This is a genomic window from Lederbergia graminis (assembly GCF_042655485.1).
Taxonomy (GTDB): domain Bacteria; phylum Bacillota; class Bacilli; order Bacillales; family Bacillaceae_C; genus Lederbergia; species Lederbergia graminis.
The window spans coordinates 1-115,343 of record NZ_JBHSMC010000020.1; the positions used below are offsets into that span (position 1 = coordinate 1).

Annotated in this window: 105 protein-coding genes and 1 pseudogene; 30 read left to right on the plus strand and 76 right to left on the minus strand. The window is 36.1% G+C overall.

Annotated elements, in window-relative coordinates:
- Positions 1–113: 113 nt before the first annotated feature.
- From ACFPM4_RS14375 to ACFPM4_RS14395, 5 genes are all read right to left on the minus strand, one after another.
- A complete protein-coding gene (locus tag ACFPM4_RS14375) occupies positions 114–2,261 on the minus strand; it encodes an ATP-dependent helicase (RefSeq protein WP_382353007.1) in 2,148 nt (715 codons plus the stop codon).
- Between the two features lie 198 nt (positions 2,262–2,459).
- Positions 2,460–4,793 carry a beta-galactosidase gene (locus tag ACFPM4_RS14380; protein WP_382353010.1) on the minus strand — a complete coding sequence of 778 codons (2,334 nt, stop codon included), beginning with the start codon at positions 4,791–4,793 and terminating at the stop codon, positions 2,460–2,462.
- 86 nt (positions 4,794–4,879) lie between these two features.
- On the minus strand, positions 4,880–6,442 hold the full coding sequence (locus tag ACFPM4_RS14385; protein ID WP_382353013.1) for a type 2 periplasmic-binding domain-containing protein: 1,563 nt from the start codon (positions 6,440–6,442) through the stop codon (positions 4,880–4,882).
- A 38-nt stretch (positions 6,443–6,480) separates the two neighbouring features.
- Positions 6,481–7,380: a carbohydrate ABC transporter permease gene (locus tag ACFPM4_RS14390; protein WP_382353016.1), complete on the minus strand. Its 900-nt coding sequence runs from the start codon at positions 7,378–7,380 to the stop codon at positions 6,481–6,483.
- A 6-nt stretch (positions 7,381–7,386) separates the two neighbouring features.
- On the minus strand, positions 7,387–8,250 hold the full coding sequence (locus ACFPM4_RS14395) for an ABC transporter permease (protein ID WP_382353019.1): 864 nt from the start codon (positions 8,248–8,250) through the stop codon (positions 7,387–7,389).
- Positions 8,251–8,596: 346 nt separating this feature from the next.
- On the opposite strand from ACFPM4_RS14395, the gene ACFPM4_RS14400 reads away from it, so the two are divergent.
- The gene (locus ACFPM4_RS14400; RefSeq protein ID WP_382353022.1) at positions 8,597–10,330 is read left to right on the plus strand and encodes a sensor histidine kinase; all 1,734 of its coding nucleotides are present in this window, start codon (positions 8,597–8,599) and stop codon (positions 10,328–10,330) included.
- Entirely contained in the window at positions 10,320–11,057 is a 738-nt protein-coding gene (locus ACFPM4_RS14405; protein ID WP_382353025.1) for a response regulator transcription factor, read from the plus strand. Before ACFPM4_RS14400 ends, ACFPM4_RS14405 begins: the two co-directional genes overlap by 11 nt.
- Positions 11,058–11,136: 79 nt before the next feature.
- Here the strand turns inward: ACFPM4_RS14405 and ACFPM4_RS14410 are convergent, their stop codons facing one another.
- Entirely contained in the window at positions 11,137–12,195 is a 1,059-nt protein-coding gene (locus ACFPM4_RS14410; protein ID WP_382353028.1) for a glycoside hydrolase family 53 protein, read from the minus strand.
- Between the two features lie 157 nt (positions 12,196–12,352).
- Here ACFPM4_RS14410 and ACFPM4_RS14415 point away from each other — a divergent pair, with 157 nt between their 5' ends.
- The gene (locus ACFPM4_RS14415; protein WP_382353031.1) at positions 12,353–12,916 is read left to right on the plus strand and encodes a GNAT family N-acetyltransferase; all 564 of its coding nucleotides are present in this window, start codon (positions 12,353–12,355) and stop codon (positions 12,914–12,916) included.
- Between the two features lie 69 nt (positions 12,917–12,985).
- Here ACFPM4_RS14415 and ACFPM4_RS14420 read toward each other — a convergent pair whose 3' ends face one another.
- The 10 genes and pseudogenes from ACFPM4_RS14420 to ACFPM4_RS14465 form a co-directional block, all read right to left on the minus strand.
- On the minus strand, positions 12,986–13,990 hold the full coding sequence (locus ACFPM4_RS14420; protein ID WP_382353034.1) for a DUF3231 family protein: 1,005 nt from the start codon (positions 13,988–13,990) through the stop codon (positions 12,986–12,988).
- Positions 13,991–14,213: 223 nt separating this feature from the next.
- Positions 14,214–14,582, minus strand: a complete 369-nt coding sequence (locus ACFPM4_RS14425; RefSeq protein WP_382353037.1) for a hypothetical protein — start codon at positions 14,580–14,582, stop codon at positions 14,214–14,216.
- A 196-nt stretch (positions 14,583–14,778) separates the two neighbouring features.
- Positions 14,779–15,726 (minus strand): NAD-dependent epimerase/dehydratase family protein, encoded by a 948-nt coding sequence (locus tag ACFPM4_RS14430; protein ID WP_382353040.1) that lies wholly within the window; start codon positions 15,724–15,726, stop codon positions 14,779–14,781.
- A complete protein-coding gene (locus tag ACFPM4_RS14435; RefSeq protein WP_382353043.1) occupies positions 15,723–17,012 on the minus strand; it encodes a UDP-glucose dehydrogenase family protein in 1,290 nt (429 codons plus the stop codon). Before ACFPM4_RS14435 ends, ACFPM4_RS14430 begins: the two co-directional genes overlap by 4 nt.
- Positions 17,013–17,456: 444 nt before the next feature.
- The gene (locus ACFPM4_RS14440; RefSeq protein ID WP_382353717.1) at positions 17,457–17,945 is read right to left on the minus strand and encodes an NUDIX hydrolase; all 489 of its coding nucleotides are present in this window, start codon (positions 17,943–17,945) and stop codon (positions 17,457–17,459) included.
- 78 nt (positions 17,946–18,023) lie between these two features.
- Positions 18,024–18,848 (minus strand): annotated as a pseudogene (locus ACFPM4_RS14445) (glycosyltransferase); the annotation flags it as partial.
- 152 nt (positions 18,849–19,000) lie between these two features.
- On the minus strand, positions 19,001–19,990 hold the full coding sequence (locus ACFPM4_RS14450) for a phosphotransferase (RefSeq protein ID WP_382353046.1): 990 nt from the start codon (positions 19,988–19,990) through the stop codon (positions 19,001–19,003).
- Between the two features lie 49 nt (positions 19,991–20,039).
- The gene (locus tag ACFPM4_RS14455; RefSeq protein ID WP_382353049.1) at positions 20,040–20,849 is read right to left on the minus strand and encodes a UTP--glucose-1-phosphate uridylyltransferase; all 810 of its coding nucleotides are present in this window, start codon (positions 20,847–20,849) and stop codon (positions 20,040–20,042) included.
- Between the two features lie 189 nt (positions 20,850–21,038).
- Positions 21,039–21,689, minus strand: coding sequence for a carboxymuconolactone decarboxylase family protein (locus tag ACFPM4_RS14460; protein WP_382353052.1), 651 nt, complete (start codon positions 21,687–21,689; stop codon positions 21,039–21,041).
- A 149-nt stretch (positions 21,690–21,838) separates the two neighbouring features.
- Entirely contained in the window at positions 21,839–23,179 is a 1,341-nt protein-coding gene (locus ACFPM4_RS14465) for a PDDEXK family nuclease (RefSeq protein ID WP_382353055.1), read from the minus strand.
- Positions 23,180–23,321: 142 nt separating this feature from the next.
- On the opposite strand from ACFPM4_RS14465, the gene ACFPM4_RS14470 reads away from it, so the two are divergent.
- Entirely contained in the window at positions 23,322–24,068 is a 747-nt protein-coding gene (locus ACFPM4_RS14470; RefSeq protein WP_382353058.1) for a hypothetical protein, read from the plus strand.
- Between the two features lie 102 nt (positions 24,069–24,170).
- Here the strand turns inward: ACFPM4_RS14470 and ACFPM4_RS14475 are convergent, their stop codons facing one another.
- The 3 genes from ACFPM4_RS14475 to ACFPM4_RS14485 form a co-directional block, all read right to left on the minus strand.
- Positions 24,171–24,917 (minus strand): sugar phosphate isomerase/epimerase family protein, encoded by a 747-nt coding sequence (locus ACFPM4_RS14475; RefSeq protein WP_382353061.1) that lies wholly within the window; start codon positions 24,915–24,917, stop codon positions 24,171–24,173.
- Positions 24,898–25,917, minus strand: coding sequence for a Gfo/Idh/MocA family protein (locus tag ACFPM4_RS14480; protein WP_382353063.1), 1,020 nt, complete (start codon positions 25,915–25,917; stop codon positions 24,898–24,900). The genes ACFPM4_RS14475 and ACFPM4_RS14480 overlap by 20 nt, the downstream gene beginning before the upstream one ends.
- Before the next feature lie 137 nt (positions 25,918–26,054).
- Positions 26,055–32,291 carry an immunoglobulin-like domain-containing protein gene (locus ACFPM4_RS14485; RefSeq protein WP_382353066.1) on the minus strand — a complete coding sequence of 2,079 codons (6,237 nt, stop codon included), beginning with the start codon at positions 32,289–32,291 and terminating at the stop codon, positions 26,055–26,057.
- Between the two features lie 449 nt (positions 32,292–32,740).
- Here ACFPM4_RS14485 and ACFPM4_RS14490 point away from each other — a divergent pair, with 449 nt between their 5' ends.
- Entirely contained in the window at positions 32,741–34,135 is a 1,395-nt protein-coding gene (locus tag ACFPM4_RS14490; RefSeq protein ID WP_382353069.1) for a S8 family serine peptidase, read from the plus strand.
- A 31-nt stretch (positions 34,136–34,166) separates the two neighbouring features.
- Here ACFPM4_RS14490 and ACFPM4_RS14495 read toward each other — a convergent pair whose 3' ends face one another.
- From ACFPM4_RS14495 to ACFPM4_RS14505, 3 genes are all read right to left on the minus strand, one after another.
- Entirely contained in the window at positions 34,167–34,919 is a 753-nt protein-coding gene (locus tag ACFPM4_RS14495; RefSeq protein WP_382353072.1) for a glycerophosphodiester phosphodiesterase family protein, read from the minus strand.
- Between the two features lie 294 nt (positions 34,920–35,213).
- Positions 35,214–35,381 carry a hypothetical protein gene (locus ACFPM4_RS14500; protein WP_382353075.1) on the minus strand — a complete coding sequence of 56 codons (168 nt, stop codon included), beginning with the start codon at positions 35,379–35,381 and terminating at the stop codon, positions 35,214–35,216.
- Positions 35,382–35,405: 24 nt separating this feature from the next.
- Positions 35,406–36,176 carry a sulfite exporter TauE/SafE family protein gene (locus ACFPM4_RS14505; RefSeq protein ID WP_382353078.1) on the minus strand — a complete coding sequence of 257 codons (771 nt, stop codon included), beginning with the start codon at positions 36,174–36,176 and terminating at the stop codon, positions 35,406–35,408.
- 567 nt (positions 36,177–36,743) lie between these two features.
- On the opposite strand from ACFPM4_RS14505, the gene ACFPM4_RS14510 reads away from it, so the two are divergent.
- Together ACFPM4_RS14510 and ACFPM4_RS14515 are read left to right on the plus strand one after the other, a co-directional pair.
- On the plus strand, positions 36,744–37,136 hold the full coding sequence (locus tag ACFPM4_RS14510) for a hypothetical protein (RefSeq protein WP_382353081.1): 393 nt from the start codon (positions 36,744–36,746) through the stop codon (positions 37,134–37,136).
- Between the two features lie 92 nt (positions 37,137–37,228).
- Positions 37,229–38,392, plus strand: coding sequence for an MFS transporter (locus tag ACFPM4_RS14515; RefSeq protein WP_382353084.1), 1,164 nt, complete (start codon positions 37,229–37,231; stop codon positions 38,390–38,392).
- A gap of 35 nt (positions 38,393–38,427) precedes the next feature.
- Here the strand turns inward: ACFPM4_RS14515 and ACFPM4_RS14520 are convergent, their stop codons facing one another.
- The 5 genes from ACFPM4_RS14520 to ACFPM4_RS14540 form a co-directional block, all read right to left on the minus strand.
- Positions 38,428–39,183 (minus strand): SDR family NAD(P)-dependent oxidoreductase, encoded by a 756-nt coding sequence (locus tag ACFPM4_RS14520; protein ID WP_382353087.1) that lies wholly within the window; start codon positions 39,181–39,183, stop codon positions 38,428–38,430.
- A gap of 159 nt (positions 39,184–39,342) precedes the next feature.
- On the minus strand, positions 39,343–39,654 hold the full coding sequence (locus ACFPM4_RS14525; protein ID WP_382353090.1) for a DUF3243 family protein: 312 nt from the start codon (positions 39,652–39,654) through the stop codon (positions 39,343–39,345).
- Between the two features lie 304 nt (positions 39,655–39,958).
- Complete coding sequence (locus tag ACFPM4_RS14530) at positions 39,959–40,402, minus strand: GNAT family N-acetyltransferase (RefSeq protein ID WP_382353093.1); 444 nt, start codon at positions 40,400–40,402, stop codon at positions 39,959–39,961.
- A gap of 393 nt (positions 40,403–40,795) precedes the next feature.
- Complete coding sequence (locus ACFPM4_RS14535) at positions 40,796–41,293, minus strand: hypothetical protein (RefSeq protein ID WP_382353096.1); 498 nt, start codon at positions 41,291–41,293, stop codon at positions 40,796–40,798.
- Between the two features lie 174 nt (positions 41,294–41,467).
- Complete coding sequence (locus ACFPM4_RS14540; RefSeq protein WP_186324820.1) at positions 41,468–41,626, minus strand: hypothetical protein; 159 nt, start codon at positions 41,624–41,626, stop codon at positions 41,468–41,470.
- Positions 41,627–42,035: 409 nt separating this feature from the next.
- On the opposite strand from ACFPM4_RS14540, the gene ACFPM4_RS14545 reads away from it, so the two are divergent.
- On the plus strand, positions 42,036–42,653 hold the full coding sequence (locus ACFPM4_RS14545) for a Type 1 glutamine amidotransferase-like domain-containing protein (RefSeq protein WP_382353100.1): 618 nt from the start codon (positions 42,036–42,038) through the stop codon (positions 42,651–42,653).
- A 222-nt stretch (positions 42,654–42,875) separates the two neighbouring features.
- On the opposite strand, the gene ACFPM4_RS14550 is transcribed toward ACFPM4_RS14545, so the two are convergent.
- Positions 42,876–43,337 carry a UPF0158 family protein gene (locus ACFPM4_RS14550; RefSeq protein WP_382353103.1) on the minus strand — a complete coding sequence of 154 codons (462 nt, stop codon included), beginning with the start codon at positions 43,335–43,337 and terminating at the stop codon, positions 42,876–42,878.
- Between the two features lie 288 nt (positions 43,338–43,625).
- On the opposite strand from ACFPM4_RS14550, the gene ACFPM4_RS14555 reads away from it, so the two are divergent.
- Entirely contained in the window at positions 43,626–44,228 is a 603-nt protein-coding gene (locus tag ACFPM4_RS14555) for a DNA-3-methyladenine glycosylase (RefSeq protein WP_382353720.1), read from the plus strand.
- Positions 44,229–44,272: 44 nt separating this feature from the next.
- On the opposite strand, the gene ACFPM4_RS14560 is transcribed toward ACFPM4_RS14555, so the two are convergent.
- Positions 44,273–44,536 (minus strand): hypothetical protein, encoded by a 264-nt coding sequence (locus tag ACFPM4_RS14560; protein ID WP_382353106.1) that lies wholly within the window; start codon positions 44,534–44,536, stop codon positions 44,273–44,275.
- A gap of 117 nt (positions 44,537–44,653) precedes the next feature.
- On the opposite strand from ACFPM4_RS14560, the gene ACFPM4_RS14565 reads away from it, so the two are divergent.
- Positions 44,654–46,777: an SNF2-related protein gene (locus tag ACFPM4_RS14565; protein WP_382353109.1), complete on the plus strand. Its 2,124-nt coding sequence runs from the start codon at positions 44,654–44,656 to the stop codon at positions 46,775–46,777.
- A 215-nt stretch (positions 46,778–46,992) separates the two neighbouring features.
- Here ACFPM4_RS14565 and ACFPM4_RS14570 read toward each other — a convergent pair whose 3' ends face one another.
- From ACFPM4_RS14570 to ACFPM4_RS14585, 4 genes are all read right to left on the minus strand, one after another.
- A complete protein-coding gene (locus tag ACFPM4_RS14570) occupies positions 46,993–47,094 on the minus strand; it encodes a putative holin-like toxin (RefSeq protein ID WP_222125531.1) in 102 nt (33 codons plus the stop codon).
- Positions 47,095–47,187: 93 nt separating this feature from the next.
- Positions 47,188–47,940, minus strand: coding sequence for a hypothetical protein (locus ACFPM4_RS14575; protein WP_382353113.1), 753 nt, complete (start codon positions 47,938–47,940; stop codon positions 47,188–47,190).
- The gene (locus ACFPM4_RS14580; RefSeq protein ID WP_465262178.1) at positions 47,933–51,724 is read right to left on the minus strand and encodes a DEAD/DEAH box helicase; all 3,792 of its coding nucleotides are present in this window, start codon (positions 51,722–51,724) and stop codon (positions 47,933–47,935) included. The genes ACFPM4_RS14575 and ACFPM4_RS14580 overlap by 8 nt, the downstream gene beginning before the upstream one ends.
- A 351-nt stretch (positions 51,725–52,075) precedes the next feature.
- Positions 52,076–53,746 (minus strand): DUF2207 domain-containing protein, encoded by a 1,671-nt coding sequence (locus ACFPM4_RS14585; protein WP_382353119.1) that lies wholly within the window; start codon positions 53,744–53,746, stop codon positions 52,076–52,078.
- A gap of 279 nt (positions 53,747–54,025) precedes the next feature.
- Between ACFPM4_RS14585 and ACFPM4_RS14590 the strand changes: the two genes are divergently transcribed.
- Entirely contained in the window at positions 54,026–55,288 is a 1,263-nt protein-coding gene (locus tag ACFPM4_RS14590; RefSeq protein ID WP_417498486.1) for an FAD-binding protein, read from the plus strand.
- A gap of 40 nt (positions 55,289–55,328) precedes the next feature.
- On the opposite strand, the gene ACFPM4_RS14595 is transcribed toward ACFPM4_RS14590, so the two are convergent.
- The 8 genes from ACFPM4_RS14595 to ACFPM4_RS14630 all read right to left on the minus strand — a co-directional run bounded on the left by ACFPM4_RS14595 (position 55,329) and on the right by ACFPM4_RS14630 (position 64,755).
- On the minus strand, positions 55,329–55,772 hold the full coding sequence (locus tag ACFPM4_RS14595) for a hypothetical protein (protein ID WP_382353122.1): 444 nt from the start codon (positions 55,770–55,772) through the stop codon (positions 55,329–55,331).
- Positions 55,773–56,130: 358 nt separating this feature from the next.
- On the minus strand, positions 56,131–56,541 hold the full coding sequence (locus ACFPM4_RS14600) for a carboxymuconolactone decarboxylase family protein (protein ID WP_382353125.1): 411 nt from the start codon (positions 56,539–56,541) through the stop codon (positions 56,131–56,133).
- A gap of 237 nt (positions 56,542–56,778) precedes the next feature.
- Positions 56,779–59,976, minus strand: coding sequence for a DEAD/DEAH box helicase (locus ACFPM4_RS14605; protein ID WP_382353128.1), 3,198 nt, complete (start codon positions 59,974–59,976; stop codon positions 56,779–56,781).
- Between the two features lie 623 nt (positions 59,977–60,599).
- Complete coding sequence (locus ACFPM4_RS14610; RefSeq protein WP_382353131.1) at positions 60,600–61,250, minus strand: hypothetical protein; 651 nt, start codon at positions 61,248–61,250, stop codon at positions 60,600–60,602.
- A gap of 186 nt (positions 61,251–61,436) precedes the next feature.
- A complete protein-coding gene (locus tag ACFPM4_RS14615) occupies positions 61,437–62,003 on the minus strand; it encodes a hypothetical protein (RefSeq protein WP_382353134.1) in 567 nt (188 codons plus the stop codon).
- A gap of 155 nt (positions 62,004–62,158) precedes the next feature.
- Complete coding sequence (locus ACFPM4_RS14620) at positions 62,159–62,602, minus strand: hypothetical protein (protein ID WP_382353136.1); 444 nt, start codon at positions 62,600–62,602, stop codon at positions 62,159–62,161.
- Positions 62,589–63,830, minus strand: coding sequence for a replicative DNA helicase (locus ACFPM4_RS14625; RefSeq protein WP_382353139.1), 1,242 nt, complete (start codon positions 63,828–63,830; stop codon positions 62,589–62,591). Before ACFPM4_RS14625 ends, ACFPM4_RS14620 begins: the two co-directional genes overlap by 14 nt.
- Position 63,831: 1 nt before the next feature.
- Complete coding sequence (locus ACFPM4_RS14630) at positions 63,832–64,755, minus strand: DnaD domain-containing protein (protein WP_382353142.1); 924 nt, start codon at positions 64,753–64,755, stop codon at positions 63,832–63,834.
- A 364-nt stretch (positions 64,756–65,119) separates the two neighbouring features.
- Between ACFPM4_RS14630 and ACFPM4_RS14635 the strand changes: the two genes are divergently transcribed.
- Entirely contained in the window at positions 65,120–65,701 is a 582-nt protein-coding gene (locus ACFPM4_RS14635) for a competence protein ComK (RefSeq protein ID WP_382353145.1), read from the plus strand.
- A gap of 222 nt (positions 65,702–65,923) precedes the next feature.
- Here the strand turns inward: ACFPM4_RS14635 and ACFPM4_RS14640 are convergent, their stop codons facing one another.
- Both ACFPM4_RS14640 and ACFPM4_RS14645 read right to left on the minus strand, forming a co-directional pair.
- Positions 65,924–67,222: an LlaJI family restriction endonuclease gene (locus tag ACFPM4_RS14640; protein WP_382353148.1), complete on the minus strand. Its 1,299-nt coding sequence runs from the start codon at positions 67,220–67,222 to the stop codon at positions 65,924–65,926.
- 30 nt (positions 67,223–67,252) lie between these two features.
- Positions 67,253–68,875: an AAA family ATPase gene (locus ACFPM4_RS14645; protein WP_382353151.1), complete on the minus strand. Its 1,623-nt coding sequence runs from the start codon at positions 68,873–68,875 to the stop codon at positions 67,253–67,255.
- A 184-nt stretch (positions 68,876–69,059) separates the two neighbouring features.
- Between ACFPM4_RS14645 and ACFPM4_RS14650 the strand changes: the two genes are divergently transcribed.
- Positions 69,060–69,365, plus strand: a complete 306-nt coding sequence (locus tag ACFPM4_RS14650) for a hypothetical protein (RefSeq protein WP_382353154.1) — start codon at positions 69,060–69,062, stop codon at positions 69,363–69,365.
- Between the two features lie 25 nt (positions 69,366–69,390).
- Complete coding sequence (locus tag ACFPM4_RS14655) at positions 69,391–70,455, plus strand: topoisomerase DNA-binding C4 zinc finger domain-containing protein (protein WP_382353157.1); 1,065 nt, start codon at positions 69,391–69,393, stop codon at positions 70,453–70,455.
- A 45-nt stretch (positions 70,456–70,500) separates the two neighbouring features.
- Here the strand turns inward: ACFPM4_RS14655 and dcm are convergent, their stop codons facing one another.
- From dcm to ACFPM4_RS14690, 7 genes are all read right to left on the minus strand, one after another.
- Entirely contained in the window at positions 70,501–71,676 is a 1,176-nt protein-coding gene (dcm, locus tag ACFPM4_RS14660; RefSeq protein WP_382353160.1) for a DNA (cytosine-5-)-methyltransferase, read from the minus strand.
- Between the two features lie 613 nt (positions 71,677–72,289).
- Positions 72,290–72,742 (minus strand): hypothetical protein, encoded by a 453-nt coding sequence (locus ACFPM4_RS14665; protein ID WP_382353163.1) that lies wholly within the window; start codon positions 72,740–72,742, stop codon positions 72,290–72,292.
- A 3-nt stretch (positions 72,743–72,745) separates the two neighbouring features.
- Complete coding sequence (locus tag ACFPM4_RS14670; protein ID WP_382353166.1) at positions 72,746–74,773, minus strand: AAA family ATPase; 2,028 nt, start codon at positions 74,771–74,773, stop codon at positions 72,746–72,748.
- Positions 74,770–74,943 carry a hypothetical protein gene (locus ACFPM4_RS14675; RefSeq protein WP_382353168.1) on the minus strand — a complete coding sequence of 58 codons (174 nt, stop codon included), beginning with the start codon at positions 74,941–74,943 and terminating at the stop codon, positions 74,770–74,772. The genes ACFPM4_RS14670 and ACFPM4_RS14675 overlap by 4 nt, the downstream gene beginning before the upstream one ends.
- Positions 74,930–76,963 (minus strand): DEAD/DEAH box helicase family protein, encoded by a 2,034-nt coding sequence (locus ACFPM4_RS14680; protein ID WP_382353171.1) that lies wholly within the window; start codon positions 76,961–76,963, stop codon positions 74,930–74,932. The genes ACFPM4_RS14675 and ACFPM4_RS14680 overlap by 14 nt, the downstream gene beginning before the upstream one ends.
- A 17-nt stretch (positions 76,964–76,980) precedes the next feature.
- Complete coding sequence (locus tag ACFPM4_RS14685) at positions 76,981–80,256, minus strand: sigma factor-like helix-turn-helix DNA-binding protein (RefSeq protein ID WP_382353174.1); 3,276 nt, start codon at positions 80,254–80,256, stop codon at positions 76,981–76,983.
- A 960-nt stretch (positions 80,257–81,216) separates the two neighbouring features.
- Positions 81,217–81,414, minus strand: a complete 198-nt coding sequence (locus tag ACFPM4_RS14690; RefSeq protein WP_382353177.1) for a hypothetical protein — start codon at positions 81,412–81,414, stop codon at positions 81,217–81,219.
- A gap of 876 nt (positions 81,415–82,290) precedes the next feature.
- Here ACFPM4_RS14690 and ACFPM4_RS14695 point away from each other — a divergent pair.
- Together ACFPM4_RS14695 and ACFPM4_RS14700 are read left to right on the plus strand one after the other, a co-directional pair.
- On the plus strand, positions 82,291–83,895 hold the full coding sequence (locus ACFPM4_RS14695) for an AAA family ATPase (RefSeq protein WP_382353180.1): 1,605 nt from the start codon (positions 82,291–82,293) through the stop codon (positions 83,893–83,895).
- Position 83,896: 1 nt separating this feature from the next.
- Entirely contained in the window at positions 83,897–84,739 is an 843-nt protein-coding gene (locus tag ACFPM4_RS14700) for an HNH endonuclease (protein WP_382353183.1), read from the plus strand.
- A gap of 455 nt (positions 84,740–85,194) precedes the next feature.
- On the opposite strand, the gene ACFPM4_RS14705 is transcribed toward ACFPM4_RS14700, so the two are convergent.
- Complete coding sequence (locus ACFPM4_RS14705; protein ID WP_382353186.1) at positions 85,195–86,079, minus strand: AbaSI family restriction endonuclease; 885 nt, start codon at positions 86,077–86,079, stop codon at positions 85,195–85,197.
- Positions 86,080–86,254: 175 nt separating this feature from the next.
- Here ACFPM4_RS14705 and ACFPM4_RS14710 point away from each other — a divergent pair, with 175 nt between their 5' ends.
- From ACFPM4_RS14710 to ACFPM4_RS14720, 3 genes are all read left to right on the plus strand, one after another.
- Positions 86,255–86,794 (plus strand): sigma-70 family RNA polymerase sigma factor, encoded by a 540-nt coding sequence (locus tag ACFPM4_RS14710; protein ID WP_382353188.1) that lies wholly within the window; start codon positions 86,255–86,257, stop codon positions 86,792–86,794.
- Positions 86,787–87,569, plus strand: a complete 783-nt coding sequence (locus ACFPM4_RS14715) for a hypothetical protein (RefSeq protein WP_382353191.1) — start codon at positions 86,787–86,789, stop codon at positions 87,567–87,569. The genes ACFPM4_RS14710 and ACFPM4_RS14715 overlap by 8 nt, the downstream gene beginning before the upstream one ends.
- Positions 87,570–87,750: 181 nt before the next feature.
- Positions 87,751–88,506, plus strand: a complete 756-nt coding sequence (locus tag ACFPM4_RS14720; RefSeq protein ID WP_382353194.1) for an SIR2 family NAD-dependent protein deacylase — start codon at positions 87,751–87,753, stop codon at positions 88,504–88,506.
- Positions 88,507–88,722: 216 nt separating this feature from the next.
- On the opposite strand, the gene ACFPM4_RS14725 is transcribed toward ACFPM4_RS14720, so the two are convergent.
- A complete protein-coding gene (locus ACFPM4_RS14725; RefSeq protein WP_382353197.1) occupies positions 88,723–89,304 on the minus strand; it encodes a DUF5067 domain-containing protein in 582 nt (193 codons plus the stop codon).
- A gap of 177 nt (positions 89,305–89,481) precedes the next feature.
- Here ACFPM4_RS14725 and ACFPM4_RS14730 point away from each other — a divergent pair, with 177 nt between their 5' ends.
- Positions 89,482–90,393 carry a DUF2628 domain-containing protein gene (locus tag ACFPM4_RS14730; RefSeq protein ID WP_382353200.1) on the plus strand — a complete coding sequence of 304 codons (912 nt, stop codon included), beginning with the start codon at positions 89,482–89,484 and terminating at the stop codon, positions 90,391–90,393.
- 132 nt (positions 90,394–90,525) lie between these two features.
- On the opposite strand, the gene ACFPM4_RS14735 is transcribed toward ACFPM4_RS14730, so the two are convergent.
- Positions 90,526–90,654, minus strand: coding sequence for a hypothetical protein (locus tag ACFPM4_RS14735; protein ID WP_382353203.1), 129 nt, complete (start codon positions 90,652–90,654; stop codon positions 90,526–90,528).
- A gap of 398 nt (positions 90,655–91,052) precedes the next feature.
- Here ACFPM4_RS14735 and ACFPM4_RS14740 point away from each other — a divergent pair, with 398 nt between their 5' ends.
- Positions 91,053–92,336, plus strand: coding sequence for a histidine--tRNA ligase (locus ACFPM4_RS14740; protein ID WP_382353206.1), 1,284 nt, complete (start codon positions 91,053–91,055; stop codon positions 92,334–92,336).
- A gap of 135 nt (positions 92,337–92,471) precedes the next feature.
- On the opposite strand, the gene ACFPM4_RS14745 is transcribed toward ACFPM4_RS14740, so the two are convergent.
- The 5 genes from ACFPM4_RS14745 to ACFPM4_RS14765 all read right to left on the minus strand — a co-directional run bounded on the left by ACFPM4_RS14745 (position 92,472) and on the right by ACFPM4_RS14765 (position 96,141).
- Entirely contained in the window at positions 92,472–92,909 is a 438-nt protein-coding gene (locus tag ACFPM4_RS14745; RefSeq protein ID WP_382353209.1) for a YhfM domain-containing protein, read from the minus strand.
- A gap of 252 nt (positions 92,910–93,161) precedes the next feature.
- Positions 93,162–93,536 carry a nucleotide excision repair endonuclease gene (locus ACFPM4_RS14750; protein WP_382353212.1) on the minus strand — a complete coding sequence of 125 codons (375 nt, stop codon included), beginning with the start codon at positions 93,534–93,536 and terminating at the stop codon, positions 93,162–93,164.
- A gap of 69 nt (positions 93,537–93,605) precedes the next feature.
- Positions 93,606–94,211 (minus strand): branched-chain amino acid aminotransferase, encoded by a 606-nt coding sequence (locus tag ACFPM4_RS14755; RefSeq protein WP_382353215.1) that lies wholly within the window; start codon positions 94,209–94,211, stop codon positions 93,606–93,608.
- A 17-nt stretch (positions 94,212–94,228) separates the two neighbouring features.
- Positions 94,229–95,497, minus strand: coding sequence for a DEAD/DEAH box helicase (locus ACFPM4_RS14760; protein WP_382353218.1), 1,269 nt, complete (start codon positions 95,495–95,497; stop codon positions 94,229–94,231).
- Positions 95,498–95,691: 194 nt separating this feature from the next.
- Complete coding sequence (locus tag ACFPM4_RS14765) at positions 95,692–96,141, minus strand: DUF5946 family protein (RefSeq protein WP_382353221.1); 450 nt, start codon at positions 96,139–96,141, stop codon at positions 95,692–95,694.
- A 296-nt stretch (positions 96,142–96,437) separates the two neighbouring features.
- Here ACFPM4_RS14765 and ACFPM4_RS14770 point away from each other — a divergent pair, with 296 nt between their 5' ends.
- Together ACFPM4_RS14770 and ACFPM4_RS14775 are read left to right on the plus strand one after the other, a co-directional pair.
- Entirely contained in the window at positions 96,438–96,728 is a 291-nt protein-coding gene (locus ACFPM4_RS14770; RefSeq protein ID WP_382353224.1) for a hypothetical protein, read from the plus strand.
- Between the two features lie 400 nt (positions 96,729–97,128).
- Positions 97,129–97,335, plus strand: coding sequence for a hypothetical protein (locus tag ACFPM4_RS14775; protein WP_382353227.1), 207 nt, complete (start codon positions 97,129–97,131; stop codon positions 97,333–97,335).
- Positions 97,336–97,448: 113 nt separating this feature from the next.
- Here ACFPM4_RS14775 and ACFPM4_RS14780 read toward each other — a convergent pair whose 3' ends face one another.
- Positions 97,449–97,967: a GNAT family N-acetyltransferase gene (locus tag ACFPM4_RS14780; protein WP_382353230.1), complete on the minus strand. Its 519-nt coding sequence runs from the start codon at positions 97,965–97,967 to the stop codon at positions 97,449–97,451.
- Positions 97,968–98,139: 172 nt separating this feature from the next.
- Between ACFPM4_RS14780 and ACFPM4_RS14785 the strand changes: the two genes are divergently transcribed.
- Positions 98,140–98,568 carry a YhfM domain-containing protein gene (locus ACFPM4_RS14785; protein WP_382353233.1) on the plus strand — a complete coding sequence of 143 codons (429 nt, stop codon included), beginning with the start codon at positions 98,140–98,142 and terminating at the stop codon, positions 98,566–98,568.
- Positions 98,569–98,636: 68 nt separating this feature from the next.
- Here the strand turns inward: ACFPM4_RS14785 and ACFPM4_RS14790 are convergent, their stop codons facing one another.
- On the minus strand, positions 98,637–98,834 hold the full coding sequence (locus ACFPM4_RS14790) for a hypothetical protein (RefSeq protein ID WP_382353236.1): 198 nt from the start codon (positions 98,832–98,834) through the stop codon (positions 98,637–98,639).
- A gap of 241 nt (positions 98,835–99,075) precedes the next feature.
- Here ACFPM4_RS14790 and ACFPM4_RS14795 point away from each other — a divergent pair, with 241 nt between their 5' ends.
- Together ACFPM4_RS14795 and ACFPM4_RS14800 are read left to right on the plus strand one after the other, a co-directional pair.
- The gene (locus tag ACFPM4_RS14795; protein WP_382353239.1) at positions 99,076–99,471 is read left to right on the plus strand and encodes a hypothetical protein; all 396 of its coding nucleotides are present in this window, start codon (positions 99,076–99,078) and stop codon (positions 99,469–99,471) included.
- Entirely contained in the window at positions 99,471–99,677 is a 207-nt protein-coding gene (locus tag ACFPM4_RS14800; protein ID WP_382353242.1) for a helix-turn-helix transcriptional regulator, read from the plus strand. Before ACFPM4_RS14795 ends, ACFPM4_RS14800 begins: the two co-directional genes overlap by 1 nt.
- A 217-nt stretch (positions 99,678–99,894) precedes the next feature.
- Here ACFPM4_RS14800 and ACFPM4_RS14805 read toward each other — a convergent pair whose 3' ends face one another.
- The 11 genes from ACFPM4_RS14805 to ACFPM4_RS14855 form a co-directional block, all read right to left on the minus strand.
- Positions 99,895–100,668: a DUF1385 domain-containing protein gene (locus tag ACFPM4_RS14805; protein WP_382353245.1), complete on the minus strand. Its 774-nt coding sequence runs from the start codon at positions 100,666–100,668 to the stop codon at positions 99,895–99,897.
- 24 nt (positions 100,669–100,692) lie between these two features.
- Positions 100,693–101,502, minus strand: coding sequence for a hypothetical protein (locus ACFPM4_RS14810; protein WP_382353247.1), 810 nt, complete (start codon positions 101,500–101,502; stop codon positions 100,693–100,695).
- 408 nt (positions 101,503–101,910) lie between these two features.
- Positions 101,911–102,474 carry a Uma2 family endonuclease gene (locus tag ACFPM4_RS14815; protein ID WP_382353250.1) on the minus strand — a complete coding sequence of 188 codons (564 nt, stop codon included), beginning with the start codon at positions 102,472–102,474 and terminating at the stop codon, positions 101,911–101,913.
- Positions 102,475–102,751: 277 nt separating this feature from the next.
- Entirely contained in the window at positions 102,752–103,543 is a 792-nt protein-coding gene (locus ACFPM4_RS14820) for a CPBP family intramembrane glutamic endopeptidase (RefSeq protein WP_382353252.1), read from the minus strand.
- A 101-nt stretch (positions 103,544–103,644) separates the two neighbouring features.
- A complete protein-coding gene (locus tag ACFPM4_RS14825) occupies positions 103,645–104,148 on the minus strand; it encodes a GNAT family N-acetyltransferase (protein ID WP_382353255.1) in 504 nt (167 codons plus the stop codon).
- Positions 104,149–104,273: 125 nt separating this feature from the next.
- A complete protein-coding gene (locus ACFPM4_RS14830) occupies positions 104,274–104,663 on the minus strand; it encodes a VOC family protein (protein WP_382353258.1) in 390 nt (129 codons plus the stop codon).
- Positions 104,664–104,700: 37 nt separating this feature from the next.
- Positions 104,701–105,210 (minus strand): GNAT family N-acetyltransferase, encoded by a 510-nt coding sequence (locus tag ACFPM4_RS14835; protein WP_382353261.1) that lies wholly within the window; start codon positions 105,208–105,210, stop codon positions 104,701–104,703.
- A 33-nt stretch (positions 105,211–105,243) separates the two neighbouring features.
- Positions 105,244–105,849 carry a YdcF family protein gene (locus tag ACFPM4_RS14840; RefSeq protein WP_382353264.1) on the minus strand — a complete coding sequence of 202 codons (606 nt, stop codon included), beginning with the start codon at positions 105,847–105,849 and terminating at the stop codon, positions 105,244–105,246.
- Between the two features lie 85 nt (positions 105,850–105,934).
- Positions 105,935–106,807, minus strand: coding sequence for a GNAT family N-acetyltransferase (locus tag ACFPM4_RS14845; RefSeq protein ID WP_382353267.1), 873 nt, complete (start codon positions 106,805–106,807; stop codon positions 105,935–105,937).
- Positions 106,808–107,092: 285 nt separating this feature from the next.
- Positions 107,093–107,653, minus strand: coding sequence for a hypothetical protein (locus tag ACFPM4_RS14850; RefSeq protein WP_382353270.1), 561 nt, complete (start codon positions 107,651–107,653; stop codon positions 107,093–107,095).
- A gap of 151 nt (positions 107,654–107,804) precedes the next feature.
- Positions 107,805–107,933, minus strand: coding sequence for a hypothetical protein (locus ACFPM4_RS14855; RefSeq protein ID WP_382353273.1), 129 nt, complete (start codon positions 107,931–107,933; stop codon positions 107,805–107,807).
- 447 nt (positions 107,934–108,380) lie between these two features.
- Here ACFPM4_RS14855 and ACFPM4_RS14860 point away from each other — a divergent pair, with 447 nt between their 5' ends.
- Positions 108,381–108,641 (plus strand): hypothetical protein, encoded by a 261-nt coding sequence (locus ACFPM4_RS14860; protein ID WP_382353276.1) that lies wholly within the window; start codon positions 108,381–108,383, stop codon positions 108,639–108,641.
- A 311-nt stretch (positions 108,642–108,952) separates the two neighbouring features.
- Here ACFPM4_RS14860 and ACFPM4_RS14865 read toward each other — a convergent pair whose 3' ends face one another.
- From ACFPM4_RS14865 to ACFPM4_RS14880, 4 genes are all read right to left on the minus strand, one after another.
- Complete coding sequence (locus ACFPM4_RS14865) at positions 108,953–109,387, minus strand: GNAT family N-acetyltransferase (protein ID WP_382353279.1); 435 nt, start codon at positions 109,385–109,387, stop codon at positions 108,953–108,955.
- Between the two features lie 443 nt (positions 109,388–109,830).
- A complete protein-coding gene (locus tag ACFPM4_RS14870; RefSeq protein WP_382353282.1) occupies positions 109,831–110,964 on the minus strand; it encodes a helix-turn-helix domain-containing protein in 1,134 nt (377 codons plus the stop codon).
- Positions 110,965–111,107: 143 nt separating this feature from the next.
- Positions 111,108–111,560, minus strand: coding sequence for a DMP19 family protein (locus tag ACFPM4_RS14875; RefSeq protein ID WP_382353285.1), 453 nt, complete (start codon positions 111,558–111,560; stop codon positions 111,108–111,110).
- Between the two features lie 110 nt (positions 111,561–111,670).
- A complete protein-coding gene (locus tag ACFPM4_RS14880; protein WP_382353288.1) occupies positions 111,671–112,156 on the minus strand; it encodes a tetratricopeptide repeat protein in 486 nt (161 codons plus the stop codon).
- An 86-nt stretch (positions 112,157–112,242) separates the two neighbouring features.
- Here ACFPM4_RS14880 and ACFPM4_RS14885 point away from each other — a divergent pair, with 86 nt between their 5' ends.
- The 3 genes from ACFPM4_RS14885 (at position 112,243) to ACFPM4_RS14895 (ending at position 114,455) form a co-directional block, all read left to right on the plus strand.
- Positions 112,243–112,731 carry an SRPBCC family protein gene (locus tag ACFPM4_RS14885; RefSeq protein ID WP_382353291.1) on the plus strand — a complete coding sequence of 163 codons (489 nt, stop codon included), beginning with the start codon at positions 112,243–112,245 and terminating at the stop codon, positions 112,729–112,731.
- A gap of 129 nt (positions 112,732–112,860) precedes the next feature.
- Positions 112,861–113,322 carry a hypothetical protein gene (locus tag ACFPM4_RS14890; protein ID WP_382353293.1) on the plus strand — a complete coding sequence of 154 codons (462 nt, stop codon included), beginning with the start codon at positions 112,861–112,863 and terminating at the stop codon, positions 113,320–113,322.
- A gap of 131 nt (positions 113,323–113,453) precedes the next feature.
- The gene (locus ACFPM4_RS14895; RefSeq protein WP_382353296.1) at positions 113,454–114,455 is read left to right on the plus strand and encodes a phosphotransferase enzyme family protein; all 1,002 of its coding nucleotides are present in this window, start codon (positions 113,454–113,456) and stop codon (positions 114,453–114,455) included.
- Positions 114,456–114,497: 42 nt separating this feature from the next.
- On the opposite strand, the gene ACFPM4_RS14900 is transcribed toward ACFPM4_RS14895, so the two are convergent.
- On the minus strand, positions 114,498–115,067 hold the full coding sequence (locus ACFPM4_RS14900; RefSeq protein ID WP_382353299.1) for a GNAT family N-acetyltransferase: 570 nt from the start codon (positions 115,065–115,067) through the stop codon (positions 114,498–114,500).
- Positions 115,068–115,343: the final 276 nt, after the last annotated feature.

Here is a 115,343-nt window from a genome sequence, read left to right on the forward strand (position 1 = left end):
CTTGTTTCATTTTTGTTTTTCAAACTTGGTCACTCCCCAGAAAAGCATTATTAAACAATTGTAACATTTCTAGTGTCCATTATAAGGGGGTCGACCACTGGCACCGAAACAATTTATTCTACTGCTTCGATTAGGCCCATGTTTAGGCACGTGTCGATGAGTAGGGTTTTTTCTTTAGTTGGGAATTTTATCGTAAATTTGTCGGTATCTACATGTGCGATGGTTCCTGTTCCGAACACACGGTGTTTAACGATTTTCCCTTCAGTTATTTCTTCTTTTGCTTGGATCGCGTTCGGGTTGAATGGCACTTTGCCACTCTTTACTTTTTGTTCCACCTCTCTCTTAGTTGGAGGATTCAAGATGTTTTTCACATGCACTACAAATTCTGATACTTCGGTTTCGTTCCCATCTCGATTTCGATATGTAAGCAGTTCAAGCTTTTTCTTTGCTCTTGTCATCCCTACATAAAATAAACGAGTTGCTTCTTCCATTAAATTACCGGAAGCTCGGTCTTCTTTTGATGGGATGACTCCACTCACGCAATCAATCATATACACCTTTTCAAACTCTAACCCTTTGGAACTATGAAACGTCGAGAACGTAACTGCATTTTGCCCTTTTTTATGTTTCGCTTGTTGCATTACGTTTTTCAAATACGTTAATCGATTCGCAAATTCTTCTAATGTTTTTAGATGCTTGGCAATATCCTCGAGCGTGTTTAATATCCCAATTAAATAGTCCTTGCGAAAACCAAGGCGCTCACACATTTTATCAATCGCTTTTTCATAGCCAAGCTTTTCACGAATGAGCTTAATTGCACGAACTGGGGTCATCCCGTTCATTTCTTGAAATAGCTTTTTACATAACTGGATCTTCTTCACTTGATAATCCTGAACAGGGACAAACTTCAGTAAATTATCAAACACAGAATCGTGATTCGCGATCCTTTTTACAGCTTCCATCTGCTGCTTCGTAATATACGCATCAAACTTCGTATGAATTTTTTCTAATATATCAGGACGCTTATCGGTAAAAGACATCCTCATAAAATTAAGTATATCCTCGACAACCCAATGCGAGAAAAAGCGGTTATCGGCATCTTTCATATAAAACGGAATGCCAGCCCGGTCAAACTTGTTCATGAGTGTAATCGAAGAAGAGTTATTCCGGAACAACACAGCTACTTCTCGCAGGTTTTCGATGTCCTTAATTTCCTTCACTAAGTAGTTAGATTGCTCGTTGTAATCTTGAAAGTCGATAATTTTGATCGGTTCCGCTGTAGGATTATTCGTGAACATATTCTTCTCGTAACGATGTTTATTTCTTTTAATAAACTGATTCGCCGTGTCCACAATCTCTTTAGATGAGCGATAATTTTGCTCCATAAACAGCGTTACAGCGTTTGGATATACCTTTTTAAAATCTAGTAAATACGAAGGCTCCGCCCCTCTCCAACTATAAATCGATTGATCATCATCAGCCACCACACATAGATTTCCGTGTGTCTTCACGAGCTTTTCCATGATGGCATGCTGAACAAGTGAGGTGTCCTGACTTTCATCCGTTAACACATAATGGAATTTTTGTTGATATTTTCGCAGAATGTGAGAATCTTTCTCGAGTACTTCATTCCCGATCGTTAACATATCATCATAATCGATTAATAGCTTGCCCGGGTTGATGCGTTTGAACGCCTCGTATTTAGTGACAATTTGCACCGCTTTTGGGACATCGCAAGAAACAGAATTCCATTTTTCGGGAGGAAGCATTTTATTTTTCACATAACTGATGAAAGTCGTCAGCTCGTCCATCTGGTCTTCGGTAATGTTCTCGCCTGTGAGCGACTTAAACAAATTCCGTAAAATCATGTTCTTATGGAGATGTTGATTATCTGCATCCATTGTACCTTCAATAATATGAAAGTGGGTACGTGTTTTATAAAAATATTCTCGTACTATTTGAAACGCAAAACTATGTATTGTAGAGAAATCCACTGGTTGTAATTGTGGGAAAAAGCGTGCAAACCGCTCCTCCATGTCTTTCGCGGACGCCTTGCTGAACGTAACCGCCTTGATGTTAGAAGGATCTACACCCTTTTCTTCTATTATAAAACCAATTCTCATAATAATCGTCGTCGTTTTCCCAGAACCCGGTGAAGCTAACAATAGAAGTGGCCCCTCCGTCTGAAGAACAGCCTGCCTCTGCACATCATTAAGACGTACCCCTAGCTCCTCTTCCTTCCTCCTAAAAAAATCCACCATAGGGGTCCCTCCTTCCTCCACGGTGCCTGGCACCCGTACAATTCCAAACATTCCTAATGGTGCCGGTGCCTGGCACCGAAACATCTTGGCACCGAAACATCTCTTTCTCTATAATACTACCCATCCACTTCAGAAATCAAAAAAGTGCCTGGCACCCGAAACATTAGGAAATTTCTAAATTGTTCGGGTGCCTGGCACCTAGAATATTCTGATTTCTCGTACAGGGGTAGCTTGCATGGATTGGATTTGGGCTATTTGGTTTTGGGCTATTTCGGTTCTTGCGGCCATTGGGGAGTCGCTTTTGACGAAGCTGTCTCCTTTGATTGGGGATATGTACACGTACATCCCTTTTTCAACGAGTTCTTTTTCGTGTGCTTTTAATCCAACATCCCATGTGTCATTGTTACAGAAATTATCGTGAATCAGCTCTCCATCAATAAACGCGTATCCTATATCTCCTACATAATCAATTTGAAGCAGAAGTTCTTTCACATCCTCAAAGTCTTCCGCCCTAACATTAATTTTCGCTTTATTTTCCTTCACCATTGTCACATCAAGGTTAACCGTACGAGGAGAAATTGGAATTTGATACTGTTTAAACAAGCCTCCACCTGCTTTTTCCTCTAATACCTTCCCATTTGCCGTAAATCCACCACTCTCATGAGGGAACACCTTCATTTCGATATCATCCGAACCAGTATATTCCAATCTTACATGATCTTCATCGACTAATACGTTCGCATTCGTGATGACGATTTGCTCTTTCCCCTTAAACGTAAACTTCCAAAAATTCAAAGCATCTTCTTCCGTTATCGTGCAAATATTTATTTTTTCACCAGCGCTGGATATTAGCTTTATCGTGCTCATTGCATGTTCATGTACCTTCAAAATCGTATGACCTTCGACTTCCTCCACTGTACCACCATCAATCTGAATTTTCTCGATCTCGGTCGCATCAAAACTATACTCCCCACTCATTCCCTTAGGCATAAAAAAGAAATAATACATTTCGCCATCATGTTCTAGCTTTGTAATTAATTGCGTCGTGGAATACTTCAGCGTGCAGCCATTTAAATCCAAGTTATACGGTAAAATGCAGCACGTATCCTTTGCTAACGAAATAGAATCCCGCTTAGGCACCCTTAATTCTTCCTCGTCCAACGATAGCGTAATAGAGAATTCGTTCTGGTCGTTCATTTCCACATGGTCTTGGAAATTATTAATAAAAATAAATCCTGAATTTCCATCCGCCCTTACCGCATATCGTAATGTTTCCACATCATGCGGATCTATCGCATCGGCACCTTCTGGTAGAACGGTCTTCGTTTTACTAAAAATATCCTCAAAATCTTTATAAAAATAATGTTGTCGTTTCAACCGTTTATACGATTCTCTAATTTGACCAAATTCCCCGATCGCAGCTTGGTAGTCGTACGAAATTTTAGGTGTTGCAGTCTCATTTAAAAAAGGTGTTTTCTTCCCTTTTGGATTCGATCCGCCGTGAAACATATAATACCCTACGAAGTTACAGCCACCAGCCACCTTCATTTCCGACATCGCATCTACACTCGCAAACGGGAGCTTGAACCTATATTTGTAAAATACCGTCATTCCTCCACCCATTTCCGCACATGCAAATGGAATACTTTCAGTATCATATCTAGCTTCAAAGCCGTAATTTTCTTTTTCGTTATTATGAAAATCTCGGAAAATATATTCTGGAGTTGCTGGATGCTCCTTCACATCCCCATAGAAAATCCATGGCCAATACGCATAGCCACCCCATAAAGGCAGCACTTCATCAATCGGAGCGGATGCCCCACCCCATCCAGTACACGTGTAAATTGGTGTCTCTATCCCAACTTCGATCGCTAATTGTTTTAGCCTTTTAATATGGTCTTCTCCGTCATTTCCGCCAGTCACCCATTCATTGGAAGTACCTGTTGTCATCTCCCATGGAGCTGCTGAATGCTGATGCTCATTTTCCAATTGAGTTCCTATAATTGGCCCACCATCTTTAAATAATAATCCTTGTACTTGATGACTAATTTCCTTATATAATCTTTTCACATACACTAAATATTCCTCATCATTAGCACGCAATTCAAACGGTCTACCAAAAAGCCAATCTGGTAAACCACCATTTCTCACTTCACCGTGATCAAATGGACCAATGCGGATAATGACATTCACACCATGCTTGCCGCACAGTTCAATAAACCTTCTTAAGTTTTTATTTCCTTCCCATACAAATTTTCCTTGTTCTTCCTCATGATGATTCCAAAAAATATAGGTTGCGATAATATTGATGCCACCCATTTTCATCTTAATAATTTCATCTTCCCATTGCTCACAATGATACCGGCTATAATGAAACTCCCCACAAATCCCGAAAAAGGATTCTCCATTTCTCAGCATATAATAGTTCGTAAAACGGATATCTTCCCCATTCTTATTCGTTCCACCTAATGTAGTATTTGCTGGGTATATATCCTTTTTAATATTTTTTACTGCAATACGATAGTTCGTCATCTTAATCCTCCCAATCTATCATAAATTCATAGCATGAAAACTAATAGGGAAATCACTCCTTCCCTATTAGCTTCAGCACACGCTTATTACTGATTTCCTGGCCATGCAAATTCAAGACCAAGCTTTTCCTTCGCTTCTTTAAACGCTTTATTTTTATATTCATATAATTTATCGTATCCTAGTTTATCTTCCTGCTCTAACATTTCATCGTATAACGATTTAACTTCATCACTTGATTTTGCCATTACCATTTTTGCAGTCATTTGGCTACGGTAATCATCAATTTTCGTTTGGATACTTCCTTCTTCTGTTCCCCCTTGCGTATTGGTAGCTTCAAACGCGAGAGAGTAGAAAGAAAATTGCTCGAAATACGCATCCTTTTCTGCAATCGCAATATCATAAGGTGTTTTTGGCTCTGGAGAAGCCCTCATTACATAAATCCAGTTAATTAACCATGGCAAAGAGTCTGCTCCTGATTTCATGCGTGCTTGTGTCGGATCTTTTTCCAACTCTTTCTGATAGTCCTCTTTATATACGACTCTACCATCCTCATCTGGTTCCCAAGCGTAGCCTTTTGCTCCAAATTGTGCATTCAATACCATTTCTTCCGTTGATAAAAACTCTAGTAATTTAATAATCTCCGCTTTTTTCTTGGAGTTTTCCCCTATCATTGTCAATGTCCAACCAGAGATAGGACTTGGATCAAAATACATCTTGTTGCCAGCATCTCCTTTAATTGGACCTACTGCAACGTATAATGCTTTTGGATCCTGAGCTGCAAGACCTTCATACGTGATTAACGAATTCGTAAACGAGAATACACTTCCTGCGTTCACCTTTTCCTCTTTCTGTTGTTCCGTTAATGTTAATGAATCTTGTGGCAACAATCCTTCACGATATAATTCATTTAAAAATAGAAGTGACTCTAATGCCTCCGGAGTACGGATTTTCTCTTGATAATTTCCTTCTTTATCTTCTAATGGAGCTCCGAAGAATTGCATGATATTCGTTAAATCATAATAAGCAGGAATGACATCAAATCCGTTATATTTTAACTTCGCATCTTTCACTTTTTTCAAAGCCGCAATCGTTCCTGCCTTTGTGGAAAAATCTTCCGGTTCGATTCCTAATTGTTCCATGAAGTCTTTACGAGCGACTATACTCGTATGTGTTGGTAAATTTTCCGTAGACTCGAGTTGTTCTTCTGCATAGAAATAGTTTGGTAACCCATATAAGTGCCCATCTTCATTGCTGTACCAATCAATAACCGATTGTGGGACGTCAAAATTTGGTGCATGCTCCTTAATTAATTCATCAAGTGGAGCTACAAGTCCTGAGTTTTCTAACACTTTTCTTTGCGGTGCAATATTCCATACAGTAACGACATCTGGAATATCTTTCGATGCAATCATCGCCCCTAATTTTTCCGCATTACCGGAAATGAACTCAATTCTTAGGCCCGTTTCTTCTGTAATCAGCTTGTCTAACGCTACATTCTTTTCATCCCATTGCTTGCTATACCATTCACTATCAACAAACCAGCGAATCGTGTCCCCACTGCTAGAAGAAGCGTCATCCTTTTGCCCAAGACAACCAGAAAGAACTCCAACCACTATGACAGTAAGCAACAACCAAACTATTTTTTTCAATACCTCTTCCTCCCTTTATATTTATTCTGTAAAAACGCCTACTCTTTTATGGAACCTATCATGACACCCTTCACAAAATACTTTTGTAAAAACGGATAGATTACTAATATTGGAAGAGTGGTAGCAATCATCATTGCTAGTTTCAATGTTTCTGGACTAATTTGTTTCGCTTGTTCCGGAATTAACGCAGCAGCCTGCGCTCCCATCGAATGAGCGAACGATGCATCTGTCACAACTCGCATTAAAAATAACTGAATTGTTTGTAGCGATTTATCAGTCGTAAACATCATCGCATCGAAATACGAATTCCAGTGGTACACCCCATTAAACAAAGCGATGGCAGCTAATACTGGTTTCGAAAGTGGAATGATGAAACTGAAGAAAATTCGATATTCACCTGCTCCATCCATTTTTGCCGACTCAATTAACGTTTCTGGGATCGTTCTAAAAAATGACATCATGATAATCATGTTCCACACATTAAACAAAGCCGGAATGATGTAGACTAGGAAGTTATTTAAAAGACCTAACTTTTGATAGAGTAAATAAGTAGGTACTAAACCGCCCGCGAAAAACATCGTAATCATCATAAAAATCATGTAATAGCCTTTAAATTTCAAGTTTTTCCTAGACATTCCGTACGCGATCATTGCGGTAAACAGTACAGATGTAATCGTTCCAATCACAGTTCTACTCGCGGTTACAATATAGGCATTATAGATTGTAATATCGGAGAATACTGCTTTATAGTTAGATAGGGTAAATTCGCGTGGCCATAGAAAGACACCACCACGTAAATAATCTAGACCACTGTTGAAAGAACCAACAATCGAAAACCAGAAAGGAGCAAGCGTTAAGATGACAATGATTAACATGAAAACAATGACAAACGTATCAAAAACGATATCCTTAGCCGTTCGTATCTTCAATAATCCCACCCTCCTTTAAAATAAACTATTATCCGTAATCTTCTTCGAGAGATAATTGGCAACGATTAATAGAATTAAAGCTACGACAGATTTTGCCAATCCAACCGCAGTTGAATAGGAATATCTCATTTGTTGTAATCCAGTTTTATAAACATAAGTATCAAGTGTTTCACTCGTTTCTAAGTTAAGAGGATTTTGCAACACAAGGATTTGTTCAAAACCTGTACTTAAAATCGCACTTACCGCGAAAATAAACATAATAACGACCGTTCCAAGAATACTAGGTAAAGTGATATACCACATTTTCTGGAAGCGACCTGCGCCATCCATCGTTGCTGCTTCATATAGCTGAGGATCAACCCCTGAAATAGCGGCGATATAAATAATCGCTCCCCACCCTAATCCTTTCAACATCTCTCCGATGACTAAAATAAACCAGAAGTATTGTGCCTCTCCCATAAAGTTGATCGCTTGTTCGACAATCCCCATTTTCATGAGCAAAATATTAATAACACCATTCGTCGGAGATAATACATTCATAATAAAGCCACCAAATATAACCCAGGAGACAAAGTGTGGTAAATAAGAAATCGTTTGAACAAACGCTTTAAATCTCTTATTCATAATTTCATTTAATAATAGTGCGAAGATGATTGGGGCTGGAAAACCAAAAAACAGCAATAATGTATTAATCGCTAGCGTATTTTTCAGTACATTTGTAAAGTTTGGATCAACGAAAAACTCTCTAAAATGAGCAAGTCCAACCCAAGGGGAATCTGTAATACCTAAAAACAAATCGTATTCTTTAAAAGCAATGATCACCCCATACATTGGGATGTAAGCGAAAATAGCTAAAAATAGGAGAGCTGGCCAAACCATACTCTGTAATGCTAGTTGCGATTTTAATGTATGAAAAGACGCTTTTTTCTTCCCTAACTTTGGCGGTTGATTTGCTAACTCGACATTCCCTTTTATATTAATCCCCTCCTTAGAAAGCGTTTTCTTTATTATGGAGGATTATTTCTATAATAAAAATAGCTCGATTTTGGATTCTTTATCTTCTTTTTGGAAATTCTAACACTGTTCTGATAATTCGTATATTAGATGAGCTTTTAAAATATCTTATTTTTGGATTCTTTATCATATTTTTGGATTGCTATTTCTCAACGATGATACAAATGTTACAATAATTAAAACGCTTTCATAAATAGAGGGTTCGAATGATATGAATAACATATTAAATTTTAGTAGTTTAAAAGGAAAGATTACTTTTTCCTATATCTTGCTAATCTTACTCCCATTTATTTTAATCGCATTATATTCCTATCACCAATCATATCAATTCATTAACTCAGAGATTGAAAATAACTCCAGGAAAACTTTAACACAAGTAAAGCATGCGATAGAAAGCAAGATGAGTGTGTTAAAAAATACATCGATTAATATTTCATTCAATTACACGTTGAAACGATTTCTGTATGAACCGTACTCACAGGATGATTTTAGCTCCTATGAAATGTATTATTCCAACATACGTCCTCTCGTCCATTACGCGAAAACATATCAACGAGGCAACTTGAATAACTTATATGTTTATATGAATAATCCGACGATTCCCGAAGGTTTCGGATCCTTTTATCAAGAGGATCGCCTTCATAAGGAAGAGTGGTATATGCCATTTATTGAATCGGATGCGGATAATCGTTGGATTTATTTAGCGAATGAAAAAGGCACCAGTAGTAACGGAATATTTTCTCTCATTCAAAAAATCAATGCCGATAATGGTGTGTATTTAGGCATAACGAAGATTGATATTCAAAAAAATGACCTTTTTTCCATCTTAGATACCCCAGAAATGAATAAGGAACATATCTTCATCACGGATTCAAACAAGAAAGTTTTGTATGGCAATCCCACTTCGAAGCAGTTAGACAACATCTCAGTTAATAGCGCCACATCTTATAATAAAAATGGGTACAAATATGTCATTGAACATGTTGAAGACTTAAATATTTATCTTGTCTATGTTTCTAAAAGTGTCATATCCTTTTACTCCCAACAAATCATCATTTTATTTACATTCGTCATTATTGTCATACTAGCAATTTTAAGTTTCTATCTTGTTTTACAGCGCATTTTTAACACGATCAATCGAACTATCGAGCATATGCAAAAATCTACGAAAGATGGAAAGCTTGTCCCTTTAGAAGTGAATCGCCATGATGAAATAGGGCTTATGTTGAAAATTTTCAACAAGCTCATTATGCAAATAAATGATCTCATCCAAAAAATGATTCAAAAGGAAACGATGCAAAAAGATGCACAACTTAAAGCACTTCAAGCTCAAATAAAGCCGCATTTCATATACAATACAATCGGTTTATTTAGTGCAAAATCGGAGTTATCTGGTTTCTATGAAATATCGGATGCCTTTTCTGATTTTGGTAAAATGCTGCGCTATAACATGGACAACACGATGTACACCAGCCTTTGGCATGAAATAGAGTATGTGAAGCAATACATTCACTTGCAAAAGCTAAAATACGAGGATTTAGTTCGTTTTGAAGCGAATATTTCGATGGAGTTATGGGATGTAACGGTATTAAAATTCAGTTTCCAGCCAATTGTGGAAAACTCGATTAGGCATGGTTTTATGGAAGGTAGCGAGCTTCAAATCTTCATGTCCGTCGAACAAGTGGAGGACATTCTGTACTTTACAATCACAGATAACGGAAAAGGAATTCCGATGGAAAGGCGACACACACTTAATAAAAGCTTGGCATCCTCCCCTCAGCAGAAAGAGGATCACTATGAGCGAATCGGAATTCAAAATGTAAATAAACGAATAAAGTTGTATTTTGGAAGTGAGTTCGGAGTTTTCATCGATGAGGAAGTTGAAGAAGGAACAAAAGTAACCATAAAGATTCCATTTCAAGAAGGAGATGAGAATGTTGTATAAGTTGCTTATTGTAGATGATGAAAAAATCATTCGCCAATCGATTGAATCGAAAGTACGACGATTACAGCATCCTTTAGCAGCGATTTTACATGCTGAAAATGGCTTGGAAGCAAAAAACATCGTGCAAGAAACCGCACCAGACATCATTATTACGGATGTGTGTATGCCGAAAATGGATGGGATTGAACTCATCCAAGAGCTTGTACAGGTAGGAAGTAATTCGAAAATCATTGTATTAAGTGCCTTTGATGACTATGCTTTCGTGCGAAAAGCTTTTAAATATGGGGTGCTCGATTATTTAATAAAACCTATTAATACAGGAGAACTTCATCAGCAGCTCACTCGCATTTATAAAGATTTACATACGAAAGAGGGAGAAAATCTTGAAACTGAGCGGCATTCTCCTAACTCTATTATCAATATCGTGAAGGATTATGTCCGTAAGCATTATGACCGAAATATCACACTCTCTGAAGCTGCAAATCTCGTAAATATGAATTATTCCTACTTTAGTAAGCTTTTTAGCGAGGAAGCAAATGTGAGTTTTTCACAATATGTGATGCAGGTGCGAATGGAAAAAGCGAAAGAACTACTGACCGACCCGATCAATCGCATCAATGAGATATCGGAACGTGTCGGCTACTCGAACATCTATCATTTTTCACGTGCCTTTAAAAATTACGCAGGCTGCTCCCCCACTGATTTTAGAAAAACGGGTGTACGGTAATGGTGTAAGAAGCTCTGCAGTATCAGGTGAACTGCAGAGCTTTGTTGTATGTTAGCGGGCGGTTCCGCCACTAGCTATATTAATGTATCTCTTTAAAAATATTTAAGGACTCGAGCTTATTGCCTCTAAAATCAAACAGCGTTAAGTTAGCCCAATTATTATCATGTCCTACAGACCATTGTTTTTTAGATGGAATCCAACAAGGCTCCCAATAATATACCCCGACACCATGTTGATTTGGCGTTTGTTGAATGATGGTGATTAAGTCTTTCAAATACTTAGCTTGTCCTTCGACAGTTGCTGGATAGCCCTCTAATAGTTGCTCCTTGGAATTAAAAATAAATGGTAAGTTTACGTCATCGGATGACAATGTCCAAGGATAAGCGACCTCCACTACAATGATATCCTTCTTATAACGATCCGCTAGGTCATGAAGGTTATGCTCTAAATCTTGTAAACTTCCATGCCACCATGGATAATACGAAAGACCAATTATATCGTATTCAACTTTTAGCAGTGACATCCGATCGAAAAACTTTCTGCTTTTTTCGTTATCTCCACCACGATCGATATGAATCATTGTCGTAACTTTGTCTTCTTTTGTGATCGCATCTTGCAAACCAGTCATGCCTGCTTTGATTAATTGGGCGAGATTTTCCCATTGCTCATCCGTATCGAAACCGTCATCCATTACTCTCCCTTCATCCCAAAGCATGCCATTAATGATCTCATTGCCGATTTGCACCATATCCGGTAACACATCTTCCAGTTTCAGGGAGTGAATCGTGTGCCTTGTAAAATCGCGTACTGCCTCTACAAGCTGTGCGAATGTGTAGTTTTCCCATTCCTTTGGTTTCGTTTGTTTACCAGGGTCTGCCCAATAATCTGAGTAGTGAAAGTCTAATAAAAAGTGAAAGCCATGTTCTTTAATTCTTTTTGCAAATTGGATTGTTCGTTCTAGGTTGCAATATCCCCCTTCCGGATTATTCCATAATCGCAATCTGATGGAATTGATGCCGGATTCTTTCAATAGTGCGAGAACATCCACTCCCCTCCCAGCATCAAAAAACTTCCCACCTTCTGCCTCAATCTCATCCACAAAAGAAATATCTACCCCTTTAAGAAATGTACCACTCATACTACTGCCTCCTCACCCTCAAAAAATATTGCCACCGAAATTATCCTAAACCAAAAACCCTACTTTATATTATAATGGTGTTTAAGGTGCCAGGCACCCAAACAGTTCTAAATATTTGAAATCATTCCGGTGCCAGGCACCAAGGAGGATACGTTTTATGCAATCTATAGAAATACATATGTTATCAAGAGTGGCTAGTCATAATATGGAGGATATGGAGCGGATTGTGAGCATTGTTAATCACGTGTATGCCGTATCAGAGGATGGGTTGTGGCTAGATGGTGCAGAACGAACGTCAGTAGAAGAAATAGCAGAATTGGCTCGGAGCGGTGAGCTTGCGGTTGCTCAATACATGGGGAAAATCGTTGGGTGTGTTCGTGTTCACCGTCTCGATGAAGAAACGGCTGGTTTCGGCATGCTTGCAGTGGACGAGGAATACCAAGGAATGGGAATTGGACGAGACTTAATCCGTTTTGCAGAGGAGAAGTTCCAACAAGAAGGTTTTCATAAAGTGCAACTAGAGTTATTAGTACCACAGGAAGGTACACATCCCGCGAAAGAATTCTTGCGAAACTGGTATATGCGCTTAGGCTATCAACCAGTACAAACAGACTCTGTCGCAGATTCCATACCAGAATTAGCACAAATGCTCGCCCTTCCATGCCAATTTATCATATTTCACAAGTGCCTTTTCACAAGTGCCTGGCACCCGTACAATTAAAAACATTCTAAATCGTTTTGGTGCCTGGCACCAGAAAGATTCCGAATTGTTCCGGTGCCAGGCACCCAATCATTTATCCGCTAATTGTTTTCTGTTTTCCGCTAGTGGTGGTTGTTCCATCCAGTGATTTTGGATCATTATTTTTATCCAATCACCACTTACCTTAGAAACCTCTGTAATTGTAATTGTATATTTCGCTATTAAATCACGTCTTGGAGAAGATCCCAGCCCTGTTGAGTAATAGAATTGTGCTGTGGAAAGTAGAAATCCCACCTGAAACATCCAAAGCTTTTCAGAAAATGGAGAGGTAGTCGAATCCGTTATCTCTGCATCCCAAATAGGTGGGCTCGGCAAGTGTTCTTTCATCATGACATCTGAAAAGGTGCGAATATGTTTCTCTTTTATCTTTAGTGCCTGTTGTAGCAAACGCTTTGCAGAACCTTCTCCTACTACCTGTTGAGCAGCCAGGATGAAAGCCTTCGCGAATATGCTTTTCTTTAAATTGAAGTAAATATCGCTAATCTCCATACAACTTAGTGACCGCTTTTCTCCCAGCCATCCAGTGAGAAAATCATTGTCTTTTACAAACTCAACCTGTTTAGCAGGGGTAATAGAAGGTGGTCGATGATACAATCCCTTTTTTAGCAATAGATCTTTCGTTCGATTGCAAAGAGCTGTAGCTTGTTCCAAACAGTCGGTAAAATAGCTACGAATATCTTGTCTCGTACAGGTGGTGACTGCTGCACTATATCCATGACAGCCATGTAGAGACATTATATTAATGTAATTTAAACAGTAATCATCGGAAAACATCCTAGGGCATTGAGGCGTGTAATCATCATCCGTAAATCCTACAGGAATCGGATGTCCTTCTCTTTTGAAAAAGCTCTTTATTTTATTAATTTGTTTCTCTCCAAGGTTGACTGCAAATACTATTATATTCTTAATTTCATTATCTTCTATATGTTCCAGCATGTGGCGATGAATATACAGATTAGCTGTCTCGTTCATATATTGAGTCCAAAGAGCAGCAATTTCCGCAGCAGTTATTTGTGCTTTTTTGACTTCTTTCATATATAACACCTCTGTCATATCTTGCCGCTCTGCAGGTAAATAATACATATCAAATCTGACCTTCTCCCCTTGCAAATAAAGATGAGATAACAAAAAAATCCAGCCCATATATCAATAGGCTGGAAGTGCCTGGCACCCGCACAATTTAAAACATTCTAAATCGTTCCGGTGCCTGGCACCCAAAAGATTCGGAATTGTACCGGTGCCTGGCACCACCCAAACATCATTTCTTCCTGACAAGATGCAGTATTCCTTGTACTACCACCCCGGCAATTAGGCCGATGCCTGCGGCGAAGAATAGGGACATGAGTCCTGTTAGGTCTCCCCAGCCATCCATGTCTTTGCTGAATTGGGTGTACATCATGGTGAAGCCGATGATCAAACCGGCAAGGAAGATGAAAAATGTTGCCTTCATCCGCAATATATAAGCCGCTCCTGAAATTCCACCAAATATAATCGAAAGAATGGCGTATGCCAAGATATTTTGCCCTGTCACATCTTGATCTAACATTACTTTAACTCCGAAAAATAAAAGTAAAAAAGAAAGAATAAAAACAATGGAACCGACTGTGAAAAATTTTCTCACTTTCATTGTGAGTCCTCCCTTTACATAGGTAAGAAGTATGACTATCTCCTTTTATTATATGTGTAAATTGGCATTTAGAGTTAAGATTGCAATACTTTATTTTTAAAAGGAAAATCGAAATGACATACTTTCAACGTAAAGATGCCCACAACTAATTCATGCCCATATGCAAATCAAACCTCACCCAAAAAAGCTCCTAACCCTACTCTTTTAAAATAGTTCGTATATATTCTATTTCTTTCGCTAATCCTTCTCGCAATGATGTTGTTGGGGAATATCCTAAAATTGTTTGCGCATGGGAGATATCCGCGTGCGTATGTTTCGGTTCCCCGATTGATTTTTCCAAATAGGTTATGTTCGCTTTTTGATTTGTCAGTTCCTCTAATAATGCGATTATCTCATTAATTGTTGCCCGTTCCAATCCGCCAATATTAAACGTCTTGCCAACTGTATTTTCCTTGCTCATGACAGCGGCAGTACCAAGAACGCAATCATCAACGTATGTGAAGTCACGTGACTGTGTACCGTCACCGAAAAGTGTTAAAGGTTCATTTCGCAGTATTTGTTTGATAAAGCGGTGAAACGCCATATCAGGTCGCTGTCTTGGACCATAAACGGTAAAGTAGCGTAAAACCGTAACTGGTACATCGAAATTCTTTTCATATACGTTGCAAAGATGCTCCCCAGAAAGCTTTGTTACTCCATATGGGGATAGTGGTTCAGGGAGCAGGTCCTCTTGTACCATGCCATGTTTATTACCATATATAGAAGAAGTAGAGGCGTAGATGAATTTTGTAATCTTGGATGACTTTGCAGCTTCCAGTAGCCGCTGCGTTACAATAATGTTATTTTCAGCATAAGGTAGAAAATCTGCTCCCCAGCTCGCTCTAACTCCAGGAATTCCCGCTAAGTGATAGACAACATCCACATCTTGCAAAAGCTGTGTCAGATCAACCTGTAGCAGATTTGCTTGTATAAATTGAAAACGTGGGTGCTTCTCTAAATTTTGCATATTGATCAGCTTTAATGGTGGAGGTGTTGGTCCGATCAAACAATCTATACCGATCACTTCATGATTTTTCTGCTTTAATAAATGCTCACATAAATGCGATCCGATAAAACCTGCGCAACCAGTTACAAGTATTTTCATCCTCTACCAACCCCAATGTATTGAAATCCATAGCTTTCTAATAAATCTTTATCTAAACAATTCCTCGCATCGACAATGGTGTTTCCACGCATTAGTTGTTTTGCTTGCATCCAATCCATCGTTAAAAATTCTTTCCAGCCCGTGGCAACAATCGTGATGTCCGCATCTTTCAATGTATCTTGTAAATTAGGATGTTGTTGATTGTCTACCGTTAATTCGTTTGGCAACTGCGCCTTAGGATCATATGCATGAACGGTACATCCTAATTGATTTAGTTTTTTAATAAATTCAATTGCTCGTGATTCACGGATATCGTCTGTATCGGCCTTAAAGGCAATTCCTAACATCGCGATCTTCAAAGAGGATAAATCTGGAAAAACATCCATAATTTTATTTACATAGAAATCCATTTGTGTGTCATTTACTTTTTGAGTGGCATCTAATATGTGAGGTGTTATGTTTTTTTCCTTCGCGACGAAACTAAGCGATTGTAAGTCTTTCGGAAAACAAGAACCGCCATATCCTATGCCGGCTTGGAGAAAGGAATAACCTATTCTTGCGTCGGAACCAATCCCTTCCGCAATATGCGTGATGTCCGCCCCGAACATTTCACAAATTCGGGCCATCTCATTAATAAAAGAAATTTTCGTAGCTAGGAAGGCATTGGAGGCGTACTTAATCAGTTCTGCCCCTGAATAATTCGTAATAATAAAAGGTGCATGAATCCCATGATATAATTCCTTCACTTTTTGAATAATAGCTGGATTTTCTTCATGCAACCCAACGACAATCCGATCAGGGTGAAGCATATCATACACGGCAGACCCTTCCCGTAAAAATTCTGGATTTGAAACGAGGGTAAATTGATTAGAATTGTAGCCTTGATCGATAAGAGATTGATATATCGCTTCATTTGTTCCAGGTGGTACTGTACTTTTAATCATAATAATCTTATGGGAAGTAGCATATTTCATCATGCTAAAAACAGCTGAGTAAAGATAACTTAAATTGGAACTACCATCAGGCAATGGTGGAGTACCAACAGCAACGATAACCATTTCAGCGTTTTCCAAAGCTGTTCCTAGGTCGTTTGTAAAACTCAATCTTTGTTTATTTTTCAAGACAATTTCTTGTAGATTAGGTTCAAATATAGGGATAGAACCTTTTCTTAATGATTCTACTTTTTTCATATCAAGATCGACACAGATAACATGATTACCGATATCGGATAGAACGGCAGCTGTCGTTAAGCCTACATATCCTGCGCCAATCACGCAAACATTCATAAAAAAAAATCCCCTTTCCAGAACTTTTATTTTCAAAGAAAAAGATTGATTAGGTTGGATTTATATCTTCTTATCCTTTCTTATTAATAAATGAATAGCTTGGTATTTTTGTAAGTGCTATCGTCTATTTTGGAAGACGAATGTAGGATTTGTTTTCATTCACTAGACAAAGGGATCAGTGCTAGGATGTTTGGAGGAAATTTTTTAAATTAAAAGCTCTGTTAAACTCTGTTGTTGATTTTCGCTTCTGTACACTCGCTTTCCGCGAGCACGGCCTCAGCTAACTTGGCACAGAAAACCTGGATCTTCGGCTCGTGCTGTTCCCGCAGGAGTCTCGTGTACATCCGCTACAATCAACTAAGTTGTTAACAACAATGAACTATAACAGAGCCTAAAATAAAAAAAGTCAAAGTGAATTCACTTTGACTTTCTTCGGTGTGGATTTTATTGTTCATTGCTTTTCGTTTTCATATAAGCATCAATTTCATCTTTAATTTGCGGATTAATGTCTGGAGGGAGCTGATCGATTGGAAAGAATTGAACATCCGTCCCTTCCACCCCATCTGCTTGTAACGTTCCTCCAACAATCGTATTCGTTGTATAAATGGTGTTTACAGAATAAAATGGATCTCCATTCGGAAGCTTAATAAAATAGTCCTTACCAGATAAAATTTTCACAAGCTGTAATTCGGCAATTTCTAATCCCGTTTCTTCTTGAACTTCCCGTACTGCTGTTTCCTCTAAAGATTCACCTAATTCCATTAGACCACCAGGTAATCCCCATTTATTCGTGTCTGTTCGATTTTGTAGTAAAATATGTCCATGTTCATTAAATACCAATACTTTTGCACCTACTAGTATAAGCGGTCTTTTCCCTACTATTTTGCGTAATTCCTCCACGTAGCCTTTCTTTTTCCTTACCGGTTCTTTTATTAATGAATATAATCTTTGTTGCTCGATAATTTGTTTATTCACATCAAATTTTTCCTCAATGACTGCACGCGCTCTTCTCGTAAAATCTGCCCACACCTCTGGATGTTCGATAAAAAATCGGAACCCTTTTGCTATCTCGATAACATTATTTTCAGGAGCAAGATACCCCGTACGCATATGAGTAATCAATTCGGGTATTCCCGCATGTTGTGTAGAAACAACAGGCAGTCCGCTAGCCATCGCTTCTTTTAAAGCATTTGGAATTCCTTCGACATCGCCGCTACTAGCCGTTTGACTTGCAAGACAAAAAATATGAGCTTTTCTTAATTCATTTGCTACTTGTTTGGATTCCATCACACCCTTAAGGATGACAACATCATCTAGATCATACTGTCTAATTAATCGATTTATTATTTTCTCATCTTCACCTGTGCCAATAATATGCAATCTTGTTCTTGGATACATTGTGTGAATTAATCGAAAAGCTTTTATAAGGGGAATAAATCCTTTTTTCTCGACCAATCTTCCTACTGATAAAATTCTGATTTCCCCTTCTTCCGGGAGTGTCCGTTTCATAAAAGGGTAAAGGTTTAACTCGATTCCACCATGTAACACATGTATTTTATCTTCAGGAAACCCTAAGTCTTTTAATCCTTCCGCAAGATGTTGGCAAACTGGTAAAAAAAGTGCACCATGTTCCACTAAGCTTGCATATCTTTTCACATGTCTCTCATAAATCTCTGGTCTAGCTGAACCATCACGTCCGCGTATGCTAACAATCAAAGGGATATTATGTTCTATACAAACTGGGAGTATCTCCACCGCATCTCTTCCATGATGAGCATGAATGGCGATGACATTTTCTTTTTCAAAAAAGCTGTTCAAATCGTCTATTTCATTCATATTGTAGTAATGTTCGAATGGATATTCTGCATCTGGTGTATTTTCAAATGGTCCAATTACGATGGAATGATAATCGCTAATTTTTGTAATTTGGTTGTATATAAATCGTTGATGCGTCTTAATTTTTTCTCTTACATAATGAGCAATTGTTTTCAATTCCACTCACTTCCGTTTAAAAGATAGTCATATTTCTTTTTTTCAAAGTCCGCTATCTGAACGAAAGTTTCTTCATACTTGCCGATATTTTTTAATTTCACTTGACCCATTAGCTCGCTCATTTGTTTGTAAAATTCATGCGGGAACATGGAATCAGCTTTAAAAATATCTTTATACTGCAGGTCTTCCGTGCAAATAGCAAAGTAATGTTCAAATAACGGTTTTAATTTAGATAATTGATCTTTTTTAGCATTACGTGTTTGAGACATCATGAGAAAGCGAAAATCTTCTAGTGGTGGTCCGTAGTAGGCACGATCGAAATCAAGAACAAGAAAATTCCCATTATCTGTGACAAACGCATTATTCATGTTAAAATCTCCATGACAAATCGTAAATTGCTTCGACGTTTGTTCAAGATAACCTTCTACATCATACGTTTGTAGTTGCTGAAACGCACCACTTCCAATTTGAATAACCTCATTGATTGTTTCTTTTAAGGTGGAAGAACGAACAGAAGACCGCCATTTTGTTAATTCATCGAGTTTACTTTTATAACTTTTTAAAAATGTATTACTATCCGGAAACTCACCTTTTTCATTAAAATTCCATAAGGCTGGAAATCGTGCATGTACATGAAATTTTGCTAACGCTTCAACACGTTGTTTTTCATCGATCTTTTCCAAGTTTTGTACGAATTCCGTTAAATAGTAATATCCTTTCTGCGTGTGGACGTACTGTTGATTGTTGATGGTTGTATACACTTTTGGAACAGAAAATCCACTTTCAGATAAATAATAATGAAGCATGATTGGAAAAAGTGATTTTCCTTCCTTAATGAATTTTAATAAAAGCCACTTTTGATTTTTCGTATCCTGAAAGACCCAAACCTTGTTCACTTTCGGTTCGCTGATCAAAACTACATCTTGGATGGGCAAATGATACTCTTCCAGTACCTTCAGTAAAGCTTTCCTATTTTTGGGATTCAAATTTCAAACTCCTTTCTTTCCATAAAACCTGTAATTTACATAAAAAAAATTACTTATAAGTGCTTCGAATATATTGATTTGCCGTAATATAATCATCCAAAATACTAATATCAAATCTATTTCCATGGAGCATAACTCCATCATATTTTTCGGATGCAAGCATTTCATTAATGGCATCCGTTAGTTGAATTTCGCCTCCGACTCCTGGCTTCACCTGTTCTAAATAGGAGAAAATTTGTGGATTAAAAATATATCTGCCGATGACTGCATATTTAGAAGGCGGATTACTTACAGGCTTTTCTACAATATTTAAGATGCTAGCTATATCTTTTTCCACTAATTTGCAATCGACGACACCGTAGTTTGAGAGCAGCGTTTTTTCAACTTTATATAATCCCAATACACTTTTTTGATTTTTCTCATACAACTTCACCAATTGTCCTAAGCCAGCTTTCTCATGATCCAAAATAACTTCATCTGGTAACAACACAGCAAACGGCTCATCTCCAACAAATTGCTTCCCTAAAAGAATGGCATCACCAAGACCACTCGCATATGTTTGGCGAGTATATTGGATATGAACTTTTGGAAATTTGAGTTTCTCTAATAAATGTGTTTTTCCATTTTTCTCTAGAAAAGCTTCCAGTTCTAATGAGCGATCAAAATAATCAATAATTAAATTTTTCGAGCGTGACACAACTATTAATATTTCTTCAATTCCAGCCGCTATTGCTTCTTCCACGATATAATGAATGGCTGGCTTATCACCAATCGGGAATAATTCTTTCGGAACTACCTTAGTAATTGGCAATCCTCTCGTTCCATAACCAGCTGCTGGTATAATGGCTTTCTTTATCAACGTTTTACTTCCCCCCTTCTCCAATTGCTGTTACATGGGATGGAAACACCCGAACATTGGCAATATGTATAAATAGTAAATGTACATGTTAACCTTTTTGGCACTGCTAACGTCTATATTTAAACAAAAGAGTGCCTGGCACCCACTCTATTCTGAATGTTTAGAATAGAACGGGTGCCAGGCACCTAATTATTTATAGCTTTCGATCATATTGGCGATGTGGGCGTAGGCTCCGCCCGCGAGTAGTAGAGATGTAACCATAATTGCTTCTGCTAGTTCTTCGTTACTAGCACCAGCTTCGACTGCCTTTTTCGTATGAACATCGATGCAATATGGACATTGGGATGCGTGAGCAACTGCTACCGCGATAAGTTCTTTCATTTTAACAGACAATTTTCCAGCCTTCATTGCGGTTGTACTAAAATGGGTATATCCTTTAAACCCATCTGGTGCAAACTTACCTAATTGACCAAGTTGTTTCAAGTTCGATCGTTTATACAGCTCATCTTCGGCTTCGGAGTTTAAGGCATTGCTAGCATGTGTACTATGCGTTACCGCTCCTCCTGCTTCCACAGCGGCCACCACATATATTGCTTCAACCAATTCCTCCAGAGATGCACCTGCTTTTTTGGCACTTTTCGTATGTGTATCAATACAATACGGACACTCTGTCACATGCGTAATCGCTACTGCAATAATCTCCTTTTCCTTTTTAGAGAGAGCTCCATCTTTCAGTACACTCGAACTATATTCCAAAAAAGCTCGAGTCTGTTCTGGAGCAAGATCCCGCACCTGCCGTAAATTCTTCACATACTCTTTTGCATATAATGGGCTCGACATCGTATAACTTCCTTTCGTGTAAGGTCTTTCCTATTATTTGAATAAACTTTTAAAAGATACTATTACTACTACCCATTATACCCAAATCAAAACGGTGCCAGGCACCGGGACAATTCTGAATCTTTCGGGTGCCTGGCACCAAAACTATTCTAAATAGTGCGGGTGCCAGGCACTTTTTTACATGTGGGGCAGCCGCGTCCTTCTTTTACATGGGAGAGGTTGCGTTCGAAGGTGTGGCCGTTTTCGCATTGCCAGGTTAGTTTTGTGCGGGCATTTTTGTATTCGGTTGAGAGGCATTTCCAGCCTTTTTCTGCGGCAATGCGGTGCATTTCATTCGCATCTAGTCGTTGGGAAGCACCTGCTCGTTCTGTTTCGAAGCACTTTCTACACCAATTTCCTTTTTTTATTCGCCATGGTGTTGTGGAGAAGTGATGACCCTTTTCACATACAAAATCCATTTTTGTATCAACATTGATATACTCATTTGATAAACATTTTCCACCTTTTGCTTCAGCAATATCCTGTATTTCTTGAAGCTCACTTTTCGTAGGATAGTAGTTATCAAAATTAATATCTTCCGGCTCTATTTTAAACTGAAAACCTCTTTCGGAAAGCTCATTCACTATAAAAGAAACATGATCTGCTGGATCGACCGTATAAGGAATCACTAACAACTCAATTCCCAATTCTTCACAGCGTTTTTCCTTCAGCTTATCTCGTGCGATTCTATCTTCTAAGCTCATGTCACCTCGTGAGTAAAAGAAATCTACTTCCTCATAATGTTGTTTTCCATGATACTCAAAAGCAAGTTTTAACTCAGCATTATAGCCATCCAGTTCATATCCATCTAACACAGAATGATCTTTCACAAATTTCGTTTCAAATAACGATTCTAGTATAAAACGGCAGCGTTGCTCATTTAAATAAGTTGTACAGTTTGGACACCAATGCCCATTTAACACATGCTTTGGAATCGCATGGAATTGATGACCATTTGCACACTCCCATACTAAATGAGTAAACACATTTTTATAGGAAGTCGATAAACATTTACCGCCACGTTCTTTTGCGATTTTCTTCATTTTTTCAATCGAATTTTTATGCTTTCCGGCACAAAATGAACACCAATTTCCTCTTAAAATCTCAGCCGGTCTTGTTTCAAAAATATGACCTTCTCCACACTTGAACTGAAGTTTCGTAGATTTATTCACATATGTATCAGATAGACATTCTCCACCGCGTTCTTTCGCCATACGTTTCATGTCCTCTATCGTAACAGTTCCATAACTTTTTCTGTTTTCTTTTTTACGTGCGCATGTTGGACACCATGTTCCTTTGCGAATATGCTTTGGCAATGTCTCCCACACATGCCCTTCTGCACACTTCCATGTTAATTTTGTTAATTGATTAATATATTCTTCTGACAAGCACCATCCACCATTCTCTGCTGCCATTTGTCTCATGTCCTCGATCGTAAGTGTCTTTGCCATCGAATGCACCTCATTTTTTAAACAATTTCAACTATCATTCTATTATAATACGAAGTGACAATAATCGACATCATCTAGGTCTATTGGATCACTATCATGATATAATATTTGAAATATAAAAGATGAAAGGTATTTGATTTTTGTGAAAAAGTTCATTTACATCCTATTCCTACTGGTGATTGGTGTAATTACGGCCAATATTGTTCTTTGGTCTGATTATTTTGCAGACCGCAATACAACAGAAACAAATGAGAAAATAACGGAAGTTTCATCTAGCTCTTATGAAAATGAAGATCAAAGTGAATATGAATCTATCGAAGATACTATAGAAGATTTATCTACTGTAAAACCAGAAGCAGCCGGCGAAGTTGCCAACATCATTGCAGAAGGTGAGTATTCCGTGAATGATATTGAATTAGTCTATAGTTATTTCATGTCCGAGATTTATTGGGGAAACAACTATTTGTATAAAAATTTTGACGTGATTGCCGATGAATGGTTGGATCTAGATAGTTATAAAATTGAAATGATAGATTTATTAGAGGATTACAGCGCACTTGCTGGTAGACTCCGCGGTGGAAAAGGCCGAAACGGACTACCAGTGTTTGAGGACTTGCGAAAAGAATACGTGAAAGCGGTCGAGGAATTAACAAAGCTATCATTGCCTTACCGTGATGACATTACGTGGCTCGAAATCGTCAGCAGTGACGAGTGGGCGATACTTGAGGAAAAAACACACAACGCCTTTCAAATAAAAGAAGAACTACAACAAAACATCGCCACCTTCCTACGAGAAGTCTCAACCACACAAGCCTACCTCGTAGAAGAACGAATCCAACGCATGGAAAAAGAAAACGAAGACAGAGACAAGTGGCGGCGGTACTATTAAAAACGTGCCAGGCACCCATACAATTGGAAACATTCATAATTGCTCGGGTGCCTGGCACCAAAACGATTTGGAACATTCATAATTGGGCGGGTGCCTGGCACCTTACCCCAACCCTTCTACCATAAACCGATAGCACTCCTGTAATCCCTCTATGATTCCATCGCCGCTTTCTTCGTCTGCGGAGATCCAGCCGTTGTACCCGATATCACGGATTGCTTGGAGGATTGGTTGAAAATCGATGTCTCCTTTTCCGAGTACCTTCCAGTCTCCATCCGCAAAATCTTTTAAATGAAAGTTATCAATCACCGAATGGAAGGTGTGAATAATATCGGCCACATCCGTAATGCCTGATTTTACCAAGTGCGCTGTATCAACCGTCAACCCAACTGCATCGTCTTTTACCGAGCTGAAAAACACGTCGATGTCCTCTTTATACATCACCGGATTATCATAATGTTGATGCAGTGAAAGCTTCACACCTTTTTGTCCCGCTTCTTTTCCAAGTTCGGAAAGAATGCCAGCATATGCGCGAATATCGTCTGCTGTCACGCCTTTCCTCGGAAGTGAATGGCAAAAAACGATGATCTCACTACCGGCTTTTTCCGCGAAAGTGAACAGCTTCCGCAAATGCTGCTGGTTCTCTTCATCCAAGGAACCTCCCGCAATGAGCGCTGATGCTACCCCTTTTGGATTTCCCCAAGCCTCTAAAAATATTTCCGGACTCCCAATATATGGTGCATATTGGGAGTGTTTTAGCTGCAAACCGTCATATCCGACCGCTTGGTAATGCTTAAATAAAATTTCCTGCTCTTCGATCGTACTTGTTGGCCTAGAGAATGCTAATTTCATTTTGCAACAACCCTTCTGCATCAAAAGAGATAACCGAATTCTCCTCTGCCGCTTGATAGGCCCCCGCCAATAAGGATACCGTCTTCAAATTATCGATCACATTATTCGTCGGGACATGCCCACTCTCTATACACATTAATAACTGATTAAGACCGCCAAATGTAGCCTCCTCCCGAGATATGTGATGTTTCCATGTTTTTATCGGTTCAGCTTGTCCACGTTGATATAATTTTACAGACGTATGATTCGCGACAATCGTGCCTTTTTCCCCAATGACAATCATTTCATTTTTACTAAAAGAACTAGAAAAACTTTGTACATATGTGACAATCGCATCGTTATCAAACGCCATTTGCACCGTTGCCTCTGTTTCCCCTGCACAATTTATCGCGGATGATGACCTCGTTTGGCAAGCAATCGTCACCGGATTTGCATCGAGCACTAACCTAAAGCCATCCAACCAATGAATCCCCATGACAGAGAGTGCATGACGCTTATTATTTAATCGCCAACCAGCATCTTGGCGGAAAAATATCTCGGTAAACATGATCTGACTAATTTTACCAATCGCATTTTCCTTTACAATCCCACGGATTAGCTCAAACGGATAATGCCTTCTGAAATTTTGATTAACTGCCATCGGAAGCTTTGCCTTGCTCGCTTTATCGACAATCGCAGCAGCTTCCGTTAATGTATCGGAAAAAGGTTTTTCCACAAAAATTGGAATACCTGCTTCGATGATTGGAAAGAGCACTTCTTTTCTCACTGACGTCGGGGTACAAACAACGGCAACATCGACATGACTATTTTCAATAAAATCCTGCAAATCTGTGAATCTATGTTTAATTCCATATTCATCTGCTCGTTTATTTAATACTTCCTCATTCGGATCACAAATAGCTACTACCTCGACACGTTCCGGATGATTTTTATACCCATCTAAATGTAACTGTGTCACTCCACCCGCTCCAACTAACCCAACTTTAAACACCTTGTCCATCTCCATCCCTCCAATTTTATAATCCAACTCTCTTAACATCTATGTCCCCTACTAAAATACTGTGATGAGGCAAAAAAAAAGACCAACTATTATATGTATAGTTGGTAGATTGGCAATTTATTCTATTAATCTGTCATCTATTTTTTCATATCATTCATTACACTTAAAATGTCTTTCTCCAATTCTTCTTTCAGCACAGTGGAAATGCTATTCCCTGCTTTCTTTATGTGCTTCAACATATCTTCTAATGCCTTCGTCGATTGTTTTATCTTACCATCATGAAAATGTTTTTCTGCTATTCTAAGTCTATTATTTAGTACATTTACGACGGAACCAGATATGTCACCTGACTCCACAGATGTCTGTAATGTTGTTGATAAAGACGCAAATGTTGCGTGACCAAACACTTTCACTTCCCAAAGTTGTGGAGTATACCAGTTATTTGGATTGTTATGGAGCTTCGCATCAACTAGTTGAACTCTAATATATCTCGCTTCTCCTTCTAGTGTATCGGTCGTAAATCCATAATCAAACTTAATATTCCCCTCTGTCGTACGGTCAATTGTGGTTGTAAAATTCACACCATCCGTACTAATTTCTACTTTGTATTGATAGTACGCTTCCGAACCATTAAATAAAAACCACGAAATGTCGATATTGCTTAGGCTGTACGTATTGCCTAAATCGACCATCCACCATTTCGGCCAAGCATTATTTTCCGAAATCCATCTAGTAGAATAATCGCCATCATTGACATTAGAAGGCGCATTGATGCCCAGTCTGTCCGGTGCATATGCTTGTTTCCCTTGTGATAGATTAATATGTTCCTTCACAGGCACGACAATTCCTGTCGACTCACTAAATAATACTTGCTCATAATAATCAAAAGATGCATACCCATTATTAAAAGCAATTGGCAACCAGCGTTGGCCAGTACCATTATCTTCACTTGGCCAATCTGCCCAGCCATGGATCCATCTATTCGCATGCATGACATAAGATGTCGTTTCTGTCCCAGATCTCGTAACAATGCCACCTGACTGTGCAGAGAAAGTCGTTGCATTTCCAATTGGACGTAGCTCTGACCATGGTCCTTCAATCGAAGTGGCGGAAGCATACATCCCTTGGCTCGGGTACCAACCCGATGCTCTCGATGTGAACAAATAATAGATACCATCTTTCTTAATCAAAGAAGGCGCTTCACGATGTTGACCTTCGAATATTTTTGCTACTTGTTTCACTACTTTCGTGTGTGTTTCATCTAGTTCATAAATGAATAAATCACTGTTCGTATTTCCGGCAGAAATAATATAGCCTGTACCATCATCATCTTTAAAATAAGTGATATCCCTCGAGGCGTTCCCTTCAGGTCTAAAGCTACCATGGAATGTTAATTCTTCTCCTGGTTCTCCGGAAAAAGACGCGGCTCTTCCTAAAGAATAATCCGGGCCACTTAATTCATAATGCAGCCAGCCAATCACTTTTTCGGTTGGTTCATGATACGTAATATGCAATCCTTCAAATTTCGCATCTTGTAAATCCGGATGCGAGTTCGTATCTAACACAACCTTCTTATTCCCCCAAGAAACACCGTCATCAGAAGTATACACATTTAATTGCTTAAATCCGCTTCTCCCATCTTCATCCCAATTAAAACTTACGTACTCGTAATAATAATAAGTGGAGCCAATTTTTAGGGTAGGGAAAATTCTTGGGTTCCCATCCTCATCTGTATAAGTGGTCCCTGTCTTATTGTTATAAGCTTGCATGTCATCCGCTAGCTCAAAAGTAGTTACTTTAATCGGTTCAGATGGAACAGATTCCCCACCAGGATGGAATGCTTGAACTTTGTAATAATACGTTTGATTCACATCTAAACCATAATCTGCGAATTCAACCGCTCTTCCGTTATACACTTCTTCAAATGTCCCATCCAATTCATCCGCACGATAAACCGTATAGCTCGTTGCATTATCAACCGCATGCCATTTTAGGTCGACACTTGTAGCTGCTTTTGCATCTGGAGAAGTGACGAACGGCATGGCAGTTAAACCAACCGGCTGATCTAATTCCGTTTCAGATGTAAAAACTTTTACCTCATGAAGTCCCGTATACCAAGTAACTGGCCTGTCTGCATTGTTTGTATGTCCGTATTGTCCTAAAATCTTCACGCGCACATAGCGGTATTCACCTTCAAGATCTAAACTTTGGAAGGATGGTGTTTTATTTTTACTCTGGTCTTGTAAAACGACGAAGTTTTCTCCATCATTACTTCCCTCGACTACATACTGAACATATACTTCCGAGCCATTCCATTGTCTCCAGCTTAAATCGATTCTGCTTAAGTCATACGCACGTTCCAGATCAACCGTCCAATGTACTGGTAGATCGCCACCAAACTCAAAATAGTTCTGTTCATCGCCATCATTGGCAGCTGCTGGATTTTCCCCTTTGTCCGACTCTACCGGTTTTCCGACCGAAACAAGTAAATCACTATATACATGTACTTCTCCAGTCTCCGCATTCAAATCATATTCTTTCGCATAGCTCATTTCCGCAAAACCGTTATTTAACTCTAGTGGGAGCCAAATATATTGGGATTCCCTTAAAGCTGTCGGATTCCAACGATCTCCTGCATACATGAGCGTATCTTGCTTCGAGCCTTTTATCGTAAAAATAAACGATGGTTGCGTGTAAAAGGTAGATGGATTTCCAAGATTTCGTAGCTCCGACCAGCCATTTGGATCGGTAATATCTGCAGTCACTGCATATTTCCCTTGGTTCGGGTACCAGCCTGCTGACCCAGATGAAATAAAATAATACAATCCATCTTGTTTCACTACTGCTGGTGCTTCACGGTGTCCACCTTTAAAAATGGTATACATATATTCATCCACATACAGATAGTCATCTGTTAGACGGTATACATTTGTATCAAATAAATTAGCGGTACTAAATAAATATGCTGTCCCATCCGTATCTTGGAACACGGTAAAATCACGGGAAGTAAAGCCCTTCGGTTGGAAACGATATACAAATTCATAATCACCATCAATTGTGTCGGAAACTGCGACGACAACATTTCCTTGATTATAATTATCCGCTTCTTCCCAATGGCCCCAGAGCACATATTTACCAATCTTTTCATTGTACAGTACTTTCGGACGTTCAATTTTGGATTCGGCAAGCTCTGGATGTGAAGTAGGTGTTAAAACTGCATTGCGAAACTTCCAATTTTTCAAATCCTTCGAAGCATACACATTCACACCTTTTAATGTCGCACCACTATGTCCTTTGTCTTCCCCGAACCAATAATATGTGTCTTCTACTTGGATGATATGACCACCATGTGCCTGAATCATTGCTCCGTCCGTATCGTACCAGAACTCCCCATTTTTAATCGTATCGGTTGTTGTATCCCCTAATACTGTTACAGTAGCAGTAACTTCTGTGTCAAAACCTTCCACTGTCCCTGTAGTAGTAAATGTACCGGTTTCTGCGTATTTACCCGCATCGATGTCATCCCAATCGACGTTTACCATCGTATACAAACCACTCGTATACACAATGCGGACTAGATCCGGCATTTTAGGAGCATGACCTTTTTTCGTCGTCACATCGACAACGTCCAAAGATCTCGGTTCTGATAAAGGATGAACTAATTGTATCCATTCTGATTCGACAATTGGCTTAAACGTTCCATCTAATGCATTTGCTGGAAGGGAGTGATTAGAATCAACAACCCAATCACCACCATCTGGACTGTCGGCAGTATATAAAGTCCATGCATTATTGGCATATTCATACTTATACCATTTGTCCTCATTTTTAAGCTTGAATACATTACTTCCTTCAATTGGTTTCACTACATTCGCTTCGGTACCGAGTTCTACCCAATTACGACCATAGCGGCTAATGGCATAGTGTAATTTTTCTTCCCCATCAACAAGTTTTTTATAAGCAAACAAATATGCCGTAACTGGATCTTGCTCGAGGATGGTGATCGTGAATTCCTTCGTTTTGGTGGAAGCTCCTTTTGAAACAGTCGCAGTTAATGTCACATCGATATCCCCTGCGCCGATTTGTGGACGACTCACCATTCCGTCAAATCGTAAATGAAATGGATTACTAGATTCCCAGCTAATCGTTGTTCCATTTGGCCCTTCTGTCGGAAGCGTTAGTTTTGCCGTCACTGCATCCTTATTCGGAATCGTTAATACATCCATATCAACTTTTACGGAATCCTCCTCACTTAGCAGCTCCAAAACGGTTACTTGAAATTCCTTTGTTGTAACAGCATTTCCTTGTGTGATTGTTGCCGTTAATGTGACCGTCGCATTTCCTGCACCGATTTCCGGACGCGTAACCGCTCCATTATGGCTAATAATTTCTTCATTGCTAGACTTCCATGTTATTGTACTTAAGTTTTTCCCTTGCGTTGGCAATGTTAAATCTTGCATGACGTCACTCGTATCACCTAACGTTAACGCATCTGCATCCGCCTGCACATTCGCTTCGTTTTCAGGAGCAGTAAACAATGCTACTTCTGCTGGGGATAAAGCACGATTAAAAATATAGAAATCATCAATTTTCCCATCTAAATATGGATCTGGATATTGTGATTTTCCAATAAAATTGTTACGTGTATTCCCTAAATCACTTGGCTTAATGGATACTTCACTACGAGCTACTTCTTCCCCATTCACATATAAAACCGCTGTATTATTTGCAACGGTTACTGCATAGTGAAACCACTCACCAATTGCTATTTGAGGTGGTGCCTTACTAACAACTTGTTCCGAACCACCATTTTTCAGCGCAAATCGAGTGTCATTTCCACCACTAGTCGGGGTCAGGAACATATTAATGTTTTCATCGTTGCCAAAATCAAAAATACGACTCCACGTTTTTTGTGCATCTAATTTTACCCAGGTGGCAATGGTCATTTCAGCGGCATCACGTACAATCCCTGCAGGAAGCTGGACATATTCATCTGAACCATGTAAATCAACAGCCCCACCGGTTCTTCCTTCTGTCCAAGTAGCTCCGTTCATAAGTGTTGCTGAACCACCATCTCCTGCACTGCTATTCGCCGTAGTGCCTTCTGTTTCGTCAAATTTATAAGCTGCAATAATTCCTTGAAGTTCATCTGGTGTATCCGGAATCCGTAATTCTGTTCTTACTTCGATAATATTGGATGGAGAGGATTGGTCGACGCCATTAAAATACGCCAACTTATAAAAATACAGCTGTCCTGTGTTCAGTTTACTGTCTTCAAATTGGAAATCTTGGCCACTATAAATCAGCTCATATGGACCGTCTTTTCGTAAAGCGCGATACAAATGATATTCGATGGCTTCATCCTGCTCTGACCAGCTTAATGAAATCGTACTATCCGTTTTACCGTCGATGGATATTTCAGGAGCAGGAGGTGCTTCCGTTGTTGTGATGGATTGTGCGGAACTCATTGCTGATTCTACGCCACCAGCTTCAGCTGTGATTTTATAAAAATACGTTGTTGTAGGGGATAAATCTGTGTCTGTAAAGGAAGCCTGCTCACCCTTATAAATTTGCGTATACGTTCCAGCTTCTTCTTCGGAGCGATATAGTCTGTAGGATTTGGCTTCCGCGACCGTCTCCCAACTAAACTGGGCAGTGCTAGCTGTCACGTTATCAACTGTAAAAGTAGCAGGAGCATCTGGTGCAATTGATACGCTCGTTACACGCACATCATCAAAAGCAACATTCCCCCATTTCGTCCGAAATCCAATTTTACCTGCAGTGAATGTGCTATCAGCCACTTCTATTAGTCGTTGATCATTCATATACCCAATAATTTTGTCACCGTCTAGTACCATTCTTAATTCATACCAAGTACCAGCTTTAACTTCGTACGGAACTTCGCCAATGACATGATCTTGTCCATTTTCTCTTTTAAAAAGTTCTACTTCACCGTCAGGATGTAATCGCAGCATATAGAAGTTATTCTGATCTTTATATCTTGCTAGAATTCCAGGAAAAACACCTTGCTCTGGTTTGATGTTTGCTTGAACGGCAATATCGTCCCAAGCTGCATCACCCGTTATCGCAAATGCTTCTGACCCGCCAGCATTTTGGTACAATACTTTATTGTCGGATTCATCATCCTGAATCGTCCAAGATCCATTTGCCCCTTCCAAATCCCAGCTAGAAAGATCGCCAGATTGAAAATCTTCTTCTAGTAAAATATAAGTGGAAGAATCTTTCGATGGCTGTTCTTCTGCTGAAACGTGCGTTAAAGATGGAAGAAAACAATTAGCAATCAAAGTGATAATTAATATAATCCTCAGCGATTTACTAAACTTCATGAACAGAATTACTCCCTTCTTCTTCATTTTCTTTTTTACCATCCAGATTTAGTTTCCTACCATTGGCATCCCCCCTTTTAAAAGCGATACCTTACAGATTGAAACCGGTACCAAAAATGAGTTTAAGAAATATATTTAGCTTGTTGCATTTCATTCATGCTTCGCTAAAATAAGTTCCACTTGATTCTATGAAACTGGTTTCATAAATGTATAGCATCATCCCTTCCCTCTTTATTTATCCATAGGACTTTCCCTGTTTTTTCATGATGAAGTTCATTTTTTGATAACGCTTTCATTTCCAATTTTATCATCCATTACCATTAAAATGAACAGGTACTTTTAACCATTCGATTCTCGAAAAATAGCAAAAATATACCCTACCTAATCATATTGACCTATGAGTTTTGCCTTTTTATCAATGTATGCTTAGTAGTTTATAATAGATTTCTATTATTCAAAAAAATTGGAGGGGTTACATGAAGAAAGTTTTAGTGTTGGCATTATCATTATTCTTAGTTTTATTCTCTTTACCAGTTCAAGCAACAAATACGAATGCATCTAATACGATGTTTACCGTTGCATTCACAGGCGACCACGTTTCTCCAGATGTTATCAATCAAATTGAACAAGCTGGTGGAACAATCGTTGCTACGTATGAAAAAGTTGGAGCTCTTCAATTTAGAGGACCAAGCTCCTTAATGAAGTCACTGAAAGGAATTAAATCCGTTCAGGCAGTAAGCCCTTCTTTTATGTTACAGCTACCAAAAACGAGTATGGTAGAATTCAATGACACTCAAGCAGTTAGTACCGAAGATGCCGATTTATATGAAATGTATCAATGGGATATTAAACAAGTGACAAATGATGGAGCTAGTTATGACTTAGAAACTGGAAATCATAACGTTGTCGTTGGCATTATTGATTCCGGCGTAAGCTCCACTCACCCTGACTTACAGGCTAACTTTTTAGGTGGAAGAAACTATGTACCTGCTGGCGGTTTTAGCGGTACCGATCCAACAGAAACTGGTGACGAAACAGATTATGAGGACCGCAACGGCCATGGTAGCCATGTTGCAGGAACGATTGCCGGAAATGGTCGCATCCTAGGTGTTGCACCAAATGTTGGATATAAAGCATATCGTGTGTTTGGAGCGGAAGGTGGCTCACCTACAGCGGCAATTGCAGCAGCGATGATCGATGCGGTGGATGATGGCGTTGATGTCATTTCCATGAGTTTAGGTGGCTTTGCTATGATGGGTCAATATACCTGGACAGACCCTGTCACTGGCGAAACTTTTAAATTAGGCAATGATGTCGCAGATCGTGCAATTTATAAACGCGCAGTAAAATATGCAAATGACCATGGCGTAACAGTTGTAGTTGCAGCTGGAAACGACGAATTAAACGCGACGAAGAAGAAAGAAGTTACCGACTTCATGAATGCACAATATGGTCCAGAAGGCTATAAATTTGTTGGTGCAGGCTTTGGTGTTCCGAGCTCCGTTCCAGGAGTTATCACGGTTTCCGCAACAGGACCTGATTACTCTCTAGCATCCTATTCTAATTATGGTGCAGGATTTATTGATGTAACTGCTCCTGGAGGCGACTACCAACGTTATCCAGAAGCAGATTACCATCTCGATATGAATTTAAGTGCCTACATTGGTACGGGATATGTTTGGATGGCTGGCACATCAATGGCTACTCCAAAAGTATCTGCAGTAGCCGCTTTAATCATTGCTAAACATGGAAATATCGGCCCAGTGAAAGTCGCGCAAATGATCGAAAAAACAGCGATTGATATTGGACCAAATGGAAAAGATATTTATTTTGGAAAAGGAATCGTTAACGCATATAACGCATTAAGATAAAAATAAAGCTAAGGCCGATGTTATGGTGGCCTTAGCTTTTTTTCAGAATCGCCAATGCCGGCATTGGATCATTACATGTCATCAACGTTGCTCCGCATTCTAACGCATATTGCACCTGCGCTCCATCATCCGGACAATAACACCAAGCTAGTATCCCTTGTTTTTGAAAAAATTCAATTCTTTCACGCGTTAACAAATCCATACTTAGCGCACCTGCCCACATCTTTGAGTAAGTGCCGTTTTCACTTGGATCAAAATGTTGCATCACTTCTCCCAGAAAGCCTTGCGTTTTCAACCCATATGTATCATAAATATGAGCAATAACTTCGGCATCGAAGGACGTGAACACACAGCGAGAAAGATAGCCAAATTCCTTCAACATCGTAATCGCTTCGTCAGCCGCTTCCTTCGCATCAACACTAGGTTTTATTTCCACATTTAACAAAAGGTCAGAGTATGGTTTCAGTAACTCACAAAGCTCATGAAAGGTCGGTATTTCCTGCTGACCATACTGCTGGAATCCATTACTTGCATCGAATTCCTTCAGTTCATTCAGTGTAAAATCACGTACCTTACCAGAACCATTTGTCGTCCTATCAACAGAATCATCATGAATCACCATGAGCACCTTATCTTTCGAAAGCCTTAAATCGAACTCAATCATCTCTAACCCTAGGTCTATTGCCTTTTGGAATCCAAGCAGAGTATTTTCTGGGAAGGCAGACAAATAGCCACGATGCCCTGCAACAACAATGGAATTAGATTCTTGCAATCGATCTATCATACTTGTGAACATTCCTTTCTTATTTGGAAATTGGTAGATTTAGTAAAGATGACATTAATTTCAAGAAACGCTCCTAGACTAGGGTAGCATTGCATCTTTTTGTGTTCTAGCATATCATTATCCGTATAAAATAGAATGATAAAGTGATCTTACACTCGGTCAATGCTACTACATGCCATTTGAACAACGGCTGACCTAAAAAAGTGAGAACTTAACAGTAGAAGTAATTACCTAACTCTTTCCAGGAGCGGTGGGCGATTACTTCTATTTTATTGGTGACGAGCAAAAAGTCTCCTATTCCACTTTCTGTTTTTCCTTCCAAATATCTGTCAGGACGAAGTATATTACTACAACAGCGAATATTCCAATCATCCATGCCATAAAACTTCTAGGTACACCTAAAGTTCTTAATACAAAGTACATTAAGAAAGCGAATATTGCATATTTAAAATTAGTATTCATACGACTCTCCTTCGTTGGTATCTATTAAAATATCTTCGGACTAATCAACGCGATTGCACCAAGCGCCCCTAATACTAACACAATCACTTGGAACACTTTTTGCGGGATTAGTGGGATGAGCTTGATACCGATGAACGCCCCCAATCCAATAAACGGAATCATCATCACATTATATTTCAATGAATCAACTGTAATGATGTCGATATGTATATAGAATGGTATTTTGATAAGGTTTACCGCTAAAAAGAACCACGCGCCTGTTCCAATAAACTCCTTCTTGGGCAGGCCCTTCGAAAACAAATAAATCGCCATAATGACTCCAGATACGTTCCCAATCATAGTGGCAAACCCAGCTAAAATCCCCATCACAGGACCAAACACTTTCGTAGTTTTAGAGCTAAATAGTTTTAACTCTTTCTTTTTATAAAAATCGTTTACAAATTGGAATACGATTAAACAGAGGATTAAGATTCCTAAAACTAATTGAAATTCTTCCCCCGACACTTTCCATAGTACGACAAACCCAGCTAATATACCAATTAACACCCAAGGAATCAATTGCAATAAATACCGCCATACTACCGCTTTACGATAATACGAAACTGCAATAATATCCCCAATAATCAGCATGGGCAGCATCACCCCAACCGATTCCTTTGCCGGAAAAATTTGCACGAGTAAACTAACATTAAAAATCCCGATCGTAGAAATCCCCGTCTTCGAAAAACCAATAAAAATCCCAATAATAGCAGATAAAAACCATTCAAAGATCGATAAAAAACTAAAGATAAACATGCACCCCTTTCGTTATTGATAGTTTACGATTCGAGTCGCCGGGTCTAATGGACATTTCGGGTGGGTATTGCAGGTGAAATGTCTGTTAGAGTTGGTCTAATGGACAATTTGAACGGAAACCTCGAGTGAAATGTCTAATAGAGACCGTCTAATGGACATTTCGGGTGGGTATTGCGGGTGAAATGTCCGATAGAGACGTTCTAATGGACATTTGGAACAGGATCCACGAGTGAAATGTCTGATAGAAACAGTCTAATGGACATTTTGATTGGGTTCCGCGGATGAAATGTCTGTTAGAAACGCTCTATTGGACATTTTAAACAGTAACCGCAAGCGAAATGTCTATTACAAACAGTCTAACGGACATTTCGAACTCCAACCTCCCATAAAATGTCCAATAGCACATCCATTCACCTTGTCGAGAGTATTAAAAACTCCATTTTCTTCTACTCAAATGTTGCAATGGATATATTATTAGTGTTTGAATATTTATAATATAACAATATGTAACTGTTTGTATATGAGTCTCGTTAAATAGTTGTAGATATGATGATGGGGGTTGAATGAATGAGGAAGTTGTTCATGTTGCTGGCCGTACTATTATTACTCACTGCTTGTACGAAAGGAAAAACGCAATCATTAGGTGAATTTTTTAAAGATGCAAATGTGGAGCATGTAGAAAAAGTGAGGATTGTAGATGGTTCAACTGGCTATAAAAAAACGATAACAGATCAAGAAGAAATTGATACGTTTATTTCTTTAATAAAAGATATCGAATTTTCCCCACAAGAAAATCAAGAAAAACGGGATGGTTGGCGATATGATATCACTCTTTTTGATGGAGTAAAAGAATTTCAATTTGGGCTTCATAAAATTGATGATGTTTATTATGATTCAAATCCAGATATTCTTCCGATTGTAGATAGTTATTATAAAAAACAAGATATAAAAGAAGAATGATAGCATCAAAACGAAGACCGCATCATCCCCCCTCTTCACAAGCTCGTCTATTTTTTTCCAATCCAACATACAATATGTTGGAGGTGAATTGTATGCAGGATGCGACGATAGATAAATTACATATTTTTATTACGATGTTTGTGATTAGTTTCATTATGAGTATTCAAGGCCCGATTTTTACACCGTATGCATCGATGTTAGGAGCCTCTAGTATCATGATTGGGATCATGTTAAGCGCCTCCCAGCTAACCGATTTAACAGGAAATTTAATGGTCGGACCGTTAGTGGACAAGTATGGAAAAATAATTTTCATTTCGATCCCGATCTTCATTTCAGGATTGTTATATGTTGCACATGGCTTCATTGCCGACTATACGAGTCTTCTCGTTTTACGCGCCATCAATGGCTTTGCACTTGCTTTTTTAATGCCAGCAGCGTTCGCCTTAATTTCTGGTTATGCAAAAAACAGTCGCCAACAAGGTAAAAATATGGCGATTGTCGGTATCTTAGGTGTCATTGCCGATATTATCGCGCCTATTCTCGGTGGAAAACTTGGTACCACGATTGGCTATGCGAATACATACTCGATCATGGGATACGCCTTACTCGTTATCGCTGTCTACACTGTTATTTTTTTACGAGATAGACAATTACTTTCGGTTAAAAATAAAAGAGCAAAGGCAACAAATTTGCTAACTGTATTTCAAAATACGCAGCTGCAACTCGTGTATTTAACGGGATTTGCGGTCATGTATATTCATGGGGTCATCAATTATGAGGTTCCGTATTTAACCGTCGAAAAAGGGTACTCGACATTACGAACGGGGCAACTTTTTGGCTTTGAAGCAGTTGGAACATTAGCATCCTTGTCCTTATTCTTTTTACACCGATACGACCCAATCAACCGCATGATGTTTGGCTTATTCTGGCTTTGTATGAGTTTGGCCGCCTTTTTTAATGGACTGCTCGATTTACCTTTATCTTTATTTTTAATGGGCTTTTGCTTTGGATTGGTGATGCCTGCTGCCGGAACAGCTGTTACAAATGCAGTACCAAGCACCGAACATGGAAAAGCGTTCGGCGTTCTATCAGCCGTTTATTCGCTAGGGATGATCGCGAGCTCCTTCCTCACCGCCATCATCCGTCAAGCAGTCTCTCCATATTTCATCGCCTTTTTGGTTGGAATGATGATTTTAACAGTCATTGGTTTTATAAAATTTAGCATGCCAAAAACGATACGGGATTCGAGGTATTGAAAAAGGGCCAGTCCTAATTGGGCTGACCCTTTATTTTACAATGCTCCCATACCACCGTCGACTCGATACTGAACGCCAGTAATAAATGAACTTTCATCAGAGGCAAGGAACAAAACTAAATTCGCAATATCATCTGATTCGCCATACCGTCCTAGTGGGATACTTTTTGCTAGTGTTTCTTGTTCCACTTCCAATCCTTCCTCTAAAGAACGCATCATTCTCGTGTTCACAGGTGATGGATGAATGGAATTTACACGTACATTCGCACTTGCTACTTCTACTGCTGCTGCTTTTGTTAATCCGACAACTGCATGTTTCGAAGTGATATAAGGTGCTACTCCAGGGCTACCGCTTAATCCAGCGACCGAGGATGTGTTAATGACACTTCCATGACCTTGTTTTGTTAAGACTGGAAGCACATATTTTAACCCTAAAAATACTCCCCGTACATTGACACTAATGACTTTATCGAAGTCCTCCACTTTTTGATCAACAAGTGGTGCGACTTTTCCTTCAATCCCTGCATTATTAAAAAACACATCGATCTTTCCGAAATGTTCCACTGTCTTTTTCACATAGTTTTCTACATCCGCTTCTTGAGACACGTCCGCTTGAACTGTAAGAACCTCACCTAGTGAGCCAAGTTCCTCTTTCACTTGTTGAAGTGCATCATCAAACAAATCTACTAAAACGACTTTAGCACCTTCTTTTAAAAATCTTTCTGCCGTTACTTTCCCAATGCCGCCTGCTCCACCAGTTATTACTGCAACTTTTCCTGATAGTCTTTCCAAGGTGCGTAACCTCCTACGTTTTTTATCATGAAACACAGTTGTTAATATTTGTTAGTGATTGAATTTATATGCAACTAATGTGCTTTCAAAGTGTAACTTGATAAAAGGCTTTACTTCTAATTGAAGTAAAGCCCATGGCACTTTAAAACAATTTCTTGATTACTGATTTTGTACCATTCGTAAAAGGGCATGAGCAATTGCGTCTTTTTCTTCACCATCTTTTGCTGATTTCCACAGTTCCTTCAGTACTTTTTCCTCTCTATTACGAGGCTCTTCTGATTTTGCAAGATAGTCGGCAACTACTACAGTTGCTTTTGCAAGCATATCATCACTTAAACCTAGTTTTTCGCCTTTAGACACTTGTTTGTTTAAGTAGTTTTTAAAGTTAGTAAAACTTTCTAAAATCTGATCCTTTTCCTTTTGCGATAGATCCTTTAATTGATTCTCGACATTGCTGATACCTTCAGCCATGATCATCCTCCTTTAGTAAAAATGCTGGACACTTTTTATATACCCTATCTTTTTTCGATTAATCTAGTAGAGTTCGATTATATGTATTGATAGTTATTTTAAGCTTGATTGCTACGTTCTATTTATTCGAAAGAAAGTTTTTGGATGAGAATCCCTAAGTTCCTATATTTCTGTAAGGCTATGTAAAAAATTATTGTTCATATAAGGTAAAAAAATAGAACCTCCTTTTTTCTGGAAGTTCTATTTCATAACAATATTTTATTCAACTAAAGCGCCCGTTGGTTGAACAAGCATTTAAAGGCTATTAAGCTAAATCTAAATTATAGTGATAAAATTTAGAATCCCTTTTGTATCCATTTTTTTCATATAATTTTTGTGCAGCGTAATTATCAGGTGCTGTTTCCAAGCTAATACTTTTAGCACCTGTTTCAATAGCAAAATCTTTTGCTTTACGTAAGAGCATTGCTCCTATTCCTTGATTTCTGGCTTTTGAATCTACATACAAGTCATTTAATATCCATGCTCTTTTCATGGATATTGATGAAAATGTAGGATAAAGTTGAGTAAATCCTACATACCCTTGTTTATCTTTAACAACGAATATAATAGAATCCTTGCTTTCTAAACGATTTTTAATATAATTCTTGGCACCATCTAAATCTGTTGTTTGTTGATAAAACATACGATACAAATTAAATAAATTTGATACTCCTTCTAAATCTTCTATAGTAGCTTGATATAATTCCATTTGAATTCCTCTCCCCATTAGATAAAATGATATAACTTTATTAAATACAATTTTATATCGTATATTATTCTAAATACATAACTATTTTAAGGTTATTATAAAGAATCACTTAATTTTTAATTTAATTAATATACATATACTTAAATTTTTAATGTTAAGGAGAAGGCTTCCATGGACGAAATTGATTAAAGCATTCAACTTCAAGAAAATGCACGAATTTCAATTACAGAATTAGAACCTGCGGAACTGTAATAGTCTGTAGTAGTTTTCAAGACATAAAAAAGCCGATTTCCAAATTGGAAAATCGACTTCTTTGATGCCATTCTAAATGTATAGATTAACTAATTTTAATGAGCAATTGTTCAATATGAAGGATTACAATCCTCTTGTCCATTATTCTTTGTTTATCAATGTATCTATTATCACACTTGCTCTTGCAGCACTTAATATTGTTTTTGTATCTTTAATCGAGATGACATAGGAACTTTTTCCTCCAGATGGTATATATTGGTATGTGCTTAAATCATTACCACTTTCTAGATTAAGCTTGTATCCATCTTCTAATTGGTAAATTCCCAAGGTATATTTCAATTCTTTCTTTTCATAATAGTTAACTTCTGCTACCGGTTGTCCGGTCACTATCTTTTTGTCTTTCCCTTCTAAAATATGAAAATTTTCGTACACATTTACCAAATCTTTAAAAGCAGGATCTGGATTTGAAAATGTTAAGAGTTCCTCATTTGTTTTGCTATCCTTAACCGTAATCAAATCAATTTCTGGGCTAGTCTTCATAATATGTTTGAGCCCGTCAAGTTCTCTTTGCGAAAGCCAATTTGTAAATATTAATCCCCCTAATATAACAATGATAATGAAGAATATCCATTTTTTCATTTCCAATATCCCCTAACTTTTCAGCCTTGCTCATTAAATCTTTTCTTTTCATTTTTGGTTTCACAGCATTACTTCCAAGTAAAATATATAATCATAGATTTCCATTGCAACTTAATCTATTGTTGTACTAATCTGCCCCTTTAGTACACATTACGTTCGAGTTATTCCTCAAGTTTATCTTGTCATAGCATAATAGATTACATAAAACCAACTAAAAAAACCATGAATACATGCCCATATAATTGATTCGTGTAAACTCCAAGATATGGCGATTGCCAACGCTGAACCGAATGTAATACCCGTTCTAGCTACTGATTTACCTGTATCGTTCATTTTTTTTCAATCCTTTCTTTACCTTCGCATTTTTGTATCATATACGACTCAAAAACTCCCATTTTATTCTTCTACTAAACTGTCCTATTAGTTGTAGAAGCAACAGCGTTTTACAGCTGATTTAGTTAATTTGATTGTATCATAAGTTTCTGAATTTTTTACTTAATTCCCATTTCATCCAGTCATTCATTGTTACCTCATTTCTTTGTTGGATGCTTTCCTAAACTTAAAACCAAGCAAGGAATTGTTTAAACACTTGGTCGCTCCATCCTTTTCGTCTTCTTGATAATTATTCACGTTCTGGATGCGATATACATTCGTTCCTGAAATCAATTATTAACAACTAACTTTATCAAAAACTTCTGTTAAAATAAGGATAATTGACGATAGAGAGAGATTGGGGTGGAGGATGTTGAAATTATTACTAACCTCTAACGGTTTTTACACAGATACGATTAAAGAACGATTTCTAACACTTATTCATGGAAAACCAAGTGAACAGGACGTTGCTATTATCACGACTGCTTCGCCACATAAAGAAAATAATAGGTATGCTCAGAAGGCGAAAGAGGACTTTCAGAATATGGGTTTTCAAAACATTGATTTCATCGATATAGAGTTTGATAACCCAAATAGTTTGGCGCATAAGGATGTCATTTACATAAATGGTGGAAATCCTTTTAACTTATTATTTCATATGAAAAAGAGCGGAGCAGATAAAATCTTACGAGAGTTAGCGAACAAAAATGTTGTCATTGTTGGTGTTAGTGCAGGTGCAGTCCTACTTGGTCCAAATATGAAAGTCGTTCAGTTCTTCACACCACATATGAACACATTCCATATGAAGAATCTTTCTGCCTTAGGATTAACAGACAAACTCATTTTCCCTCACTACGATCGAGAAGATTTATTCCAAGATCATACAAACAAGACGATTGAACATAGACTAAGAGAATTTGAAACCATGGAGAACTGTGAAGTTACGAGATTGAAGGATGAGGAATATATTATTGTGGAGCTTGCGTAGCATTAGGGAAAAAACCTGTGATTCTACTATCATGATGAAACTTATATGCGGGGCGTCCAATTACCGAACATGGAACGGTTTACTGTAATAGTTGTTCCCTACAAGGTAATCGGTGGTAAGTATGAAATAACCCATCCACAATGAGCCGTTAACTAAAGGAGGGGTTATTTTTATTTTAAAGATTTACGATTTGGACAGAATTTTTTCATGTGATTTCTGGACCTATTCCGCATACTCCACATCATGTTTTTCGCAAAATTCTACTGCGATTTCTTTATATTTTTCTTCCCGGTACGCATACCATTCGTCAACCAGTCCAAAACGTTCCACCTTGTCTCTAAAACGACCAAATGCACCCTTGCCTTTTATCGCATTCAGTAGTGTATCTCGTTTGTTATCATTGGAAACGTTATAGCAGAAACTTTCCATGATGTCATAATCATTAATATCATAACTAGTAGGAAGCTGAGCATATTTCTCAAAGTTCTCCTCTATGTCAATGGCTATTTCCATTTCACCTTGTTGCCAATCTGGAAGATGATCAAATTCCTCTCTATCTTCTGCCATCATTAATAATTCTTCTGACACAAAGACTATTTCCCCTGTTTCAAGATTCAAGTAAGCACTGCTTTCCTCTGATTGCATTTCCATTCCGTCTACAATTTCTTTTAGTTTCACCTGCATCATGATCCCTCACTTTGCTTTTAGCTGAAATATGTATATGTTAAGTATAACGTATGGTAAAGGATGATATCGAGCCTTTTACAGAGTTATTCAATTAACAACGCTTCTCATCATTAGGAATGCGATAATGTTTCAAATATAATTTTAGGCTGATGATGGATGAATTGTTGTTTTAGACAAATAACTAAAATAACATGATAATAAAAGGTGTTAGAATATTCTCGACATGGGTATATATACATTTGCAGGACTGTTCAATGTCTTAATGTCATTTATGAAAAGGTGAAAATGTTGATGGAACCACTTGAAAAACGCTTTTACTCTCAACCTACACTTACACTCGCAAAAGCATTATTAGGATGTTTTCTCATTAAAGACACACCGATAGGAACCGCGGCGGGGATGATTGTAGAGACAGAAGCATATATGGGGCCGGATGATCGTGCAGCCCATAGCTATGGTGGTCGCCGAACGAAAAGAACGGAAATTATGTTTGGTGAACCTGGTGTTACTTATACATATTCCATGCACACACATTGTCTTTTTAACGTGGTAAGTGGTGAAGTCGGGGAACCTCATGCAGTTCTTGTAAGGGCGTTGGAACCATTTGAAGGGAAAGAATTAATGGCAAAGAGAAGACCAAAAGCTAAAAACGAAACCCAATGGACAAATGGGCCAGGGAAACTAACAAAGGCTCTCGGGATTACGATGGACGACTATGGTCATCCCCTTGATAAATCCCCGCTTTGGATAGCAAAGGGAATAGATATTGACCCAAATAATATTGCATCGGGAGCACGGATTGGCATACAAAATTCGGGTGAAGCTGTTGATTATCCGTGGCGCTTTTGGATATATGGAAACAAATTTGTGTCTCCCAAAACCAGATAATTACGATTTGGTATTTTTCCTAAAATCAGACTTCCTTCCATTAGCTAAAGGTGAAGTGTAATAGTGCCCGTCCAATCGTTTTTTCTATATCTGCCATTCTTAGTAGGAAGCTGGACGTATGTATAAAAGCCCTCCTCTATGTCAATGGCTATTTCCATTTCATGTTGTTGCCAATCTGTGAGATGATCAAAATCCTCACCAAGTTCCGCCATCCTTATAAATTCATCTGAAACAAAGACACTTTCTCCATTCTGTCCACAATTTTTTTTTAGTTTTACCTGCATCATGATAACTCGCTTCGCTTTCATATCAACTGCAATGGAAAAGGATATTTTCGAGCCTTTTCCAAGTTATACCCACTACAAGTGCTTCTTCTATCATTAGAAATGCTATAATGTTTCAAAGATAATATTAGGGTGATGAGGATGATTCGAAATAAAAGAGATGTGAATCGGTTAGAATCTGAATTACTTCAAATTCAAGCTAATATTAATCGATTCTCAGAAGAATTTTTTAATCAAGAAATCAAAGATATATGGGAAAAGATGAAGATAAGTGAAGGTAATGAAAAGTTAAAATCCATGCCAGTAGATGTTATTTCTACTTTAGAAAAAGGGATGCCCATTAATCTTATCGTGAATAAAGGTTTCCGAACTATTTATGATATCGCGAATCAAACACCGCTCGAACTAATGCAACTCGATGGTATTGGAGAGAAGACTGCTTACCCAATTTACGATGCAGTCTCCAGAATAAAAGAGTCTGTTTATCAACAAGCACATCCTAGAATTAATCCAGATGATATGTCTAGCGAAAATATCAATTTACTAGAAACCATTTATAAAAAATGGGGGCTTTTAAAAGATATTGAAACGTTAAAAGTAGACTTCGAGCAATTTTACAAAACAATTAGTCATGATATACAAATAGCGAAAATGCAAAAAGGTATTATTGGCTCCCTATTTCAAGCTAAAACCGAAAAGTTAAAAATCAAGTCTGCAATCGACAATTTAAACAAAGAGAAAAATAAAAGTACCTTATACGACATAAAAGAAAAGCTACACTCTATCATTCATTTTTCCGTGAATAAAGAGGAATTAACTCAACACTTTGTTCGAGAAAATGCATCCTATTACACGGAAGTTGAAAAAGTGACTGGCTATACACAAGCTGAGTTGTATGAAAATTTACCAACAGAAATTGTAGATGCGGTAAATAATTTTACATTAGATACAACTAATTTAGAGGTTACATTAAGAGGTTACCAAGAGTTCGGGGCGAAGTATGCCTTATATTTTAAACGGACCTTACTTGGAGATGAAATGGGACTGGGAAAAACAATCCAAGCATTAGCGATGATCAATCATTTAACTCAAAATAATCAAAAACATGCCATGGTCGTTTGCCCTTTAAGTGTTATGACGAACTGGAAAAAGGAAATTAACCAGCGTTCAAAACTACATACATATATTTATCATGGAAATAACCGTGATGCTGAATTTGAAAAATGGCAATCCAATTCTGGTGTTCTGATTACGACATATGAACAAACATTACGAATGAATTTTGAAGAGAATCACGAGTTAGATGTATTGATAGTAGACGAAGCACATTATGTGAAAAACCCAGGTGCAAAGCGCTCTCAAAGTGTCTATAAACTTGCAGTTATAGCGGAGTATGTTTTATTTATGAGTGGTACACCAATTGAAAATAGATTAGAAGAAATGAAACAATTAATATCCATTTTACAACCTGGCATTGCTGAACAATTATCAACAGAATTGCATTTATTGCAACCAAGTGAATTTAAACAAGTTGTAGGACCAGTTTACTTACGTAGAAATAGAAAAGATGTACTGAGTGAGTTGCCAGAACTAGAAATCGTTCCACTGTGGATGGATTTTGGAGAAGAAGAAGAAAGATTCTATCATCAAGCAGTTATGGCAGGTCAATTAATGGCGATGAGACGTGCGGCATGGCAAGGTGGTTCTCCTGAAAATTCACCTAAATTAGAGAAGCTATTGGAAATATGTGAAGAAGCAGCTGAAAATGGACACAAAGTTTTGGTATTTTCCTTTTTCAGAGATGTAATTACGACAATACATCAGTATATAGAAGGTAAAACATTTGAAGCAATTACTGGTGATGTTCCTAATGCGAGAAGACAAGAAATAATTGATGAATTTACAAAAGCAGAGCCGGGATCCGTTCTTCTAAGTCAAATTACTGCTGGAGGCGTCGGGTTGAATATACAAGCTGCTAATATTGTAATTCTATGTGAACCGCAATGGAAACCCTCTATAGAAGAACAAGCAATTAGTCGTGCATACCGAATGGGACAATCTAGAAATGTTATTGTATATCGACTACTAACGGAAGAAAGTATTGATGAAACAATGCTTGAAGTATTAGGTGAGAAGAGTAACATATTCAATTTATATGCTAGAGACTCAGATGTAGCTTCACTCGCATTACAAGAGCAAGAAGAACCAGAAGAATCTGTTAAGCAAAGAGTATTAAAATTAGAGAAGGAACGACTGGCAATATGATTGTATACTGGGTTCTATTTAACGACACCCAGTGTTTCACTAAGCTTGAAACCAACCTACCAACAATGTATAATTAGAGTATACTAAGAATACATTAAAAAGTACCGTCCAATGCGCTAACATTGAACGGTTACTGTAATAGTTGGTTCCCCCAAAGGGAATCGGCATTTAGGCTGAAATAACCCACCCAAAATGAGCCCTAACTCAAGGATGGGTTATTTTTTATGGTTAAATGACAATATTGCCACGATTAACGCTCCGAATGTAAGACTAAGCATTAACGATTCGAATACTGACATACGACCACCCCCTTTCATGGGAGTGAGCCGACCACCCTTGAGTACCAAATCTATTACATTCCAATTATACCACACATACGTTCGTGTTTCTATCCTATCATTCTTTCATTTTCACGAGTTTTCTGCCCATTTCTCGCGCCATTCCAAGCGGTCTTTTTCATCTATTTGTTGTTCGAGAATATCATCCCAACGCTTTAATCCTGTATTCCAGACACGCGCAAAGAAAATGTCTTTTTCCTTATTGTACAGTTGAAATTCGATGCATGGAATTTGTGCAACCTCTTGTTGATCGTAGCTATTTACGTCCGCTACTACTGTTTGAAAGCCATCCTCATCCAGCCTATTTTCTGTTTCAGCTAAAACTTCCAACAGCCTGTCCGTGTTTACTTCGTTCAATTCTATTTTATAGCGAAAAGGCTCCAATTCTTCTTTTTCCACCTGTGAAGGTTCGCTTAACTCTGCCCAAAACTGATCATGAACCGGGCTGTAAAAAAGATGTGTCGACTCTACATCCAATTCTTCTTCCATAATTCCAGTCTGGATTTGCGCCTCTCCTTTTAACGTAAGCTGGTACACTTCCCTTTCTAAACGAATCAAGCCCATTCGCTGCATTTTTATGAGTAGATCTTCAATGAATAGCTCCTCGACCAACAGCAATTCCGAAAGATTAGCTGCGCGGCGGATAGTTGTTTGCTCAAAGGTGAGGAGCATCATTTTCATGAGAATGTCCATTTTCGACCGTTTTACGCGGGTAAAAGCGACATCATAGGTGGTTACTGGCAAATACCAAATAGAAGATTCCTTCATTTCAATTGCTGGATTTTCTAGTAATGTCGAGCGTAATTGTTTTTTCAGTTTATCCATGCACACTCACCTCTTCCAGCATTCGCAGTCCATTTTGCTTTTTCACAGCGTCCAACACATTCGTATACATCAATCTCGTATCTTTTTGCTTCGTCCGTTCCGTGAACATCTTCGTACTTCCGATTAACACAAGCAGCTCCCTGGCACGCGACAAGGCAACATTGAGCCTGCGGTAATCTCGCGCAAAGCCAATAGAATCATTATTATCGTGATTCCGCACCATGCTCAGTAGAATAACATCCATTTCCATGCCCTGAAACTTGTCTACTGTTCCCGTACGAATCGTTAAATTCGGTAAGCGGAGTTCCTGATGAATGAGGCGGTCAATCCTTTTCACTTGTTCGCCGTAAAAACTAATGACGCCGATACTCTTTTTCTCATTATCATCTATTCTTCCCGCTTGCTTCGCCTGTGTGACTGCTTCATCTAATTCAACAAGCAATTCCGCAATACGATCCAATTCCGCCTGGTTGTACAGACTTTTTCCGCCCTTCATTCTTGCTTCATAAAACGGTGTTTCATTCGGCATATCCAGCCACAATAGATGATTATGGCGCTCTATGTGCCGTGAAACAAGCATATGATCGCGATCCACATCTGAATTTGCTAGACCACAGCGCAGTCCTTCATTTTCTTGCTCATAAAACTGGGTAATGGTCGACATGATGTTTTCATGCATCCGATATTGGATGGCAAGCATCGTTTTATTGGTTTTCGGCAGATTTTTAAACAGTCGTTCAAACAGCGACTCATGTAGCAGCTGCTTTAATTCCGCCTTCCCTTCAAAATCCTCATTGTCATCCGCTAATTCTTGTAGCGTTTCCTCTAATGTATCATCACCTAACAGCGGTGGCAGCTGGTGATGATCGCCGACTAAAATTATCTTCTTCCCTTTTAGCATCGGCAACAGCAACTCTGGCGGCGTCGCCTTCGAAACCTCGTCGATGATGACTACATCAAATTCAGGATAGCTATCGATAAAATCTTTACGTGCGGAAGCAACACAAGTTGTCCCAATGACATTCGCGTGTTTTACATAAAGCTTACGAATTTCATTCAAGTCATGGTCACTTGCTTCTTGTAGTAAAGAAAGCCATTTACCCTGGATGGATTGGAATGTCGGGAGCTTCTGCTTTTCGTCTTTTAAAGATTCACGTGTAAAAGAAACACTCGCCAATTTACGTAAAAGCTGTTCGTGCTCGCGTTCCGGTTCTGTCTGGATGATTTCTTGTAAAGGGGTTAGCTTATCTTCCTCTTCTTTTAGGAGGCCGTGTAATTGCTCCAGACGAGATTCCTGTTGAGCTTGTTGCTTCTCTATTTCCACTAGCTGCAATTCGTCTGATGTGCGTTTTTGTTCATTCGCTTCCAGTCGGCCCTTTGCTTGCTCATACTCGGCCTGTTTTTTCTCCAAGTCATGGAGTTTGGCTTTCGTTTCTTGCAATAATGCTTTTGCATTTGTAATGAGTTCTACTGAACCCTGCATATCCTTTTGTTTAAGTTGTAGAGTAGTGAGCTTGGCCGTCAGCTCCTCTTTTTCACGTTGCACATGCTGCAGCGTCATTTTATTGTCGTTTTGCACAGGCTGAAATTGCACAATTAGTTCCTGTTTCAAAAAACGGAATGCCTGTTGTGCCTTTTGGATTGACGTATTATCTGGTTTCGACCGTTGTACTCTTTCCCACACATACCGTCTCCTAGCATATAAACCTTCGAGAAATTGGACCAATCTTTTAGGATAAACTGGACCGTTTCTTAACTCACTTCTCATATTCTCTAAAAATTGATCAATTTCTGTAGAATTCGTTGCAGCAGGATTCGTTTGCGACATGCGTTGCTGGATCTGGGCGATGGATACATTCCCTTTCTTCAATAGCTGTTCTACATAAGCAATGGCACGATTTAATGTATCATTATACGTTTTTAACTTACTTAATTGGCTATTCTTTTCGCGAAGTCCATCTAGTTCTGCGATTAATTGGAGAACCCGAGGCGACCGCTTTATATTGCGTTCGAGGATGATCCACTTTAAGCTATCTACTTTGCTGGCGTCTGAAATTCTTGCAATGACAGCATCCGTCTCTTCCACAATCCCCATCCAGTTTTCAACATCTGCAGTCATCCGTTCGATTGTTTGCCTTTTTTCATTGATTTCATCTAGCAGTTCTTGAAAAACAATGCTATGTTGCAGTTGAGTTATTTCCTGGTGGAGTGCTTCTGATTGTTGTTGGATTTCGAGTTTGTCAGGCTTAGTTGCGAGAAATGCACGATCTTTTTCAATGGAGTCAATTAATTCTTGAAGTGACCGACGGATTTCTTGCACATGAGTCAACGCTTCTTCGTATTGCTTTTCGGCAGTCTCGAGATCCATTTTAAGTTGATCAATGCCTGCTAGGATTTCCTTCATCTGTTGTTCTGCCTCTTTTTTCGCTGCTAGCTGTGCTTCAACACGTGGCAGTTCCTCATCAATTCGCTCTTGTTCCTGCTCATTTGCCGTCCATTCTTCGTCAATTTCTTGTTCACGACGTTTACGAGTTTCATATTGAGTCGAAACTTCCTGCAACGTATGGTCCTTCCAATATTGGCCGACATTTTCCTCAATGAACTTTTTACCTTCTTCTTCAATGCTTTCTGTGCGCCCAACCCGAAGAATGCGAATGTCTTTATTCGCTAGCAATCTACCAAGCGCATTGTCTACCGCTAAATTGGACTGGGAAGCAACTAATGTACGCAGCCCAGCCCGCGCATTTTGTAGGCAGATTTCGGAGATAACCGTCGTTTTTCCCGTTCCTGGTGGCCCTTGAATAACATACAGGTCTTCCGCAGATACTGCACCGATGACTGCTTCCTGTTGGAACTCATTTAAGCGATTGTGAAACTGCAGATTTTCTTTTCTTTTTACTTCTTTTACAGGTGGTTTGTTTTCAAATAAAAGTCGTTCTAATTCCGGATTGGCAGCAAGTCCATTTTCCAATTGCTTGAAACCTTGGCGTAGCCTTTTCACTTGGCTTAAAGTGGCGAAGTTGCTAAAAATAACTTCCTTTGACTGTGTGTCTAGTCGTTGCTCGCGCGCACGTTGTTCCATATGCTTCGACAATTCCACTTCCACCGTAGCAGCAGAACGATTCGCTTTTAGCACCTTGCCGATTTCTTGGTCCATTCCTTTCAGCTTCACACTCAAATCCTTGAGCGACTTCCATTCCTGATCCTTCAACTGGCAACCAGTAATCGTTACGCGACTAAAATCATCATTAAAAATAAGCCTCGAATAGCGAGAAATCATATCGGGAATATCGGCAGCCCGCTCCTGGATTTTCAAATACCCTTCCCAACTCGCAATTCGTTTTTTTACATAGGTGGAAAATTCCTTTGCAACTGGCATTCTGTTAATTAAGTTCAGCAACTCAACGGAAATCGGTTCATTCCAAAGAGTTTTATGATCAAACGTGAGATGTACTGGAAGACGCCAATTCGATTGCACTGGAATATGAGCCGGACGCGTCGTCACATTCGTCACAACAAATCGTTCCTGCTTCACAACACAATGCAGCACCATCACTTGCCCGTTTATCTTGTTTGCTAGATTTACGTTCGCGACATTATCTAGAAACAAAGCTACCGAAACAATGCGATCGGCTGACTGTGGATACTTCTCTATATAAACGTGAAAGGATTTTTCCAATAAAAAAAACGATTGCTCCTCCAACCCGAGCTCCCGTATTTTATCCTTCGCTGTATTGGTCACCGTAATCGGACATCGAAATGTCGTCTTCTGTATATTCACCATGCTGTCACCTGCCCTACCAACACCATATCCTCGTTCAATGGCATCTCATCAATCTATTCATGTACTTCTATATTTAGTAATAGAATTATAGCACAAAGTTGCATCTGGTGCCTGGCACCCGAACAATTGGGAATCTTTTCAATTGAGCCGGAATTGCACGGGTGCCAGGCACCTAAACAACAGGCACCTAAACAATTACACACAAAAAAAAAGACTAATCGGGAGTCCGATTAGTCTTTATATAGCGATTACCTTTTTCAAGCCCTCCACACTATGACAGTGTGTTCAGCTTGCTCTATTGTCGATTTAATACCTAATCAGAAGGGGCAAAAACCGGGTGCATGCTCTTTATCAAAATGCTCCGGAACCGCCACCTCCACCACCAACGCCGCCGCCAGCACCAGGTGTTCCACCGCTTCCAGTTGAGATGTTGGGCATCGTAGCTGCTTCCGCCTTATCAAAATGAGTATGTGCTGATGATGCAATCATTAGGAACAAAAGCATATTCGTTCCTGAATTATGGTTCAGCTGATTATACTGTGGCACATGTTCCATAAGGGTCTTGCTTTTCTTTTGGATCGTATGGTTGTTTCGGCCAAGTCCATAAATAAAGGCCCGTTTCTGATCATCATCAAGCCATTCATTCCACTCTGTTGGTACTAAATCTGCAAACTTTACCTCGAATCTTTCCCATTGTGCTTTAATATTAGCACCCTCCACCGTTTTACGTTTATCAATGATTGCAAAGACAATCACGTAACCTGCCAATACAATTGCTGCCAACATCCAGCCATACAATTCATGTATCCCAAATAAGATGATGAAAGGTAGCAGAATTAGACTCGAAAGCCCGACGGTCATTCGTGTGTTATCTCGTTTTTCATAAAGCTCTTTTGCATCTACTTCCCGTTTGACACTTTTCTTCCAGTTCGCGAAATATTTCTGATAACTTTCATGATTGTTTTTATTTTTCGTGTATGTTTCAAGATCTGTCAGACGGAAAGTTCCATTTTTACCAATAATGTCGAATAACCAAGTAAGCAGGATTTGTTCATGCTCATGGTCCGTCTTTCTGTTGACGACGACAAATGTCTCCTGATCATTTTCCTTCACATAGCCTTTACGCACTAGATCAAGAAGTGCTGCCGTCAAAGCATGTGTATCAAGTACACCGTTGTTCATGTACTGGATCGTGGCCGGCATACTCAATCCTGTTTTTGGCACGAAAAAACTATCCACAAACTGACGCTCCAGCTCCGATTTAATTTGACGTTTATATTGACTACGCCTCATCATCAGGCTAAGCAAATAAAGTGCAAATCCAACGATAACAAAAGGTGCAATACGATGAAAGAGCTCTTTGCGCTTGTTAAATGCCGCAATCTCAGCTTCTTTCTTTTCTATATCCGATAAAATTTCTTGCCTAATGGACTTATCTCCCGCAGATGAAGCTCCGGTAAATAGCGATGAATCATAAGCAACCCGGACATCGCCTTTTTCACCCGAAGATACATGACCCATGGCAAAATGAACAACACCGTCTTTGTCCACCTTCCCCGTATCCCAAGCACTGTCGTAGCCAATGAATTCAACATCCCTCGTCGGTTTTGGTGGGTGAATGTAAATATTGAGGTTATTATAATCGGATTCATTACTTTGATCAAAAAATGGCCAGTAAAATTGGGCCATGTCTGCGTATACCTCAACCCCGTTTATAATGGTATATGTCAAATCGATTGTGACCGTTTCATCGGTACCTTTGCGATGGACTTTGTATAAATTGTCCTCTTGTTCCACATTCAATGCCTTGCCGTTTTCTGTAGCTTTCATATCCTGAATTTCTGTGCCTTTTTTCGCAATTAATGTGCGGGTAATCCCATTGAAATCCCCGTCAAAGGCATACGTATGTGTTTCCTCTACTTGGATATTACCATCTGACTGTAGATATGCATGGATATCTGTTTTTTCAATATCATACTCAACAGCTAGGGAAATGATTGGAAATATCATAAATGCCAGCATGGCGACTATCGTTATACATAACTTTTTCATTTTTCCATCCTCCTCGCCTCATAACTTATACGATTTATATAGAGAAAAGGTTTCAAACGCTATGGGTTTGGTTCCCTAATCCACTTTCTGGGTCAAATGATAATATTCCCACGATGAACACGAACCATCCACCAAGCGGTGCCAGGCACCGAAACTATTTTGAAAAGTTCGGGTGCCTGGCACCTTGAAAATTCTGTCTTCTTAGGCGTATAGTTAAGTTAATGAAACCGCTGTAAAGGAGAGAGATTCGTGGAGATGAAGAGAAATTGGGCAGGTAATTTTCAGTATAGTACGACGAATTGGCATGAGCCTGAATCTATGGAAGAGCTTCAACAATTAGTCTCACAATTAACGAAGCTACGTGTCATAGGATCGCGTCATTCATTTAATAGTATCGCAGATTCGAATAAAAATATTGTAAGCTTGCATAAGTTGAACAAGGTATTATCGATTGATCATGAAAATGCAACCGTTACCGTTCAAGGTGGAATTAAATATGGAGACCTTTGTTACGAGCTTCAAAAACATGGCTATGCCTTACATAACCTTGCTTCCCTACCGCATATTTCAGTTGCTGGAGCCTGCGCAACCGCAACACACGGTTCTGGAAATCACAATCAAAACTTAGCTGCAACTGTTCGTACCATGGAAGTGGTCACGGCGGATGGAAGTATCATAACTTTTTCAAAAGATCAATCAGAAGACGAATTACACGGAGCGGTAGTTGGACTTGGGGCGCTCGGCGTAGTCGCAACATTAACGCTTGATATTCTCCCAAGCTATCAAATGAGACAAGATGTTTACGAGAATCTACCATTAGCACAATTAGAAAACAATTTTGACACGATATTTTCCAGTGCCTATAGCGTAAGTCTGTTTACGGATTGGCAGGATGAAACGTTTAATCAGGTATGGCTAAAAAACAAACTGACAGATGATCAGACTTTTAAATTGGAAGAGGACTTTTTTGGAGCAAAAGCAGCGAAAGAAAATGTACATCCTGTACCAGGGGTTGGAGCAGAGAATTGTACAGCCCAATTAGGGGTTTCAGGAAATTGGTTAGATCGTCTGCCACACTTCCGAATGGATTTTACACCAAGTGCTGGCCAAGAGCTACAGAGTGAATATATTTTAGCTCGAGAACATGCCTACGATGCTCTTTGTGCGATAAGCGAAATTCGTGACCATATCGCTCCACATTTGTTCATATCCGAAGTACGAACCATTGCCCAGGACGAGCTGTGGATGAGCCCTTCTTACAAGCAAGACTCGGTGGCTTTTCACTTCACATGGCATGACAATTGGGATGCAGTCCAGCACGTGCTGCCACTCATCGAAGCACAGTTGGAACCTTTTCAAGCAAAACCACACTGGGGAAAACTATTCACAACCTCCCCTGAAAAAGTAAAATCACTTTATGAGAAGTTGCCAGATTTTAAACAACTAATTATGAAGTATGATCCACATGGTAAATTTCGCAACGACTTCATCAATAAATATATAATTAATTGAATAGTTTGGGTGCCAGGCACCCAAACTATTTCAAATATTTTCAATTGCGTTGGTGCCTGGCACCTTTTACCACTATATTCTCTAATCCATTTTCTTCGAATTCAGTTTCATAGATGTCTTCTATTTCAAATACCCTTTTCACATATTCTTCATGGGTTTCAAATTCTTCATTGTTTTTCTGTACATCCCGTTTTGCTAGTCTCATAGTGAGTTCATTCCAAAATACATCATTGTCATTATGCTCTATGTAGGGGTCTAATTTCCTCTCAAATTCAGGTGTAGGATAATACTCTTTCATCTTCTGATCAAATGTGATATGATCCTCAAAGCCAAAATCCTTCGCAAATGAACTAACATATTGAAAGAGCTCATCATACTCCTTATTCCTGTCTTCAAAATCTCTCGATGAATTTGCCGTCCATTCTCCTAAATATAAGAGTTCCATTAATTGCTGGTATTGCTTCTTCGTAAAATTAAGTTTCATACGCAAATATCCTCCAGGGAATTTATTTTTATTGATTTCTTAAACTTTCAGATACAAGATTAAATATTCTTTTTACCTTTGAAACAGTTGAACATTATGATCTCACAACATTCTTTTTCAACCTTTATTCTATCTAGATTATATATTCATTATTAGATTAACAATAAATGGAATATAGGTAAAGGAAGAGGATATCGATGACCGCTTAAAGAATGTCTAGTTCTTAGAAGGAACGTAGGAAAGCCATACTTTCCCTCCACATAGATTTAGCACGTAATAGTGGCCATCAATGTAAAAAGCCCTAATCATCAATTGATGATTAGAGCCATTAGTATAGATCACTCTTAATTTATTTCATTCAACCTTCAGATGGTGTGACTTTTACACCTAGTTCATTAAACACTTCCTGAGTTACTTTTAAAGCATTAAGAACACTTGGGAATCCTACATATGGGATAAGGTGGATAATGCATCCAACGATCTCTTCTGGTGTTAAACCAACGCTTAGACCAGTTTTAATATGCATCCCAATTTGTGGCTTTCCTTGCGTAACAAGAGATGTAATCGTTGTAAGGACTTTTTGTTTGTTATCCAGTCCTGGACGGGAATAAATATCTCCAAATGCAAATTCAACCACATATTGACTTAAGTCAGGAGCAATATCCTTAAATCCCTCACCAATATCCATAAAGCCTGTTGGATTTTCATCAGTTGAAGACGTAAGTTCCTTTATTTTTACAATTCCTTTTTGATATTTTTCGGTAGCCATTTCCACAATTCCTCCTTGTCATTCTTCCATTCATTCCATAAAAGGAATGGTAGCTATCATAGCCATCTTAACAAAGATTAGACTAAATAGAATGAATAATGCTCAACTTCTGAGTTTTGGAAGAAAAAGGGTTCTTCTTAAGTTGTTAATACCGAAAAACCATAAAAAAAGGTGCCTGGCACCGGAACGATTTCAAATATTCCCAATTGCGCCGGTGCCTGGCACCCAAACAACCCCCTATATCATCAATATTTCCTTAATATCCTCATCGGTTAGGGTAGTCAATGTTTTATCCTTTGAATCAATAACTTCCTCTATCAAATTTCGCTTTTTCTCTTGGAGTTCGTTCATTTTTTCTTCGATGGTTCCGCGGGCAACGAGTTTGATTACTTGGACTACATTTGTTTGGCCGATTCGGTGGGCACGGTCTGCTGCTTGTTCCTCCACTGCAGGATTCCACCAAAGGTCATACAAAATCACGGTATCGGCTCCCGTTAGGTTAAGCCCTGTCCCGCCCGCCTTTAATGAAATCAGGAATAAATCACGTTCCCCCGCATTGAATCGATTGCACAATTCCACTCGTTCTTCTGATGGGGTTTGTCCATCCAAATAAAAAAACGGTAACCCCTCCATCGCCAATTCCTTCCCAATCAGTTTCAGCATTTTCGTATACTGCGAAAAGATTAACACCCTTCTACCTGCGAGCCGCGATTCCTCCACGATCCGCTTTAGCCGCTCAAATTTTGCCGAACTACCCTTATATCCATCCACAAACAAGGTAGGATGACAACAAATCTGCCGTAAGCGCGTCAAGCCAGCAAGAATTCTAATCCGGTTTTTCCGAAGTGTATCCTTATCCAAATGCTTCAACGTTTCGTGCCTTAATTTTGCCAAATAGGCAGCATACAACTGCTTCTGCTCTGGAAGCAACTCCACCGATTCCGTCGCCTCGATTTTCTCCGGCAGCTCGGAAACGACATCTTCCTTCAACCGCCGCAGTAAAAACGGACGAACTCGCCTTGCAATCTGCTTTCTTGTCAGGTTGTTGTATTCTTTTAACCCCAAGAATAGCTCCGGAAACACAACATAAAAAATCGACCAAAGCTCCTCTAATGAATTTTCCACCGGCGTACCTGTGAGCGCAAATCGGAAATCCGCTTGGACCTTTTTCACTGCCTTCGCTGTTTGTGTAAAAGGATTCTTAAATGCTTGTGCCTCATCAAAAAACACCGTATGGAATGACTGCTTCTCATACCAATGGATGTCGCTACGCAATAGCGGATAAGACGTAATCACCACATCCGCACTTAAAGCTTCTTTCATCCGTTTCAATCGCTCCGTTTTATTGCCATCCACAATCACCGCTTGTAATTCTGGCGTAAATTTCTCCAATTCACTCCGCCAGTTATACGTCAACGAGGATGGACAAACAACGAGAACTGGGAGTCCTTTTTCACGAATAATAGGAAGCTCTGAAAGTATGAATGCTATGGCTTGCAGCGTCTTCCCCAACCCCATATCATCGGCTAACACTCCTCCAAAACGATAGCTAGCGATTGTTTTCATCCAGCGGTACCCATGCTTTTGGTAGTCTCGCATAATCGAATCGAGACTTTCCGGCACGGCAAATTCGGACTCACTTGGATTCGCTACTTTTTCTAAAAACTGCTTGAACGACTCTTCTATGTTGAAGGTGCTTGCATCGTCCACTGAATCAAGAAGTCGAAGTCCCCTGACAATCGGCACGGTTAAGCCAGCTTCCAAATCCTCTTCCTGAATAACTGCCGCCTGCAGGAAGCGTTTGATTTGCTCGAACTCCCTTGTTTCCAAAGACAGGAGTGAGCCATTTCGTAATCTATAATACTTTCGTTTTTCCTCTAGCGATTTTAAAACTTCCCGAATATCCCGTTCCGGAAAACCTTCCATTTCAAACTTAAATTCCAGCCAGTTAATCCGTTCCCTTTTCGCTCGCACTCTAATTTTCGGGTTCGCCTTCCCACTTATCACCCGATTTCGGACGGCTGTCGTTGCATAAATCTGCATATCCCCTTGAATGCGTGGCAACACATGCTGTAAAAACTCATACTCTAACGCTTCATTATGTAAAAAATAACCTTCCTCCGTTTTCGTAAACGAGCTGTCATCCATCAGCTTCAGTATCTCGTTTTCCTTTTCCTCGTCCCTGATCAACATCGACTCGGTTTGGATTTGCAGACTTTCCAATGGATTAAAACTAATATTGTCATATTGAAATTCCAGCCCAGCTAAAAGTCGATTTTTTACCCGGTCCAAAAATAGTTTGGCAACTAATGGTGTCTTGCCAAATTGTTCCCTTATCCGTCTGGAAAACCTCACATCTCCTAATTTCCTTAAGCCCGGGACTACTTTTTCCATGAAAAAATTCAATTGCTCTTTATGGATAGGTATTTGATTTGTAGCCGAAGCATCGAGCATCTTCTTCAGTTCGGACAGCTGCTCGCCTTCCTTCTCCTTCATCTGAATCAGCTTGCCATCGTATAAAACCATCCTGTATGCATCCATGACAACCATCTGATTCAGCCCGGAAATCCGCAGTTGAAAACCTTCACCTGCTTCTGAAAAATCGAACTGCAATGGAAGTCGTTCATTTGATACATGCAGTCCGTTGAATGTCTTCCCGTGATATTCTACTCTCACCAATGGCGCCTTCGTAAGTAAAGCGATCAACCGCTCCTTAGACGAAGGGGGGATGAGTAAAATTTGATTAGAAGGTTCTTCATCCGGCACTGTCTTCCCATACACTTTTTCATCCTCGACCACTTGAATTAGCTCGCGTATCACAAGATCTGTTTCGATTGAAAAGCAATGAAGCGATGAATCATATGTAAAAGACGGGGATAATGGCAGAGTTTGCCCTTCTCGTACTCGCTGTAAAAACTGGCGAATATTATTCACTTTCATTGGACCAATCATCATTTCGATACCTAGCATAATTTGATCCCTATCTACCTTAATAGGTTTACAAATAAATAATAGATTCAATACTTGCCGTTCTTCAAAATGAAGCTGATGGCCACTTGAACGACTCGGATTTTGATTAAAAATCGACATGAACCCTTCCGTCAGTGCTTGGTTTGTGTCTGTTTCCACCGATTCATTAGGATTTGTCCCATTCCGCTGATGCTCATAAATCGCTAGTAAAACTGCCGCAACATGCTGGCACTCCCACTTCACAGAAGCTAGTTTCGGACAAGTGCATTCCGTGCGAAAATCACCATTCGACTCCCTTTCGATCGCAACAAGAACATCCTCCATGCCTGCAATCGTCGCACTGCATCTATCGGAACTATAATCTTTAAATACTACTCTACCTGCACGATAAAGAGAGTCCCCTCTCTTAAAGGAGACCGTACCGCACAATTCTTTTATGGCTTTCTGACTCAACTTAATATCCAAGTGCAAATCTCCTTTCTAGGGACATGGGGTCAGGTTCCTTGTCCCACTCAATCAAAGAGGGTCATGGGGTCAGAGGGTCATGGGGTCAGGTTCCTTGTCCCACATGCTCAAGGTGATTCAGTCCACCTTTTCCCTTCGTACCAAAATGCTACTTGATAACAATGTGTATTCGATCGTTCGAACATGCTATGTTCAGTATAATACACATTACTGATATAGCCCAAATACCCACTTTCGATATTTGATTATCCTAGTATCATTGTTATCGTATCCCTCCTGTTTTCCATAAAAAAAAGCATCTGTTTTATCATAGATGCTCCCTTGATATTTAATGGTATACAATTTATGAATATACTAGACTAGTAGAGTTTCAAAGCTTCATCACTATAAGTTAGGCACTCTTAAAACTTTAAATTCACAAGTCAACATTTGGGCCTTGGGAAGTAACAGCCATTAATCTCTTTTTCATTTACTTTCAATCATTGTTTCAGATCTTGGATACCCAAACTGTCATGTTGCTAATTAAAAAAATACCAGCATGCACCCTTAGACAATTATAAGAAAATATTACAAAATAAAGTAAAAGCTTTATTCCGTAATTCAGAAATAATACTTGTTTTACTTCATTTTTTCATAAAGAGGTTTATGGCATTCTTTAAAGGATGCGTTGATTTTTTGACCTTAGTGTTAATTGGTAAAGGTATAAGAAAATCTTTAATAAATGGAAACAACTCTTTAAAATACAAATCTCCCTTAACAAAATATTGATTAGAAAAGTCTTTTCTAAGTTCAATATCAACTATTTGTCCGAAATCTAATTCTTCATCTTGGTTTATATAAAGATGATTCTTTTTTGCGTATTCTCCAATTTCATCATCACTTAAATCTCTACACCAAATAACAGGATTATCATTCACCTTATCCTCAGATAAGATAAATAATTGATCTCTTAATAATAGTTCCCAACAATATGTATGCTGCTTTTTCATTTCAGCTATAGTTTCGTCAGAGTAGGATGGATCACGTTTTATTACCTCATTAACCTCACTCTCTACAATTTCAAACACTTCACTCCTAGGTATTATTTGAAGAACGGTCTGGAACTTTTTCTTTAATTTTATTAATGTTTCACTGCTGATTAAATCCCCAACAGTTTTAATATCGTTTGAAATTAACCAATCTAACCCTTTTTTACCTGCACTTCTGGTAGCAGTCAAATCTATCATTATTTTTATTTTCTCTAACTTAACATTCTTTATATCCTTTAGCTTCATATTACTCTCCTATTTTATAGTGGTCTATTCTTTTAGAACTTTATGCTATTGCTGTAATATAAAAGTTTATCTAATGTAACTATTCCAACCAACTCCCTCACTATATTAAAGTCAATTTTAGGCATAAACTCCTTATATTGAAAAGTTTTAATAGCCCACTCCAAAAGGATTCATCCATTCTTTCACTTACGACATTACATACATAAGACTAATTACGAGAATGATTATAGCACTCACAATGCCAATAACAATTCCAATAAGATTCGTTTTCAACGTATAACCTTTCATGTCCTGCTGAGAATTAGAACCATCGACTTTCCTTATATGAATGAGAAGACCAATGTTTATCAGTACAAACACAATTGCAGTTATTATAAGTATAAATATAAAAGAGAAATCAACTTCAAAAGTAGACTCAAGACTCATCATCGCATTTAAAAACATGACGATACTGACGAAAAAGCTACTTGCAATCGATGTTTTTCGTTGCTTTTTCCATTCGATTCCCATTTTTTCTTTTTCATACGTAGCAACTTGTTCAAATATCGGAATAATTGATTTCGTTGAATATCCGCGTACAACTCCTGCAGCTGCCTGGATTAAAACAAGAAATGCTAGAATGAAGAAATATGTGGACATTGAAATTTCCAGAAAAAATATCATAGAAAAAATGAGTGGTAATGTTATAAGTAAGATCCCATTTGTGACAAGTAGTTGCTTAACTCGCATCATTTTTATTTCAGCCGCATCCAAAATATATCTCCCTACTTTCTTTCATTTACAATCTATCTTAAGTTTATTGTACTACATAAACGATATGCCTAGAATTGTTTCGGTGCCAGGCACCCGAACGATTTGGAATATTTACAATTGCGCCGGTGCCAGGCACCCAAACAATTGCACCCAAACTACGCAATTGGTCGGAGGCAGTTTTCGAAGTATCGTACGAAGCAAGGAAATTTGTTGAATTCTTTTTTTAGGTCGCGGTAGGTAACCCTACGATTGTCATAAGGGATGTCAAAATCCATGAGAGGCTCTCTGCAGTCCCATGCTTTCTCTCCCCGCGTCCTCCACAAATACTCTTTCGCTTCTTCTGGACTATTCGCGTAAACGAGGGCCCACTTTCGTTCTGCCACCTGCATTTCATACATTTTGATCGTACAGAAACGAAGGTAATTCTTATCAATCAAGTGCCTCACCTTTTCTACTGAACTTGCTTCCACTGTACGTAACACGGAAACATCATCATGAAACTGCACTTTACCTTCTTGAATCAAACATAAGAGATAATGGGCCATGACTAATTCTTCAAATTCAATGCATTCCAAATAGAGAGTTTTAATTGTTTTCATCATTAATTCCCCCTGTATATTCATTGTAATTTGTTAAAACGGTACCCGTTGGACCATTGCGATTCTTTGAAATAATCAACTCTAAATGCTTCTGATCAGAATTCTTATCATAGTAAGTCTCACGGTATAGAAAAATAATAATATCTGCATCTTGTTCCACACTGCCTGACTCGCGAATATCAGACATCATTGGACGTTTATTTTGTCTTTGTTCTACTGCCCGATTTAATTGTGCCAGCAACACAACAGGGCAATTCATTTCCTTCGCAAACCTCTTCAAATCCCTCGATATCTCCGTCACTTGCATATGCATATTGCCGTTATAACTCTGTTCCGGTCGTATAAGCGTTAAATAATCGAAAAAAATGATCGGCTTTTTCTCGGGAAATTCATGAATCAGCTTTCTCGTTTTTGCCCGCATCTCCGCAATCGATTGTCTTGCTCCGTCAAAAATCTGTATATTAGTCTCCGATAGACGTCCGATAACGTCTGGCCATTCTTCCTTCTGTTCATCACTAAGACTGCGATACGGATTCCGTAACTTCATCCGATTGATCCTTCCTGTTGCGGCAATCATTCTTTGCACTAAGCTTTGATAAGGCATCTCCAGTGAAAAAATAATCGGCAAATAATCATGCCAGCCTGCTACTTTTGCAAAATGGAGCATGACATCTGTTTTCCCCATCGACGGCCTTGCTGCAATGACGGTCAGCTCCCCAGCTTGAAAACCATTCGTCATTTGATCTAACCGTTTAATTCCAGTAGGAGTCCCTTTCATCTCATTTCCTTCTTGCCACGGTCTTTCAAAAACTTCAGCCAAAGCGCTTGAAATCGACAAATGGTCATCGGACTTCGCTTCATCGATTAGATTTAACTTGCTGATGACTTCCTGGATTCCCCAATCTTCCTCTTTTGCTCGTGTTAAAATATTCCGCTTCTCCCGTTCCTTCCATTGATCCAACAGGAGTTGCTCATGGTCATCAAATTTCTCCGGATTGGCATAGCTTTGTAAATCGTACAGATAAGAAATACCGCCAAACGGTTCCAAATCTACCGTTGTCGAGAGAGTAATGAGGTCAATACTCCTACCCTTTTCATGCAATTTCCGCATTTCCTTGAAAAGTGCTTGATGGCGCGGGTCTTCAAAATGCTCCACCCGAGCAACACTATCCCGAATGTAAAAATTCTCCTTCATCATGCAACCAAGAAGTGCCTTTTCAACTGTCATGTTAATCTTCTCCTAGTGAAGGATCATGCACATAAATGCCAGGTATATTAGGGCTCATTTCGGGCATTTGTGGTTGCAGCTTCCGTTGTTCAAACTCTTTTTCAAGCGCGTATACATCCTCCACTGTTTTCACCTGTTCATCACGCCATCGTTTCAAAACCCCGTATGTATACCGCCAATTGCGCTTGCCAAAGGTTAACGCTATTTTCATTGCCTCTATCACAAGTTCGTCGCTAAATTCATCTACGCTATGTAAAATTTCCTCTGTGATAAATGGAGACAGCATCCCGAAATTCTGTTGGTAAAAATTAATCGCATTTTGCTGCCCACAACCACCACCACTTCCGTGGTGTTCTTCTTGTTTATATTCTTTTTCTTGTTGTTGTTCTTGTTCTTTTTCTTCTTCTTTTTCTTTTTCTTCTTCTTGCCCACGTATCGTTAACGTATCGTCAAACCCCGCATGAATACTGACTTTTTCATTTTCAGAATCAGATTCAACAGTTGGATTTATGAAAGACTCATAAATTGCTCGAATTCTTTTATTTTCCACACGTTCCCCTACATAACGAATAAGCTCCACATCTTTTACAGACGTGAGCTCACTTTTCACGCAATCTTCCATCGGTTTTCCACCACGACCAAAATTGAACTTCCCCCAATTCTTAATCGCGATTTCCCTCGTATCCGCATTATATTTCACAAGCTTATGCTTCTCTATCAATCTCTCGAGAATACTTTGAATCGCCTCCTGCGTATACCCAGTATCAAAAGACATCTGCTTTCTCGTAATGGTATAAATGCCAATTTGCTTCGTATTACTATTTGTCAACAAATAAAGAAACACATACCGATCCTCCGGAGTCATCTCCTCCACTACCTTCGGATCATCCCAAAACTGCGTATGCACCATGCGAAACTTTGCCATCATTATTCTCCTTATCTATCAGAATTTATTATGTACTCAATTTATAAATAGAAAGATCGACGGCATTTGGACACCCTTTTTTAAAAAAAATTCTTAAAAGTGAAAAAAGAGCGTTCCTTTGTCGAAAAATCGACTATAGGAAATGCTCTTTAAACTTCTCTAGAATTAAATTAATACACTTTTCTAAATATTTGTTGATTTATTATATTAATTATGCGATAATTTCCATAGGTAATTTTACCCACAACTTTATATCTTATGATTTTTTTACATAAGGGTGGTGAGTTATTTTCTCTATTAAAAGGCACTTCAAAATGGGAAATGAATTTATCAATATATAGTTTAATAGAAAGGAGATTATGATTTGTCTAAAGTTTTTAACAATTATATTATTTCCACTAAAACCATGTTACTACTACCTCATTTTGATAACTACGGACAACTAAATACAATAGTAGGAGAAAAAAATGATTCTTTAATAGTAATGAAAAAGCCAAGAGAAGTTATTGAGGATAGTTTACTTTACTATGGCAGAGGTGATTTAAAAGCTGCGACGTTAGTATCTAGATCAATATTAGGTAATATAGATATGCCACCCATAACAGTTAACGATAGATTTGGACTTTATTGGTTACCTACAAAATCCCCTACGAATGATGCAGAATGTATCTGGATATCACTTCACCACATTCTTTCTACTGATGCAGTTACTCCAAAGAAAACAAAAATTACTTTCCAAAATCAAAATTCAATTACAATTCAAAAGAGTTTAAAAGCAACAAAAACTAAAGTTCAACAGGCAAGTGATCTAAAAAGATTAGTAGAAATGCGTATGTATGAAAACACACCACCAAACTATAATAATAACTCTTCCATTACAAAAGAACATAAATCTCGTTATTATCACTATATTATTAATAAGAGTGGTACAGCCTCTATATATTAAGTTATCTAGTTCAACTATCATCCCACCAAGTATCCCTTTTTCAATCGAATGACATCCAACAGCTTCAGATTATAAATTAGAGTTTTAACAGAATTCAAGTTTAAAATTAAGTGCAAAACCTAATGAATACTGAGAGGTTTTGCACTTATAACATTGAATTTGTTTTTTACACTTATTTCTATCCTTCTACTTAAATAGATCATTTTTTGCATCTACAACTTATTAATTTCTGATTTGGTAATTATAATTAAATAATTCCTTGCCAATATAACATTTCATCGCATAAAAAGTGTTAACTTTATATGCTTTAATATCGTTAAAGTCATCGTTATTTTCAATATTGACCTTTCCAATATATTTAATAGGAGATTTATCTCCTGATGGGAAAAGAAAAATATTCTCTACTCTTTCGATCTTTTTTAATTTCTTTTCTAAATTTTTATCTTGAATCTTAAAATGTGGAGATTTAATATTACTAAAAATAGTATGTGCATAGAATAATTGTTTCACCACATCTTGCCAACCCGGTAAATTAAGATCCACATTATAATACTTTGCATCATATATGTACATTACTCGTTCTTTTAAAATTATAATATCTGGCCTTTGTGATTGAGTTACAGCTTTACTCTTAATTTCCCACTTTAATTTTGGAACTATTTGTTTCAATTCACTATACTGGCTATTAAAATTCTTACTACAGATTAATTCCCAAACATTTTGGAAGTAAGGTGTTACTAAAGTTTCTATTCTCTCTTCATTTTGTTTCTGGTCAACACCTACTAAGAAATCTCTTATTAAATTGATTACTATTACTTCTCGTTCTACATATGTGCTATTTAATTCCATTGTTAGAAAGTTTATAGCATTACTTACATCAATATTTAAATCGTTTACATCTAATATATGATTATCTTTATCGAAACCAAAAAGCCAACCAAATTTCTCTATGCTCATGTAAACGCAATATTTCTGTAACTTTATTAACTGGTTTTGTGAGTCAACTGTAGTTTTTCTAGATATTATTTCAGTATATATAACTGAATTTCCCGAAAATAGTGGCTGTCTCTTAGCAATAGTTGTCCCCCAATCTATATTGCCAGAAAAACTCAAAGTCTTATTTTTTATCTCTTTTATTAAGAGGCCATTATTAACAAAATCTTGAATTAAACGATAAGCTATAAAGAGACTTCCTTGATATTCACCTCTTGCCCCGCCTAGTAAGTCCATCTCCCAAGTGTCTACGTTTGCTTCATTTTTATATTTTAACAAAGTTTGAAACAATACTTGTATATGCTCCTGTATATTTATACGATTATCGTCTTCTAATTTATAACTCTTAGGAAAAATGATTATAATTATATCCTTATAAATAACAAAGCCAGTAGCATTGAACTTTATTTTGTTATACTTTATGGTACATATCCTTTTGTAAGCCAATTTTTTAACTAGTTCTTCTGGTAAGTCAACTTCATATTCAACTTGTTCTATTAGTGTTTTATAGATTGTTTTTTTATTCACTAAACTATCCCACCATTGCAAACAGAGTAATTAATCCGCATTTTCGTCATCAATACCATCTTCGTTTTGTTCTTCTCGTTCTTCCAATTCCTGCTCTTTTTCAATTATATCAAAAATTAGAGTTTTAATATTCATTACATCATTACCATTAACAAAACTCGTCACAAGTTCGGAATAAGTTCTTATTTCTTTATCAAAAAACTCTGGTCTTTTGTACCTCACAACATCATCCCAAAGATATATCAGTAATTTAGAAGCAAAACTACTATTATCATTTATTTCTTCGGTATTAATAAAGTAAGGTCCAATTAATCGATCCTCACTTATTCCTAAATCTTTTAGTTTTCTATTTATAGCACTGAGCAACAATCTCCATTCAAATGATTCACCGGCATAATTCACTTTTACATTTTCATGGACGAAACCTTTTTCTTTAATTGGTAAGTATTTAAACTTCCAACGTCTCTTAAAAGCTGAATCTAAAACAAATACACCTTGATCTGCACTATTCATTGTTGCAACTATACTCATATTATTAGGGATATATAGACCATTTTTAAAGTGTTGACGAGTTTCATCAATTGACATTAGATAGTTATTTAAATCTGTATTAGGCCGAATTTTATACTGACTGAACCCATCTGATCTCCTATCTAACAATTGAAAAATATCACCAAAAACAGCAGGGGCATTTGCTCGATTTATTTCTTCAATCAATAATGTGTGATTTATATCTGGATTCTGAATTGCCTTAACTAACACATTTATGAATGGCCCTGGAATATATTGATAATCGATTATTGGTTCACCAATTTCAAATCTTTCACCATTCAATCTATTTATTGTAGTTTCAGTACTTTTATATAAAGGTGTTGGTTTATAACTTCCCACAAAATCGAAATATGAATACTCCGTATGAAATACTACCCTAGTAATATTTGTAAAGTTATCTTCTAAATATCTACTTTTCCCAGTACCTGGTGCTCCATAGACTATCAGGTTTTCAGATGGTTTATTATTGGTTCTTCTTAACTCTAATTCTTGTAGGTGAAGAGCACTTCTCATTAACTCACTATCTGAAGCAAGATAATAAACAATTTCAGCAACATATCCTTGGCTTACATTGACTAGTCCAAGTAAATGTAAAGTAGGTGAAACATAATAATCATGTCTGTCTATTGTTTTACTTCCATACCACCATGCATAATCAGTTATAAACCTAAATAAAAATTCAGCACTTTGAATATCATCATCAAAATAGTTTAGAACGGCTTCTTTAATTTCAATTGATATATCATCAGTTTCCTTCCCTTTATAGCTTTTAATTTTTTCAAAGAATTTATTTCTCGTCATTCCATCTACTTGGGATTCACTTAAATTATTCAAAATTTGTCGATACTTTATGAGTTCAGCTGCAAATTCAACAACAAATGTGGCAATGTAAAACCATTGATTTGGGCAAAATATTTTATTATTCGAACTAGTAGTTATTTCAGCTGAATATTCAAGGTACTGTATTTCATTACCTTTTGCCTCCAGTAAAATTTCAAATCTCTCCTTAAACTCTCGATTCAATTTAAAATCTTCATTAACGAAACTTTTATTATAATGTCCTTTAGAAGCATTAGCTAACTCATTTAAATTCCTAAGCACAACAGTTCTCCTCCAATATTCATGTTTATTCTTATTATAGCTTTTGATACAAGTTTTTCCATAACATGTGGATTTATTAGGTTTACTTCGTAGAATTAGAATACCATTATCTTTTATTTATATAGATATTCAGCTATACTTTAACAAGATATACTCTTATTATGCATAATGTGTGGTGAACCAAATGGAGATTGCTGTAATATATCTTCGACAAAAAGAAAATGAAAGTGTAGAAAATTTTCTAATTAGTTCTGATAAATTTATTTTAAGTCTGAAGAAAAAATACATAGTTATTACGATTATTGCAGATTATTACAACGAAAATGGTCAACTATATAATTTTATTAATTCTACAAAAAAGAATCTAGATGTCCTTATCCTTGACCATTTATTAAATGATGAATTTGATATAAGGCTTATAAAAGAAGTAGCTCGAATGGAAAATTTCCGTGTGGATTTTATAAAACGTAATACTGATAATACTATATAAGATTTTTTATAAGGGGAATTATATTATGATGATCGATTTTAATAACAACTATCAAATTAAAAAATTTTTAAAACGCGACAAACATAAGCTATTGGAAGGCATGGTTGTTGAAGAGTTATTTAATCGGGATATAATCCAAAAACAAAAATGGGAAAATTGGTTTAGCAAAGGCTGGTGGGCAATTCAGGATCCTTTAGCTCGATTGCCATACTTACTATTTCATGTTTCCGAAAATTCCCCTACTGAATCTGACCTAGAGATTTATAGGTTGTTAATAGAAAAGAAATTTATCATTATACATGTAAAATTGATTAATAATAATCTGTTTTTCTTAGAAATAAATAATCAAATATTAAATTCTGGCATTAGAGATAATAATTATATCCATGAATATGTATTTTTAGCAAGCTATCGTTTGATAAAAAATAGAAAAGTACACTTAGCTGAAAAAGAATATAGAAATAGTTTACTACAAGATAGAACAATCATGTTTTTTGAACAAACTACTGTACTAAAGGAAGTGGCCTTACAAAGATATTTCGCAAACTATTTCTTAACAGTGAACTTTACTGGATATCCTATTAATCTAGATGGATTTATTATCTTTTCTGACTACGGGTTATCTGTATTAGAAGTGAAATTTAAATATCCTGATAGTAATAATAATTATGGTATAAATAAAGGACAGGCACAATTGTTTACATGGTTCCTAGAAAATAATATCAATATTGCTCATTACATTGCGCAAAATCCAAGTGGTAGTAAAGAGATTGGCATATTTGAAGTTCTTGCCTCGCAAGAATTAAAATCAAATTTTTGTTGGGAATATCATATTCTAAATATAGAAGAATTAAATAAAGAAGATTCAACAGCACCTAAGGAAACTAGTATTGGAGGAAATAAAAAAGTTAGATTTAAATCTATCCCTGCAAATAAATTTATCAAATTAGATCAGTTTCCAGTTTCATATGATTTAGATTTAGCTGAGCTTCCAAAGAAAACTTGCCCTATCTGTGACTCAGATTTAGTAGCAAGGAATGGGAAATATGGCTATTTTATGGGTTGTACAAATTATAAGAATCATCAATAATTCATTAATACAACACTAAAAGGACGCTTTTAAAGCGTCCTTTTTTTAATTTATTGACATTAAGTCACTAGCATACATAAAACCTACACTCTTTTCGATTGCATCTACCATATTCTTGGCAATTGCTTCAACTACCGGAACTGACACCGAATTTCCGAACTGTCGATACGCTTGGGTATCTGATACTGGAATCACAAATTTTTTTGGAAAACCTTGTAGACGTGCACATTCTTTTGGAGTTAACTTTCTTGGATTCTTATTAGGACCTTGATCAATCAGAATCTCACTTCCATCCTTATAGTATCTAGCACTGATTGTATTAGTATATGGACTTTCTTCATTAAATAATGAAAAACCAAATCCATTCCCCTTCTTTTTATGCTTTTCCTTCCTTCTCAAGTGCCCTTGGTACAATCGATCGGAAATAGTATATTTTTCATCCACTTCATCTTCCAATATATCTCCAACTCTTGTAGGCTCATAAGTTGGATCAGGAAATTTAAAAGGTATCAATTCTCCACCTAACGGATTGTAAAAACCAACTATATATATCCGCTCTCTATTTTGCGGTACGCCAAAATCAGCAGCTCTAAGTACTTTGTAATCAACCGTATAATTTAAATCTTCTCTTAAAACTCTTAGAATTGTTTCTAATGTTTTTCCTTTATCATGACCTTTTAATTGCTTTACATTTTCTAATAAAAATGCCTGTGGCTTTCTTTCTTTTAAAATGCGTGCAATATCAAAGAAAAGAGTACCTCTAGTGTCATCAAATCCCTTCTTTAATCCAGCTTGAGAAAAAGGCTGACAAGGGAATCCACCTAAAAGTATATTATGCTCAGGTATCTGGTGAGCTGGGATCTGAGTAATATCACCAAAAGGTTCTTCTCCAAAATTCATCTTATATGTCTTTACTGCAAATTTATCCCACTCTGAAGCAAAAACAGAAAGTCCACCTTGTTTTTGGAATGCCAACCTGATTCCACCAATTCCTGCAAAGAGGTCAATCATTGTGAATTTAGGATTTTCCGGAGAAGGAAAACGTGGTTCTTCTGGAAATTCTAAGATTGCTTTTAATTCTAATTTGGAAGGAAAAGATTCACCATTCTCCCATCTTCTTAATGTCCGGTCACCATTTTTTCCTAAACCTAATGCATCAGCAAATTCTTTTTGGGTCAATCCTAGTCTCTCTCTTTTAGCCTTTATTTTTACTGTGTTCATTTTGCGTCTCCTTTAGGTCATTTTGTCCTGTATATGACACAAATTATATAGAACATTCATTCTCTTGTCTACTATTATGGTAGTTTCCAATATATTTGTACTTTTACTACTATATTATTTACAAACCAAAAACTACTTTAAAATAACGATAATTAGTTTTTTATTTTTGTCTATTTTTTTCCAAATTAATCTTTCTTATATTTAATTTTTTATTAAGGTATCTAATAATTTAATTGGTCATATTTTATCTTTTTTTTCAATTAATTCTACATCATTCTTCATAGGATTAAAGTGAGCCATTCCATAATATTCTATTATTATATAATTATCTTTTGTTTATATATTTAATAGTGATAGATAGTTTCAGAGTCCATAACAAGTGTTATCAATAAAACGACTTTCATATCATTTCGCATTACTTTCAAAAATGGTATTCGCAATATCTTTTATAATTTACAAAGTCTTTTCTTTTAGTGTAGGAAAATTTCTTCTCTGAGTTTTTCCTGTTCTTGTTGGTTTAATACTCATTTAGGATATTTCCATTTTTTGCTTGATAAACTAAATTGTAAAGGTACCATATCTAATTAACTATGGTACCTTTTGTCAGTAATAATTAAAATGGAACAGCTTGTGAATCGCCATAAATATACGCTAAAAGATCAATGTCATATTCAGAATAACTAGATTCTAGTTTGTTTCCATCCCACCGGTTAGTGAAGACTTCACTTACTAATATGTCCATTCCACCTTCTGCATATTCTTCGAGATTCTTTCTTGCTACTCTTCGGAATTCAGGATCATCAAATTGTTCAATGTTTTTGCCTTGTATAGGATCTGCTAGTAAAATCGAGTAAATGGTTGCTCTTTGGCTGGAATTAAAGTAGTTGGAACGAAATTCTCTACCTTGGCTATTTAAAGGCATTTTATTATCGTTTTTAAAGCCAATGCTTGCACAAATTAGAAATAGTTCGTGATATTTAATATTAAACTTATTATTAAAATGAATGTAAATTTCCTGATATTTCTCGCTCGTATACATTAGCATTTGATTCATTAGAAAGTCCATCATTTACCCCCTAGTCGCCATTGCTTCACTAATGTCTAGTTCTACAATCTTTGAATAACCAGTTTTGATTTGCTCCAGTTTATACCATTTTCCCAGTTTACCTGTTGCTTTAAATTCCAATTCTTCTGTTCTTGATAGCTCGGTATCGGTTAATAACAAAATCCATTGAGATGAAAGCTTAGGTATATTATGAATCAGCTGATCACGATTTGTTCCACTAATTCTTCCGAATGGTGTATCCATAAATAGCGGGAATGTAATATCAGCTGTACTACCGGCAGCTACTTTTGCTAATGAAGTAATAAACGAAAGCGCAACCACTTGTCTTTGGCCCTGTGAAATATCTTGTGTGATATTAACTTGATCCCAGCCCATGATCTCAATTTCATATTTATCATTAATATCAACCTTGCTAATTAAGTCTTTGTCCTTTTTATCTATAAGAACTTTAAAGATTTCCGTGGTTTCTTCAGTCAATCGATGACGCATCTCATCACTGTATTCCTCAAAGACACGTTCAAATTGGTCCTTTAGATCTTGGATAGTATGAAGTACCTTAGCATCCACCTTTAGACTTTCTTCATGTCGAAGTAACCTGTTAAATTCTTTTTCCTTTGCATTTTTTTCTTTTTCTTTTTCTATAATTTGATCTTTCATTTTCGCAATATCAATTCGTAATTCTTCAAGATAACGTCTCTTATCATTTAAAGTTGTTTCCAGATGACTTAAATTCTCTTGTTCTTGCGCCTTTTCCGCAATTTCTGTTTGATATTCATCAAGCTGCCTATCAATCTGTGTAATGTTATTCTTGATTTCTCTTAATTCCTTCATATTCTTTTCAATCGAGTGAATAATCTCATCTTCATCGATCTGATAATCATGAATATTATTAGTAATAATAGAAATTAATGGTGTTAAGTTTGAACGCTTAAAGTTGTTTTTAAGATAATCTACTTGTCTTTTATGCTCAGGATTTTCCATTAGGTTTGTTCCACAGCATGCACAAACCATATCCCGCAACGATTTTTCTATGACCTCATACGGAATTAAATCCTTTTGATCTACAAGGACTTGATCAAGATACATTTTTACCGATTGAAAACTATCCCTCATAACAATACTAGAACCGTTCAAAAGCAATGAGTTACGCATCTCATCCTTTTTGGCCAAGAATAGTTTTTGCTCATAGGTTTTTTTCTCTTTGACATCACTTAATTTTTCTTGAATCTTTCTGACATCCTCATTTTCTGATAACTTAGTTTCAATTCTTTTAATTTCATCTGAACAGGCATGTAAATTGTCTTCTTTTAAAGAAATTTTTTCTTCAAGATCGTTCATTTGTTTAAATAAATCTTCGATTTCATTTTGTTTTTGACTTAATCCTAAACTCTTTGAATCCTGAGATAGTCTTCTTTTTTCCGAATTATATAAATTACCTAACAGCTTAATAACCCTTTCTAATTTATCAATGTGAAGTAACTTTACAATACCATTCTTTACTTCTTCTTTTACACTTTTATCTGTCTTTGTTAAAGTTTCAATTTTTTCTGCATCAAAAAGGAAGAAGTCTTTAATACTTTCATGAAGAATTTCATTTACAATGCTATCTATTTCAACTTCATCTGTAATCGGCTCAGGACTATAGTTTCCAAATTTATCAGTAATGTATAATTCTAAATTGTTTATTCTTTCTTTGATAACATCCTCATTTTTAAATCCAATAATACTTCTCCGAAGGTCATAAGACTTCCCATATGAATCAAATTGAAGTTGAACCTCTGCTTCTACCGGTATCCCATTAGCCTCTTCTAATGCAATAAAATTAACAAGATGAATGTCATCATTTTTATTATCTTGTTCGATATATTGACTGCCATATAGTCCAAACATCAATGCACGAAAAATACCAGTTTTCCCTTTTCCGTTTTCACCAAAGATAATCGTGATATTTTGATTTCCACTTGCAAATTCAATTTCCTGCGTTTTATAAAATTGCCGGAAGTTCGTCACCCTAATTTTCTTTAATCTCATTTCTCCATTTCCTCCAAGACAATTTCTTTAATTTCTTGTTTTATTCGGTCTTCAACTTGAGAATTGGATAGATCGCCTCGATCAATATCTTTCATCAGATAATGTGCGAGCTTTGATAAATTCTCTGGAAATTCATTTATTTTTTGTACTAATTCTTTATTCGTTTTCATTGTTTCCCTCCATTATCTGAAACTCATTATAGACTTCCCAAGGAAGTTTATCCATTAAGTATTCAAGATGATAGGGTTTTAAGTACTTCCCTATAGTTTCTCTAGCTGCGTAGTTATTTATTGCATATTGGGTGAATTCAGCAAAACGCGGTAGTTCTTTTGAAGCAATTGATTTAAACATTGTTTCATTCGAATTATTTGGAAAAACAATAAAATCATAGATGTTTGCTATATTCTTATTAGGATGTGTACGTAAAATTCTTCCCCGTCGTTGTACAAACTCTCTTGGATTTGATGTACTTGCCAAAAAATAGGCTTCACGGGTACTCGGTACATCCACCCCTTCATCTAAACATTTAATGGCAACAAGAATTTGGATAGAGCCTCTATCGAAAGCTTCTAATATTTTCATTCGATTCTTTAGAGAAACTTCTGAATTAAAACGGTGAACACGATAATCCAATTCCGAAAGTTTTTTTGTAATTAGATCTACTTCTCCCGGTGCACAATAAATTAACGTATGGGATACTTGTTCACGATTCTTTTCCTTAAGGATAGAAAAGAGCAAATCTTTTTTAGATTCTGCTTTACTAATTATCAAACTCCGCTTTCTGTTCACTTCGCTGATTTCCTCTTTATTTGCCTTCTCGTCACCATATAAATGAATAAGTTTTTTTGTCAACTGCTCATACCTTTGAATTTCATCCTCATTTAAATGAGTTACAATTGGTTGATAGGTGTATTCTGTTAGTGCCCCGTTTAGAATAGCAGTCTTCATATCATATTCATAAATAACCGGACCAAAAAATGATTGGAGATAATTAGTTCCTATCTCATCCCACCATCTTTGAGGAGTGGCAGAAAGTCCTATTTTCGCATCCATTACATACAATCTATTGCTTCTCAAACTTTTCACACCGAAATAATGACATTCATCTGCAATTAAAAAGCTGTTTTTTTTGATTTTTGATATTAAATCATTAAACTCAATGGATGCTGCTGTTTTATATGTGGTGATCACGACATGCTTTTCAATTATCCCAAGATTAAAATCTCGTATATCTGATTGAAGCGTATTAGTCCATTCTTTTTTACTACCAAAACACTTCGTAAATTGAGAATACCCTAACATCTCACAGTTTTCGAGCCACTGTTCGGCTAAATGAGTAAAGGGAACAATCACTACTAAAAAAATTCTTTTTCGCTCTCGTAAAAATTCATTTGAAATCAGAAGGCTGGTAATTGTTTTCCCTGTTCCAGTTGCCATTTCTAATATCCCGTGCCAGTTATTGTTTTTAACAGCGTGTATTGCTTGTTCTTGATAGGCCCTTGGTTTCACCACTTTTTTTGTCCTGGTCATCGTAGATTTTAATCCTTTCCTATAGGTGGATAGTTGATCTTTAATGATATTAGGGATTTCAATCACAGATAGTCCTGGTGTCGAATCATCCCATAAGCTTTCAAAGTCATTAACCATGTCCTCTATTCTTTCATGATCATGTTCTTTAAAAAATACATCGATTTTTTCAAAATTATCACGAATCCCACCAGCTGTTTCATTTGCAGAGCCTGAGAAAGCTATCTTATTTCCAAAAGGATCATAGAAAATGCCAAACTTCTCATGATACAAGCTATTATTTTTTGTAAAGGCGATTTTTATTTGTAGTTTATCTTTATAAATTAACCAAGCTAGCAAGTTAAACGCATCGTTTTCAATAGATAGCTTATTCAATTGAAATGGTCTGAGCAAAGATTCAACAATCACATCTTCTTTTGCCTTATAGCCAAATTCAATAGCATCCACGTCTTCTTTTGTTAAATAAGGATTGGCAATAATTCGAATCAATCCCTCTCTCTTTAAAAAGACATCCAACCCATCAGCAAGAATCGATAAACTATTACTCGTAAAATAGCCAACAGCTCGATCATATTGAATTGCTTTCTCAAGACACCCTTTATAAAAATCCGAAAATATTTGGTCATGTGCAGAGCGATATTTATATTTTAAATTTAAATCCAAAAATGACATGTTCCCACCTACTTTAGTTTTACCATTCCAATTTCATCTACTTTTATCAAGGTTCCATCATTTTTAATTTCGTAAGGAAGAACCTTTTCATAAATGGAATCCCTTTTTCTCAATATTCCTTTATTGGCTAGAAAATCATAAACATCTGATTCATGAAGATTTCCCTGATATTCATGGAATAAAATGAAATGAACTAATTCTTCAAAGCTTTTAATTTTACTTTTTTCACTAACAATGATGATCATATCGTATCGATAGTCTTGATAGATTTTCTGAATTTGGCGATAACCATTTTTGATAAGTACACTCTTCATTGAAAAGGGATTCCAACGAAAATCAACAGATGGTAGCACAGTTCTATAGCCTTCAAGTAGGTTTAATGAGAGATATGCTTTATCTTTCATTTGAGTTTCAATGTATTGTGTTAATGCTTCTATAGCATCTTCGGATATTTGGAATTTACTTGTAGGATAATACAAACCAAGATCAATCTCTGTAAAAAGATCCTTCTCCACAATACTTGTTATTAGGATGGAAACCATTAACTCTTTATATCCATGCTTCATGATAAATGCCTGTATCTCGCTTCTTGTAGCTTCATTCTTAAAGTGATGGACGAGAACCTCTTCAAAATTAGTAAATTTACTACCTTCATAATATAAAAAGTTTAAGTGACCTTTTATAAAAGGATAAAGAGACTTTACTAACGAAGCAATTTTTTGGTTATGATCAATGCCATTTTTTTGGATAAAAGGAGCAAGCTTCCGATTAAACAGCATATTTTCAAATAGAATACTTGACGTTGTGTAACCTTTTTCGAAACAGGATTCTATTAATTTATTTAATTCTTCCCTTTCTTCATCAGTTATTAAAAGGTGACTAAAAAGTTTAACCGTATTTTTTCCCCAAGGTAGGATTTGTTTTGACTTAGAAATACCTAAATCAATTTTATACCTTTGCCAATTTAATTGTTTTTCGATCTCATCTTTAGTAGTTGTACCTCCAAGATTTTCAATAGTCATCACAAGTCTTTCCTCAATAGCTAACTTTTCACTAGAATCACGGTAAATATTTAATGTATTCCCTTTACCAACAATAAACTCATCTTCTAGAAAGTATTTAATAAGCGAATATAGATGTAATTTAGAGCTAATATGGTAGTTTTCCATCACATGTTGAAGTCCTAAATAGATCTCTTCCACGTTAACTACTTCTATTTCATTGAAGCGGTCTTTTATATATGTTGAAATACTATCAATAAGGGATGGTTCGATTGATTCTGGGTCAAACCATTCGAATGTATTTTTTTCTACAAGTAAAACATGTTTGGAATCTCTAAGCCTTGCATCAACAGTTCTGTCCGAATCACTAAGCTGATAATCAAAATGTTCCAGAGCCAATTGTCGAAGATGATTAATGCCTGCTTCATCTAGCTTTAATGGTCCACTTATGTAATATTTAAAAATGAAGTCCAAAACATGTGTCATCCGTAATTTATATCTAGAATAAAATTTTCCATAGTGGATCAAACCATAACTTTCAAAGATTGTTTCAAAATTTATTTGACTGTCAAAATTTAAAAATTCATGTATTCGGCTTTGGTATTCGGAAAGTTTAAAAATATCAGGGAGATCCTCTAAAAAATCATTTATCTTTTCTACAAATTCATTTTTTTCTTCCATATTAAAAAAGAAAGAATCAATATCAGGGAGATAATTCATCATATTCGGATGAAATTTCAATAGGGCTATTATATCAGAGTGCTCCTCTCCTAAAAGTTCAAGTAAAACTGTCGAGAAGATAAATTTTTTATTTGGATACATAAGAGATAAAATTAAAGGTAATTGTTTTGATTCAAGGTAGTTCTTAAATTTTGAAACGAATTTCTTTTCAATCTGTCTTGCCCTTTCCCTTGTTACACCAATTGCTTCACCCATTTCCTCTAATGTTTTTTCTTCTACAAAACGATTTTGAATAATGAGCTGATCTCTTGCTGTCATTTTATTTTTTTTAAAGTTTGAAAAAATCTCTCTTGGTTGCATTAATTTCTGAAGTTTTTGATACAATTCATAAAGTTTAAGATCGCTATTGGCTTTAATTTCAGATATTGGTTTTCCTTCTATTTCATACATTTTAATTGCAGGTAATCCACTGCCCACTCCATCAATGTTAACCATTGAAAAGATATCAGGCAGTTCATGTTCTTTAATATATGGAAAAATGTATCCTGCAGAAAAAACACTGCTTGCATTTTCCTTTGTTTCTTTATCGAACTCTTCTAAAGCCTCTATAACTTGATCTATCCTCTTCTTTCCTACACCAGTTAATTGGCTAAAGTCTACAATATGTTCCCAAGTAATATCACCAATGGTTTTAATCTTATTTTGTTTGCAGTGATTCATCCATTTTACGTATTTCCTCTCATAAAAAACATCTTTAACTGGAACATATAAGGCAAATGAATTAAAATCTGGTAGCGAATTATTTCTAGACGGAAGTTCTTCAAGTGATAATACTTTATCTGCATTATCTGCATTTTTATATTGGTCTAATACTTCTATTACCTTATTAAATTTGTATGTCCCTATTCCTCTCATTTCTTTAAATTGATTCAAATGTTCTTCCCTTATATCGTTGAGATCTTCCAGATTTTTCTGTTTGCAAAATCTTTTAAATGATCTATAGATATTATCTCTAAATACCCATTCAATCGGAACTGAGGCAACGTTCTCTTCATTTGAATGATTTACGGAATCCGTTGAATAGTTTGATGAATGTTGGATCTTTAATGGAGGAATAACTGATTTTTCATTTCCTCCTTCGTTATGCTGGATCTCAAACCCCGCCAATCGAAATTCATTTTCTAATTCGATAAGATTAAGAGAAGCATTAAAATACTGGAACCCTTTAAGTGGGATATGATTAAAGAATAAATCATTTTCAACCATAAATCGTTGAGCAAACCCTGAAAGTCCGTATTGTTGAAAATTAATATCCAGAAACATATTATTATTTTCAATAACACTAATATAAGAAGAAAAATCAGGATTAATAGTTGGTAAAATATTATTAGTCTTTTTTGATATAAACTGGAACCCCCTTAAACTGAGTTCATCTACAATTTTAAAAAACAATTCTCTATCTTTAATATATACATTTCTAATTTCGTTTAGAGGGATTTTTCGTTCAATTATTTCAACATCTCTAAAAAAAACATTTAAATATTGACTGTGAATGTCTTGTACATTATCGATATAAGAAGGGATTAAAATATATTCATTCATTAATATCTCCTCAAAATAGTGATTTAAAAACTAATTCCTTAACACAACCTTATAACTCTATCATTCCAGTTCAAACTGTATGAGGTCAACCTGTTTTAGATGATTTTTACAATTTTTTTATACCACCGACAATCATAATTAATTTTTGATATCTCCCTATCTAAAGCTATTTATCTTCAAATTGACACATTAGTAACTCACATCAGTAAGCAATTCATAGGTAAATTATACTATAAGAACGAAATAATTTGTGTACTATATTCCGAATTATATTTTTATTTTTCATCCCTTAATGGTTATGAAATGAAAGTAAAAAACTTTATTCATACACTTTTTCCTTGTTATCGAACTTATAATCAAAAGTATTTTTAACAATTGTAATGCATTATAAACTACCTCCAGACTTTCGATTAAAATTAAAATCAACATATGCGTAATTTTACAGACTTTATATGGATTTAACTGTTTCTTGTAATGTAAATTTTTTTGGCTTTTCATATCAAAGAAGTCAACAAGAAAACAAACGAGTATTTGCTATTAAGGTTTAATTTATAGCATATATATATAATCTAATTAAGTTATGATACTTGTTTTAAACCACATGTTATTTGACACTTAAGCACATACACTAATTATTAACTCACTTAACAATTTACACCTCATCATCTATTCTCATATATCTAATACGACTTTCATCATCAGGCGATAGACCAACACACTTAATTACCCCCTACAATCTATACCTATTGAATCCGAGATTATCATTATTTTTTGCAAGGACTGCTCTTTTACGATCTAGATTGATTTCATCTATATATGTGTTCTTTCTGTTTTCAACATTTCTCGATCTTAATGTGATTCGTCAATATATGACCAGTATTCTGATTTGTAGTTAATTCAACCAATAGCTGCTGGTTTAGTAGCTCCATCAATTATAATTGATAGTTTTGGATACCATAATCACGTGTTATCTATTATTCTAAAACAACTTTTTTGATATCTTTTCGCATTCATACCAAAGATGGTATTTGAAATATCCTTAAAGCTTATGTACTCGTAAATGGATAAATAATCTTGCTGTTTCATTATTTGTAACTCTTCTTCATACATAATCCACTTTTTAGACTCTTCTATAATGTATAGTTCCATTTTATTCATAAAAAAATCTTGCAATGTTACTATAGATTAATATTACATCTGCTAAAATAATTAAAAAATGAAAAAGGACTTATTAGTTCTACTTTCTCCCCTTCATTCCAATTACTTTAACGTTGGATTTTATCACATAAAACAGTTATAAAAGTATTTTCAGAACAATTTGTCATAATTTATCTAAAAATGTTAATTTCCTTTGAATAGAGCAATTCATAAGTTATATAATAAGGTGATGAAATTAATAGTTTTCTAGCATTTTATAAAGATAAGTATAATTAGAAATGCTGTATCTACGAGCATGTCCTTCCTGAATTGAAGAGTATTACTGTAGGGAAAGAGATTTGTATATTACATTTTGCAACGTGTGATAGAACGGACTTTTCATATGATGGAAATGATAAAAGTTTAGTGTTCTAATTGTATAAGTAGAATACATAAAGCATTAGGAGAGTTATCCCTTGTTAAATGTCCTCATGGCAAATAAAAATACAGAAAAGGCTGTTAATTATAATTTGGCGCGGTAATTGGATAGCAGAAGGAGTCAATCACAAGCCCGAACATATTACTCATCATTCATGAGGGGGGGCGTACTAATAAATTTGAAGTGCACACCAAGAAATGGCTAGTATTTTATAGTACATACGGTAAAGGGTCCCCTCTTGGCTTGTGGGTTTTGCAATATATACAATATGTTTTTGACAGATCCATCTTAAATAATGAAACAAAAAGCGTTACTTTTCTATTTTTTCTTACTATATGATTAAGTAATAAAGATAGTTTTCAACGCAAACGAAGGTATGACTTTACTCGGGTTATTAAACAAAACTTATTTTTATTAGTAAAATATCTATTAAAAGTAAATGAAAGGTATTGAAAAAAATGAAATTTTTGGTACATCCTGTAGGTTTTATCGTTCCTTCAAAACCGGTTTCTCAGCTTTACCTTGTGGAAGATAACTGGAATGATTGGTTTACCTATAAGACGATGTATACACTTTACTATGTAGATGAAGATAGTGAAAAACACCTTATAGGAAGTGTTAAAATAGGTCAGCTTGATATGGATAAAGAAATGATGAGGCCTGACATTCCGAGTGATTTTGAGAAACTTAGTGATGATTACTTTTCTCTGGGGCAAGATGTTAGCTATTACTCAAATCTGCACTCATTGGGTGATGATACTCGACACAATATTTTAGACGCACTAAATGATATAGCCTTAAAACCTACAGTTTATGAGAAAGCAAGGTACTATGATGTTACAGTCAATTCCTTGATGCGTAACGTTCGTCACACATCTGTTACAGGACAATACCGGAGGTTAGCTAATGGTAACGCAAAACTCACAAATTACAAATTCACATATACTGGACCTAATATTCGAGGTGTGGAACGTGTCAATTTATCATTCGAGGTCAACCCAAGGTCAAATCCACCTACTAACATACATGTACTTATAGGAAGAAATGCTGTAGGCAAAACACATATGATTAATAATATGATTAACTCACTAATTGACCAAAATTCATCTGAAGATAAAGCCGGCTTCTTTTCTACAGTATCAGATGAAATTAGTAAAGAAGATCTTTTTGCAAATGTTGTTTCTGTTTCTTTTAGTGCGTTTGACCAAACAGAACCACTACCGGAGCGAAGAGGAAACTCTGATGGTATCCCTTATTCATATGTCGGTTTAAAAAAGATTAAAAAGAAAAATCAAAAAGAACTTCCTCCTAAGAGCCCTGAAAACTTAAAACAAGAGTTTGCAAGTAGCCTTCACGCTATAAAAAGTAGTTCCAAAACAACCAGATGGTTACGTGCTATCGAAATGTTAACTGCAGATCCTATTTTTAAAGAAGCTGACGTCGCCAGTATTCTTCGTCCACTCGAAAATGATAATATAATTGATGAATCAAAGGATAAACAAACAACTGATGTTTTTGATAGAGAATCGGATGACGATATACTTCTCAAGCAAAGAGCGCAACATTTTTTCCACCGATTGAGCTCAGGACATAAGATTGTTTTACTTACACTAACTCGGTTAGTAGAGACTGTAGAAGAGCGTACTCTTGTACTGTTGGACGAGCCAGAAGCACATCTTCATCCACCATTATTATCTGCCTTTACTCGAGCTTTATCTGATCTGCTAATAAGTAGGAATGCAGTTGCTATTATCGCTACCCATTCACCGGTTATTTTACAGGAAGTGCCCCGCAGTTGTGTATGGAAACTTAGGAGATCAGGTACTACCCTTCAGTACAGTCGTACTGAAATAGAAACCTTTGGGGAAAATATAGGAGCCTTAACAAGGGAAATTTTTGAACTAGAAGTTACGTATTCCGGTTTCTACAAAATGCTGAAAGATGCTGTGGATAAAATTGGTGACTACAACAGGATTCTTGAGCACTTTAATAATGAACTTGGAAGGGAAGCGCGAGGTATTGTTCGGGCCCTATTAGCTTCAAAAAATAGGGAGGACGAATAAAATGCGCACTCTTCCAAGACCAACCTTCTCAGCTGGTGATGTATATCAAACCTCCATTAGTAGAGTTAGAGATAGTGCACTTAAAAAACGTTTAGAGAACTGTTTGTCAGAGGTAGTTCAAGATTCTTTAGATTACGAAATTAAAGCAAGCAATGCTCAACTACATCTATTTCCAAAGAAATCTGTAGTAAATGGTAATGTTTCCAAATTAGAAATGGAGAAAATCTATACGCGTAGAATGGTTCCAAAAAACTCGCCTGGTAGGACATATTACGAGAAATTAAGGTATCCTCTGGGTAATGACAAGTGCCCTTTTTGTGGGCAACGCCCCTCTAGTACACTTGATCATTATTTAGCTAAAAGTGATTATCCATCTTTAGTGGTTTCTCCTGTTAATTTAGTTCCTGCGTGTAAGGATTGTAATTTCATAAAGAGCAATTCTTTTCCAACTAAAAGTGAGGAAGAGACATTACACCCATATTTTGACAACATTGATGATCAACAATGGTTATATGGTCGTGTTAACAAAACTAATCCTCCTTCTATTAGTTATTATATTGAGGCTCCTACAAACGCTTCACCTATACTCGCAGAACGTGTTAAATATCATTTTCAACAATACGAACTAGGTGACCTATATGCCTCTGAAGCAGCAAGTGAATTATCAGATATAGCTTTTTTAATGGATAAAATTCTAAGAGATGCCGGTCCCCAGGCTGTAAAAAAACATCTAGAGGATATTGCTGAAAGTTGTGCTAAAAACAATAAGAATTCTTGGAAAACAGCACTGTACCAAGCGCTTGCTTTAGATTCATGGTATTGTACAATTGGAGCTCTATTATAATAGTTCTATAAAAATCTATACAGTTCATAATTAAAAAGTTTGGCTTTAAGCCAAGCTTTTTATTATTTCGAAGTTTCCTTTTCTACTAATAGATACCCTATTGTAGCAAGTCATTGAGGAGCCTCTTCCACTACATTTCAATGAAGCACTACTTTGTCTCACCGAAAAGTGCCACTATTAGAACGTATATGAGTTCCTTGTGGGAAAGTAGATTTAATTTTTTAGTAGGAACGAACATATGGTGTACTTGCAACTATTATGTTCACAAAACCTCTTAATCTATGGGGGAACACATTATAAAATCCCTCTTAAAATACAAGACAGTATGCAGGTTAAGTTGGCTCAATTCGATAACACAGCTTCTATATCATGCGGAATACCATTGTTGTAGAAATGTGATATTCCCCTACATTGAGTCCATTAATAGCCACATCTGTAGCAGCATAATTTCAAACTCACTTCACAACTTCCACCTTATCATCTATTCTTATATACCTAACACAACTCTCATCTTCAGGTGATAGTCCTATACACTTAAAAACTCCTACAAATCTGTACCTATTGAATCCAAGATTATCTTTATATTTTGCAAAAACCGCTCTTTTCCGATCCTGATTGATTTCTTCCATTAATGTTTTCTTTCTGTTTTCAAGCATTTCTTGATTTTGATGCGATTCGTCAATATATGACCAGTCTTCTGCTAAATGGTTCAGCCAACCAGCAGCTGCTGATTTAGTATCACCATCAATAGTAATTGATAGTTTTGGACACCATAACCACGTATTATCAATTATTCTAAAACAACTTAGTTGATATCTTTTCGCATTCTTACCAAAGACAGTATTCGCAATATCTTTTATATCCTTAAAGCTTATGCCATCGTAAATGGATAGGTAGTCTTGCTTTTTCATCATTTGTAACTCTTCTTCATATGTCCTCCACTTTAGAGTCGTTTTTGAGGCCTTTTGCTTAATAATCCCAACAACCTCGTTAATTCTACTATTAATTTCCTCTATTGATTTACTAGCATCGATTCTAAGTATTTCAAAGTCCTCAATTGCTTCCTCACTAACTGCAGATATAATTTCATCCATACGTAATTTATCAGCTTCAACAACAGCTTGGTGATAAGCTTCATCTACTTCTATCCCTATATGTAATTGTGGAAAATAAAGATCCATTAGAGCATGTTTACCATCATTCCGTTTTACATATTGTTGACTAACTGGTTTTAGCTCCATATTATCTAACTTATGCCATATGGCAGTTAATATATAATTCTCATAGTCTTTTCTTTTTGTACGGGAAAATGTTTTTACTAAGTAATCACGTTTATTCATTGTTAATCCCCCTTACTGACTTTACTAATACCACTAGTTTACTATTATATAATAAAGCAAATCACAAACTAACATTTCTTCAAGAACTACCTAGGTTACGATAAAAGAAAACTCAAAATATCCACGGGTCAATTCCATCCTACCATTCGTCTAATCTTATGAAGGAGGTGCGCAGGTGTTTAGACCAGAACAAGAAGATATAGAAATTACGAAAGATGCCCTGTTGCATCAGATAATGATGAAGTATGGGACAGAGTTAAAGCAGATTGCCTATTTGTATGTGAATGATCGTGCTGAATGTGAAGATATCATTCAGGAAGTGTTTATTGCTTTTTATCAACATTTGGATAAGTTTCGGCATGAAGCTAGTTATAAAACTTGGCTAATTCGAATCACCATTAATAAATGCAAAGATCATCATAAGCGTTGGAGCATTAAAAACCTGATCTATAAATCAGAAATTCGACCGGTGAATGCAAGTCCATCTTCTGAAAATGAATTTATACAACAACAACATTCTAAAGAAATAATTGAACAAGTTGCTAGTCTTTCTCCCAAATATAAAGAGGTTATCATTTTATTTTACTTTCAGGATTTGAGCATGAGAGAAATTAGTGAAGTCCTAAATATTAGTATAAATACAGTTAAATCAAGACTTTTGCGAGGGAAAGAAGCTCTTCAACAAAAACTGGAAAGGAGGAACAAACATGAATAATTTCGATAAGAAAATCGTGAAGAGTTATTTAAATGAAAATATTACATTTTCAAATGAAGATAGTGAAAAGATTTTGCGAAAAATTCACCAAGGTAACAATACACCTAGGAAGATTAATCTTACCTATTGGACAGTTTTAGCTTCAGCTGCCATTATCTTTCTTGTATTAGGCGGAGCTTTTCTAAAGGATACATTGGTCGGTACAGAAAACAATCATAATGTACAGGGGCATAATAATTCCACATTACCTGTAGACTTGTCTGACATTGAATCTATGAATATTGGCGCGGAAATGCCTCGTCTCTTATATGCCGATCACAAAATAGCTGTTATGCAGGGAACATTTGGAGTTATCGTCTATAATACACAAGATTCCAAAGTAACGAACCGAATTTCATACGAGCATATAAAGCCTTATGGCATCTCTATGATGCTGGCATCTGTATCTGAAGATGGTACCACTATCTATATTGGAAATGATGATATGTCGAATGAATTCGAATTTACACATCAGTACGATATTAATACGAGAGTTATCAAAGAAACTACACAACAGCCAACACATTTGTTTAGTCCTGCGAATATTGAAACGCATGGATATAATGAAGAATACGATAAATATTTCGATCTAAACTATCTAACGGGTAACACCATTGTAGAATTTGAACATTCATTTATGTATGTAAGGTCCTCAGACTGGAATATGAAAAACTTACAAATCGTTCTTTATCATTATGAAAATGGTGAGAGTACAGTTTTTGATGTTTTTAAATAGGAGAATATTTGCTACTAAACCACACAAAAAAGTCCTCTTACACTTTTGTAACAGGACTTTTAAGCATCGAAAGACCTCCTCCCTTTAATAACCCGTTTTATTTGGTATAGTAATAGGTAATCACAAGGTTCCTATCTTTTGTTTTTACATAAATAGAAAGCCAAATAAGAGGTGTACAAAAATGAATGATATGGATAAATACAGAAAGTTAATTGAAAACTCGAAGATAACTGTTCTTACAGGGGCAGGTATTAGTACTGCGTCAGGTCTCCCTGATTTCCGTTCGGAGACAGGATTGTTTAATCTAGCGCCAGAGACCATCCTTTCGAGGGAATTCTTTTTTGATTATCCGGATGTTTTTTATGATTTTTTTGAGAAGTATCTTTATGTTCCAGAAGCACAGCCTAATGATGCGCACAAAATACTAGCTAAGTGGGAAAAACTTGGGGTCGTTGATTATGTCATTACGCAAAACATCGATGGCTTCCATCAAGGAGCAGGCAGCGAAAAAGTCATCGAATATCATGGTACGATGGCTACCGCTACATGCAATAATCCGAAGTGTCGAAAACAGTACACGGTAGAAGAACTGTTGAATAGGAAGAGCATGAAAGATAAGTTCTGGGAATGCGATTGTGGCCCTTCCTCTACAAGGCGTTATATAAAACCTGATATTGTCCTATATAATGAAACCGGTAAATGGATGCAAGGTGACCACGCTAAAAAGGTGTATGACATAGTGAACGAAGCAGAATTATTACTCGTCCTAGGTACTTCCCTTCGCGTGTACCCGTTTAGCTTTTTTATCAATTATCGCAATCCAAATGCGAAGGTGTTAATTATTAATAAGGGTGACACTACCTATGATAATGACCCTTCCATTCTTAAAATTGAAGAAGATATTGGAATAGCGTTGAAGAAGATTGATCCGTTTTAAAATAACTGGATTGTACTGAAACGTCCCTTCTAAAATGTTAAAGTATCTTTCGCGAAATACTAGCCTCATTGATATGATGAACAAGAATTATCAATCGACCTAACATTAATAAAATTTGCTCGTAAACACTTTGAGGCTTACGAGCAAGTAATTAAATTATAACGTGTTCAAGTTGAAATTTTTAAATTATCACACGATAAAGAGTTCATTTATCTGTTATTCTTTGGTTTCAACTATTCTTTCAAATAGCTTTTCATCATTCACACTAAAATTATATAATCTTACAGGTTTACCAGGAAACTGAATTTCAAATCCGATTACCGCATCTACAGTTGCACCTGGCTTTATATCAGCATCTCCCATTTTGACCAAATCTGGTTTGTAATCATCAGGGAATCGACCATTTGCCCCAGTTAATGTTTCAACAGTAACATCTGTTTCTTGCTCTGCGAATAATCCCATAGACATCCAAGGACTTTTAGGTTTATCAGTGTTATTAGTAAATGCTAGTTCTACTGCTAAAATCTGAACATCTCCAAATTTGTCTGTGATTTGTTCAATCTCTTTTATTTCATATACATACTTTCCATTGTCAAAACCAGTATCACTTACTCCCTGTCCTTTAGCATCTTCTTCAACATTATTTTCCTGTTCTTTGGACTCTTCTTGATTATTACTATTTTCTTCTACATCGTTTTGTTCATTAACATTATTGCTGGTATCATTTGAATCATCATTTCCACATGCTACTAACAGACTCAATAACAAAGTACTCATTAGAAAGAATAACTTTTTCATTATTAGCCTCCTTAAACTGTACAATAATTAATGGTATGACCTTTAATATGTACAACCTGAAAGCTATTATTACAAAATTACCAAAATGAAAGAACAACGCACACTTTCTTACAACATAATGCTCTCATACCTGGGGAATATAATATGCAAATCAATTAGAAAGTGAGGAGGTTCTTTTTGTTTTGCAGCGAATGTGGATATAAGATAGAAGACCAGTCCAAGTACTGCTCTAATTGTGGTTACAAAGTGAGAGAATTTGAAGCGCTCAAGCCTCATCATTATTCTAATTACACTAAAGAAATTTCCAATAATGCTACCATTACCAAAACAGAACTTGGCCACTTTCTTAACAACGATAAGGATTACTATTTTAAAAAATGGAAAATAAATCAAAATAGTAAGGTACCACTAATTAGTTGGAACTTATTTGCTGCATTTTTTGGATCGTTATGGTTAGGTTATCGAAAAATGTATTTGTATGTTGTAATAATGTCCGTGATTCCAATTCTGGCTCAGGTAGTTTTCTACGTTAACGGAAAGATTTACTATGGTGAAATGGATCCATTGCACATCATTTTTAGAATTATTTCCTTTTTTATCTTAGGAATAATAGGGAACAAGTTGTATTTTATTCATGCTACAAACAAAATATTAAAACTAAAAAATAAAAAACAATCCATTAATAGTGTTGATTTACAATTTACCGGCGGAAAAAGTCTAAAAGGCATCCTTTATGCAATATTAATTACTTTTGGACTCAACTTTTTAGCTTTTATCATATTTCCTTATTATGCAGCCGATCCAGTAGATTTTATTAAGAATAGCTATTTTACTGCCCATGATCAAAGAACAATTGGAGAACAGCTGGATAAAAATTTTCTTGATACTGAATGGGATTTCTTTAAGACTGAACAGGAGAATATTATTGTTGAGTTTAACGGAAGAATCCCTCATAACAATAAAGAAGTAATGGTCCAGTTTGAATTATTTTATGAGAGTCATCAATTTAACGTAGTTTTCATTTCAGTTAGCGGACAACCACTAAATCGATGGGAATATTTTTATGAATATATAAATAGTAAGAAGTAGTCAGTAGTCATAGGAGATGACGTACAAACTACCTTCACCTTAATCCCTATCGCATTTAGAGATTGGTTCATGTTTATGCATAGGAATCACCATCATTATTCAAAGGTACAATATCACCATTTGGATATTCCTTTACCAACTTACCATTTTTCTCATACACGATACTTTTGCATCAATTCTTGCTCGTTCACCTGTCATCTTAATCCATTTATCTGCCCAAGCAAATTTTCTCTTTGGTGCATTTTCTCTTTCTTCTAACATAAGTAACACCACCTTATTATAAAAATTATATCAGATTACAGTCGCAACAACATCTCGGGTAAGGCAGTTTATTTTCTTTTAATATATATTTGTATTGAAAATTTATAATGTCGTTTTAATGGAGTCAACATCCTAAGTATATAAAAAAAGGCTTGTATCTTCCCTTTACAATATGTTACATTGTATTGAACTATATGAGGTGAGAATTATGCTTTCTTTAGCAGATACAATTATATCGCTCTCACAACTACATCATCATATTCACTAGCCGTGCTATTAGATTTTTTAAAAAATCATTAATAGGATGGCTATTTATCATTAAACCGTATTTGATTAAGTTTTTTTCACTTAATTCAAGTGCGGTTTTTTATTTTTATTTACATATGGAGGAATGGAAAATGAGAAAAATGAATTATCAAAATGTAAAAGGTACTCAAGATTACTTACCGAATGAAGAAGTTGTAAGAAGAGACATTAAAAGAACGATAGTAGATGTATTCATTCAATACGGTTATAAACCACTAGAAACACCGATTCTAAATTATACTGAATTACTTGCTTCGAAGTACGGTGGTGGAGCTGAAATATTAGAAGAAATGTACACATTAACGGATAGAGGTGAAAGAGACTTAGCATTGCGCTATGATCTTACTATTCCGTTTGCAAAAGTGGTTGCGATGAATCCAACACTTAAAATGCCTTTCAAGCGATATGAAATCGGCAAAGTTTTCAGAGATGGACCAATTAAAACAGGAAGACTTCGAGAATTTACTCAATGTGATGTTGATATCGTAGGTGTAGAATCACAATTAGCTGAGGCTGAATTAATGTTGATGGCTTTTGATGCATTTAAAAAGCTTCAATTACAGGTGACTATCCAATACAACAATCGCAAATTACTTACTGGGATGCTCCGTGTATTTGGGACAGAATCAGAGAAGATAAATAAAGTAGTTTTAATTCTTGATAAACTAGAAAAAGTTGGTAAAGACGCGGTCTTATCTGAGCTTAATGATCAAGGTTTATCAAATGCAACATTAATGTTAATCGAACATTTTTTAACAGATGATGATAACTCAAGTCTCTCCTATTTCAATTCATATGCAGAGAAAAATGAAGAAGTAAGACAGGGTTTACATGAATTACGTGAACTTGAATCATATTTGGAATTTCTAAATATTAAGGAGCAGTGTGTATTTAATCCTTTCTTAGCAAGAGGATTAGAGATATACACGGGTACCATTTATGAAATATTCTTATCCGATCAATCTATTAAATCCAGTATCGGTAGTGGTGGGAGATATGATAATGCAATTGGTGGTCTGATTGGTAATAATGAAAACATTTCAACAGTAGGAATATCATTTGGCTTGGATGTAATTTTTACCGCAATCAGTTCATCCAAGGAAGAAATATATGAGAACCACAATGTAGATTATTATGTAGTTCCATTAGGTACACAAAAAGAAGCATTATTAGTAGCAAATGATTTAAGAAATAAAGGCTATAAAGTTGAATATGAAATGAGTAATAAGAAATTATCAAAAGCGCTTGATAAAGCAAACAAAGAGAAGATTCGCAACGTTGTAATCATTGGAGAGAATGAAGTGAAAAATGAACAATTTAAAGTGAAAGATATGTTTTCTGGAGAAGAAAGAATGGAATCATTTCAGTATAAATAAGTTTTAAAATGGCTCTGTTATGAAAAAAATCAGAACTTCGATGTTCTGATTTTTTTTATGTCTTCTTCAACTAAAGCACACTATAGTTAAAGAAAAGTTCAAACTAATAACTTGTAATAACGATATTCATTCCCGTTAAAATTTTTCACCTGTCAAGATTTCAAATATAATTTCAGAAGATGCTTTAGATAAAGTTCCATAATTTGCTTGTCCTTGAGTTATAAGTTCCAATCTTTCATATTCTTCATTTATCCAAACACTGTGTTCGTAAGAATTCAAAGTGAAACTATAATCTGGGGGAAGTATATCTACATAGACATTCCATTTCCAGTCCGCATTTCCCAAAGCCTCTATAACTTTTTTTACTTCTTCACTATCATTTATTTCATTAACTATTTCGTAATCACCATCGAAGTTTTTTTGTTTTACAATTACGGGATTACCGTCCCATGAAGTGCTAAAAACATTGCCTTTTGTTGCATTGTTTTTTTCGTGATTACTAATTGATACATCTTGACTGCATCCAACTAAACTAAGTCCAATTGCGAGAATTAAAACAAACAGCCCTTTCATCAAATTCACCTCAATTATAAGACGGATTGACTAACAGGATTGTTACAATTCTTTGTTTAACTATTCTGCACCCGCAATAGATCGGTTCCAGTCAATCTTGATACAGTCATACCTCGATTAAATATTCGCGTAATCGATGTTTCTCTGCTGGATTAGTTTTTGAATAGCTTTAAGAATTTCAGTCGCTCTCACAATCATCACCAACTCAAATATAAAAAGACCGACTTCATTATGTCGGTCCACTTTTTCTCTTTATTTATAAAAAACCTTCTCCACATTATACTTCGCTTTACGTTCGTTAATAATATACGTTTCGTAAATTTCGCGTTCCATTGGGTCTTCTACTACGCAAACTTGGATTTTGTAGACTTCGTTTCTGTGGTTTTTCATTGGTGAAACATTGTCTTCAAAATGTTTTTTGATTCTTTGGCGGATTTTGCGTGCTTTTCCAACAAAGAGCAGCTCGTCGTTTTTATTAAAAAACAAGAAGATGCCACCTTTGTCTCGTGGTATTTTGTGAAAATCAATGAAGCCATAAATATCTTTGATTTCGACTTCATTTTCTTTCGGTGTTTGTTTCCTTTGTGTGATGGTTATATCTGGTGTTGGTATCGTAATTTTTATCATGCTTGTCCACGTCCTTTTTTGTATAGAGATACATGCTATCATATGTAGCAATAAAATGCGATTTAACAGTTAATTCGCTTCCTGGCTCCTATTTTCTACTTTCTCTACTAGTGTAAATAAAAAGCGATAAATTAACCGATACGCTTCCTCTAATGACATTTCCGCTTGGAACCCGTCCACATAATCCAATGGGAAATTCAAGTCCCATACGCCATCATTTTGATTAAACATCAGTTCAAATCTCACTTCGTCACCTTGTAATTCACTGCGCAAGTTTTCTTTAAGTGTAGCGTCAAACTTCTTCTGCAACTTCAATCCTACCATGACGTCATACGTTCCAAATACATCATTCACTTCAAACGTAATCCCATCGACGCCGATGACTTCCAACCAGTTCGATTCTAAGTAGAGAAATTCATTTTTATGTTTTTGCAGGTAGTCAATTGGCTGTTGTAAAAATGCGAATGATTCTTCCGAAAGTGTTTCTTCTGTTTCTTTATCACATCTCTCTATGTAAGCATCTTGAAAACGAGTAGTCGGATCTTTTTCGATTAATGTCACGTCATTTGCAAGACCTTGTTTCTCGATATATGCTTTTTCCTCTGCATATACTTCCAGCTCTTTTCCTTCATTCACTTGTTTTGAAATGTATTGTTGTATTTGTTTTTGCAACAAAGTGTTCTCCTCCTTTTTTAGCGCGAACGTTTTTTATTTCTTGTTGGATTAGATCTTGGTCGGTTATATTTTTTACCTGTAATAGGTGTTGTGTGTTTGCGGTCTTCCGAGCGTTTTCCAGAATGCTTCTTCGTCCCCATTCTCTCATAATCCTCGCGATCAGGAATACTAACTCCTTTGATCACTTGTATCTCCAATTTTTGCTGAATCCCTTTTTCAATCATTCGAAGGAAATCAAGATCCTTTGGAGCTACTAATGTATAGGCAACACCATCGCCACCAGCACGGCCTGTTCGTCCAATTCGGTGCACATAACTCTCCACATCTTGAGGTATATCATAGTTGTAGACATGTGTCACCCCTTTTACATCCAGTCCACGAGCAGCCACGTCTGTCGCCACTAAAAACTGCGTCTTCGCTTCACGGAATCGTTTCATCGCTTTTTCACGTTTTGCTTGAGATAAATCACCATGCAACTCGTCAGAATTGTAGCCATTCAAAATCAACGCTTCGTGCAGTTTGCTGGCACGGAGTTTCGTACGACAAAAGATAATTGCTAAAAATGGCCGATGTTCGTCGAGCAAGCGGAATAATGTTTGTTGTTTCCTGCGGTCCGTTGTTTCAATCACAACCTGTTTAATCACTTCCACCGTTACTTTTTTCGCTTTCACTTCAATGATCTCTGGCTCCACCAAGTATTTTTGAGCAAGCGTTGTAATTTCATGTGGCATCGTCGCAGAGAATAGCATTGTTTGCGGAGAAGAAAGTGCTTCATCAATAATTTTATTTACCTCTGGAAGAAAGCCCATCAGTAACATTTGGTCCGCTTCATCGATTACGAACATTTTTACCGATAAAAGATCAATCGTTCCACGACGAATATGATCTAATAAACGTCCAGGTGTGGCCACGACAATATGCTGTGCACCTCTTAGCTTTTTCAATTGGTGCTCGACATCTTGTCCACCGTACACCGCTAGTACATTTATACCCTCTACGTTCTCGATCATTCTCTTAATTTCTTTAGAGATTTGCTGCGCCAATTCTCTTGTTGGCGTTAAAATAAGGGCTTGTACATCCGAACTTTGCACATCAATTTTCTCTAAAATAGGCAGCACAAAAGCCAACGTCTTTCCTGTCCCCGTTTGCGCTTTGGCAATGACATCCTTCCCCTCCAGAACGGCAGGAATCGTCCGTTCTTGAATTGGGGTAGGAGTTACCATTCCTAATGACTTTAATGTATAGTTAATTTCTTTTCGAATACCAAGTTGTAAAAAATCAGGCAAGATCATCACGTCTCTTTTCTTATATACCGTTTTAATTGTGTAAAGGCTTATTTACTATAGCATATTGGTTAGTATTTACAGAGTGATTTGGAATATTTATTTTGAAATTGAACTTAATGATTACTCATTATAACCATTTCACTTTTTCAACATATCCAAACACAAAAAAAGAACTTCCGTAAGTTTGAAGTTCTTTAAATGTTGATTTCTTTTCTTATTGTTTCTTTCCACAAATGGATGTTATGAATCGCATTACTTTCTCCACCACTATAAATATCTTCAATGGTCATGGTCCACCTTCTAAGTACACGATTTCTTTGCTTGCTAGGTAGTGGATTTGTTATTTTAGCAATATTGGAAACGAGTGCTTTATTTTTCTTCAGTATATAATCGATACTCCAATGATTGTCATATGCATCTTTAAATAAGCTTATCATAGCCTCATATCCGTTCTTTGTGTAGTTGGATGGATGTTGAATCATATAACAAGAAACAAGCCAAAAATGTAAATCGTATAATCTTGGATCGTTATGTTCCCACACTAAAGGAAATTGAAACATTTCGTAGCAGGTATATCCATCTTTTTCACTAGCTCCACATTCCACGCATTTTCCAGACTCCATTACTGTATTATTATCAACCATAGCCAACAAACCCTCCACTAAAATAAGTAAGTGAATTTTCATTTTAACCTTTTACGTTACGTAAAGGTCAATAATTTTCATGTAGCCATTTTTAACTTGACCACATGCTTCCCATATAAAAGTTCCTTCCATCTACTATCCCTGTGAAAAACCAATTCCCAAAACGGAAATGGAAAGTAAGCTTGACATTTTTCCATATAACGTTACTAAACATAAAAAACGGAAAAATAAAAAAAGGATTTTTGCTCCACAATGACGAATGTGCTAGGTTAAAAGAAATGGAGAGGATGGTTCATTTGTATCATCAGAACAGAATTGCTAAAGTAATATTCAACATGGGTATCATCGTTATTATTGCAGGTGCTGTAATCGGTTATATACTAGGAAGCCAGTCATATGAAACAGAATGGATTATCGTGTTACAATGGTGGATGACTGGCTTTTTATCTGGTCTGTTGTTTATCGGATTCTCTGAATTGATAGAAATACAATACAAAACTGCGATGAAGTTAGGTGTTAAACATCCGATTAGGTTTGAAAACGCTCTCGAAGAACAACCTATAAAAAATGATATAGATACTAATTGATGAATTACGTCCGCCCCCTTGTGACTTTAGATCTGAGTCAGGGTGTCAGTTTGTTATCTTTGAAAATTAAAATGCTTTTAATAGAAGGGTGATGTAAAAATTTAAAAACTTTATTTTCAGGATTAGGAACTTTAGTAAAAATACAACCCGACGAGGTTAGTTTCCAAATAGAACACCAAGCTGATTCTACTGCCACTACCCTACCCGATGTAGTAGCAGACTTTAACAAGCTATTAGCAAAACTTCAAGAAGCAGGGATAATGAAGAAGGAGTAGTTCTGTCGCAATGGGTTTATATACTAGTGAAAGTCCTCCTCCCATCTATTTATCGAATATTCCCGCCTCTTTATTACATACTAAACAGTAATAAAGGGGTGATAATAATGAGAAAAGATGAATCTATGAACTCAGCGAACGCAAACATTGAATTGAACGAAATCATGAATAGCGACAATAAAATCCCGTACAAAAAGGGTGCTAACACTACAGAAGAGGCGAATCTTGCCCTTCAAGAAGATTTTAATTCTACTAATAACCCAGAGGAAGTAGCGCCAACATACATTAGCAATGGTACTCAAGCAACGAAAATCACTGGTGAAAATAATTAACCAATCAGCAAAAGGGATATCAATAGCGATGTCCCTTTTTTGTTTATACCATATTAAGTTACTCAAACAGTTTTTAGACTTTAGCTGTAACCAAATTTCCATCCATTGGGAGTTCATAACAATTTCCATTCCTCTTGTAAGAGCGCATAATAATACTCATCCCACCACTCGTTTCCGTTTGGTATACATTTTTTAAAGTACCCTTCTCTTCTCATACCTATCTTCTCCATCACTCTCCATGATGGAGTATTCTCAGGTTGACACGTTGCGATTATTCGATGTAGATTCATTGTTTCAAAACCATGTTTTAACACGGAATAAGCCGCTTCCGATGCATATCCTTTATTTTGATAAGCAGGATTGAACACCCAACCAATCTCATATGTATGATTGCCAAAATACGGATGGAACACAATATGACCAATCAACGTTTGTTCTTCTCGTAGCAACACAGCGTAATTTTTCGCATCATCACCGCTGTTTTCCTCTACAAATTTCTTTGCCATTTCTTTGGTAAAAACACCTTCCGGAATGTATTCCATTACGTTACGATTACTTGTGTAACTATATACACTTTGCCAATCGTCAAATGTAAATCTTCTTATTAACAACCTGTCTGTAGTGATATTCAATTGGTTTCCCCCATATAATCTTTCATTTTTTTATTTTATCTCATTTAGTAAAAAAGGTATAAATTGGATTGAAGGTTTTCAATGGATAGTTTAGCCAAAATTAATGGTCTAAAAGGAAAAATTTGAGACTTTTTCAAATTAAAATCGTCTAATGTTGAAGGAGGAGATATCCTTGAAAAATGTTAAATACTTAATTGCTTTTATTGGGATAATTTCAATTTTTATATTTGGTTGTACAAAAGTAAATGAAGAACAATTTATAAAAGTACAAAAGCGTATTGGTGTTGAATATAATTATGAAGACTTTAAAGAAATCACAGAAAGTGAGCAAGTTCAAAAAGTGAAAGATATTATAAAGGATATTAACTGGAGAAATGCTCAAGTAGATATGGTGCGCCCTGCTGATTACAGATTTGTTTTTCAATTTAAAAACCCTGATATAGATGCAAAAGCAGTAACATATGAACTTTGGATAAGTCCGAACAAAGATAAAGTGGAACTCGTTAAAGACACTGAGGGTAAATATACTCAATTAGATACGGATAAGTCAGCAGAACTATTTGAAATACTTACGGGTGAAAAATTGTCAGACCTAAAATAACGACTTATAGGGAAAAAATTAGAACTTCCGATTATCTGGAAGTTCTATTTTTGCGTATACTTGTGCAATTATTCATTGACGCGATCCTTCGGTTTTTTATTATAGTTCATTATTCCTGATACAATCAGTATTCCTATAATACCACCTATAATTAAACTAATCATAAGCAGCCAATCTACTTCTTTATCCCCCAACCAACTCATTGCAAGTATTCCGATAATGATCCCCAAAATATGTCCGATAGCAATTTTTAAAGTATTATTCACTATTCCCCCTCCAACCATTGAATTAGTTTGTATATTAGTTAATCCAATTATAACAAAAATTTCCGAATTTTGTATCATATTCTCATTAAGAATCAATTAGTTATTTGAATGACTGAGTATTGGTACAGTTTGAGCCATGAATAGGATTGACACATTTAAAATTATGTTATATATTTCTAATATATTGTTATATATTTCTAATATTATGTTGTATATTTCTAACGTTGGGTGGTCATTTATTTTGAACATTAAAATATTACTTTTAGTAGTTACTTCTCTTGGTGTTGTATTCGGAATGTTATATCAAGCTGTTTCATTATTTCGAAATAATGACAGTTTATCAGCATCACTTTTATTAATTGGATTAGTAAGTTTTATTGGATTGATATCAATCATTTTAAAAAGACTTTTCTCTGAACTAAAACAAGGTATCACATTTGAAGATGAACGTTCTAAAAAAATTAAGTTACATTCAGCAGGAACAGCATACTTTTATTCCTTATTTATATGGATTGCTTTACTTGCTTTTCAAAAATACTTCAACAAAGATGACATTTTATTATTAGGATTAATTGGGATGGTTTCCACCCTATTTATATCTTGGGTTTTTACCAAGAATAAGAAAGGCTTAGAATAATGAAGACAAAGATTAAAGAATACAGAGCAAAGCATAATATGACTCAATTAGATCTTGCAAAAGCAGTTGGAGTAAGAAGAGAAACCATTAGCTTTTTAGAAAAAGGTGAGTATAATCCTTCTTTAAAATTAGCTGTTAAAATCGCTCACCAGTTCCACACAACTGTAGAAGATTTATTTATTTTTGAAGAAAGTGATTTCCAATAACTGCTCGTTTAAGGAAGGAGGTAATATAGATGTTCGTATATTTGTACCGCAAAATGAATAAAACTCAACAAATAATAACTTTAGGAATAACGGTTACAATGTTAATCACTGGTTCGCTAATGCTCTTCGTTTAATACAGGACAGTTTTTTGTAACAAATTAAAAGTGACATAAAGAAAAGAAAGTGCTTGGAATTGGAACTAAATTCATGCACTTTCTCATTTTTTAGTTTCATCTCTATTCTTACTAGCATTCGTTTCTGCCCTTATCAGCTCTTCATAAGATGCTATCGCCACTTCTAAATGCTGGATGGATGGCTTTGAAGTAAATAAAGTATATTGGAAAAAAGCACCTATCCAATAAAAAGGTGCCATCCATCTTGATTGAATAAGAAAAACTTCATAACTCAAACAAACACTAAGTATCATTAATACCGTAATTTGTGAAATAAAAAGAGATAGTATCAAATTTATAACAAAGAAAAAGACGACAAAATTAGTTCCGCAATGATGGTGTATTCTTGACTGTTTCATTACATCTGATATTTGAAGACTAGACAGTGTACTATAAGATGTATCTGTCATATGCTCAGCCGCATGATACTTGCCAAGATTACTCAGTTTGATAATTATTCCAAAAATAAACAATATGATTGCTACTAGTAATAAAAAGGAATGTTGAATCCATTCGGCAATAATGGGTAAAAAAGATATGGAGGTCCCACCATCACGACTTCCTAGTACAAGAAAAACGAAAATTGTAAGAAGAATTAAATGGATCTTCCACATCATAATTACAGGCTTTACAAATAAGAATAATCCCCGAATGAATGGTATTTTTCCAATCAATCTATCCAACTTTGGAGCAAGCTTTCGTTTAAAAATATTTATTTCTATTGTTCCATCTTTGCTTCTTATTGCTTTTGATCCATAATTCTCGGAATAGAAAACGACATGATTAAATCCCGCGGAACCACCTTTAATCATTGACATGTTACCTCCCTCCAAAAACTGTAATTATCCTTTTTCTGAGTTCGGAATGTATACGCTTAATAGCATAATAGCATGTAAGAATATGTGTTGACATGTTTCATACTTTATTTTCGTTGCTTCATAGAATTTATTGAGTTCTCTAAGCAATATAGTCAACTTTTTAATAAGTGGATTATTTTTTGATGCAGTATCATATTTAATCCCCATTACTACACACATAAAAAACTCATCTATCTTTTCAGTAATTAGGTTCCTATTTGGGATAAAGGTGAAAATATGTGTTACATACCCGTCCACAACATCTGAATCCCAAAATTCCTGTTCAGGTTCTAGCTCAAGTTTGGAAAGATTAAGGACCGTATCAATTACGTTGGCTTGATATAAAAAATATTGATATAGGGATTGCAAATTTTCATTTTCATCTGGATATTTATTTTTATCCTCTGTTATCTCCTCAAGTAACTCCCTTTTCTCATCTGATAACCCGATAACCGTATTACAAGATATATAAAATAACTTAATCGCATGAATATAATTCGCAGTACAATCATAATTTACTAAAATATCATATATCTTTTGAATACTTTCAGCTCTAGAGGAAACATTTTCAATAATATGTTCTAGTTTATTTAGATCTTTATATGTTATCTTCACATTACTAATCAAATCTACATACATTTTTATCATGTTTAGTGAATCATCATCAATGATATAATGTCCTTGTTCATTTGTATCTAGATTCATTCCCATGTAACCTATGATTCTATTAACCTTATTCCTATGATCTAATTCTAATACCTTTGCCGCTTGACCCGTTGTATATGCATTGGACATAACTATCCCCTCCTATTAATAATTTGTTTAAATTCATGTTAACCGTGACAGTGGTGTAACCGTCAAGACCTTACATTCACGATTTTTTAAAATCACTAAAAACAATTAAATCTGTTGCTGCATAGACACTTCCATAGCTGTACGTTACTTTTCCCCCTTCGAAAAAAGTGCCTGGCACCGGAACAATTCTGAATTGTTCCGGTGCCAGGCACGCTTCTCTATAGTCTAGACTTACATTTAGTTTAGTGGCAATTCCTTCCTTACTTAACCATCTCGATAGTTCACTGTCCTACCCCATGTCAATAAAAAAGGAGAGCAAGGATTTGGTGACAGTCCCTCATCACCCTAAAGCATTAACGCGATGGGGGATTGACCCAAACCCCCACTTCCAACCCCATTTAATTTTTCCTAACAAAGTAAATATTCTAAATCTATTTCAAATCCTTCTAAGATCTTCGAAGAAACGATTCCAACATTAGTTTTAATATCATGCTGTTCATACATGTTTTCTTTATTCAATGAATATACCGTGACCGTATTTAGCATAGGATTAACGATCCAGTATTCTTTGACTCTATAATTCATATATAGATTTAATTTTGTAATTAAGTCATGGGATTGATTTGATGGGCTAAGGATTTCGACAATTAATTCAGGAACTCCTACATATCGTTGGTCTGTAAATCCATCCTTATTGCAAATTACACTAATATCTGGGATTACAATTTTTGTTCCTTCTATCTCTTCATTTTTTAATTCAATATCAAATGGAGCATGAAATACCTCACAATGCTTCCTTTCAAGAAAATTACCAAATTTGATATGAAGTCTACTTGAAATACGTTGATGCTTAGTTGATGGTGAGGGCGACATATATACAGCACCATCAATATACTCTAATAATTCCTCACTACTTTCACGGATTTTAAAGTACTCATCTACTGAAATATAGGCCTTCCGATAAAGATTCATAACACCACTCCTTAAGCTCGAGCTCGATATCATTTGCTATATTTTAACACATTCCCAAAACACGATATAGTATTTACAGATTTTCCGTGTGAAAATGTGTAAGATGAATTCAATTCTTACCTAATTCAAGCTTTTTCCTCAAAACAAAAACACTTGCAAATATTTATTTATCAACATTTGCAAGTGTTATATCGTTACTAGTAGTCTTCATTTTCCATTTAGTTCAACAGTCGTTTTCTCTCAGCGACTTATACACATATATTATGCAGATTTCTTCTTAAGCTTCTAATTGCCGGTTCGCATCATAAGGAGAAACTTTTTTAATACCGCGGTAATATTGATATAACATGAAACAAACAATTGGTAATAATATGATATATATAATAGATTCAATGTTTATAGAATGTTGTAATTCTGCTGCAGACGAAAAATTTTGCTTAGCCGTAAAGATAGTTACAGTTGAAATTAAATTACTTACCGCATGTAAAATAATTGGTACGATCAATTTCTTCGTTTTTACATATACTAGACTGAAAAATACCCCTACTAAAAAGTAAGTTAAGTATAAACTTGAGTTAAAATGAAAGACTGAAAAAGTCATAGAACTCAAAACGATAGCCTTTCCTACCCCATACTTCGCGCTCCACTTATTTAATAGATACCCTCTAAACAGCAGTTCTTCGAAAATAGGTCCTAATGTGAAACTGAGTACTCTCATCATGATCAAATTAATATTTACAACTACTGCTCCATCTAAATAATCAGCATATAATCTTTCATATATTCCGGAGTTGAAAACGGAAGCGATTTGTACACCGATACTCTGTGAAAAATATGAAGCCAACTTCATAACGATTACAAATCCAAATAATAATAACCAAGGTTCGTTACGTAATGAAAAAGTACCAGTTACTTGCAACATGGATACGTCATTCCTGCGCAAGGTTCGAACTACTATGTAAATGGATAATACGTGATACGTTGCAACCATTAAAAATTCTAATTCAATTCCTATAATAGATTCAACGACTGTAAAGATAATGATAGACACAACATGAACAAGAACCAACTGCCATACAATACCCCATGAATTAATATTTGTTAGATAAGACTCTCCCTTGATGATAATTCCCCCTGTGATGTTTTTATAACCCCCAAGTTCAATAATACTTATAAATACTTAATCATAAAGTCCACATCATAATACATGTTATTTTTCAGCTTTAAACCTTTTCTCTCTGAACCAAATAATTCAAAATCCAAGGAGGAATAAAGTTTTTTTGCTGATTCATTCGTGGAAACAACAGCTAAATATAACTGTTCCAACCCTTCTATTTGTTTTGCTTTCTCTATTGCTACTTCCATTAAGGCCTTTCCAACTCCTAAACCTCTTATGGAATCCGAAACATACATGGCTCCAATATGCGCCCGATGCCTTAATTTATATAACTGTTCTTTATATAAAGTAATGATTCCAACCAGTTCGCCCTTCACAAAAGCTCCATATGTAAAAGAGTCGTTCGATTGAAACTGATTAAAATATTTATCTATCGAACAGTCTATTTCTTCTTCATAACTGGAAGCAAATGCTTCTGGAACTCTTTTTAAAGATTCAAGTCTAATGCGACGATACATTTCTGCATCTTCTAATGATGATAACATTCTAATTTCCACTGTTCTTCCCCTTTTTGCGATTAATCTTATTGAAGTTAAACTAGCCCTGTTAATATATTCATATCATACCACTCTTTTATGTAAGTTTTCATAAAATTCATATATTCGTAAAAATAGATTTCCAGCTACTCTTTTAGGATCTTTTTTATTCTGATTGATTCTTCTTTCTTGTCTATGTATTCAAACAAACCGATTCGATTTCCCCAAGGATCAGAAAAGGTGCACCATTTTACCGGAACTTCTTCACGGGAAAATATCTCAAAATCCTCAACCTTCAATTCATCTATCAACCTCGCTTTTTCTGCTGCTAGATCTTTTACAGCTAAGCGAAGTGGTCCACTCCCCGATGAAGGTTCTCCTTCTGCTACTTGTAACCAACATCCAGGTACTACCTCCCATTCTACAAACCCATCGTGCGGGATAAAATCGGCTTCCTTTTGTAAGAATGTTTGGTACCACTTATGGCCCTCATCTATATTAGTAACACGAACCTGATAAGTCATTTCAAAAAACATTTACATCGCCGCCTGACATCTTTTAATGTAAGAATTTTCATTTCTTTAGATTCATTTGATATTTACTATGTCCATCCGTTATACCAACAAGATCAAATCTATTATCCTTATAAAAGTTATTTAACTTTATGTTTTCCGCAACACAGTCTAATCTAAGATATTCTTGATCCCTATTGTTCTGTATCCAAGAAAGGATTCCTCTACCGATACCTTTATTCATATATGTTGGAATGATGGCAAGCCTATGCAAATAAAGCAATTTAGAGGAATTATCTTTACCCCAAATAGCCCTATCCCATTCCGTTTGTTTAGATGCTAATGTAAAAGTAGCCACCATTTCGTAATCTTTCAAAACAATATATGTTTCTTGATTACATACAGCTTGTTCAATCTCTTCATCATCACCTCCATCTAAAAGATAACGCCATTGGTCTATATCATTATCCTTCATCCACTGAGCGATTTGTTTTAACATTTTAATAAGATTACTAGTATCCTCTTTTGTAGCAAGTTTTATTTGATAACCTTCTAAGTGGTCAAAGCTCATTTCTTACCTCCAGTGAGTTTTTAAATGGCAATCTTAAATTTGAATTTTTTCATCCTTTATCGATCCATGCTTAACATATTTAATGATTTTTTCTGCCTCCGTTCTAACACGGATCCTTCCTTTTTCACTTAAATGCCAATTGTCTTGTCGGGTTACACCATCCTCCGCTGCGCATAATGTAAACTTAATCCAGCTTGGCATGTAAGTCCTTAATGTCATAGCTAGCCTCTTCATATGAAAGGTGTTTGTTACTACTAAGATTCTATTTATGTTTTGAAGCTGAAATTCTCTTTGTAATACCATTAAAGAAGCTAATACATTTTCTACGGTATTTAATGATCTTTCTTCCGTCAGTATATCTTTCTCTGGAACTCCTAAAATCAATGCTTCCTTTTTTAATAAGGCAGCTTCTGTCATCCCACTGTCCTCAAATACCATTCCACCTGAAAACAATATCTTTTTTGCTCTACCTTGTTTATACAATTCAATTGCAGCTGGCAGTCTGTAGCGAACTGCTGTTTTACTTCCTACAACCAATATGCAATCACCATTATGACCGTCATCTTCCGTATCCGAAAATATGAGTTTGGTTATTTGCTCCCTTGTCAATTCTTCAAAATTCAATTGAGTAATGTACATTCGTCACCTCTTTCTAAGAAATAAAAACTTCTCTCCTCATTCAAGTAAAGATGTGCTGTTTGTGTTTTTGGATCAAACAGATTTGTTATATTTCTTTATCTGAAAAAAGATATAATTTTTCCTCAAGTTTAAAATCATTTTTGTTATAAAATTGTAGGGCAACATCTTCATCTGCATCAACCATAAGAATTATATTTTCAACATCTTTTAAATAATCGATTTGACTATGTAATAACATCGTTCCAATTCCTGCTCTTCTATAGTTTTCATTCACTTCTATCCATTCAACATATCTCCAGTTCTGAAGTCTATTGATGTGTTTTGTGATATATGGCGGCATCTCCCCTAACCAACATTCACCAATTAATTCACCATTCTTTAGTCTACATTCTGTAATAAGTTCTAAAGTTTGCTCATTTTTCTTATGATGAATTTTATAGTCCAAATTAATATTTTTATGTACAAAACCTGAAGATGTAGATTTAGTCATCAGCATTGCGTAATCACGAATAGAAAAGCCACAATCAGTTAATCCGTCTATTATGTGATCCCAAGATTCAGGTATTCCCATCCAACCTACACCAAAATGAAACCTTGCTGGTACCCTTAATTGTTTACAACCTATTTTCTTGGATACGATTCCAATATGATCAATTAACAGTTGTAAGCACCTCTTATTTTCTGGATAAGTAAAAACCCAATTAATACAACAATCTTCTCTAGAAATAGGATAATCAATATCAAAACTTTCATATTGTGCCCACTCGATTGCAGCAATCAGTTTACCATCTTCTATTACACAACTAATATTCTTATTTAATTGCTTATATGGACGTTTAATATTGCACCACCATTCACCAGCGTTTTCCAATACATCTTCTACTTGGGACTCGGTTAATTCTATAAAAGGTGGGATATTTCGAATATGAAAATTGACCATTTTCGTTAGTTCAGGCAATAAGCCCTCGTGATATTCAATTACTTTCAGCTGTCTTCTCTCCTTTTTTTAAGAATAGGCATTATGTTAACCATTTCTTCAATTAACTGTAATCCCTTACAATTTGTTGAACAAAAAACCATAGCATTGTCTAAGACAGTAATCTTATTCAACTTAAGCTCTATTTTCTTGGACAAAAATCAAATAAAATCATCCGTAAATATCAAGTCCAACAACATTCATATCCTTAACATCAACAACTAAAACAATTTGTTTTGCAAATGAGCTCATAGCGCGGATCGTCACTTAATCCTTTAAATTATCATTTAATTTCCAACCTGTTGGTTGAAGTGATATTGAACCTCTATCAGGAAAGAAAGAACTCATTAAAAACTCACGTATCTTCTCTGTCTCCTCAAAATGCAATAAATCGATCATGTCTTTTTTAACCAGAAAATGTTTTAATTCTCTTGGTCCAGTAGCTAAATTAAGATTCTTTGTACGATATAGATCTGGTATTACTGGATAAATATCATTTGAAAGTAGGTGCTGCACAATCCTTTTAGAGTCCTTTTTAAGACCTCTAACATTTATTTCTTTTAGCTTTCCCTCAATGAAAATCTGCTTTACATCTAAATAATGAGGAACAATTTCATTCATTATTGTATTTAATGCATCTTGATTTGGGGTTGGCAATGATGTGAGGAAATCACGTTCAAACATTACATCAAAAGAGGCAAAAAACTGGCAAACTGGATTCATTTCCTTTAATTCAATTGTTGAATCTATTTTTTCAATTCTTAATTCCCTTTTACCAACATTAATTTCGAATGATGGTCTTTCAATTTCTGTAACCCACTTAAACAATGTGACATCCCCTAACTATAGATATGTAAGTTGCAGACTGTTTTCTTTCTCAACCATTATGCCAGTTACTTTAAGTGACCTCTTACAAGTTAATAGATTCTTATATTGAAATAATACCATAAATTTAATATTGCAAATAATTAACAGACTGCTATTCAAAATAGTTATTCACTTCTTTAACAGTACTCTTCAAATGCACAAGGCGAACCTCATCGTGACCACCTTCATCCCTTTTCCCTTCAACCGGGCACGTTACAAGCACCAACGTGACCGCCTTCATCACTTTTCCCTTCAACCGGGCACGATATGAGCTCCTGCGTGACCTCCTTCATCCTTTTCTCCTTCAACTGGGCACGCAGCAACCTCCTGCGTGACCTCCTTCATCCTTTTCTCCTTCATCTGGGCACGCAGCAACCTCCTGCGTGACCACCTACAGCTCATTCTCCTTCAACTGGGCACGCAGTAACCTCTAACGTGACCACCTACTGCTCATTCCCCTTCCACTGGGTACGATACAAGCTCCAGCGTGACCTCCTTCATCAGTTTCTTCATCTCTTCTTGCCCGTACCATTTAGACCGGTCACTAATTCTCCAAAACCACTTCTTTACTACCTTATTCCTAATAAGGCTTTTTTTCATTGTTAATTAGTTTAGGGCAACTGCCCAATCACTTAGGCTTTTTAAGCATATTCTTAATTGATATCAAAAAAGAGGAGGAGAATTTGTCTTGATAAATGATTATCAACGTATACGTCCTGGATTTGGAAGACCAGGATTTGGATTTGGGAGGCCGGGATTTGGTTTTGGAAGACCAGGATTCGGATTAGGATTAGGGTTCTTAGGTGGTCTTGCCACAGGAGCATTATTGGCTCCAGGCCCTGGATTTGGATATAACTACCCACCATACCCTTACTATCCGCCTTATCCGCCGTATCCATATCCATATCCTTACGATTTAAATTATAATATTCCATACTCTCCATACTAAAACGTAAATAATATTAAAGAATACGTTTTTTACTTTGGTATGACTTACATCACTTGATATTCAAAGCTAACTAATAAGGAATGGAATAAAAAAGCAGTTAATCCATCAACCTACTTTCTTTCCAACAGGCTGATATAGTGCGAAAGGATTCGTTGATTTAAACCACATAACAGTGGTTCCTTTTTATTTTATAAGTACCTATATAACGAGTGCCCATCTGTGGCCGTTAATATTAGAATGACCATTCATTCTCTAAAAGCTATTTTATGTTTTAATGCCCCAGATATATTTCCTATAACTCTTTACAACTATTAATAATCCAATTTATATACTATCTCCCCATCAATAACTCTACCATCTGCTTCGAATCCTAAGCTTTCATATAAATGTTTTGCTCGATGATTATTAGGCTCGAAACTTAAATAAATCACATGGTGCTCTGTATCTTGTTTGATCCGCTCAATCAGCTTTTCCATCGCTGCTTTCCCATACCCTTTTGACTGGTACCGCGTGTCTATCATTAACCGATATATCCAATACTCTTTATCTTCGTAATCCATACAGTACATCGTAAATCCTACTAAAATTTCACCCTTGTATATTGCTAAACACACACATTCTGGAAATGCTTTTGCTTGAGCTAAGGAAAATACATTCGTTGCCACAAATCCTTTTTGTTCTTCTGCTACACTCAAATCAATAACATCAAAAAAGTTATTTCTATCAATATCCCTAAACGTGATCATTCATATCACTCCTACCATTATGTTTTGCAGTGTCATTCTACCATACAGTTCATCGCTTATATAGAAATTTTTTGAAAATAAAAAAAGCCGCACATAGGCGACTTAAATGAGCGTGTTTCTTGTGAGATTTTTTACTTCAAAACCTTACAATAGCTACTATAACGACCCATGTGATAATTTTTTACTTGTAATGCAATAGCTGAATCAAGATTGTCTATTTTATCAGGCTCAACAAAAGAATTACCAGTACCGGGCAAATTTCTATATTATGAGAAGTTTGGTTTTTTGTTAGATTTTTTGAGTAAAAGTAGCTTAACAGGCTAAGTAAGATGAAAATGTTCAATATCACTTTCCATTTTTTCATTGAGTCCCCCATATTATCCCTACTTTTCAAAAAACACTTCACTCATTTCTAAGGTAAAGCGCTCCCACATTACACTCTATTATTCATCCAAAAAACTATCTATTATTTCATTCACTCGATTGGCTACCCATTCGATGTCATAGCCTACCTCTTCTCGAATGACAGTGTTATATAATTCTTCTAATCCAATCCGCAGCATATAGCAATATATTGTTTCTTTCGTTTCGTTATTTGTAATATATTTATTTTTTATTTCCTTAATGAGTGGTTGCAACTTATCTTCGTTCCAGAAAAGGAAATTTGCTTTATCATACAAATGGTCTCCATAAACGGACAAGGTCCAATCAATGATCCCTGTGATTTCATTATCCTTCGCCAATAAATTATACGAACCTAAATCTCCATGAACTAGATTTTTCTTGCCTAAACGAATGCAATGAATATGCTTCTTCAACTCGTTTATTGCTTTATTAACAACCTCTGAATCTAGACCTTTCTTTTCTATTGGATCCCAGTTATAAATATCATCATTGTAAACGGCCGTTATAAAATCCAGCCACGTAGGAAATGAAGCATTACCTGTACTGTCTAAATACCCGAATCCCTGTTTATCATCCGGCACTTCTACTGATTCCAACGTATCTAACAAGTTTAATACATTTGGAACAACGTCGTAAAACTGTTGGCTATTTAGATCAAACAACTTATCACCGTTTATAAATTTGGATATAGAATAAGCTAACTGATCATCCGTCTTGTGGACCTCTAATACACGACGAACTGGCAATTTTCCATTGAACTCTTTATCAATGAAACTTTCCTTTTTATAGTTTTCAACATACCCACCTACTTGAAAAATATATCGCTGTTCCCCTGCCTCAAAAAAGTAAGTTTGTGAAACCAATCCACCATTTAGTTCTCTCACATTAACTGCATCTGGATAATGCTTTTTCAACAAACGTTCGATTTCTTCAAAGGATAATTTCTTCGTCATTACAGACTCTCCTTTAAATAAGATTTTTCCTAACAATAATTCATCTAAGGAGAGTTTATAAATTTGACTTAAACGAATAATGGAATCAATATCAGGGTAGTTCTTCCCAACTTCCCAATTGGATAATGTTTGTCTCGTAATATTCATTTTTTCTGCAACTTGTTCTTGAGTAAGACCTGCTTTTTTTCTCTTGAGTTTTAATTTCTCGCCAATATTCATCACTATCTTCTCCTTGATTAAATTTTCTCATAAACAAAGGAAAAACATAGCAAGGATTCCTTGCACATCTTTAGTTTAAATAGAAAAGAGCTTATTCCTTTTTGAAGTAATGCACTCGTTAGTTGAAGAAGATTGAATTAATCTTAGACTATTTTTATCAAATCAGTATAAATAGTAATAAAGTATGTTTCTAATAATTCCTCTAGCTTCTGATTAAGTTTGTGGTATTCCTCGTCCGCTTTTCCAATGACACTATAGAATTCATCTTCTTCAACCTCGTCATTTTCTAAAGCAACGTACAATCCCCACATTTCCTGACCATACTTTTTCTCAATAATTACATAATCGTGAGCACCAATTTTCTCAAGTATATTTATTAGTTCATTCAAATAATTATGTATTCCTACTTCTTCGATATACGATTCAAACCACGTAAATAAGCTTTCATGCCCACCGCTTTCAAGCTCAGAATAGTATTGAAAAACAATAAATGCTTCATGTAAATTTTTATTTTCAGTTGATATATCATACTCACTTAACATAGCAATAACGGCGTTCCAAATATCGTCATTATTCATTAAATCATCCCTATTCATTTTTTTAGGCTTTACTACAACATTACCTCCAGCTCAGTTAATTTACAATCCAATATTATTGTTTTATCCAAACTTCTTCTTTGAGATATCTGCTTCGTTACTTACACAATCTACTTCCAAACCTCATCTAATTTATCTGCATAAAAGCGAATTGCTTTTTCATATTTTAATATTTCCTCATCGCTTGTTGTTTCTATTAAACAATTCAGCAGTACTTCCATCGCCTTGCTATGTTCATTCAAGTTATATAAGGTCATTGCATAAAAAGTCTGGATTGCTCTGTTTTCCGGAAATGCTTCAAGCCCTTTTAAAAATACACTTTTTGACTTTTCATATTCACCTAATGTTCGATATGTACTCCCTAATCCTAATATTGCTCCTTCTAATTCACTTGGCGGCAACCCTAATTCAATTGCTTTTTCATAAAAGAAAACAGCTTTCGCTTCTTCCCCTAACAAATCTAAACTCCATGCACATTGATAGTTAATGGATGCATCATCAGGATACTCCTGCACCAGTTTCATTAGTAATTCATTCGATTCCTTATGCCTTCCATGCTTCCTAAATTCAAGTGCTTTATTTAATTGTATGTTCATTATCTCAACTCCATTTTTCCTATTTCGGAAATTTCCAACTAATGGTACTATTAAATTATCATTATACTACAAAAGGAGAGATTCTTTTGACACGTACTACAAATGACACAGCTATTAAAAAAGAGATTACTATTAACGCACCCATCAATTTAGTTTGGCTAGCTTGGACCATTTCTGAAAGAGTTTCGGAATGGTTTGCGCCTGAAACAGTTATTGAAGCTAAAGAAGGTGGAGCCTACGAACTTTACTTCATACCCGGAAATCATGAGAATATGAATACGAAGGGTTGTAAAATTACAAAACTTGTTCATGAAAAAGAGCTTCATTTTAACTGGAAAGGACCAGACCAATTTGAGTCACTCATGAACAAAGAAAATGAATTAACAAATGTTAAAGTAAGTTTCGACTCCATCAATGAGGATTCTACTAAAGTGATCCTTGATCATACTGAATTTAAAGATAGTGAGGATTGGAACGAAGCAATTAAGTGGCACGAAATGGCCTGGTCAGGAGTTCTTGACAGCCTAAAATCTGCCCTCGAAAGTGGCAAAGGAAATGTATGTTGCCAACCTTAATTTTTACAAAAGCCATCTATACAGATGGTTTTTTATTTACTTTTGGTTTAATAGTATATCAGCTAACGGATTGGTTTCTTGAATAAGTTTGGTAGTAAAAAGGGAGTGAATTATCTGGATATCAAAATCTTGTATTATAAGAAATTTAAAGGAACTGAAAAGGCTATTGACTATGTTCATTGGGCATATCATATGTTGGAAAATGAAATTTCAACAATATACTTAAATATCCTTGCTTCCTTGAGAGAGCCTTTAAATATATTTGAAGTAGAAGACTATTTTAATAGAGCTTTAGATGAATTAGGTATAGAGGAGCCCTTGTTTGAAGAATGTGCAAAATGCTATATACGTTTTTTATTAATGCAAATAGTAGATGACAATAATAAAGCAATCGACCTTGCATATGAAATATACGAAGTGATTCGTGAACACTTTACTAACGAGGAATTAGATAAATGGTTTGAAATAAGTGAATTGATCGATGACTATCGTTACGGTGATAATATAGATAATCTTACTAAGGATTTCATCATAACGATTATTGTACAAGAAGCAAAGAAACAATTAAGTAACAAGTTCTTATTGAGCTAACAGGTGCTTTGATCCAAAAAGGATTAAAGCACTTTCTGTTGAACTTATTATACTAACGCGCAAGTTAGTTAAAAAAGATCACTAAGATGTTTACTAGAATACATAATAAGTCAGACTTTTAGGAGATAGAAATGTGTAATAAAATTGAGCAAGTGAATTCTTTTCCAGTTATTGCTTCTGTTTTATCACCTACAGCTTTAGCAATGGAGATTAGCCAGCAGTATCCTATTGGAGAAGTAATAGATTGTACTCTATTGCGCGCTTATGTAAATGATGTCTATATGTTAAAAACTCAATCAGGGAAATATATTATAAAAGTTTATCGTGCAAGCTGGCGGACAGAATCAAAAATTAGGTACGAGCTGGAATTTTTATTTCACTTACATAAAAATGGCGTAGGAGTTTCATTACCTGTACATAAAACGGATGGAAGGCTTATTCATCCAGTAGTAGCACCAGAAGGTAAAAGATATATCGTTTTATTTCACTTTGCAGAAGGGGAAAAACCTAGTCCTCCATTTTCTGATAACAAATATTTTCTTTTAGGGAGAGAGTTAGCAAAATTACACAAAGCCTCGAAAACTTTTAATACAAATTATCAACGCTTTGAACTCAATATTCAATACCTACTTGATAAGCCTTTGGATGCGATTAGACCCTTTTTACAAGAGGATATCGGCAACTTAACCTTTTTAGAGAACCTCTCCAATACTGTACGGGAACAAATCAGTTGTTTGGAATCAAAAGGTTTAAGCAAAGCGATTTGTCATGGGGATGTATCAATGGACAATCTTCATTATGCTAAAAATGGTCAAATTACTTTCTATGACTTTGATTCAGGTGGTCCTGGTTGGTCCTCATATGACCTTCTCGGTGTATATATGTTTACCAAATATGATAAGCGGCAATCTCGTTGGGATGCTCACGTAAAAGGCTATCAAGAAGTTATGAAATTAAACGAATGCGACATAGAAGCTCTTCCTTATTTGCATGTGATGAATAGTATTTGGGCATTGGGGTGCGATGCAACGATTTGGGTACAAACAAGTGGTTTATGGCGGATAAGTAAGGAACATTTGGATAACAGAATAAACAGTTTAAAGAATTGGGTTGAAACTGAAATAGATAGATAGATTTCTATATCATTTGTACAAAAAACAGGGCTTTACTCCTTTTCAAAGTAAAGCCCTGGATTTCCACTCTTCTTTTTCAAGTCTATAATGATTATGTAGTTGATTTTCAATTTCAACGTCTCCATTGTAATGAAATCCACATTTTTCGATGACCTTTATGGAAGCTTCATTACGTGGAACGACAACGGCATTTAGTATTTCCACATCCGTATTTTCAAACAGGTACTTTACTAATCCTCTTACTGCTTGTGTTGTATATCCCTTGTTTCTATGATGTTTAGAAATTGCATAAGAAACTTCTCGATTTGGTTCGCTTAGTTCGTCTTTAATTCCCGTATTGCAAAAACCAATGAATTCATCCGTTTCCTTTAACACGATTCCTAACTTCAACCAATTTTCACATATATTAGGTACTGCAGCTAAAAAATCCTTGTTTTCAGGTATTTCATATTTTGTAACCCAGTCTAATCGCTGTTCTCTTGTCGATCGCCAATCAGGCAAAAATTCATACACTTCAGGCTGCGATGTAAGTTCATAAATTGCATCTACGTCTTCCACTCTAAACTCTCTAAGCACTATATCACCACAGTCTATTGTAAAATAATTGTTCATATCCATTACCCCCGATACATTGCAAAACCTAATGATTCTTTCAAATATGGGCTTATCCTCAATCACCGGTTTTTAATCTTCAAAATATTTAATAGTCTAATTCTATTGTACCGTAAAGAAAGTATCTTTTGTAATCTTATAAGGAACAACTTGCCTCTTCAGTAAGCAAAAAAAGCTTCATTCCCACAAAGAAGTAAAGCTTTCCATAAGATTTTGTTTATTTTTCAATACTCCTTACATACTGATCTTCGCCTTTATCATATGTATTGATGTAGT

Bases quoted from the DNA above. Each gene is read 5' to 3' on its own strand.
- ACFPM4_RS14670 (WP_382353166.1), bottom strand. From the start codon at position 74,773: ATGAGATTAAAGAAAATTAGGGTGACGAACTTCCGGCAATTTTATAAA.
- ACFPM4_RS14865 (WP_382353279.1), bottom strand. From the start codon at position 109,387: ATGATCACGTTTAGGGATATTGATAGAAATAACTTTTTTGATGTTATT.
- ACFPM4_RS14490 (WP_382353069.1), top strand. From the start codon at position 32,741: ATGAAGAAAGTTTTAGTGTTGGCATTATCATTATTCTTAGTTTTATTC.
- ACFPM4_RS14510 (WP_382353081.1), top strand. From the start codon at position 36,744: ATGAGGAAGTTGTTCATGTTGCTGGCCGTACTATTATTACTCACTGCT.
- ACFPM4_RS14480 (WP_382353063.1), bottom strand. From the start codon at position 25,917: ATGGACAAGGTGTTTAAAGTTGGGTTAGTTGGAGCGGGTGGAGTGACA.
- ACFPM4_RS14535 (WP_382353096.1), bottom strand. From the start codon at position 41,293: ATGAAAAAATGGATATTCTTCATTATCATTGTTATATTAGGGGGATTA.
- ACFPM4_RS14395 (WP_382353019.1), bottom strand. From the start codon at position 8,250: ATGGTTTGGCCAGCTCTCCTATTTTTAGCTATTTTCGCTTACATCCCA.
- ACFPM4_RS14405 (WP_382353025.1), top strand. From the start codon at position 10,320: ATGTTGTATAAGTTGCTTATTGTAGATGATGAAAAAATCATTCGCCAA.
- ACFPM4_RS14530 (WP_382353093.1), bottom strand. From the start codon at position 40,402: ATGGAATTATATCAAGCTACTATAGAAGATTTAGAAGGAGTATCAAAT.
- ACFPM4_RS14435 (WP_382353043.1), bottom strand. From the start codon at position 17,012: ATGAATGTTTGCGTGATTGGCGCAGGATATGTAGGCTTAACGACAGCT.
- ACFPM4_RS14835 (WP_382353261.1), bottom strand. From the start codon at position 105,210: ATGAGCTTTGACCACTTAGAAGGTTATCAAATAAAACTTGCTACAAAA.
- ACFPM4_RS14705 (WP_382353186.1), bottom strand. From the start codon at position 86,079: ATGAATAAACGTGATTACTTAGTAAAAACATTTTCCCGTACAAAAAGA.
- ACFPM4_RS14650 (WP_382353154.1), top strand. From the start codon at position 69,060: ATGGAGATTGCTGTAATATATCTTCGACAAAAAGAAAATGAAAGTGTA.
- ACFPM4_RS14700 (WP_382353183.1), top strand. From the start codon at position 83,897: ATGCGCACTCTTCCAAGACCAACCTTCTCAGCTGGTGATGTATATCAA.
- ACFPM4_RS14750 (WP_382353212.1), bottom strand. From the start codon at position 93,536: ATGATAAAAATTACGATACCAACACCAGATATAACCATCACACAAAGG.
- ACFPM4_RS14765 (WP_382353221.1), bottom strand. From the start codon at position 96,141: ATGGTTGATAATAATACAGTAATGGAGTCTGGAAAATGCGTGGAATGT.
- ACFPM4_RS14580 (WP_465262178.1), bottom strand. From the start codon at position 51,724: ATGGTGAATATACAGAAGACGACATTTCGATGTCCGATTACGGTGACC.
- ACFPM4_RS14515 (WP_382353084.1), top strand. From the start codon at position 37,229: ATGCAGGATGCGACGATAGATAAATTACATATTTTTATTACGATGTTT.
- ACFPM4_RS14565 (WP_382353109.1), top strand. From the start codon at position 44,654: ATGATTCGAAATAAAAGAGATGTGAATCGGTTAGAATCTGAATTACTT.
- ACFPM4_RS14560 (WP_382353106.1), bottom strand. From the start codon at position 44,536: ATGAAAGCGAAGCGAGTTATCATGATGCAGGTAAAACTAAAAAAAAAT.
- ACFPM4_RS14430 (WP_382353040.1), bottom strand. From the start codon at position 15,726: ATGAAAATACTTGTAACTGGTTGCGCAGGTTTTATCGGATCGCATTTA.
- ACFPM4_RS14690 (WP_382353177.1), bottom strand. From the start codon at position 81,414: ATGAATAAAATGGAACTATACATTATAGAAGAGTCTAAAAAGTGGATT.
- ACFPM4_RS14695 (WP_382353180.1), top strand. From the start codon at position 82,291: ATGAAATTTTTGGTACATCCTGTAGGTTTTATCGTTCCTTCAAAACCG.
- ACFPM4_RS14685 (WP_382353174.1), bottom strand. From the start codon at position 80,256: ATGAATGAATATATTTTAATCCCTTCTTATATCGATAATGTACAAGAC.
- ACFPM4_RS14545 (WP_382353100.1), top strand. From the start codon at position 42,036: ATGTTGAAATTATTACTAACCTCTAACGGTTTTTACACAGATACGATT.
- ACFPM4_RS14410 (WP_382353028.1), bottom strand. From the start codon at position 12,195: ATGAGTGGTACATTTCTTAAAGGGGTAGATATTTCTTTTGTGGATGAG.
- ACFPM4_RS14525 (WP_382353090.1), bottom strand. From the start codon at position 39,654: ATGGCTGAAGGTATCAGCAATGTCGAGAATCAATTAAAGGATCTATCG.
- ACFPM4_RS14380 (WP_382353010.1), bottom strand. From the start codon at position 4,793: ATGACGAACTATCGTATTGCAGTAAAAAATATTAAAAAGGATATATAC.
- ACFPM4_RS14400 (WP_382353022.1), top strand. From the start codon at position 8,597: ATGAATAACATATTAAATTTTAGTAGTTTAAAAGGAAAGATTACTTTT.
- ACFPM4_RS14880 (WP_382353288.1), bottom strand. From the start codon at position 112,156: ATGAACATACAATTAAATAAAGCACTTGAATTTAGGAAGCATGGAAGG.
- ACFPM4_RS14460 (WP_382353052.1), bottom strand. From the start codon at position 21,689: ATGTCGAGCCCATTATATGCAAAAGAGTATGTGAAGAATTTACGGCAG.
- ACFPM4_RS14555 (WP_382353720.1), top strand. From the start codon at position 43,626: ATGTTGATGGAACCACTTGAAAAACGCTTTTACTCTCAACCTACACTT.
- ACFPM4_RS14540 (WP_186324820.1), bottom strand. From the start codon at position 41,626: ATGAACGATACAGGTAAATCAGTAGCTAGAACGGGTATTACATTCGGT.
- ACFPM4_RS14420 (WP_382353034.1), bottom strand. From the start codon at position 13,990: ATGAAAGAAGTCAAAAAAGCACAAATAACTGCTGCGGAAATTGCTGCT.
- ACFPM4_RS14870 (WP_382353282.1), bottom strand. From the start codon at position 110,964: ATGAATATTGGCGAGAAATTAAAACTCAAGAGAAAAAAAGCAGGTCTT.
- ACFPM4_RS14840 (WP_382353264.1), bottom strand. From the start codon at position 105,849: ATGTACATTACTCAATTGAATTTTGAAGAATTGACAAGGGAGCAAATA.
- ACFPM4_RS14900 (WP_382353299.1), bottom strand. From the start codon at position 115,067: ATGAACAATTATTTTACAATAGACTGTGGTGATATAGTGCTTAGAGAG.
- ACFPM4_RS14610 (WP_382353131.1), bottom strand. From the start codon at position 61,250: ATGAAGCTAAAGGATATAAAGAATGTTAAGTTAGAGAAAATAAAAATA.
- ACFPM4_RS14570 (WP_222125531.1), bottom strand. From the start codon at position 47,094: ATGAAAGGGGGTGGTCGTATGTCAGTATTCGAATCGTTAATGCTTAGT.
- ACFPM4_RS14805 (WP_382353245.1), bottom strand. From the start codon at position 100,668: ATGTCAATGATTAAAGGTGGTTCCGCGGGATTTAATCATGTCGTTTTC.
- ACFPM4_RS14415 (WP_382353031.1), top strand. From the start codon at position 12,353: ATGCAATCTATAGAAATACATATGTTATCAAGAGTGGCTAGTCATAAT.
- ACFPM4_RS14815 (WP_382353250.1), bottom strand. From the start codon at position 102,474: ATGAATCTTTATCGGAAGGCCTATATTTCAGTAGATGAGTACTTTAAA.
- ACFPM4_RS14620 (WP_382353136.1), bottom strand. From the start codon at position 62,602: ATGAAAACAATTAAAACTCTCTATTTGGAATGCATTGAATTTGAAGAA.
- ACFPM4_RS14735 (WP_382353203.1), bottom strand. From the start codon at position 90,654: ATGTTAGAAGAAAGAGAAAATGCACCAAAGAGAAAATTTGCTTGGGCA.
- ACFPM4_RS14585 (WP_382353119.1), bottom strand. From the start codon at position 53,746: ATGCTGGCATTTATGATATTTCCAATCATTTCCCTAGCTGTTGAGTAT.
- ACFPM4_RS14720 (WP_382353194.1), top strand. From the start codon at position 87,751: ATGAATGATATGGATAAATACAGAAAGTTAATTGAAAACTCGAAGATA.
- ACFPM4_RS14775 (WP_382353227.1), top strand. From the start codon at position 97,129: ATGAACTCAGCGAACGCAAACATTGAATTGAACGAAATCATGAATAGC.
- ACFPM4_RS14630 (WP_382353142.1), bottom strand. From the start codon at position 64,755: ATGGCAAAGTTTCGCATGGTGCATACGCAGTTTTGGGATGATCCGAAG.
- ACFPM4_RS14675 (WP_382353168.1), bottom strand. From the start codon at position 74,943: ATGAAAACGAATAAAGAATTAGTACAAAAAATAAATGAATTTCCAGAG.
- ACFPM4_RS14800 (WP_382353242.1), top strand. From the start codon at position 99,471: ATGAAGACAAAGATTAAAGAATACAGAGCAAAGCATAATATGACTCAA.
- ACFPM4_RS14500 (WP_382353075.1), bottom strand. From the start codon at position 35,381: ATGAATACTAATTTTAAATATGCAATATTCGCTTTCTTAATGTACTTT.
- ACFPM4_RS14715 (WP_382353191.1), top strand. From the start codon at position 86,787: ATGAATAATTTCGATAAGAAAATCGTGAAGAGTTATTTAAATGAAAAT.
- ACFPM4_RS14550 (WP_382353103.1), bottom strand. From the start codon at position 43,337: ATGCAGGTGAAACTAAAAGAAATTGTAGACGGAATGGAAATGCAATCA.
- ACFPM4_RS14495 (WP_382353072.1), bottom strand. From the start codon at position 34,919: ATGATAGATCGATTGCAAGAATCTAATTCCATTGTTGTTGCAGGGCAT.
- ACFPM4_RS14595 (WP_382353122.1), bottom strand. From the start codon at position 55,772: ATGAAACTTAATTTTACGAAGAAGCAATACCAGCAATTAATGGAACTC.
- ACFPM4_RS14575 (WP_382353113.1), bottom strand. From the start codon at position 47,940: ATGGATAAACTGAAAAAACAATTACGCTCGACATTACTAGAAAATCCA.
- ACFPM4_RS14655 (WP_382353157.1), top strand. From the start codon at position 69,391: ATGATGATCGATTTTAATAACAACTATCAAATTAAAAAATTTTTAAAA.
- ACFPM4_RS14875 (WP_382353285.1), bottom strand. From the start codon at position 111,560: ATGAATAGGGATGATTTAATGAATAATGACGATATTTGGAACGCCGTT.
- ACFPM4_RS14855 (WP_382353273.1), bottom strand. From the start codon at position 107,933: ATGAAGGCGGTCACGTTGGTGCTTGTAACGTGCCCGGTTGAAGGGAAA.
- ACFPM4_RS14485 (WP_382353066.1), bottom strand. From the start codon at position 32,291: ATGAAGAAGAAGGGAGTAATTCTGTTCATGAAGTTTAGTAAATCGCTG.
- ACFPM4_RS14810 (WP_382353247.1), bottom strand. From the start codon at position 101,502: ATGTCCAATGCATATACAACGGGTCAAGCGGCAAAGGTATTAGAATTA.
- ACFPM4_RS14375 (WP_382353007.1), bottom strand. From the start codon at position 2,261: ATGGTGGATTTTTTTAGGAGGAAGGAAGAGGAGCTAGGGGTACGTCTT.
- ACFPM4_RS14425 (WP_382353037.1), bottom strand. From the start codon at position 14,582: ATGAAAGTGAGAAAATTTTTCACAGTCGGTTCCATTGTTTTTATTCTT.
- ACFPM4_RS14895 (WP_382353296.1), top strand. From the start codon at position 113,454: ATGTGTAATAAAATTGAGCAAGTGAATTCTTTTCCAGTTATTGCTTCT.
- ACFPM4_RS14725 (WP_382353197.1), bottom strand. From the start codon at position 89,304: ATGAAAAAGTTATTCTTTCTAATGAGTACTTTGTTATTGAGTCTGTTA.
- ACFPM4_RS14505 (WP_382353078.1), bottom strand. From the start codon at position 36,176: ATGTTTATCTTTAGTTTTTTATCGATCTTTGAATGGTTTTTATCTGCT.
- ACFPM4_RS14625 (WP_382353139.1), bottom strand. From the start codon at position 63,830: ATGACAGTTGAAAAGGCACTTCTTGGTTGCATGATGAAGGAGAATTTT.
- dcm (WP_382353160.1), bottom strand. From the start codon at position 71,676: ATGAACACAGTAAAAATAAAGGCTAAAAGAGAGAGACTAGGATTGACC.
- ACFPM4_RS14600 (WP_382353125.1), bottom strand. From the start codon at position 56,541: ATGGCTACCGAAAAATATCAAAAAGGAATTGTAAAAATAAAGGAACTT.
- ACFPM4_RS14465 (WP_382353055.1), bottom strand. From the start codon at position 23,179: ATGGCAAAGACACTTACGATCGAGGACATGAGACAAATGGCAGCAGAG.
- ACFPM4_RS14475 (WP_382353061.1), bottom strand. From the start codon at position 24,917: ATGAAATTAGCATTCTCTAGGCCAACAAGTACGATCGAAGAGCAGGAA.
- ACFPM4_RS14665 (WP_382353163.1), bottom strand. From the start codon at position 72,742: ATGGACTTTCTAATGAATCAAATGCTAATGTATACGAGCGAGAAATAT.
- ACFPM4_RS14745 (WP_382353209.1), bottom strand. From the start codon at position 92,909: ATGAAAGGGCTGTTTGTTTTAATTCTCGCAATTGGACTTAGTTTAGTT.
- ACFPM4_RS14740 (WP_382353206.1), top strand. From the start codon at position 91,053: ATGAGAAAAATGAATTATCAAAATGTAAAAGGTACTCAAGATTACTTA.
- ACFPM4_RS14830 (WP_382353258.1), bottom strand. From the start codon at position 104,663: ATGTTTTTTGAAATGACTTATCAGGTTCGTGTTACTAATATAGATGAG.